We start from the raw sequence: 115,343 nt of genomic DNA on the forward strand, positions 1-115,343 counted from the left end.
ATGGCAAAGGAAAAGTTTGAACGCAAGAAGCCGCACGTGAACGTGGGGACGATTGGGCACGTGGACCATGGGAAGACGACGACGACGGCGGCGCTGACGAAGGTGTCTGCGGACAAGTACGGTGGGACGTACGTGCCGTACGACCAGGTGGCGAAGGCGTCGGAGGCGCAGGGTCGTCGTGATGCGACGAAGATTCTGACGATTGCGACGTCGCACGTGGAATATGAGACGGCGAACCGTCACTATGCGCACGTGGACTGTCCTGGGCACGCGGACTTTGTGAAGAACATGATCACGGGCGCGGCGCAGATGGACGGTGCGATTTTGGTGGTATCGGCGGTGGACGGTCCGATGCCGCAGACGCGCGAGCACGTGCTGCTGGCCAAGCAGGTGAACGTGCCGAAGATCGTGGTGTGGCTGAACAAGTGCGACCTGGTGGAGGACGCGGAGCTGCTCGACCTGGTCGAGATGGAAGTGCGGGATTTGCTGAACAAGTACGGATTTGACGGTGACAACACGCCGGTGATCCGGGGTTCTGCGACCAAGGCGATTGCGGGCGAGCCGGAGTGGGTGGCGAAGATCGAGGAGCTGTACGACGCGATTGACACGTGGATTCCGGAGCCTGTGCGGGAGATTGACAAGCCGTTCTTGCTGCCGATCGAGGACGTGTTTTCGATTTCGGGTCGCGGCACGGTGGTCACGGGGCGTGTTGAGCGCGGTGTGATCAAGGTGGGCGACGAAGTGGAGATTGTGGGCATTCGTCCGACGCAGAAGACGACGGTGACGGGTGTTGAGATGTTCCGCAAGCTGCTGGACCAGGGGCAGGCGGGCGACAACGTGGGTCTTTTGCTGCGTGGTACGAAGAAGGAAGAGGTGGAGCGCGGGCAGGTGGTGTGCAAGCCTGGCTCGATCAACCCGCACTCGAAGTTTGAGGGCGAGGTGTACGTGCTGACGAAGGAGGAGGGTGGTCGGCACACGCCGTTTTTCAAGGGGTATCGTCCGCAGTTTTACTTCCGCACGACGGACGTGACGGGGACGGTGGAGTTCAAGCAGGAGATGGTGATGCCGGGCGACAACGTGCAGATGACGGTGGAGCTGATCAGCCCGATCGCGATGGAGGAAGGCGTGCGCTTTGCGATCCGCGAGGGCGGCCGCACCGTCGGCGCCGGCGTCGTCACCAAGATCCTGGCTTAAGCGGGTTTCTCCGACGGTCGAAGCTTTTTGACTTGCGGGCGCGGATTCCCTAAAATCCGCGCCCCTTTTTTGGCTTTCCGCAGTGCGCGCTAGGGCGGTAGCTCAACTGGTAGAGCGGCGGTCTCCAAAACCGCAGGTTGGGGGTTCGAAACCCTCCCGCCCTGCCACCCGTGCGGCGTCAGCACCGGCGGTGCCGGAACGACTTCATGGACGTTCAAACCTCTGAACAAAAACCCGCCTCTTCGCGCCGGGATACGGTTCTGCTGGCCGTGGCCGCCGGCGCGCTGCTCGGTGGTATGTTCGCTTTTTACTATTTCGAGGCCCGGTTCAACGCGTTGGTGCGCACGCTGATGCTGCTCGGTGGCCTGGCCGCCGGGCTGGTGCTGGCTTACCAGACGGCCGCCGGCAAGACGCTGTGGGGTTATGTCGTCGGCTCGCGCATCGAGCTGCGCAAGATCGTCTGGCCGACCCGCCAGGAGAGCGTGCAGGCCACGCTGATGATCGCGGTCGTCGTGCTGATCATGGCCCTGCTGTTGTGGGGCTTGGATTCGGTGCTCCTGTGGGGCGTTGAAACACTCACTGGCCGGGGGAGCTGAGACCATGGCGATGCGGTGGTACGTCGTGCATGCCTATTCTCAGTACGAGAACAGCGTGATGAAGGCGCTCAAGGAGCGCATCAAGCGGGCCGGGTTGCAGCACAAGTTCGGCGAGATCTTGGTGCCCACCGAAGAAGTCGTCGAGATCAAGGACGGCGTCAAGCGCACCACGGAGCGCAAGTTCTTCCCCGGCTATGTGCTCGTGCAGATGGAGATGGACGAGGACACCTGGCATCTCGTCAAGTCCACGCCCAAGGTGATGGGCTTCATCGGTGGCACGCCCGACAAGCCGGCGCCGATTTCCGAGAAGGAGGCCGAGCGCATCCTCAACCGCGTCACCGAGTCGGTGGAGAAGCCGCGGCCCAAGACCTTGTTCGAACCCGGCGAGGCGGTGCGCGTCAAGGAAGGTCCGTTCGCCGATTTCAGCGGTGTCGTCGAAGAGGTCAATTACGACAAAAACCGCCTGCGCGTCGCGGTTCTGATTTTCGGGCGTTCGACGCCCGTGGAGCTGGAGTTCTCACAAGTCGAGAAGGCTTGAGTCTCGGTCGGCAAGGATCGAGGCACATCACCGGGGAGCTCGCCTGAAAGTCGAGCGTTCGCACCCACTTTGGAGTAGTCCATGGCAAAGAAGGTCACGTCGTACATCAAGCTGCAGATTCCTGCAGGCAAGGCCAATCCGGCGCCGCCGGTCGGCCCTGCGCTCGGCCAGGCCGGCGTCAACATCATGGCGTTCTGCAAGGAGTTCAATGCGGCAACCCAGAAGCTGGAACCGGGCATGCCGATTCCGGTCGTGATCACGGTCTATTCGGACCGCTCGTTCACGTTCATCACCAAGACGCCGCCGGCGACCGTGCTGATCAAGAAGGCGGTCGGCATCGAGTCCGGCTCGCCGACGCCGCACACCAAGAAGGTCGGCAAGATCACGCGCAAGCAGATCGAGGAAATCGCCAAGCTGAAGATGGCGGACCTCAATGCCGGCAGCCTGGAGGCGGCCTGCCGCCTGATCGCCGGTTCTGCCCGCAGCATGGGCGTCGAAGTGGTGGAGAAGTAAGCCATGGCGAACAGTGTCAAGAAACTCACCAAGCGGCAGCGCGCCATCGCCGGCAAGATCCAGCCGGGCAAGAGCTACGATCTCGACCAGGCCATCGAGCTGGTCAAGCAGTGCGCGACGGCCAAGTTCCGGGAATCGGTGGACGTTGCGATCAACCTCGGCGTCGATGCCAAGAAATCCGACCAGAACGTGCGCGGTTCGACGATCCTGCCGCATGGCTCGGGCAAGAGCGTGCGCGTCGCCGTGTTCGCGCAGGGCGCCAAGGCCGAGGAGGCGAGGGCGGCCGGTGCCGATGCGGTCGGCATGGAAGATCTCGCCGCGGCGATGAAGGCGGGCGATCTCAACTACCAGGTGGTGATCGCCGAGCCCGCGGCGATGCGCGTCGTCGGTAGCCTTGGCCAGTTGCTCGGTCCGCGCGGCCTGATGCCCAACCCCAAGACGGGGACGATCACCCCCAACGTCGGCGAGGCCGTCAAGAACGCCAAGGCGGGTATGGCCAAGTTCCGCACCGACAAGGCCGGCATCGTGCACTGCTCGATCGGCGCGGCGGATTTCACGCCGCAGCAGATCAAGGAAAACCTGATCGCCGTCGTTCGCGACGTGCGCAAGGCCAAGCCGGCGTCGTCGAAGGGTGTCTATATCAAGAAGCTGACCCTGTCGACGACGATGGGGCCCGGCGTGCGCGTCGACGTCGCGAGCCTGCCGGAGTGATGGTGATGGCGGGACGGCCTGGCCGCTCCCGCCGGATGTGATTCGAAGTGTGGTGGCGCAAGCCAACCCCACGTCGAAGACCGTATGTGGGAAGGGCGTGGTTGGCCCGGACATTAAAGGCCGCAAGGCCGCATACGCAGACGGTGGCAACACCGTAAAGGCGGGTTCGTCGCCGCAGGGTGGCGGGCCCATTTATGGAAGAAGCGACTAGGAGTTCTGATGGCGCTCAAGCTGGAAGACAAGAAAGCCCTGGTTGCGGAAGTCAACGAAGTCGCCAAGCGCGCGCTCTCGGCCGTCGTGACCGAGTACCGCGGTCTGCCGGCCGGCAAGTTCGACCAGCTGCGTGCAAAAGCCCGCCAGAGCGGCGTTTATCTGCACGTGGTGAAGAACACGCTGGCCCGGCGTGCCGTGGAGGGCACGGCATTTGAGTGCCTCAAGCCCGCGCTGGTGGGGCCGATCGTGCTTGGATTCTCGCTCGAGGATCCGGGTGCGGTCGGTCGCCTGATCAAGGACTTCGTCAAGGAAAACGAAGTGATGGTCGTCAAGGCCGTCGCGGTCGGCGGCACCCTCTATGGGGCCAAGGATCTCGACCGTCTGGCCACATTGCCGACGAAGGAGCAGGCGCTTGCCATGCTCATGGGCACGATGAAGGCGCCCATCGGCAAGTTCGTTCGTACCTTGGCCGAACCCACCGCCAAGTTCGTCCGCACGGTCAAGGCCGTGGCGGATCAAAAGGGCGCGGCGTAGGCCTTTCGCATCGGGATTCCTGTTTTGGATTGCAGGCTACCCACACTTTATCGGAGTAAATGAAACATGGCTGCTACGAAGGAAGAAATTCTTGACGCGATTGCGAACATGTCCGTGATGGATGTGGTCGAGCTGGTCAAGATGATGGAAGAAAAGTTCGGCGTCACCGCCGCTGCCCCGGTTGCGGTTGCCGCTGCCGGCCCGGCGGCCGCAGCTGCCGCGGCACCGGCCGAGGAGAAGACCGAGTTCACGGTCGTCCTCGCCAGCATCGATGCGGCGAAGAAGGTGGGCGTCATCAAGGTCGTGCGCGAGCTGACCGGTCTGGGTCTGAAGGAAGCCAAGGACCTGGTCGAGGGCGCGCCGCAGACGGTCAAGGAGGGTGTCGACAAGAAGACCGCCGAAGACATGAAGAAGAAGCTGGAAGAAGCCGGCGGCAAGGTCGAGCTGAAGTAAGTTGCCGACGCTACGCGGTCTTGCAGGCTGACACTGGCCGGGGGCTTTGGGCCCCTGGCCAGGTTTCGTTTTTCGCGATGGGTGACTGGTGATTGGTGATTCCAGCGGCGCAAAGTCCACGAATCTCCAATCACGAATCACGCTGTTACACGGTCCGGAGTGACTCATGGCCTACTCGTTCACCGAGAAAAAGCGCATCCGCAAGGACTTCAGCAAGCTGAAGGAGACGCTGGAAATTCCCTACCTGCTGGCGACCCAGATCGAGTCTTACCGGCAGTTTCTACAGGCGGACGTCCAGCCGTCGAAGCGGCGCGACACGGGGCTGCAGGCCTCGTTCAAGTCGGTGTTCCCCATGGAGGCGTACAACGGCTCCGCGCGGCTTGAGTTCGTCAAATATCGTTTCGACGAACCGCCCTTTGATGAGAAGGAATGCCGTGTGCGCGGCATGACCTACGCGGCGCCGCTGAAGGTGACCGTGCGGCTGGTGATTTTCGATCGCGAGTCGAAGGAAAAGCGGGTCAAGGATGTGCGCGAGCAGGAGGTCTATCTCGGCGAAATGCCGCTGATGACCGAGCACGGCACGTTCATCATCAACGGCACCGAGCGCGTCGTCGTCTCCCAGTTGCATCGCTCGCCGGGCGTGTTCTTCGACCACGACAAGGGCAAGACGCACAGCTCGGGCAAGCTGCTCTACTCGGCGCGCATCATTCCCTATCGCGGCTCCTGGCTGGACTTCGAGTTCGATCCCAAGGACAACCTGTTCGCGCGCATCGACCGTCGCCGCAAGCTGCCGGTGACGATCCTGCTGCGTGCCCTGGGCTACACCAACGAGCAAATGCTCGCGCTGTTCCATGAGCAGAATGTGTTCCGCCTCGAGGACGAAGGCGCAAGCCTGGAACTGATCCCGGAGCGGCTCAAGGGCGAGAAGGCGCAGTTCGACATCACCGACGGCAAGAAGGTGCTGGTCGAGCAGGGCAAGCTGATCACCGCGCGGCACATCAAGCTGATCGCCGATGCTGGCTTGAAGCGCCTGCACGTGCCGGACAGCTACCTCGAAGGCAAGATCATTGCCCGCGATCTGGTCAGCAAGGATGGCGAAGTCATCGTCACCGCCAACACCGAGATGACCGCGAATCTGCTCGCGAAGCTGCGCGAGTGCGGCATCAAGGAGATCCCGACGCTGTACGTCAACGACGTCGACAAGGGTCCGTACATCTCGACGACGCTGAACATCGATCCGACGAAGACCCGCCTCGAGGCGCTCGTCGAGATCTACCGCATGATGCGTCCGGGCGAGCCGCCGACCAAGGATGCGGCCGAGGCGCTGTTCCACGGCCTGTTTTTCTCGCCGGAGAAGTATGACCTGTCCGCGGTCGGGCGCATGAAGTTCAACCGCCGTCTGCGCCGCGATACCGTCGAAGGTCCGGGTGTGGTGTACGACGGCGAGCTGTTCTCGCGGCTCACCGACGATTTCTCCAAGGATTTGTTCGCCAAATACGGCAAGGAATATTCGGACATCGTCGACGTGATCCGCGAGATCATCGCGATCCGTAACGGCGAACAGCAGACCGACGATATCGACCACCTCGGCAATCGCCGCATCCGCGCGGTCGGTGAGATGACCGAGAACGTCTTCCGCACCGGACTGGTGCGCGTCGAGCGCGCCGTGCGCGAGCGGCTCGCGCTGGCCGAGGCCGAGAACCTGACGCCGCAGGATCTGATCAACGCCAAGCCGGTGTCCGCGGCGATCAAGGAATTCTTCGGGTCCTCGCAGCTGTCGCAGTTCATGGACCAGAACAACCCGCTGTCCGAGGTCACGCACAAACGGCGTGTGTCCGCACTCGGACCCGGTGGGCTCACGCGCGAGCGCGCAGGTTTCGAGGTCCGCGACGTGCATCCGACGCATTACGGCCGCGTCTGCCCGATCGAAACGCCGGAAGGTCCGAACATCGGCCTGATCAACTCGCTGGCCTGCTATGCGCGCACCAACGAGTATGGATTCCTCGAAACTCCGTACCGCAAGGTCGTCGATGGCAGGGTGACCGACGAAGTCGAGTATCTGTCGGCGATCGAGGAAGGCCGCTACGTGATCGCGCAGGCGAACTCCGAGCTGGACGCCAAGGGGCGGTTCAAGCAGGAGCTGGTCTCGGTGCGCTTCCAGAACGAGTTCACGATGATGACGCCCGACAAGGTCCAGTACATGGACGTCTCGCCGCGCCAGATCGTGTCGGTCGCTGCCGCACTGATCCCGTTCCTCGAGCACGACGACGCCAACCGCGCGCTGATGGGATCGAACATGCAGCGCCAGGCGGTGCCAACGCTGCGCAGCGAAAAACCTCTCGTGGGCACCGGCATCGAACGCCGTGTCGCGGTGGACTCGGGCAATGCCATCCAGGCCAAGCGCGGCGGGGTCGTCGAAAAAGTCGACGCCGCGCGCATTGTCGTGCGCGTCAATGACGACGAAACCGTCCCCGGCGAGGCCGGCGTGGACATCTACAACCTCGTCAAATACGTCCGTTCCAACCAGAACACCTGTATCAACCAAAGGCCGATCGTCAAGCCAGGCGACAAGATCGCGCGCGGCGACGTCATCGCCGACGGTCCGTCCACGGATCTCGGCGAGCTGGCGCTGGGCCAGAACGTGCTGGTCGCGTTCATGCCGTGGAACGGCTACAACTTCGAAGACTCGATCCTGATCTCCGAGCGCGTGGTCGAGGAGGATCGTTTCACGACGATCCATATCGAGGAGCTGACCTGCGTCGCGCGCGAAACCAAGCTCGGGCCGGAGGAAATCACCGCAGACATCCCGAACGTCAACGAAGCCGCGCTGCGCAAGCTCGACGAATCGGGCATCGTTTACATCGGCGCCGAGGTCAAGGCCGGCGACCTGCTGGTCGGCAAGGTGACGCCCAAGGGCGAGACCCAGCTCACGCCTGAGGAAAAGCTGCTGCGCGCGATCTTCGGCGAGAAGGCCTCCGACGTGAAGGACACTTCGCTGCGCGTGCCAGCCGGCATGGATGGCACGGTCATCGACGTGCGCGTGTTTACACGCGAGGGCGTGAAGAAGGACAAGCGCGCACTCGCGATCGAGGAAGCCGAGCTCGCGGCGGTACGCAAGGACCTCGCCGATCAGCAGCGCATCTTCGAAGACGACATCTACGATCGTCTGCGCAAGCTCTTGCTCGGCAAGATCGCCGATGGCGGTCCGAACAAGCTCAAGAAGGGCAGCAAGATCGATGCGGCGTATCTGGAGTCGATCGAGCGTGAAAAGTGGTTCGAGATCCGGCTGGCTGACGATGCCGCGCAGAGCCAGCTCGAGGCGGCGAACAAGCAGCTCAAAGACATGCGGACGGAGTTCGACAAGCGCTTCGAGGACAAAAAGCGCAAGATCCAGTCCGGCGACGAGCTGTCTCCCGGCGTGCTCAAGATGGTCAAGGTGTACCTGGCGGTCAAACGGCGGATCCAGCCGGGCGACAAGATGGCCGGCCGCCATGGCAACAAGGGCGTGATTTCGCAGATCGTCCCGGTCGAGGACATGCCGCACCTCGAGGATGGCACACCGGTCGATATCGTGCTCAATCCGCTGGGTGTGCCGTCGCGCATGAACATCGGCCAGCTGCTCGAAGTCCATCTGGGCTGGGCGGCCAAGGGCATCGGCCGCAAGATCGACGAGATGCTGCGCCAGCAGCGCGCCGTTGCCGAGCTGCGCAAATTCCTCGACAAGGTCTACAACAAGACCGGCAAGGGGGTGGCCAGCGTCGCGCTCGATGAACTGACCGACGAGGAAATCGTCAATCTGGCCAAGAACCTGACCGATGGCTTGCCGGTGGCCACGCCGGTGTTCGACGGGGCCACCGAAGATGAGATCAAGGAACTGCTCGAGCTTGCCGGACTGCCGCGCAGTGGTCAGGCGCAGCTGATCGACGGCCGCACCGGAGAGCCGTTCGCGCGCCCGGTCACCGTTGGCTACATGTACATGCTCAAGCTCAACCATCTCGTCGACGACAAGATGCACGCGCGCTCGACTGGTCCGTACTCGCTGGTCACCCAGCAGCCGCTCGGCGGTAAGGCGCAGTTCGGCGGCCAGCGCTTCGGCGAAATGGAAGTCTGGGCGCTCGAAGCCTACGGTGCTGCGTACACACTGCAGGAGATGCTCACCGTGAAGTCGGACGACACCAACGGCCGCACGCGGATGTACAAGGCCATCGTCGATGGCGATCACCGCATGGTCGCGGGCATGCCGGAGTCGTTCAACGTGCTGGTCAAGGAAATCCGCTCGATCGGCCTGAACATCGAGCTGGAACAGAACCAGTAAACCGACATCGGCTCAGGAATATCGGGAGTCATCATGAAAGATTTGTTCAACCTGATCCGTAACCCGGAAGAGGCCGAAGACTTCGATGCGATCCGCATCGGCCTTGCCTCTCCGGAAACGATCCGTTCCTGGTCCTACGGCGAGGTCAAGAAGCCGGAGACGATCAATTACCGCACGTTCAAGCCGGAGCGTGACGGCCTGTTCTGCGCCAAGATCTTCGGGCCGATCAAGGACTACGAGTGCCTGTGCGGCAAATACAAGCGTCTCAAGCATCGCGGCGTGGTGTGCGAGAAGTGCGGCGTCGAGGTGACCGTCGCCAAGGTGCGCCGCGAGCGCATGGGGCACATCGACTTGGCCTCGCCGGTTGCGCACATCTGGTTTCTGAAGTCGCTGCCGTCCCGTATCGGTCTTTTGCTCGATATGCCGCTGCGCGCGATCGAGCGGGTGCTGTATTTCGAAGCGCACATCGTCGTCGATCCGGGCCTGACGCCGCTCGAGCGCGGTCAGCTACTGACCGAAGAGGATTACCTCAATGCGGTTGAGCAGTATGGGGATGACTTCGACGCCCGCATGGGCGCCGAGGCGATCCACGATCTGCTCAAGAGCATCGATCTGCAGACCGAGGCCGTGAAGCTGCGTGAGGAGCTCAACAGCACCAACTCGGAAACCAAGATCAAGAAGCTCGCCAAGCGTCTCAAGCTGATCGAATACTTCATCCAGTCCGGCAACCGCCCGGAGTGGATGATTCTGACCGTGCTGCCAGTGCTGCCGCCCGATCTGCGTCCGCTGGTGCCGCTCGATGGTGGCCGCTTCGCGACCTCGGATCTGAACGATCTCTACCGACGCGTCATCAACCGCAACAACCGCCTCAAGCGTCTGCTCGAGCTGACTGCACCCGACATCATCGTCCGCAACGAAAAGCGCATGCTGCAGGAAGCGGTGGATGCGCTGATCGACAACGGCCGCCGTGGCCGCGCGATCACCGGCACCAACAAGCGTCCGCTCAAGTCGCTCGCCGACATGATCAAGGGCAAGCAGGGCCGCTTCCGCCAGAACCTGCTCGGCAAGCGCGTGGACTACTCGGGCCGTTCGGTCATCGTGGTCGGCCCGACGCTGAAACTGCACCAGTGCGGTCTGCCGAAGAAGATGGCGCTCGAGCTGTTCAAGCCCTTCGTGTTCTCGCGCCTGCAGCGCCTGGGCATCGCCACCACGATCAAGGCGGCGAAGAAGATGGTCGAGCGCGAAGAGCCAGCCGTCTGGGATGCGCTCGAAGAGTGCATCAAGGAGCATCCGGTGCTGCTCAACCGCGCGCCGACGCTGCATCGTCTGGGGATCCAGGCCTTCGAACCGGTGCTGATCGAAGGCAAGGCGATCCAGCTCCACCCGCTGGTGTGCACGGCGTTCAATGCCGACTTCGACGGCGACCAGATGGCCGTCCACGTGCCGCTGTCGCTCGAGGCGCAGCTGGAAGCGCGTGTGCTGATGATGTCCACCAACAACATCCTGTCGCCGGCCTCGGGTGATCCGATCATCGTGCCGTCGCAGGACGTCGTGCTCGGTCTGTACTGGATGTCGCGCGAGCGCATCGCCGCGCAAGGCGAAGGCATGGTGTTTGCCGACGTTGCCGAGGTGCACCGCGCGTACGAGAACCGCGAGGTCGATCTGCAGGCCAGAATCAAGGTGCGTCTGAAGGACTACACCGAGGATGGCCAGCCAGTGGTCCGTCTCACCGAGACGACCGTCGGTCGCGCCCTGCTGTCGGAGATCCTGCCCGCCGGGGTGCCGTTCTCGGTCATCAACAAGACGCTGACCAAGAAGGAAATCTCCCGCGTCATCAATTACGTGTACCGGCGCTGCGGCACCAAGGAGACGGTGATCTTCGCGGACCAGATGATGTACACGGGTTTCCGCATGTCGACGAAGGCGGGTATTTCCTTCTGTCTGGACGACATCATGATCCCGCCGGAGAAGGCGAGCATCCTCGCCCAGGCCGAGGCCAAGGTGAAAGAGGTCGACGCCGAGTACAACCAGGGTTTGACCACGCAGGGCGAGCGCAAGAACCGCGTCATCGACATCTGGTCGCGTGCCAATGACGACATCTCCAAGGCGATGATGGCGCAGATCGGCACCGAGACGGTGAAGACCCGCGACGGCAAGGAAGTGAAGCAGCCGTCGTTCAACTCGGTGTTCATGATGGCCGACTCGGGCGCCCGTGGTTCGCAGGCGCAGATCCGCCAGCTCGCCGGCATGCGCGGGCTGATGGCCAAGCCGGACGGGTCGATCATCGAGACACCGATCACCGCGAACTTCCGCGAGGGCCTGAACGTCCTGCAGTACTTCATCTCGACGCACGGTGCGCGCAAGGGTCTGGCCGATACCGCGCTCAAAACCGCAAACTCGGGATACCTCACCCGCCGCCTGGTCGATGTCGCCCAGGACGTCGTCGTGACCGCCGAGGACTGCGGCACCGAGCAAGGTCTGTTGATGATGCCGATCGTCGAAGGCGGCGACGTGCTCGAGGCCCTGCGTGACCGCGTGCTCGGTCGTGTCGTGCTGCGCGATGCCCACAAGCCGGGCACCAGCGAGGTCGTGATTCCGGCCGGCACGATGATCGACGAGAAGTGGGCCGACATCCTCGAGAAGAATTCGATCGACGAGATCTGGGTCCGTTCGCCGATCACCTGCGAGCTGCCGTTCGGTGTCTGTGCCAAGTGCTATGGGCGCGACCTCGCGCGTGGCCATCTCGTCAACATCGGCGAGGCGGTCGGCGTCATCGCCGCGCAGTCGATCGGCGAACCGGGCACGCAGCTGACGATGCGCACCTTCCACGTCGGTGGCGCCGCCTCGCGTGCCGCCTCTGCCGATGGCGTGGATGCCCGCGCTGCGGGCACGGTGCGTGTGCACAACATCAAGACCGTCGTCAATTCCGAGGGCAATCTGGTCGCGGTTTCGCGTTCGGGTGAAATCGGCATCATCGATGCCAACGGCCGCGAGCGCGAGCGCTACAAGATTCCCTACGGCGCGACGATCCTGGTCAAGGATGGCGATGAGGTCAACGCCGGCCAGCGTCTGGCCAAGTGGGATCCGCACACGCACCCGATCGTCACCGAGCTCGGCGGTTTCGTGAAGATGCAGGACTTCGTCGAGGGCCTGACGGTCAACCGCGAGACCGACCCGCTCACCGGCGTCTCCACCCTGGTCATCACCGATCCGAAGACGCGTGGCGCATCGGCCAAGGATCTCAAGCCGACGATCATGCTGGTCGATGCCAAAGGCAAGCAGCTGACCTTTGCCGGTACCGACATCCCGGCGGCCTACACCTTGCCGCCCAAGGCCATCGTCACCGTCGAGGATGGTGACGAAGTCAAGGTCGGCGCAGTCATCGCCCGCATTCCGCAGGAGGCGTCGAAGTCGCGCGACATCACCGGTGGTCTGCCGCGCGTCGCCGATCTGTTCGAGGCGCGCAAACCCAAGGAACCGGCAGTGCTCGCCGAGACCACGGGTACGATCAAGTTCGGCGCCGGTACCAAGGGCAAGCAGCGGATCAAGATCGTCGAGGCCGATGGCAACGAGGTCGAGATCCTGGTGCCGAAGTGGGTCGAGATCCGTGTGTTCGAGGGTGAGTCCGTCGAAAAAGGCGAAATCATCTCGGACGGCGAGCCGAGCCCGCACGACATTCTCCGGCTGCAGGGCGTCGTCGCGCTGGCGAACTACCTGGTCAAGGAGATCCAGGATGTCTATCGCCTGCAGGGCGTGAAGATCAACGACAAGCACATCGAGGTGATCGTGCGGCAGATGCTGCGCAAGGTCGAGATCACCGATCCGGGCGACAGCAAGTTCCTGCAGGGCGAGCAGGTCGAGGTTTTCCAGGTGTTGGCCGAGAACAAGCGCCTAGTGGCCAAGGGCGAGCGCCCGGCCAAATTCGAACGCCTGCTGCTGGGCATCACCAAGGCGAGCCTGTCCACCGAGTCGTTCATTTCGGCGGCCTCGTTCCAAGAGACCACGCGTGTGCTCACCGAGGCTTCGGTGCGTGGCTCGCGCGACGAGCTCCGTGGCTTGAAAGAGAACGTCATCGTCGGCCGGCTCATTCCAGCGGGCACCGGGCTCGCCTATCACGAGCAGCGGCGCAAGGCGCGCGGTGGCAGCCTGCTCGCCGAGCTGCAGGCTTCTGCGCTCAATCGCAGCGGCGGTAGCTTTGAAGCCAGCGCCGGCGAACGTCTCGCCGCACGCGCCGCAGCGGTCGATGCCAGCGGTGACGATGATGCCGAAGGCGGCAGCGAGGATGCAGCGGAGGAGGGCGGCGAGGAATAACACGCCGCCTGCCCCGTCGGGCATCCATGATCGGGCCCTGGCTTCGCGCCAGGGCCTTTCGTCTGTCTTGGACTGACGCGGCGAGGGATGGAGCCGGCATGGACGGTGTGCGGCCGATCCCGGTACTGCACAAGCCGGCGATCGTTGCCGGCGCACTTGCCGATGTTTCGACTTTTCGCAAGCAGAGTCCTACACTCGCGCGCGAATCCGCAGGAGTTGCAGTGTCATGAAAATGCTCATCGCCATCATCAAGCCCTTCAAGCTCGATGCCGTGCGCGAAGCACTGGCCGACATCGGCGTGCAGGGCATGACGGTGACCGAGGTCCGCGGTTTCGGCCGCCAGAAAGGCCATACCGAGCTTTATCGTGGCGCCGAATACACGGTCGATCTGCTGCCGAAGATCAAGATCGAGGTCGCCCTTGCGCCGGAGATGGTGGACAAGGCGGTCGAGGCCATCCTCAAATCGGCCAAGACGGGCCAGATCGGGGACGGCAAGATCTTTATCTACGATCTCGAGCAGACCGTGCGGATCCGCACCGGCGAGTCGGGCGTCGGCGCCGTGTGAAGACCGTGGGCCGTGCCGGCGGCATATGCGCAGCTCGAGCTGATCGGCGGGGTTCAGGTCCGGAGGCGGTGGTGGCGGCCGTCGCAGTACGGCGCCTTCGCGGACAGGCCACAGCGGCATAGCCAGACCGTACGCACGCGTCCGGTGATGGTGAAGTCGCGTGCGGTGTGGCACTCGGCGGCTGGTCTGGCCTCGCAAAAGGGCGCGGTGCGGGAACGGCCGCAGCCGCACCAGCGGTACGCTCCGGCAGGCAGGTCGATGACCCAAGGGCCGGTTTGCCGGCAGCGCCGGTGATCACGGTGTTGATCCACGGGGTCTGTTCTGCAGCAAGGGGATTCTGGTCCGTCTGCGAATCGTACTAGACTGCCCGATGTTGACTGACACCGAGGCACCCATGACCCTGCCGATCCGGATCGCTTTTGCCGTTTGGATGAGTCTTGCCGCAGTCGTGGCCGAAGCCGGCCAGGTCTATAAATGGGTCGATCGGGATGGCCGCGTGCATTTCAGCGATACGCCGCGCCCGGGCTGGACGCGGGTCGATCTCCAATCCGCACCCGCTGCGCCGGCGCAAGATGCCGGCGGTGAAGCCAACCCGCGGACCGAGCCATCGGCCGGCAGCGCCCGCGATCGTCTGCGCGCCGAGGAGTGCCGCAACCGCCGCGAGCAATTGCAGGCGTACCGCAATGCGGCGACGATCATCGAACGCGACGCGCTCGGCAACGAAAAGCGCTACAGCGAGACCGAGCGTCTGCAACTGATCGAGCAGACGCAGAAACAGGTCGCGGAGCTGTGCGGCGAGCCGGTTTTGCAGTAAGAACGGCGCTTTTAGTCCGCGAGCGCCGCGCGGACGTACGTCGGCAGCGCGAACGCGGCGCGGTGTGTGTCGGCGTTGTAATAGCGCGTATCCAGCGCGGCGATGGCCTGCGCATCCAGGCGTGGCGTCAGCGCACCGGCTTTCTTGCACGCCAGGGATGCCGACCACCAACCGGATGGATAGATCGGCTGCGGAAAATGCAGCAGATGCGTCTGCGCAAAGCCTGCCTCGCGCATTGCGGTGTGCATGGCGCGGATCAATTCGAGATGCAGCAGCGGTGACTCGGACTGCTGGATCAGCATGCCGTCCGGTCTGAGCGCGCGCAGGCAGTCTGTGTAGAAGCGTTTGCCGAACAGTCCTTCGGCGGGGCCGACCGGATCGGTCGAGTCGATGATGACGAGATCGATCGAATCGGGCGCTGCGTTTTTCATCCACTGGATGCCGTCGCCGAAGAACAGGGTTGCGCGGGGGTCGTTGTTTTTTTCGCAGAGCTCGGGGAAATATTGTTCAGCCAGGCGCGTGACCCGTTCGTCGATCTCGACCTGGGTGGCGGATTTCACTTCCGGATGCTTGAGCACCTCGCGCAAGGTGCCGCAGTCGCCGCCGCCGATGATGACCACCGTTTCCGGATGCGGATGCGAGTTCAGCGCCGGGTGCGCCATCATCTCGTGGTAGAGGAAGTTGTCGCGCGTGGACACCATCGTGCAGCCATCGATGGTCATCAAATAGCCGAAGGTTTGCGTCTTCCAGATCGCGATTTTCTGGTACGGCGTCTGTTCCTCGTGGATTTTCTCGCCCATCAGGGAGAATGCGGTTCCGGTTGTTTCGATGGCTTCGGTGAACCAGCGCTGATCCAGGGTCATGATGCGGTCTCGGTCGGTGAACGGGCGGCTTGTCGCGGTCGCGGGGCACACCCCCGCACTCTAAAATGCGCGCCGAGTATAAGGGCAGAAGACCGCCGATGAATGACCGCAAGACCTGGACCGCTGCGCGGGCGCTCGACCAGTACAACGTGCCCTACTGGGGCGAGGGGTACTTCGACGTCGCCGAAGACGGGCATTTGCTGGTGCGGCCTTTCCGTGACCGCTCACCGGTGGCCATCGATCTTTACGCGCTGGCCCGGCGTTTGCCCGAGGAGGGTTTGCCGCTGCCCGTGCTCGTGCGTTTCGTCAACATCCTGCACGACCGTATCGATGCCCTGACCGGCGCATTCGCCAGCGTCATCGATGAACTCGGTTATACCGGACGTTACACAGCGGTCTATCCGATCAAGGTCAACCAGCAGGGCGATGTCATCGAGGAAATCGTCCGATATGGCGGCGCACGCGTCGGTCTGGAGGCCGGCAGCAAACCGGAGCTGGCCGCGGTGCTGGGTATGGCCTCTCCCGGCAGCGTCATCGTCTGCAACGGCTACAAGGATCGCACTTACATTCGCCGCGCGCTGATCGGCGAAAAACTCGGGCACAAGGTGTACATCGTCGTCGAGAAGCGGTCCGAGCTGCCGCTGGTGATCGAGGAATCGCGCAGGCTGGGCGTGGCTCCGCGCATCGGGCTGCGTGTGCGTCTGGCCTCGATCGGCGCGGGCAAGTGGCAGAACACCGGAGGCGAGAAATCCAAGTTTGGCCTGTCCAGCGCGCAGGTGCTCGCCGCCGTCGAAGAGCTGCGCGCCGCGGGCTGTCTCGATGCGGTGCAGATGGTGCACTTCCATCTCGGCTCGCAGGTTGCCAACGTGCAGGACATCGCCCGTGGCATGCGCGAGGCTGCGCGCTTTTATGTCGAACTGCGTGCCCTGGGCGCGCCGGTGACGGTCGTCGATGTCGGCGGCGGGCTCGGGGTCGATTACGAAGGCACGCGTTCCCGCTCGTACTGCTCGATGAACTACACGCAGCGCGAGTACGCGCGCAACATCGTGCGCACGCTGCAGGAGGTCTGCAGCGAGTCGGGTCAGCCGGAGCCGGACATCATCTCCGAGTCGGGCCGCGCGTTGACCGCGCACCACGCCGTGCTCATCACCTCGGTGATCGACCATGAGACGCTGCAGGTGCAGAGTGTGCCGCTGCCGGCAGCCGACGATCCGCCGATCCTGCACGATCTCGCTGAGTTGCTCGACGAGCTGGACACGCGCGGCCCGCTCGAGTGTCTGCACGATGCCGCCTCGCAGCTGCAGGAGGCCCAGGCCCAGTACACGCATGGCCTGCTGACGCTGCGCCAGCGTGCATACGCCGAGAGCACGTATTACGCGGTATGCCGCGCGATCGAACCGCGCCTGGACCCGAGCATCCGCGCCCATCGTGAGGCGCTCGAAGAGCTGCGCGAAAAGCTCGCCGAGAAGTATTTCTGCAATTTCTCGGTGTTCCAGTCGATTCCTGACGCCTGGGCGATCGATCAGGTGTTCCCGATCATGCCGATCCACCGCCTGAACGAGCGCCCCGACGTGCGCGCGACTTTGTGCGATCTCACCTGCGATTCGGACGGCCGCATCGATCATTACGTCGAGCGTGAGGGTCTCGAGCCAACCCTGCCAGTGCATCGCTTGCGCGAGGGCGAGCCGTATCTGATTGGCCTGTTCATGGTCGGCGCCTATCAGGAGATCCTCGGCGACATGCACAACCTGTTCGGCGATACCAATGCCGTCAACGTCGTGCTCGATGCCCATGGCGGGTGGACGCTGACCGGTGCGCAGCGCGGCGACCGTACCGACGAGCTGCTGCGGTACGTCCATCTGGAGCCGGAGCGTCTGGCACGCGCCTATCGCGACAAGCTCGATGCTGCGGGGCTTGACGCGCATGAGCGCGAGATGCTGCTCGCCGAGCTGGAAAGCGGATTGTCCGGCTATACCTACCTGGGCGGGCCATGATCGAGCGCATCGCCAGCTTTGCCGCACAGGCCGGCGATCGCGCGGTGCAATGGGTGTCGAATGCCGTCGAGCGGCGGCTGCGTGCCGAGAATTTCATCGCTGCCAACCAGACCCCGTATACCGAGATTCACCGCAACGGTCTGCTCAGCGTGCGCCGCTACACGCCGCTGCAGACCGATGCCATCCTGGTCGGCAAACGGACGCTTGCGGTTGCGCGCCACCGCCATCGAATTCCGGTCGTGCTGGTGCCGCCGCTGGCTGCCAACTCGCTGAACTTCGACTTGCTGCCCAACCGCAGCCTGGTCAAGTTCCTGCTCGCACACGGGTATGCGGTCTATCTGGTGGATTGGGGTGATCCCGACGAGGATCACTCGCATCTGGGTTTGAAGGACTATACGACGGTGATGCTGCCCGAGGCGCTCGCCGCCGTGCGCGCCGACGCAGGCGAACCGGCACTGACATTGCTGGGCTATTGCATGGGCGGGCTGTTCTGCCTGGTCTATGCCGGCTGGTCGCACGATCCGAAGATCCGCAACATCGTGACCATTGCCAGCCCGATCGATGCCCACCAGATCGGCATCGCCGGCAAGCTCGCGTCGATGATGAACGCGCCGCTGCGTGTGGCCGCACGCTATGTGCCGTTTTCGCTGCACGACGTCGATCCGAAATATCTGCGCGTTCCCGGCTGGGTATCGTCGGCGGTTTTCAAGCTGACCAATCCGTTGGGGACGGTGCAGAGCTACGTCGATCTGCTGATGAACCTCTGGGATCGGGAGTTCGTCACCGAGTACCAGACGATGGCCACCTGGTTCAACCGCATGCACGATTATCCCGGCGGCATCGTCCAGGATTTCGTCGTGCGTGTCGGACTCGCCAACGAGCTCGCCAAGGGAGAAGTCCGGCTCGGCAAGGACCGTTCGGCGCCGCGCGCACTGCTCGACCGCATCGAGTGCTCCCTGCTGGCGATCGCCGGGAGAACCGACCGCATCGTCACCATCGAGGCTGCAAAAAAGGTGCTCGACATCGTCGCCAGCGAGGACAAGGACTTCGTCGTCGCGCCTGGCGGTCATGCCGGAGTTTTCGCCGGGCGCGAGGCGCCGGATACGACCTGGGCATTCGCTCAAGACTGGCTGTCGTCACGGTCGGATTGAAGATGAGCGAGCGGCTCAGACCCGCTCGAAGATGGCAGCGATCCCCTGGCCGCCGCCGATGCACATCGTCACCAGCGCATAGCGGCCGTTGATGCGCTGCAACTCGTAGATCGCCTTGGTGGTGATGATGGCGCCAGTGGCGCCGACTGGATGACCGAGCGAGATGCCCGAGCCGTTCGGATTGACCTTGGCCGGATCGAGATCGAGTTCGCGCATCACCGCACAGGCCTGTGCCGCGAAGGCTTCGTTCGCTTCGATGACATCGAGTTGCCCGATCGTAAGGCCGGTGCGCTGGAGCACGAGGCGCGTCGCCGGCACCGGCCCGATGCCCATGTATGCCGGATCGACGCCGGCATGCGCATAGCCGACCAGGCGCGCCAGCGGCTTGAGGTTCAGGGCCTTGACCTTCGCCGCCGTCGCCAGCACGACGGCAGCCGCACCGTCGTTGAGCGTCGAGGCATTGCCGGCCGTGACCATGCCGTCTTTCTTGAACACGGGTTTGAGTTTGGCAAGCACTTCCGGCGTCGTATCTGCGCGGACGTTCTCGTCGGTGTCGAAGTGGATGACGGCTTTGCGTGTCTTCACCTCGACCGGAACGATCTGGGATTTGAAGCGCCCTTCGGCAATCGCTCGTGCGGCGCGTTGCTGGCTGGTTGCCGCCAGTTCGTCCTGCATCTGCCGGGTGATGCCGTAGCGTTCGGCTACGTTTTCCGCGGTCACGCCCATGTGGATGCCGTGGAACGGGTCGTGCAGCATCGTGTTCATGTAGTCGATGAGCGCGCCGTCTCCCAGGCGCGTGCCCCAACGCGCCGTCGGGACGATGTAGGGGCCCCGGCTCATCGATTCCGCGCCGGCGCCGATCGCGATCCCGGCGTCGCCGAGCAGCAACGACTGTGCGGCCGAGACGATCGCCTGCAGACCAGAACCGCACAGGCGGTTGACGTTGAATGCCGGCGTTTCCTTGGGAATGCCGGCGTTGATCGCCGCGATGCGCGACAAGTAGGCATCGTGCGGCTCGGTGGGCACGACGTTGCCGATGACCACGTGGCCGACTTCCTGCGGCGGAACACCGGCGCGCTCGAGCGCGGCTTTGACGGTGGTAGTCGCCAGATCCTTCATCGGCACGTCCTTGAGCGTGCCGCCGAAGCTGCCGATGGCGGTGCGCGCGGCACCGACGATGAAGATCTCAGGCAAAGACATGGGATTTTTCGTCCAGGGTGGGATGGTTACATGTTGCGGCGGTAGCGGCCGCCGACTTCGAACAAGGTCTGGGTGAGCTGGCCGAGCGAGCAGACGCGCACCGCGTCCATCAGCACTTCGAAGGTGTTGCCGCCGTCGATGACGGTGCGGCGCAGCCGTTCGAGCATCGCCGGTGCTTCTTGGGCATGACGTGCTTTGAATTCGGCGAGCCGTTTGAGTTGCGACTGCTTTTCTTCTTCCGTCGAGCGCGCAAGCTCGAGATGCTCGGGGATCGGGTCGCCATGCGGATTGCGGAAGGTGTTGACACCGATGATCGGCAGCGAGCCGTCGTGTTTCTTCTGCTCGTAATAAAGCGATTCTTCCTGGATCTTGCCGCGCTGGTAGCCCGTCTCCATCGCGCCGAGCACGCCGCCGCGGGCGGCGATGGCCTCGAATTCCTTGAGCACGGCCTCTTCGACCAGGTCGGTGAGTTCCTCGATGATGAAGCTGCCCTGGTTGGGGTTTTCGTTCTTGGCCAGGCCCCATTCGCGGTTGATGATGAGCTGGATGGCCATGGCGCGGCGAACGGATTCTTCGGTGGGCGTCGTGATCGCCTCGTCGTAAGCGTTGGTGTGCAGGGAGTTGCAGTTGTCGTAGATCGCGATCAGCGCCTGCAGCGTGGTGCGGATGTCGTTGAACGCCATCTCCTGCGCGTGCAACGAGCGCCCCGAGGTCTGCACGTGGTACTTGAGCTTTTGGCTGCGCTCGTTGGCGCCGTACTTGTGTTTCATCGCCACCGCCCAGATCCGGCGCGCGACACGGCCGATCACCGAATACTCCGGGTCCATGCCGTTGGAAAAGAAAAACGACAGATTCGGCGCGAAGTCATCGACGTGCATGCCGCGCGCGAGGTAGCTCTCGACGTAGGTGAAGCCGTTGGCCAGCGTGAAGGCGAGCTGGGTGATCGGGTTGGCGCCGGCTTCGGCGATGTGATAGCCCGAGATCGACACCGAGTAAAAATTGCGCACCTGGTGGTGCACGAAGTATTCCTGGATGTCACCCATCATCTTCAGCGCGAACTCGGTCGAGAAGATGCAGGTGTTCTGGCCCTGGTCTTCTTTCAGGATGTCGGCCTGCACGGTGCCGCGCACCACCGACAGCGTCCAGGCCTTGATCTTCTGGTATTCGTCCTCGGTGGGATCGCGGCCGTTTTCGGCGCGGAACTTGTCGACCTGCTGATCGATGGCCGTGTTCATGAACATGGCCAGGATCATCGGTGCCGGACCGTTGATGGTCATGGACACGGAAGTCGTCGGCGCGCAGAGGTCGAAGCCGTCGTAGAGCGCCTTCATATCGTCCAGCGTGCAGATCGACACGCCGGAATTGCCGATCTTGCCGTAAATGTCCGGACGCAGATCCGGATCCCAGCCGTAGAGCGTGACCGAATCGAAGGCGGTGGACAGCCGCGCTGCGGGCATGCCCTCGGAGAGCTTCTTGAAGCGGCGGTTGGTGCGGAAGGCATCGCCTTCCCCGGCGAACATGCGCGTCGGGTCCTCGCCCTCGCGCTTGAAGGCGAACACGCCGGCAGTGAACGGGAACGACCCCGGCACGTTTTCCTTCATCAGGAAGCGCAGGATTTCGCCGTCGTCCTCGAATGGTGGCAGCGCGACCTTGCGGATCCGGGTGCCGGAGAGCGAGGTATGGGTCAGCTTCGTGCGGATCTCCTTGTCGCGGATTTTCACCACGTATTCGTCCCGCGCGTAGAGTTCGCGCAGCGTCGGCCACTGTTCGAGGAGCTTGCGCGCAGCCGGCAGCAGCTCGCCGTCCTTGGCCGAGATCATCTGGTCGAAGCCGGTGACGGGCTGGCCGGCAGCCTCGAACAAGGCCTTGGCGATCTTGAGCGACTGCCGCTCGCGCGCCACGCGCACCTGTTGCTGCACGGTTTTGTGATAGCCGCGCACGGTGTCGGCGATCTCGGCGAGGTAGCGCGCACGCTCGGGGGGTACGATCGCGCGGGTTTGCGAGGGATGCTTCACCGATACCTTGGGCAGCCGACCTTCGGTCACCGGCAGGCCCTTTTCCTTCAGGCGCGGCAGCAGCGCCTGGTAGAGCGCGGTCACGCCGTCATCGTTGAAGCGCGAGGCCATCGTGCCGTACACCGGCATCGCATCCAACGGCTGCGCGAACAGTTCGCGGTTGCGCTGGTATTGCTTGCGCACGTCGCGCAGCGCGTCGGCAGCCCCGCGCCGGTCGAATTTGTTGATCGCGACGAAATCGGCAAAGTCGAGCATGTCGATTTTTTCGAGCTGGCTCGCGGCGCCGAACTCGGGCGTCATCACGTAGAGCGAGACATCGACGAATGGCACGATCGCCGCATCCCCCTGGCCGATGCCGGAAGTCTCGACGATGACCAGATCGAAGCCGGCGAGCTTGCACGCCGCGATGACTTCGGGCAGCGCCGCGGAAATCTCGGTACCGGTGTCGCGCGTGGCCAGCGAGCGCATGTAGATCTGCTCGGAGTCGATCGCATTCATGCGGATGCGGTCGCCGAGCAACGCGCCGCCGGTGCGCTTGCGCGAGGGATCGATCGAGATGATCGCGATCTTGAGCCGGTCGGCCTGATCCAGGCGCAGGCGCAGCACCAGCTCGTCGGTCAGCGAGGATTTGCCGGCGCCGCCGGTGCCGGTGACGCCCAGCACCGGCACCGCGCGCTGCGATGCGGCGTCAAGGATGGCCTGCCGGGTGGCATCGTCGTAGGCCTGGTTCTCGAGGGCGGTGATCACGCGCGCGAGCAGGCGGCGGTCGCCGGATTGCAGCGCGCCGAGCGCATCGGCCGCCTTGGGTGCGAGCGCGGTCAGGTCGTAGTCGCTGCTCTGGATGACGTCGTCGATCATTCCCTGCAATCCGAGCCGCGCGCCGTCCTCCGGCGAGTAGATCCGCGTGACGCCGTAAGCCATCAGCTCGCGGATCTCTGCGGGCACGATCACGCCGCCGCCGCCACCGAAGACCTTGATGTTCTCGCCGCCGTGACGGCGCAGCAGGTCGACGATGTATTTGAAGAACTCGATGTGCCCGCCCTGATAAGAGGTGATCGCGACGCCCTGTACGTCTTCCTCGAGCGCGGCCTTGACGATCTCGCCGGCCGAGCGGTTGTGACCGAGATGGATGACCTCGGCGCCGCTGGCCTGCAGGATGCGGCGCATGATGTTGATCGACGCATCGTGACCGTCGAACAGCGCGGTGGCGGTGACAAAGCGCAGCTTGTGCTTGGCCTTGTAGCGTTTGAGCGTGGCGGCGACAGACGGATCGGTCATGGCGGTTTTTCCGGCAACGGCCGTTTGCAGAGGCGAAAACGGCTCTCGTAAGACAGCCCAAATGGGCAAAGTTTATGCAGCCGGTGGTATGGGCGGCGATGTCCGAAACTGACGCCTTCGATGCGAGAATCGGACACTGCCGCATCCGGTGAGCTGCGATGGAGAAAGACAGCGTTTCCATCAGTTTCGTGCACGAAGCCCTGGCGGGCGTGCGCCGCCGCGGCCTCGACCCCGCCCCGTTGCTGCGCCGCGCCGGTATCCCCGAGGGTTTGCTTGCGGTCGAACAGGCACGCGTGTCGGCCGAGTCTTTCAGTGCGCTATGGCTCGCCGTGGCCTCCGTGCTCGACGACGAATTCTTCGGGCTAGATTCGCGGCGGATGAAGGTCGGCAGTTTCGCAACCCTGTGCTATTTCATGCTGGGCGCGCGCAATCTGCGCGGCGCACTGGTCCGCGCCTGCCATTTCTTCGACATCGTCCTCGACGACACCGCGGTGGCGCTTGAGGTGCACGATGGCCAGGCACATCTGGTACTGGCGCCGAGCGCGCGCGCGCTCGGGGCCGGGGTGCCGCTACACCCTTTTGCCCACGAGACGCTGCTGGTTCTGCTGCACGGACTGATGTGCTGGCTCGTCGGCCGGCGCATTCCGATCACCGAAGCCCGCTTTGCCTATCCAAGACCGGCGCGCTGGCGCGAATACACGGTCATGTATTCGCAGATCCTGCGTTTTGATGCGCCGCAGACCTGCCTGGTCTTCGATGCCGACGTGCTCGTTGCGCCGATCAACCAGGACGAACGCAGCGCCAAGGCGTTCTTGCGCGGCGCGCCGTACAACATCGTGCTCAAATACAAAGACGCGCATAGCTGGTCGGCGCGTGTGCGCCACGCGCTGCGCGATACGCATCCCGCGCAGTGGCCCGATTTTCCTACGCTCGCACAGCGGCTCGGCGTCGGGCCGTCGGCGTTGCGCCGCGGGTTGGCGCGCGAGGGTTCGAGTTTCCGTGCGATCAAGGATGCGCTGCGCCGTGACATGGCGATCGAGCATCTGAGTCATTCCGATCTGCCTTTGCCCGAGATTGCGCAGGCGGTCGGTTTTCTCGAACCCAGCGCTTTCCACCGCGCGTTCAAGCAGTGGACCGGTGTGCGCCCCGGCGAATACCGCCGGCAAATGGCCGGGCAGGATCCGCGCTAGCCCGTCGTGATCCCGCGTCCGGGGTGTGTGGACGGCGGCTGGCTCATCCGCCGCGGTGGACCGCCAGCGGCGCAAAGGCCTGATCCACCGGCATCACCGACAAGGTGTTGACGTTGACATGCGGCGGCCGTGTCACCACCCAGTGCACGATGTCGGCGATGTCTTCGGCGGACAGGGGTGTGGTGTTCTCATAGACCTTCGCGGCTTGCGCCGCATCGCCGTGGAAACGGACGACGGAGAACTCGGTACCGCCGGAAAGCCCGGGCTCGATGTCGGTGACGCGCACCCGGGTGCCGAGCAGGTCGGCGCGCAGATTGAGCGAAAACTGGCGCACGAAAGCCTTGGTGGCGCCATAGACGTTGCCACCGGGGTAGGGCCATTCCCCGGCGATCGAGCCGATGTTGACGATGTGTCCGCGCTGGCGCGCGACCATGCCGGGCAGTAGCGCGCGCGTCATGTACATCAAGCCCTTGATGTTGGTATCGACCATCTGCTCCCAGTCCTCCAGCCGTGCCTTGTGTGCCGGGTCGAGGCCGAGTGCAAGCCCGGCGTTGTTGACCAGCACGTCGATGTCGGCGAACGCGGCCGGCAGGCCGGCGAGTACGGTGTCGATGGCCGTTTTGTCGCGCACGTCCAGACTCACCGGCAGCGCAAGCGGGCCGAGCTCGGCGGCGAGCCGGCGCAGCCGTTCACCGCGACGCCCGGCGATGATCACGCGTGCACCAGTAGCGATGAAACGGCGGGCGATCGCAGCACCAAAACCGGCGCTGGCGCCGGTGACGAAGACGATCATGGACAGATCAGGGCAGATGACGGAAATGCGATGCGCGGATTGTAAGCGCTGTTCTCGAGGCGTGCGGTTTCAGCGTCCACCCACGGCATGCGTCGTGCCGGAGCGCCGTACGTCTTCGACTTTCGGTGCGGTGCCGAACAGCCGGTCGCCGAGTCCCATCGACACGCCCCACCAGTAGTTTTCGTTGCGGAAATGGTGATAGCGATGTTCGCGCACGCGGCGCTGGTAGTACGCAAGATTGGGGCACCACGGGATGTGCGCGAGGAAGTGCACCCATTCGTAGTGCAGGCCGAGCAGCAGATAAACCGTGACACCGGTCAGCGCCCAGGCTTTCCACGGCCATAGCGTCCAGAGCAGCAGGCCAATCACCGGCAGCACCAGCAGGTGGACGTGGCGCGGGATGAACACCCATTTCAGATTCCACGGGTCGGCATGGTGGCGCCGGTGGGTGATCGGTAGGTAGAAGTCGATGGTGCGGCCGAACAGCCGACGCGGCCGGTAATGCAGCATGAACACGTGAATCAGCCACTCGTTGACCGGGAAGAAAGCCAGAATCGCGAGCGCGATCAGCGCATCGACCCAGCCGAGATCGCCGAGCGCAAGGCGCCATGCACCGAACAGCAGCGTAAAGCCGGCGATCAACAGGCTGCTCGGATGCATCCAGAACACCCGCAGCGCATGGCGGGCGTCGCGCGGCAGCGTGTCCGGCGGGCGCATCGGGTTGCGCTGCGCGGTTTCGGCAGCGGCCATCATGCGGCGGTCGTCGGCAGTGTCGGTCATCGCCGGTCTCCTTCGTTTTCGAGCGTGGTCAGGACGCGTTCCAGCGCGCGCCGGCCGATGTCCACGTGCCGGCGTCCGGCAGCGCGCGCCGTCTCGGCATCGCCATCGCGCACCGCGCGCGCAATCAACCGCAGATTCTTGAGGTCGCGAAACTCGGGTTCGAGTACTGCGGCGAGCGTTTCCCAGACCAATGTGTAAGTCCGGATCATCGAGTTGAAGGCGAGACGGAAAGCGATGTTGCCGCTGCTCTCGACGAGCTTTTTCCAGAACGCGAGGGCGAGATGCTGCAGCGCGCCGCGGTCGTCGGCCTGGGCGTGCATCTGCGCGAGGATGGCGTCGAGCGCATCGGCCAGGGGTGCGCCGCCGTGGGTTGCCGCGGCTGCGGCAATTTCCGGTGCCAGCGCGGAGCGCATCGCCATGATCGAGCGCACGACGGCGCCGTCGATCTGACCGTTGGCGCGTACCAGCAGGCTCGGCAGCAGCTCAAGCCCCCCTGCATCGCGATAGTCGCACACCACGCTGTGGCCGCCCTGGCGAACGGCGACGAGCCCGGCCTGCTGCAGCCGCTTGAGGGCCTCGCGCACGGCGCCGCGGTTGACGCCGAGCGCATTAGACAGCGTGCGCTCCGCCGGTAGTGGTGTGCCTGCCGGCAGCTCGCCGTGCAGGATCTTGTGTTCGATCTGGCGGTACACCGCCTCGGACAAGGCCTGTTTGCGGACGGCAGAAAACGCGGTTGCGGTCATATGGACAGCTTATCATACCAGTTGAGCGGAGGTCATCCGCCACCGTTGATGCCCCAAGGTTGGCGCCCAAACACGTAGGGGCTCTACCGGATGCGCGCGGCGTGTCGATCTGCAATGCTTGCGGCGGGGAAATGCGCAGAAGCCATGCCTCTGCACATGCGTTTTGGGTTGGGTTTTTTCGCCGTCGTCCTGCTCGCTGGCTGTGGCGCCAGTTCGGTGCCGCAACCATCCGGTGCGCCGGCGCCATTGCCGCGCAGCGCGGCCAAATGGGAGAACGGCCGGCTCGCCGTCGATGTGCCGGTGCCGGTGGTGACCATCAGCTTTCCGCAGGATGCGGTCGAGGCGCTGCGCGCCGCGCTGCAACCGTTCACCGTCAATCACGCCAGCGGGGATCTCAATCAGACGTTTCCGCCGGATGTCGATGAAGTACTCGAAACCGGGGATCCGGTGGTACTGCTTCCGGCATTCGGTGAAACCATCACGCTGCCGGTGTTGCCGACGGCGCACTATCAGGTGACCGCCGCATCCCCGGCGCTCACCCAGGCGTTCGCACGGGCGCTCGATGCCGCCCGGATCGACGAGCAGACCTTCGATGCCAACACGATCGAGGATTTCCTTGCTAACGCGCTGCCGGCGCATGGCATCGCGCTCAATCCGAATGCGCCCGGCATCGTCCTCCTGCACCTCGAGGCGCTGGGCGTCGGCACACATGGCTGGAAGATCCAGGGGCAGACTGGCTTTCTGGCGCCGGTGCGCCTGTTTGGTGAACGTCACCCCGTGCTGGTCATCGACCCGTCCGCGGTGCCGGACAGCTATACCGGCGGCAGCGCATACGACTCGCCGCTGGCCGCCGATGCCACTGCGGAGATTGTACAGTTCGTGCGCGATGCGACCGAATACCGCGTGCTCCAGGGCAGCATATATCCGATCGCACAGGCGCCGTGCCATGCGGTCACCGGCATCCTGGGCATCCGTCACAACACCAGTCTCGGCGAGGCGATCCTGCGCCAGGTCGAGGATGCCTTCGATGCCGCGCGCGTGAAAGCCGGCTGGGATCATCTGACCGGGAGCGACGTCTTTTTCGACGTGAAGATTCTGAGCCTGCCCGAGGACGATCCGGTCCTCGATGCGCTCGCCCGCGGCGAATTCCCGGCATTCGAAGTGCTGCGCGCCTATCTGAGCCTGATGTTCGAGCAGTACCACGTCGAGCATCCGGGCTGCGAGGCGTATTTGTCGGTGGTTTTTGCCGGCGACGTCGCCACCGTCCCGGGCGGCGGAGTGATCGGTATCGGCACGTATGACGACTCGCCGGGTCAACGCATCAGCATGAGCTGGGTGCACGAGGTGTTCCGCTTCACCTTCGATCCCGAGAGTCCGCTGTGCATCGCCAGCTGCGATGGCAAGGATTATCTGAACTGGTGGGAATACCTGTTCAGCCACGAAACCGGGCATATCCTCGGTCAGCGGCACCCGCATGACATCACGCGCGCCGACCCGGGTCCCGAGGAGTCGCTGCTCGGCGCGTCGAACAATTCGTTTTCGAGTATCTGGAGCAGCATGAGCTATGAGCAGGATGGCCGCATGATCGATTTCGGCGCGATCGATCAGGCCAACTGGCGGCGTAACCGTGCCGGCTTTGCGCTCGCGCTGGCGGCGCAGAACGGGCGCGAGAACACGCCCGAATGGGCGCTGGCGATGGATGCGGCCTCGCGGCTCGATTGGCAGGGCGTGTGGGCAGCGCTGTCCCGCTGAAAGCGCGGTTCAGCCCGGCGGCGTGCGGCGGTACCAGCGCACGCCGTTTGTATCGATGGTGGCCTCGATACGGCCGCGCCGCAGCAGCCAGTTGAGGTGAGCGAGGCATTCGCCGGTGGCCATCAGGTAGTGTTCGCCGCGCAGGGGCTTGCGGAACAAAAGGCCGAGCAGATCGACCGCGCGTTGCGGGCTGTCGAGGGCGGCGTAGAGGCGGTCCAGGCTGCGCGTGTGACCTTCGCGCAGACTGGCGAGGCGCGCGTGCAGGCCGCGGAAGGGTTCGTTGTGCGCCGGCAACACGAGCGCGGAATCGGGAATCGCGGCGCTCAACCGGTCCAGGGAATCCAGCCAGTCGCCGAGCGGATCGGCGTCGGGTTCGGTGGGGAAGACCGAGACGTTGGAGCTGATGCGCGGCAGCACCTGATCGCCCGAGATCAGCACATCCAGTCCGGCGCAGTACAGGCAGGCGTGCTCGGGCGAGTGGCCGCGACCGACGACGACGGTCCATTCGTGCGCGCCGATGCGCAGGCGCTCGCCGTCGCTCAAGCGGCGGAAGCTGTCCGGCAGGCGATAAATGCCGCGGCCGAAGCTGCCAAAGCGTTCGCGGTAACGGGCGAGCTGTTCGTCGTTCCAGCCCGCGGCGCGGTAGAAGCGCACGCCGTCTTCCGGGGCCGGCCGTCCAGTGTCGGCGACCAGTGTGCGGCAGGTCAGATACTCCAGGCGTGTGATCCACAGCCGGCAGCCGGTGCGCTCGGCGAGCCAGCCGGCCATGCCGATGTGGTCCGGATGCATGTGTGTGCAGATCAGGCGCCTCACTGGTTTTCCACCGAGGGCGCCGCCGAGCAGGGTTTCCCAGGCAGCGGCCGTGGCTTCGGTGTTGAGGCCGGAATCGACGAGGGTCCAGCCTTCATCGTCGGCGAGTGCCCACAGGTTGATGTGGTCGAGCGCGAGAGGCAGCGGCATGCGCAGCCACAGCACGCCTGGCGCGACTTCGACGGCGGTTCCCGGTGATGGCGGCGTGCCGCAGGGATACTGCAGGCCGCCGGCCGTTGGTGCGTGTGCGGATTCGGCGTCGATCACGTGGGTCACGTGCGCTTGCGTGCGCGCGCGATCGCTGCGCGCACTTGGGCAGGAGCAGTCGCGCCGTAGTGATTGCGTGCGGCGAGCGAGCCTTCGAGGGTGATGTAGGTATAGACGTCGGCCTCGATCAGCGGTGAGAAGCGTTTGAGTTCATCGAGCGTGAGCGCGGCGAGATCACAGTTCTTCTGTGCCGCGTAGGCCACCGCACTGCCGACTGCATGGTGCGCGTCGCGGAACGGCAGGCCTTTCTTGACGAGGTAGTCGGCCAGATCGGTCGCCGTCGAGAAACCGCGGGCGGCGGCGGCGCGGCAGTTGTCGCGGTTGACGACGATGTGCGGAATCATCTCGGCATAGACCTCGAGGCAGATCGTCACCGTATCGACGGTGTCGAACAGCGGGGGTTTGTCCTCCTGGTTGTCGCGGTTGTAGGCGAGTGGCTGGCCTTTCATCAGCACCAGCAGGGCGGTGAGATTACCGATCACGCGGCCGGCCTTGCCGCGCACCAGTTCCGGAACATCCGGATTTTTCTTCTGCGGCATGATCGAGCTGCCGGTGCAGAAGCGGTCCGGCAGATCGACGAAACCGAACAGCGGCGTCGCCCACAGAATCAGCTCCTCGCTCCAGCGCGACAGGTGTACGAGGATCAGGCTCGCCGCTGCGCAGAACTCGATTGCGTAGTCTCGATCCGAGACGGCATCGAGCGAGTTTTCGGTAACCCCGTCGAAGCCGAGCTGCTCGGCGACGAAGTGGCGGTCGATCGGATAGACCGTGCCGGCCAGCGCCGCGGCGCCCAGCGGCAGGACGTTCATGCGCTTGCGGCAGTCGAGCAGACGGGACTTGTCACGCAGGATTTGCTCGCGCCACGCCAGCATGTGATGGCCGAACGTCACCGGCTGTGCGATCTGCAAGTGGGTGAAGCCGGGCATGACGGTATCGGCTTCGCGCTCGGCGAGATCGAGCAGGGCTTCAGCCACGCGGTCGATCAGCGGAATCAGTGCATCGATGACGTCGCGCACGTACAAACGCATGTCGGTCGCGACCTGATCGTTGCGGCTGCGGCCGGTATGCAGACGCTTGCCGGCGTCACCGATGCGGGCGGTGAGCTCGGCCTCGATATTCATATGCACGTCTTCCAGCTCGCGTTTCCATTGGAAGCGGCCGGCCTCGATGTCGGCGAGGATGCCCTCGAGTCCTTCGACGATCGCCCGGGCGTCCGCGTCCGACAGCACGCCGATCTTGGCGAGCATGCGCGCATGGGCCTGCGAGCCGCGGATGTCCTGGCGGTACAGCCGGGCGTCGAAACTGACCGATTCGGAGAACCGCTCGACGAGCGCCGAAGTCGATTCGGCGAAACGGCCGCCCCAGAGTTTCTGGGGATGACCGGAGGTGGGAGTCTTGGACATGGCGGCGCAGCGCGCACTGACGTGGATAGGCGGCCATTATAGGCGCCGGACGGCGGTCTTCAGGCGACGATCCGGCTTGATCCGCCTGCGCGTGCTTGCCAAGCTTCGGAAGAGCCCGTCCGCCGTCCGCTTCGTGCAACGCATCCGCCCGTCCACGCTTCCGGCGCTGAATCTGATTCCTGATTTCTGCACTGGGCGCAGCGTGCTGTCGCTGGCCTACATGATGGAGCTGGTCGCCATCGTGCTGACACTGGCGGGGGATGTCCGTGGCGGCAATGCCCTCGAGCGGCTGCTGCTGCTGTCGTTGTACCTGCAGTGGATCGGCCTGTGCTGCGCCGCGGCGCTGTGTGCGGCGCGGCGCGGGTTGCGCTATGCGCGCCCGGGCGTGGTCTTCTTCGTCTGCTGGGGCATGCTGGTGCTGATCGTCATGATCATCGCCGACCTCGCCCATCGCACCAGCGGGCTGCTCAACTGGCAATTCATGTTGCCGGCACAGACGCGGATCGAATTCGTGCTGCGCCACACCGCGATCGCGGCCATCGTCGCCGGTCTGTTGCTGCGCTATTTTTGGGTCCGCAACCAGTGGAGCCTGCAGGTGCAGGCAGAAGGCGAGGCACGGTACCAGGCCCTCAACGCGCGCATCCGCCCGCACTTTCTGTTCAACGCGCTCAACAGCCTTGCCGCGCTGATCCAGGTGCGGCCCAACGAGGCCGAAATGATGGTCGAGGATTTGTCCGACCTGTTTCGCGCCAGTCTGGACAAACGCGGTCAACTGGCCCCGCTGGTCGAGGAGATCGGCCTGTGTCACGCCTATCTGCGCATCGAAAAGCTGCGCCTGGGTGACAAGCTCAAGGTCGAGTGGGACGTGCCCGAGGAGCTGCTGAGCTGGCCGGTGCCCAAGCTCGTCGTGCAGCCGCTGATCGAGAATGCCGTCCATCACGGCGTGTCGCGCCTGGCCGGCGGCGGGGTGATCCGCATCGCGGCACGCGAAATCTTCGGCCGGCTGGTCATCGAAGTCACCAATCCGATGGCCGGCGGCGATGACGGTACGCCAAGCAAGGGCAACCGCATCGCCATCGACAATATTGCCCAGCGCCTGAACCTGATTTACGGTGAGAGCGGGCGCTTGGAAATGGGGCGCGATCTGCGTCTGGAAGGCGGCGTGTTCCGGGCGCGGCTGGTGTTGCCCAAAGAAGCGCGAGGCGAAGAACCGGCGGAATGAAGCCGGTTCCAGCCAACCTAGCGAGGGGAAAAGACAATGCGCGTGGTGATCGTCGATGATGAACCGCTGGCCCGCGAACGGTTGAAGCGTCTGCTGCAGGAGTTTCCTGGTTACGAAGTCGTCGGCGAGGCCGGCGATGGCGAGAGCGCACTCGACGTGATCGATGACGAAGAACCGGATCTGGTGCTGCTCGACATCCGCATGGGGGGTATCGACGGCCTGCAGGTGGCGCGCCAGCTCGCGGAAATGGACGTGCCGCCGGCGGTGATCTTCACGACGGCGTATTCCGAGCATGCGCTGTCGGCCTTCGATGCCAGTGCCCAGGGCTACCTGCTCAAGCCGATCCGGCTCGACAAGCTGCGCGAGGCCCTGCAGCGCGTGCGCAAGCCTACGCGCGCGCACAAGCCACAGGTCAAGGGCGCCGAGGACGGCGGCAAGCCCAAGCGCGAGTTCGTGCTGGCGACGACGCGCGACGGGCTCGTGCGCGTGCCGGTCGAGGACATTCTGTATTTCCTCGCCGACCAGAAGTACACCACCGTCTGCCATCTGCACGGCGAAGTCCTGATCGAAGAATCGCTCAAGACCCTCGAGCAGGATTTTGCGCCGCTGTTTTTGCGTGTCCATCGCAAGGCGCTGGTCAACACGCGCTACATCGCCGGGCTCGAGCGCGACCGCCACGGCGAGCAGCACCACTGGCTCAAGATCAAGCACGCTGCCAATCCGCTGCCGGTGTCGCGGCGCCGGCTCGCCGAGGTGCGGCGGTTTCTCACCGAGACCTGAGGCCCACACGGCGATTCGCGTGCACGGCATCGCGCCGATACCATTGCGCGATTCCCTCGTTGCCGCCGGCGCTTTTCCCTTTCTGCAAACCGCATGCTCCTGAGAATCGCCACCCGCGAATCCCCGCTTGCGCTGTGGCAAGCGCGTCACGTCCAGCATGCGCTGCAGCGCGCCCATCCCGGGCTCGAGGTGCAGCTGGTGCCGATGACCACGCAGGGCGACCGCATGCTCGCAACCTCGCTATCCGCCCTCGGCGGCAAGGGATTGTTCGTCAAGGAGCTGGAACAGGCGCTGCTCGAACATCGTGCCGACATCGCGGTGCATTCGATGAAAGACGTTCCGGTACACCAGCCGCAGGGCCTGTGTCTGGCCGCTTATCTGCCGGGAGAGGATCCGCGCGATGCTTTTGTCTCGAATGCGTATGCGACGCTCGATGCGCTGCCGCCGGGCGCATCCGTCGGCACCGCGAGCCTGCGCCGGCAGGCACAGCTGCGCGCGCTGCGGCCCGATCTGCGCGTCGGCGATCTGCGCGGCAATGTCGGCACGCGGCTGCGCAAGCTCGACGAAGGGCATTACGACGCGATCCTGCTCGCCTGCGCGGGGCTGATCCGGCTCGGGCTGGAGGCACGCATCCGCGAACCGCTCGGGCCACCGCGATTTCTGCCGGCGATCGGCCAGGGGATCATCGGTATCGAATGTCGCGAGGATGATGCCGCAACGCGTGGTTTGCTCGCGCCGCTGCACGATGCGCGGATGGCGACCCGCCTGGCAGCCGAGCGGGCGTTCAACGCCCGCTTGGGCGGTGCCTGCCAGGTACCGGTCGCCGGGCATGCCGTCGTCCACGGCGACCGAGTGCAGCTCTCCGGCCTGGTCGGTGCGCCGGATGGCTCGCAACTCGTGCGCGCCGACGTCGAAGGTCCGGCCGACCAGGCCGCCGCTTTGGGCACGCGGCTCGCCGAACAATTGCTGGATCGCGGCGCGCGCGCGATTCTCGCTGCGCTGGGCATGGCCGTGTGATGACCCGTTCGCGCGAATATCGGCCGCAGGAGGCGCTAGGCAGCCCATGACATCGGCCAGCTTGCAAGGCTTGCGCGTGCTGGTGACGCGGCCGGCCGATCGCGCCGAGACGCTGTGCCGGCTGCTCGCGAGCCATGGCGCCGAGGTCGTGCATCTGCCGATGCAGGCGATCGAGCCGGTGCGCCAGAGTGCGGCGGCAGCGCGCGCCCTGCAGCAGGGACGCGACGCACTGGCCTGGATTTTCACCAGCGTCAATGCCGTGCGGTACGCACGCCGGCTCGACGCCGGGGTCTGGCCTACGTGCATCGCCGTCGGCCCGGCCACTGCGGCGGCGCTCGCACAGGCCGGTATCACCGACGTGCGTCTGCCGGCCGACCGTCATGACAGCGAGGGTGTACTCGCCCTGCCCGAGCTCGCCGAAGTGCAAGGGCGCAGCGTTCTGATCATCACCGGCGAAGGTGGGCGCGAAGCGATCCAGGGCGGACTCGTTGCGCGCGGAGCGCAGGTCGTGCGCGTCGAGGTGTACCGGCGCGTGTTCTTGCCGCACGCCCCTGAGACCCTGGCACGGGCTCTGGCGGGTATCGATGCGGCGATCGTGACCAATGGCGAGGCCTTGCAGCAGCTGATCGAACGTGCGCCCGCGGATCTGCGCAATCCGTTGCGCGCGGTGCAACTGGTTGTGCCGAGTCAGCGTGTGGTAGAACAGGCGCTCGAACTGGGTTTCACGCGCATCCCGCTGGTTCCCGAACAGATCACTGACACCGGATATCTCCATCGTCTCGAGCGCTGGTGGGCGACGATGCGCAGGATGACCAATGACCGATGAACGAATGAGCGACGACGACACCGACGCCAAGGCGGATGCAGCGGCCGCAGCGGTGACGGATGCATCCCCCGTGGACACGGAGGCGCCGCTGCGCCGTCGCCGGCGCGTGTGGGTGTTGCTGGCCGCGCTGCTCGGCGTAGTGGCCCTGGCTGCGCTTGTCTACGCGGCCGTGCAGCGCGGCAGGGATTTGCTCGCCGAGCGCGATGCGCGCATCGCGGCGCTCGCCGAAGGGCTCAACGCCGCCGAGGCGCAAATCGACCGTCTGCAGACACGCTTGTCGGATCAGGCCGTCGGCATTCAGCGCACCGCGGCCGAGATGGCGCGTTTCGCCGAGCGGCTCGCGGCCCAGGACCAGGCCATCGGCCTGTTGCGCGATGAACTCGGTGGCGGACGCGCGCGCGTGCAGCTGGCCGTCGTCGAGCAACTGCTGATGCTCGCGAACGATCGCCTGCAAGTCGGCCGCGAGGTTGCCGCGGCGCTCGCCGCGCTGGAGGCTGCCGATGCGCGTCTGGCTGCGCTCAAGGATCCGCGCCTGTATCCCGTGCGCGAGGCGATCGCGCGCGAGCGATCGGCCCTGCAGGCCGTCGATCTGCCCGACGAAGTCGGCATCGCGCTGACGCTATCCGGGTTGATCGAGCGCGCGCCGCGCCTGCCGCTCGCCACCGAAGCGCCCGTGCGTTTCGAGCCGCAGCCGTCTGCAGCGACGTCGCTGCCCGAGACCGCCAGCGCCGCGACCCGCGCCTGGGCCGCGGTGCAGCGCGCGCTGTCCAGCCTGTTCTCCGTGCGTCGTGCGCAGGGGCTGCCACCGCGGCTGGTCTCCGAGGAGCAGGCCGCGTTGATCCGCCAGATCCTGCAGACCCAGCTCGAAGGCGCGCGGCTGGCGCTGCTGCGCCGCCACACCGCGGTTTTCCGCGAACTCTGCGGTTCTGCCGCCCGCTCGCTCGAGGCGTATTTCCATGCGGGTGATCCGGCGGTTGCATCCGCGCGCGCCGAGTTGCTGCGATTACAAGGCATCCAGCTGGAGCCGCCCTTGCCCGATATCAGCCGCAGCCTCGTGCTGCTGCGCAGCCAGCTCGAAGCAGAAGCGACGCACTGATGATCCGCACCTTGCTGCTCGCCATTCTCGCGCTCGCCGCCGGTGCCGCGGCCGCGTATTACCTGCACGATGAGACCGGCTACGTGTTGATCAGCGTGCATGGCTGGATCGTCGAAACCTCGGTGCTCGGTTTCGTTCTCGGCCTGACACTTGTGATCGGCACCCTGTGGGTGCTGCTGCGTTTGTTCGTCGGCGGTCTGCGCCTGCCCCAACGCATGCGGGACGTGCTTGCGCGCCGGCGCCGCGAGCGGGCGCAGGCTTCGTTCGAGGCCGGATTGCTGCACTTGCTGGAAGGTGACTGGAAGCGCGCCGAGATCGAGCTGGTGCGTCGCGCGGCCGACCATCACGCTGCGCACCTCAACTACCTGGCTGCGGCACGCGCGGCACAGCGACTCGGCGCCGGCGACCGGCGCGATCACTATCTGGGCCTTGCCGCGCGTCTGGCACCGGAGATCGAGCGTGCGACGTTGCTGACGCAGGCCGAGCTGCAACTGGAGCGGCGTGAGTTCGCCGCCGCACGTGAAACCGCGCTGCGCCTGCGCGCGCTCGATCCGCGCCAGCCTTATGCGGTCGAGCTGCTCGCCGAGGCCTTGTATGAGCTGGCGGAGTGGGAATCGCTGCGCCGTTTGCTGCTGGAGGACATTGCCCGTCAGGCGCTGACCGAGGTGCGCTGGCGTCAGATGTTCGAGCGCGCACTCATCGAACGACTGCGCGTAGCCGAAGCCGATGCCCGTCTCGATCAACTCAAGGCGCTATGGGACGCCACGCCACGCGAGTGCCGAACATGGCCGGCGCTGCGGCTGCAATACGCGCGCAGCCTCGCGCGGCTCAACGCGCAGGCCGAGGCGATGGCGCTGGCCGCCGACACCCTGGCCCGCGAGTGGGATGCCGGACTCGCCACGCTCTACGGCGAGCTCGAGGCCGCAGACGCCTTGACGCAGCTCGCCACGATCGAGGAATGGCTGACCCGTTACGGCGAACGTCCGGAGCTGCTGGTCGGCGCCGGTCGCGCCTGCCTGCGCAACCGGCTGTGGGGCAAGGCGCGCAGCTATCTGGAAGCCGTCGTGCGCGTCGCGCCCTCGCCCGCGGCCTATCTGGAGCTGGCGCGTGTCTGCGAGCAGACGCAGAATCCCGAAGAGGCGCACCAGTTCTACAGGCGGGGATTGGAGATCGCTGCCCAGGGCTGACGCAATGCACCGCCCGGTCGGATCGGCGGATCCGATCGGTCTGGATCCGGGCGGACGCACGTTCAGCCGAGCGTCGGCCAGGTCTCGAAGGCGTAGTCGAAGCTGTCGTAAAACAAATGGTCGGCATCCAGCCCGGCGGCGAGCAAAGCGCTCTTGCCGGCACGGACCATCGCTGGCGGGCCGGATAAATAGGCCTCAAAACCGTGCAGATCGGGATGCCGGCGCAGCACGGCCTCGTGCACGAGGCCCTTTTCGCCGGGCCAGGGTGCATCCGCCTCCGACAGCACCGGCGTGTAATCAAAATGCGCATGCGCAGCGGCCCAGTGCAGCAGGCGCTCGTGCAGATAGAGGTCGCGTTGCGTGCGCGCGCCCCAGAACAGATGCAGCGGACGGGTGAAACCGCTGCGGCCGAGCACGTCCTCGAGCATCGCGTGGATCGGTGCGATGCCGGTGCCGCCGGCCACCATCAGAATCGGACGCGCCGAATCCTCGCGCAGATAGAACGCACCGAGCGGGCCCTCGAAGCGCAGGATCGCGCGCTGTGGCATCTCGTGCGCGGCCCAGTGGGCGAAGCGGCCACCGGGCGTCACCCGCACGTGCAGCTCCAGCAGTTCGCCGCCCGGGGCGTTGGCGATCGAGAAACTGCGGCGACGGCCGTCGTCGAGCAAGATGTCCAGATACTGTCCGGGCAGCCAGCGGAAGTCGGCACCGCGCGGCAGCTTGAGCGAAAGTCCGAGCACGTCGTGCGCAAGCCAGCGACGGTGCTGCACGCGGCAGGGTAGCTGGCGCGGGCGCAACGCATCGAGCATCGGCGGCTGGTGCAGGGCGATGATCAGATCCGTTTTCGGGCGCGCCAGGCACATCAGGATGTAGCCGGCCTGGATTTCCGCGTCCGACAGCGCCGGCGGCGGGAATGGATATTCGACTTCGCCTTGGGTCAGGCGCACGCGGCATGATGCACAGCCGCCGGACTGGCAGCCGAACGGCAAGGCGAGATGGTGGCGCAGACCAGCCTGTAACACGGTTTCACCGGGCTGTACCGTGAAGTGCTGCGGACGGTCGGCCAGGTACACTTGGTGGCTCATGGACATGCTCATGGACGAAACCGGTGGCATTAAGCCGGCGCTCGTGGCTGGCTGCGGCGACATCGGCCTGCGCGTGGTGCGGGCGCTGCGCAGGTCGGGCGGCGAGGTTACGGCAATCGTGCGCGACCCGCAAAAAGCCGGTGTGTTGCAGGCACTGGGTGCCGGCGTGCGCATCGAGGATCTGGATGACCCGCAGGATGCCGGCGACTGGCCGTGGCTGTTCTGGTTCGCGCCGCCGCCGACGAATGGTGGTCGCGACACCCGCCTGCGTGGCTGGCTGGCAGCACAGCGCGGCCGCATCGGCCGCATCGTGTACATCTCCACTTCCGGCGTCTATGGCGACTGCGGCGGACGCTGGATCGACGAGGACGAACCCCTCAAGCCGCGGACCGCGCGCGCGCAGCGGCGCGTCGATGCGGAGCGCGCGCTGCGCGACTGGAGTGCCGCGAGCGGCGGCGAAATCGTCATTCTGCGCGTGCCGGGGATTTATGGACCGGGACGCTTGCTGGTCGAACGCCTGCGTCAGGGGCTGCCGGTCCTGCGCGACGAGGAGTCTTCGTACAGCAACCGGGTGCATGCCGACGATCTCGCCGCCGCTGCGATCCTGGCGGCGCAGCGCGGGCGCAGCGGTGCGGTCTATCACATCGCCGACGGCCAGCCGACGACGATGGCGGATTATTTCCGCCGCTGTGCGCGCCGGCTTGGTCTGCCGGAACCGCAGGCGGTGGGGCGTGCAGAAGCACAGCGGTGCTTCACGCCGGCGATGTGGTCGTTCATGGAGGAGTCCAAGCGGCTGTCCATCGAGCGCGCGCGCCGTGAGCTCGGCTTTGTCCCGCGCTACCCAGACTTGGACGCAGGCCTGTCCGCCTGTTTTGAGCCAGCAGATCCGACTGATACGGAGGCAGCATGATGCGCATGATCGAAGAATTCAAACAATTCGCGATGCGTGGCAACGTCGTCGATCTGGCCATCGGTGTGGTCATCGGCACCGCGTTCGGTAAGATCGTGTCATCCCTGGTTGCCGACATCCTCATGCCCGTCGTCGGGCTGTTCACCGGAGGAATCGATTTTTCCGACCAGGTATTGATCTTGCGCGCGGCCAGCGGCGGACAGCCGGCCGTGGTGCTCGGCTACGGCCGGTTCGTGCAGGCCGTGCTCGATTTCGTCATCGTCGTGTTCGCACTGTTTCTCGTCGTCAAGCTGGTCAACCGCCTCAGGCGCGAAGAGCAGGCCAAGCCCGCGGCGCCGAGCGCGCAGGAGCGGCTGTTGGCCGAGATTCGTGACCTGCTCAAGAAGGGATGAGGCCAGCGGGTCTGCGCTGAATGTGGCTGCGTGCCGCATCTGCCCGGCGCTGTGCGCGCATCAGCTGCTGTTCCTCGGCCTTGAGCAGACGCAGGCAATCCTCGAAGGTGCGCGAGATGCGGGTCTGGTTGCGGATGCGCTCGATCTTCGGCCAGGTGGCACGCTCGCCGGAGCGGACATAACGCTGGATATCCTGCGGCTGCGGATTGCTGAAGATGCGCAGCAGGCGCTTGGGTGTATGGCGCGGATAGATGTTGATATCGCCCGAGTAGCGCTGGCGCACGATGTTGTCGATCCGGCCGAGGACGCGGCCACCGCCGTATGGATCGAGATGCTTGCGCGCCAGGCGCAGTGCGCCGCTGCCGCCCTGTTTGACCAGCTCGGCGGCGAGCGGTGCCAGACCGCGGCGCTGGCCCTGCTCGCGGTCGATCTGGGCCATGAACGGCACGACGTGGGGATTGGTCTGGCTGACGATGTAATGGTTGACGTTGTGCAGACGCGCGAGCCGCAGCATCGGCAGATCCGCGGACAGCGTGCCGTCGATCCAGCGTTTGCCGGGCATGTATGGCACGATCTCGCCGGCGTAATTGCGTGCTTGCAGCATCACTGGCGGGAATACACCGGGGACCGCGCAGGAGGCGAGCACGGCGCGGCGCAGCAGCACGTGCGGTGCCGTCAGGTAATTGAGCAGGCGGCCCTGTTGATGCGGTTCGGCTGGTGATACGGTGATGCAGACGATGCGCTTGGTGCGGTCGAAGGCTTCGACGAAGCTGTAGCCGCCGATGTTGTCGTCCAGGCAGCGTTCGAGCTGCGCGCCGTCCATCATCGCGCCGTCGCGCAGCGCCTCGCGCAACCCCAGCGCGCGGAAGGCATCGAGGTTGAGCCCATCCGGCGCGAACAAGGTGTCGATCTCGTGGTCCAGCCGTACGCCCACGCAGGCGGCGATGATCGAACCCGCCGAAGATCCGGACAGTACGCGGGGTAGCAGGTTTTCCGCGTGCAGGGCCTTGATCACGCCCAGATGGAACAGCCCCAGGGTCCCGCCGCCGGAGAGCATCAGTGCCGAACGGCCGAAGGCCGTCGCCGTGCGCTTGAAGAACTGGATCTTGTCCTCGAGCCCGAAATCGGGGAAGTTGCCGGCGCATAGAAAGTCGAGGCAGCGGGCGACCTCGGCGATGTAATCTTCGATCAGCTTTTTGGTTCCGACCCGCGCGACGGCGTAAAGGGCCGGGTTCGACATGTTGCCGAGGTTGCCGTGCAGCCCCTCGTAGAGCTCGAAGGCGAGCTGGCGCGCGTCCCCGGCACAGCGCAGGCGGCGCAGGCTGAGCAGACGTTCCTTGATCAGCAGGTAGTCGTAATCGTCGCTGGTATCGTCGGCCTTCCAGGCATCGGCGCCCTCGAGGCGGTCGAGTTCGAGCGCGATCTCGCGCCAGGACCGATAATCGGTGGCATGGTCGAGATCCTTCAGGCGCTGTGCGCGCAACCGGCTGAAGAAGCGGGGCGGATTTTTCATGCGACAGGGAGTGTGAACACCATGCAGAAATTACGCATCATAGCCGGGCCCGGCGCTGGCGACAGAGGTCAGCGGCAACAGTGCGCCGACCGGTGGAAGGGGTGATGCATGGATCCGCTCGCCGTGACTCTGCTGTGGCTCGCCGTCGTCGGCCTGGTCATCGTCGGCCTGGCCGGGACGGTCGTGCCGGCATTGCCGGGATTGCCCGTGGTATTTGCCGGCCTGTGGCTCGGCGCCTGGATCGATGACTATGCGCGGGTCGGCGTGCCGACGCTCGTTTTGCTCGCCGTGCTTGTCGTCCTTGGCATGGCAGTCGATTTTCTTGCCTCGGTGCTGGGCGCCCAACGGGTTGGTGCCAGCCGCCAGGCGATCGCCGGTGCGGTGCTCGGCAGCATCGCCGGGATGTTCTTCGGGCTGCCGGGCATCGTGCTCGGGCCATTCGTCGGTGCAGTGGCTGGCGAGTTGTGGGCGCGCAGCGGCGCCACACGCGCTGCCCATGTCGGACTTGCCACCTGGCTCGGACTGCTGCTCGGCGCGGTGGCCAAGCTGGCCCTCGCGCTGGTGATGCTGGGCATCTTCACCTTCGCGTATCTTTTCTAAGAATTTTCCGGGAGATGGATTCGGGTCCGCTGGGGACTGCCTGGCGGCTGGATCGTTCAGGTGTCGGGGCGGCTTTCAGGCGGGCTTTGCATGTCGGGATGGGCGACGGTACGTATCGGGGCCATGCGTATCTCTCCCCGGACGGGTGCGCCATCGCGCTACGGTGCCAGCGGGCCACTCAGGCGGCCGTCTGCGTGCACGCACAGATGCGGCAGGCCCAGGGCCTTGAGCCAGCGCGCGCCGGCGTCCGCGCCGAGCAGCATGGCGGTCGTCGTCGCAGTACCGGCGACCAGTGTCTGCGGCGCGATCACCGAAACGGCAGTGAAGGTGTGCTCTACCGGCCAGCCGCTGCGCGGATCGAGGATGTGCCCATAGCGCCGACCGTTGACGACGATGCAGCGTTCGTAATCGCCACTGGTGGCAACCGCACCACCGATCAGTTCGACACGCACAAGCGCCGTATGCGGGCGGTACGGGTCGCGTAGCCCGATTCGCCACGGAGTGCCATCCTGCTGCGGGCCGAGCACGCGGATGTCACCGCCGAGTTCGATGTAGCCATGGTCGATGCCGAGCGCGCGCGCACGCGCCGCCGCGCTGTCCGCGGCGTATTCCTTGACCCAGCCGCCGAAATCGAGCTCCATGCCGGCCTGCGGCAGACGCAAATGTGGGCGCTGCCAGCACACGCGGTGCCAGCCGACCAGCGGCAGCAGGCGTGCGATCTCGGCCTGGGTCGGCAGCCGCTGCGTGCGGAAATCCCAGGCGCGGCGCAGCACGCCCGAAGTAGGGTCGAACAGACCTCCGCTCTCGCGCCAGGCCACCTCGGCGTAATCGAGCAGTGCCGCGGTTTCGTCGTCCACGTCGATGCCCGTTTTGCCGGCTGTGGCGTTGATGCGCTGCGTGAGGCTGTCGGCGCGATAACGTGAGTACTTCGCTTCCAGGCGCAGCACTTCGGCATGCACGGCTTGTGCAGCGGCGCGTAGCTGGGCGTCGTCGTCGCCGTCGAGGGCCAGCGAGCAGGGGCTGCCCATCGCGCGGAAAGCGTGGTGCAGCCGCATGGTCTGGGCTTTTCAGTCGCGCACCGGGATGCGCAGGGTCTGGCCGACCTTGATCAGGCTGGACTCACCCAGGCCATTGGCGCGGCGCAACTCGGCGATGCTGACGTCGTAGTGACGGGCGATCGAGGCCAGCGTCTGGCCGGCACTGACGCGGTGGTTGCGCCAGCCGGAGGAAGGCGCAGGAGAGCCGGCACGGTCGGGGATTTTCAGTACCTGGCCGATGCGGATCATCGACGAGTCGAGCTGGTTGATTCGCTTTAAGTCGGCTTCGCTGACGCGATAACGGCGCGCGATCGCACCGAGCGTATCGCCGCGGCCGACAGTATGCGTGGTGCCGTCGGCTGCGCGTGCGGCGGTGAGCTGTTCGCGCGTCAGCATCGGTTTGGACTCGCCGACGGCGACGCTGATCGGCCCTGGCCGGGGCTCTTCGCGGGGCGGGATCTTCAGCACCTGGCCGACGCGGATCGTTGACGAGCGCAGGCCATTGGCGGCACGGATCCGGTCGATGCCGATACGGTAGCGTCTGGCGATGCCGCCGAGGGTTTCGCCCTTGCCGACCTTGTGCAGCAGGTAGTAGACGCGCTGGCTGTCGAAACGCTCGTGGGTGCCAAGGCGCGCATAGCCGACTTCGAAGCTGCGCGCCGAGCCGGCGGGAACGCGGATCAGGTGGCCGGGTGGCACGTAGAGCTTGCCGTCGATCACTTCCGGCCGGTAGGCCGGGTTCAGGCGGCGGAATTCTTCATCGCTCGCACCGCACAGCCGGCGCAGGGTTTCGTAGGGCACGTAGTGCTTGGTTTCGACCACCTCGAATTCGATGGCGCGTGTCCTTTCGGTGGCATCGCGTCGGGCGCGCCAGGCGCGTTCGACGTCGAGTGCGGCGAGGAATTCGGCGTAGTAATTCTTGCCGGCGAAGCCGAAGCGCGGCGAGTCGTAGCGTTCGATCAGATCGACGAGGGTCTTGCCGCCCGTGGCCGCGAGTCCGCGCGCGATGCCATTGCGACCGTGGTTGTAGGCGGTGATCGCCAGCGGCCAGTCGCCGAGCAGGGCGTAGTCGTCGCGCAGATGGCGGGCGGCCGCGTCGGTGGAGGTCCACGGGTCGCGGCGGTCGTCGACGATCTCGTTGAGCCGCATGTATATGCGCGCCGACGATGGAATGAACTGCCAGACGCCGGCCGCGCCGGAGCGGGAGTAGGCGTTAAGGTTGAAGCTCGATTCGACGATCGGCAGACGCGTCAGCGCGGTGGGCAGGCCGTAATCCGCGAAGACTTTCTCCATGTGCGGCAGGTAGGCATCCGAGACGCGCAGCGCGTTCTCGGTGCGCTCCTTGAGGCCGCGCTGGATGCGGATCGTGCCTTGCAGGGTCTTGAACGGATCGCGGTCGCGCACGTCGGCAAACAGCTCGTAGATACGGCGCTCCTCGGCCGTCATCGTCTGCGGTGCATGGTGCTTGGCGTGGATGGAGCGGATCAGGGCCTCGGCCGCCTCACGCGCTTGCTGTTCGACCTGCCGGCGGTGGTTTTCGAGCGCCGCCTCGGACATCTGCATCGACGCGCCGCGGAAATCGAGGACGCGCAGCACCTTGTGCGGGTAAGCCTTGGAGTGCACGACGCTCTGCAGCTCGGAATACTCGCCGAACACGCGCGTCCAAAACGCGATGTTCGGGTGCAGGATCTCGTAACGCGGGAACAGCTGGTCCAGTTTTGCGTCCGCCGGCGGCATCGGTGGCACGGACGCTGGCAATGCCTCGATTTGCGGGGCGGGAATGGTCAACAGTTCGGGAGCGGTATCCGGAGCCGCGTCATCTGGCGCGGCGCCGGCGAGGCCGCCGACGGCCATGCCGGTGACGAGCATCAGAGCTTGGATCGGCGTTCGGATCGAAATGGACGGTGGTCGGTGGGAGACACGACGGGGCATGACTGCGATACATCCATGACGGCGCGGCCGTCGGCACGACGAGGATGCGCGGATGTTACGGGCTCGCACGCGGCAGCGGCAACGCTTGCCGGCGGTGGACACGATTCGTCGCCCCCGCGCGATGCCGCTAAGCTAGCGGCTCGTGCCTTGATAGACGAAACCGAGATCGACATGGTGCAGCCGTATCCCGCCATCGAGCCTTACCGCACGCTGCGGCTGAAGGTGTCCGACCTGCATGAGCTCTATGTCGAGGAGTGCGGCAACCCTGCGGGCCAGCCGGTGGTCTTCATCCACGGTGGGCCGGGCGGTGGTGCCGAACCCTGGCACCGGCAGTTCTTCAACCCGCAGAAATATCGCATCGTGCTGTTCGATCAGCGCGGCTGCGGACGATCGACGCCCTATGCCGAGCTGCGCGAGAACACCACCTGGGATCTCGTCGCGGACATCGAGCGGATCCGCGAGGCCCTGGGCATCGATCGCTGGGTCGTGTTCGGCGGCTCCTGGGGCTCGACGCTGGGGCTGGCCTATGCCGAAACCCACCCCCAGCGCTGCAAGGCGCTGGTGCTGCGCGGCATCTTCTTGCTGCGCGAGGCGGAGATCCGCTGGTTTTACCAGGAGGGCGCGAGCTGGATCTTCCCCGATGCCTGGGAAGATTTTCTGCGCCCGATCCCGCAAGCCGAGCGTGGCGATCTGGTCAAGGCTTATTACAGACGCCTGACCAGCCCCGATCCGGCCGAGCGCATCGCCGCCGCGCGGGCCTGGAGTGTCTGGGAGGGAACGACGAGCAAGCTGTTCCCGAGTGCGGACATGGCGGCGCGCTTTGGCGAAGACCGCTTTGCCGAGGCCTTCGCGCGCATCGAGTGCCATTATTTCATCCACAAAGGTTTCTTCGACCGCGACGACTACCTGCTGGCCCACGTGCATCGCATCCGGCAGATCCCGGCCGTGATCATCCAGGGGCGCTATGACGTGGTCTGCCCGATGAAATCGGCCTGGGATCTGCACCGCGCCTGGCCGGAGGCGGATTTCATCGTCGTGCCGGACGCCGGCCACGCCGCGAGCGAGCCCGGCATCCTCAGCCGTCTGATCGAGGCGACCGACCGCTTCGCGGATTAGTCCGGCAGCGGCAGACCTTCGTCGCGCTTGATCGCCTCGAGCACGAGGCTCGAGCGCACGTCCTTGACTCCAGGCAGGCCGATCAGCACGTTCATCGAAAACTCGGCAAAGGCCTTGAGGTCGGCCACCTGCACGTGCAGCAGGAAATCGAGGTCGCCGGTCATCACATAGCAGGCGCGCACCTCGGATCGGGCGCGGATCGCGTTTTCGAAGGCCAGCGTCACATCGCGCGACTGGCGCTCGATGGCGACGCGGACGAAGGCCTCGACCTCGCGCCCGAGCGCGCGTGCATCGAGTACGGCGGCGTAGCCGGCGATGACACCGGCCTCCTCGAGCTTTTTCACGCGGCGCTGGCAGGCGGTCGCCGACAGCGCGACACGCTCGGCGAGCTCGACGATCGGCAGCCGGCCGTCGCGCTGCAGCTCGCGGAGGATGCGCAAGTCGGTGCGGTCCAGCTCAATGCGCATGAAATCATCATTAAAATGACAATAAGCGCAGAATATCACCAATAAAACGCGGTTTCATGCGTGAGTTTGCAGCAATTCTCCGCACCGATAGCGCTAAAGTAAGCGCAGGATGCAGGCAATCGGAGCGGAGGAGATCATGTTCGGCGCCAACACCACCAGCCCGCTGCGCGGCGATTACTCGCGCGCCCGTGCCGATTTCACCGTCGAGCAGTCCTGGCATGTCTATACGGAGGCGGATCACGCCCTGTGGCGGCGCTTGTATGCGCGACAGTCGCAGCTCGTTACGCGCTACGCCTGCCGTGAGTTCGCTGATGGTCTTGCGCACACCGATTGTGCGGATGCGATTCCTGATCTGGCGCAGGTGAGTGCGCGACTCGAGCGTGCGAGTGGCTGGCGCCTGGTCGCCGTACCGGGCTTCATTCCGGACGACCAATTCTTCCGCCATCTTGCGGCGCGGCGTTTCCCGGTCACCGTCTGGCTGCGCAAGCCCGAGGAGTTCGACTACCTCGTCGAGCCCGACATCTTCCATGACTTCTTCGGTCATGTCCCGATGCTGTTTGACCGGCGCTTCGGCGATTTCATGCAGCGCTACGGCGAACAAGGGCTCAAGGCGATGGCATCCGGCGCGCTGGCGATGGCCGCGCGGCTGTACTGGTACACGGTGGAATTCGGATTGATCGAGGCCGAGGATGGCCTGCGCGCCTATGGCGCCGGCATTCTGTCGTCCGGCGGCGAGACCCCCTACGCGGTGGAAAGCCAAAAGCCCTTGCGCGTGCGTTTTGCGATGCCGCGGTGCATGCGCACGCGCTACATGATCGATGCCTTCCAGCAGACGTATTTCGTGATCCGCTCGTTCGACGAGTTGACGCAGGCGCTCACAGACGATCTGGCGCCGCTCATCGAGCAGTTGCGCGGCGAGCCCGAGCTCGCGCCCGACCGCCTGTATCCGGGCGACGAGCCGGTTGCGCCGCGCAGCCCCCGGTTGGCCGCCTGAAACGCTTATACCCGCCGATCATGGGTTCGCATAAAGTCCCTGGAGCGTCCGGGGCGAAAGCCACTCTTGCGATGAACCTTGCGATGAACGACACAGCAACTATGACCGCCAATCCGCTGGGCACCGACGGTTTCGAATTCGTCGAATTCACGGCGCCGACGCCGGAAGGCATCGCGCAACTGGATGCCTTGTTCACGACGATGGGTTTCACCGCGGTGGCCCGGCATCGCAGCAAGGACGTCACGCTCTATCGCCAGGGCGACATCAACTTTCTCGTCAACGGTACGCCGTATACGCATTTCGAGCAGTTCGCAAAAGCGCATGGGCCGAGCGCCTGTGCGATGGGCTGGCGCGTCAAGGATGCGGTGCGCGCCTATCAGCATGCGGTCGCGCAGGGGGCGGTGCCGTTCGATGCCAAACCGGGTTTGATGGAACTGCGTCTGCCGGCGGTTTATGGCATCGGCTCGAGCGTGCTCTATCTGATCGACCGCTACGGTCCGCAGCACTCGATCTACGACGTGGATTTCCGTTTCTTTGACGGTGTGGACCGCAATCCCGAGGGTGTGGGCCTGGTCGGGATCGACCACCTGACCCACAACGTTGCGCGCGGCAACATGGACACCTGGGCCGATTTCTACCGGCGCATCGGCAATTTCCGCCAGATCCGCTACTTCGACATCGAAGGCAAGCTCACCGGTCTTTTGTCGCGGGCGATGACCTCACCCTGCGGCAAGATCCGTATCCCGATCAACGAATCTGCCGACGACAAGTCGCAGATCGAGGAATTCCTGCGCCAGTATCGCGGTGAGGGCATCCAGCACATCGCGCTGTCCACGCACGACATCTACGCCACGGTCGAAGCCTTGCGCGCACGGGGGGTGCAGTTCATGGACACCCCGGATGCCTATTACGACAAGATCGATCAGCGCCTGCCCGGTCACGGCGAGCCGCTCGCGCGGCTGCGCAAGCTCAGAATCCTGATCGATGGCGCGCCCGAGGAGGGCATTCTGCTGCAGATCTTCACCAGCCCCGTGATCGGTCCGATCTTTTTCGAGATCATCCAGCGCAAGGGCAACGAAGGTTTCGGCGAAGGCAACTTCAAGGCCTTGTTCGAGTCGATCGAGGACGACCAGATCAGGCGCGGTGTCTTGAGCGATGCGTAAGTGGATCTACCGCCCGATCGTCGAGGGTCTGGCCTCGCGCCAGGCGCATGCCGACCTGCCGCCCGGCACCTTCGAGCGCGAACTCGGCAAGGAGGGCTTTTTCGGCCCTGCGACGCACATGATCCACCCGCGGCCGCCGACCGGCTGGACGCACTGGGAGGGGCCGCTTAGGCCGCGCGCCTTCGATCTCAACCGCCTCGCCGGCGGGTCGGCCTCGCCGTGGCAGGCGCATGGCGTGCTCGCCAACGCCCATCTGCGGCTGCGCTACTGGGTGTGTCCGCGCTCGATGGACGAGCTGGCGCGCAATGCCGACGGCGACGAGCTGCTGTTCCTCCACCACGGCACGGCCGAACTGTTCTGTGACTACGGGCACTTGAGCCTGACCACCGGGGACTATCTCGTGCTGCCTCGCGGCACCATGTGGCGCATCGAGTGCGCCGCGCCGACGACCTGGCTGTTGATCGAGGCGACCAACGCCAGCTATCAACTGCCGGACAAGGGGCTGGTCGGCGAGCATGCGCTGTTCGATCCCGCGCTGCTCGACTATCCGCGCATCGACGATGCCTTCAAGGCCCAGCAGCAGGGCGCCTTAGCACAGCGCGACTGGCACGTGCGGATCAAGCGCGCCAACCAGATCTCCACGGTCACCTATCCCTACAATCCCCTCGACGCGCTCGGCTGGCATGGCACGCTGATGCCGGTGCGCATCAACGTCAAGGACATCCGCCCCTTGATGTCGCACCGTTATCACCTGCCGCCGTCGGCGCATACCACATTCGTCGCGCACCGCTTCGTCGTCTGCACCTTTGCGCCGCGACCGTTCGAAACCGATCCCGGCGCGATCAAGGTGCCGTTCTTCCACAACAACGACGATTACGACGAAGTGTTGTTCTATCACGCCGGCGACTTCTTCTCGCGTGACAACATCCGTCCGGGCATGCTCACGCTGCACCCCTGCGGATTCACGCACGGCCCGCACCCCAAGGCGCTGCGCAACATGCTCGCGCAGCCCAAACCGGGTACCGAGGAATATGCGGTGATGATCGATGCCCGCGATGCACTCGAAGTCGGCGATGGGCTGTCCACCGTGGAGTGGACCGACTACCATCGCTCGTGGCAAGAGCCCTGCGAGCGCGCATGAAACTCGCCAGCCTCAAAGACGGCACGCGTGATGGTCGTCTCGTCGTCGTTGCGCGCGACCTGTCGCGCTGCGTGCCCGTGCCGGAGATCGCCGCGACCCTGCAGGCCGCGCTCGACCGCTGGGACGAGGCCGAACCCCGCCTGCGCGCCGTCGCGGCGCAGCTCGAGGCCGGCGGCTATGCGGATACCGCGCTCGATTTTCATCCGATCGATTGCCGTTCCCCGCTGCCGCGCGCCTACCAGTGGGCCGACGGCTCGGCATACGTCAACCACGTTGCGCTGGTACGCAAGGCGCGCGGCGCCGAGCTGCCGGAGAGTTTCTGGACCGATCCGCTGATCTACCAGGGCGGCAGCGACAGCTTTCTCGACCCGATGGGGCCGATTCTCGTGGCCTGTGAGGACTGGGGTATCGATCTTGAGGCGGAGCTGGCGGTCATAACCGGTGATGTGCCGATGGGCTGCACGCCCGAGGCTGCGCGGCGTCACATCCGTCTGCTGATGCTGGTCAACGATGTTTCGCTGCGCAACCTGATTCCCGCGGAGCTGGCCAAGGGCTTCGGCTTTTTCCAGTCCAAGCCGTCCAGTGCGTTCTCCCCGGTCGCGATCACACCCGACGAACTCGGTGCGGCCTGGGATGGCGGGCGCGTCCACTTGCCGCTGCGCTCGTCGATCAACGGACAGCTGCTGGGTATGCCCAACGCCGGCATCGACATGACCTTCGATTTTCCGACGTTGATCGCGCACGCCGCCAAGACACGGCCGCTTGCATCCGGCAGCATCATCGGCTCCGGCACGGTCTCCAACCGCGGCGCCGACGGCGGACCGGGCCGGCCGATCGCCGACGGCGGCGTCGGTTATTCCTGCCTCGCCGAGCTGCGCACCGTCGAGACCCTGCTCTACGGCAAGCCGCGGACACCGTTCCTGCGCTTTGGCGATCAGGTGCGCATCGAAATGCTCGATGCCGAGGGCTGCTCGATTTTCGGTGCGATCGAGCAGGTCGTCGCGCGCTACAAAGGATGAGGGGAGCGGGTGCGCCGCGAACGGGAGAACCCCATGCTCAAGCTCTATGCCTACTGGCGCTCATCGGCAAGCTATCGCGTGCGCATCGCGCTCAATCTCAAGGGCCTGGCTTACGAAATCGTGCCGGTGCATTTGCTGCGCGATGGCGGCGAGCAGTTCTCGCAGGGCTATCGGGCGCTCAACCCGCAGGCGCGCGTGCCGCTGCTGATCGACGGTGATTTCCGCCTCAACCAGTCGCAGGCGATCCTCGAATACTTAGAAGCCCTGTATCCGCATCCGGCGCTCGTGCCGGCCGATCCGCGCCAGCAGGCGCGCGTGCGTGCGTTCTGCCTGACCATCACCGCCGACATCCAGCCGCTGCAGAACACCTCCGTGCTGCGCTATCTCGGCGAACGCCTCAAGATCGGCGAAGACGCCCGCGCCGACTGGCTCAAGCACTGGATCACCCGTGGACTCACCGCGCTGGAGGCGGAACTGCACGCTGCGCCACAGACCCCCTTTGTCTTTGGCGAGACACCGACCTGGGCCGACTGTGTGCTGGTTCCACAGATTTACGCGGCGCAACGCTTCGGCTGCGATGCGACGCTCTACCCACGGCTGGCGCGCATCGCCGCCCACTGCAACACGCTGCCGGCTTTCCAGCGCGCGCACCCCGATCTGCAACCCGACGCCGGCACCTGATCAGCCGGCGGGACGGGCGGCGCGCAGCGCTTTCAGCGCCTCGGCGTGACGCAGGCGCAGCTCGCGGCGGAGCTGCGCTTCCTCGTAGCGATGACGTTCCTCGACCGTCTCCGGGATCACGGGCGGCACCGGTCGCGGCTTGCCCTCGCGATCGACGGCGACGAACGTCAGATAAGCCGACAGAATGTGGCGGCGCTCGCCACCGCCGATGCGCTCGGCCTCGACCTTGCAGCCGATTTCCATCGACGTCTGCCAGGCGCGGTTCACTGAGCAATTGAAGATCAGCACATCGCCGCCCTTGGCCGGCGCGATGAAATGCACCGCATCGACGCTGGCGGTCACGCACACCCCGCCGGCGTGGCGGTCTGCGACCACGGCGGCGAAGCGGTCCATCTGCGCCATGATCAGGCCGCCGAACACCGTGTCGTTGGAATTGAGATCGTTGGGAAACACCATGTACACCTGCTCGCGCACGGCCGAATACGCGACGGTACGGCCCTGCAGGGGTTGAGTCGTCATCGTCCGAATCCTCTTGTCCGGGCTTGTGCGGCTATGCATTGTCCCATGCGGGCAGACGATAGGGGCCCGCCATGCGGGATGCAGCGGATGTGCGAGCGCGCCGGCGAGGCTTACCGTCGCTGGTGCAGATCCAGCCGCGCGGCGGTTGCGCGCAGCACCCGACCGGCGACGGCGTACAGCGCCAGCGCGCACGCCGGCGCGATCAGCATCCACACCGCGATCCCGCACAAGGCGACCTTGCCGTAGTCGATGACGAATTGGAGCGGGTCGGCCTGGAAGCGGGCGATGAGATCGGTGACGGCGAGGATGGGCACCGGGTCGAGACCGAACAACCACTCGCCGGCACGGTAGAACGGCACGAGCAGGGCGATCTGCAGCGGATAGACGAGGTAGTTCACGAGCTGCAGGATCGGCTGGTTCAGGCGCAGCCAGATGCCCGCGATCAGGCACAGCAGCGTCGTCGCGCCGAGGATCGGAAAGATGCCGAGCGCAGTGCCGAGCGCGAGGGTGAGTGCGATCTGCTGCGGGCTTATGCCCTGACGCAGCTGCGCGAGGATCGGCGCAACGACGTAGCGGCGCCAGGGCGAAGTGGTGGCCGTGCCGTTCACCGCCGCAGCAGCAACTGGTCAACTCCCGCGCCGGGGGGCAGGCGCCAGAGCTGGATCAGGACATAGGCGGCCATCGCCATGTTGCCGGTGAGCAGGATCAGCAGCAGCCAGACCAGGCGCGCCAGACCCGAGGTTTCCTTGTAGGCCACCCAGATCCAGAAGGTCAAAAAGGCGAGATAGGTATCGGTGAGCGTGGCGATGAACCACGGGTGCAGCACCACCTCGCGCGGCGTTTCCCATAACGGGACCTGTAGCCCGGCCCAGGTGGTGACGCCGACGATGGTCAGCAAAAACAGCGAAAAGACGATTTTCAGAGGCAGGGTCATGGCGGATCTCGCGGATCTGGATGGTCTATACGCGGCCGGTATGCACCGTGGATGCAGGAAGAATCAACGTTCGAGCAGCGGCTGCAGCGTGGCCCAGACGGCGTCGAGCATCGCGGCCTGTGCACCAGCCGTGGGGTGGATGCCGTCTTCCTGGAAGGCGGTGGGATCGGTGGCGATGGCGGCGAGGAAGAACGGCACCAGCGGCGTTGCGGTTTCGCGGGCAACGGTCGCGAAGCTGGCGCGGAATCCTTCGGCATAATCGGGTCCGTAATTGCTCGGGATGCGCATTTCAAAGAGCACGGGTCTGGCGCCGGCTGTCTGGGACAGCGCGACGATCCGGCGTAGGTTGTCGCGCAGTTGGGTCAGCGGCAGCCCGCGCAGACCGTCGTTGCCGCCGAGTTCGACGAGAACCCACTGCGGTTTGTGGCGGTCGAGCAAGGCCGGCAGCCGCGCCAGTCCGCCGGCGGTGGTTTCGCCGCTGACACTGGCATTGACGACGCGGTGCGGATAGCCTGCGGCCGACAGCCGTGCCTGGAGCAGCGCCACCCAGCCTTTATCGAGGGCGATGCCGTAGGCGGCGCTCAGGCTGTCGCCCAGCACGAGGATCACGGGCGCGCCGGCAGTACCGCCGGAGGGCGCAGTGCCGGCCTGCGCCGCGGCGGCGCACAGGCACAGGATGCAGGATGCAGCGATACGCAGACAGGAAAGCAAGGACATGGGGCGGGTGAATCTGATCAGTGCACGCGGTGTGGGCAAGGATGTGATGAGCGGCGGACAGCCGCTGACGATTCTCGCCGATGTCGATCTGGACGTCGCCGCCGGCGAGTCAGTCGCCATCGTCGGCGCCAGCGGCTCGGGTAAGACCACGCTGCTGTCGCTGCTCGCCGGCTTGGACCTGCCGAGCCGCGGAGAGATTCGGCTCGATGGGCACGACCTGTCCGGGCTCGACGAGGACGCACGGGCAGAGCTGCGCGCCGGGCGCGTCGGCTTCGTTTTCCAGTCGTTCCAGTTGCTGTCCGGATTCACGGCGCTGGAGAACGTGATGCTGCCGGCGGAGCTCGCCGGGTACAAGGATGCGCCGGCACGGGCGCAGGCGGCGCTCGAGCGGGTCGGCCTGGGGGCACGGCTGTCGCACTATCCACATCAGCTTTCCGGCGGCGAGCAGCAGCGCGTCGCGATCGCGCGTGCTTTCTGTGCCGAGCCGACGGTCCTGTTCGCCGACGAGCCGACCGGCAATCTCGATGCCGCGACTGGTGCGCGCATCATCGATCTGCTGTTCGAAATGAACGCCGCGCGCGGCACGACGCTGGTGCTGGTCACGCACGATGCGGCGCTGGCATCGCGCTGTCGCCGCGTGCTGCGTCTGCGCGAGGGGCGCATCGTCCATGGCTAGCGCGATGCTGTTCGCCGTGCGCCGGCTGCGCCGCGGCTGGCGAAGTGGCGAGCTGTTCATTCTGGTGCTCGCGCTCGCCGTGGCCGTGGCCGCATCCGCAGCGGTGAATCTGTTCACCGAACGCGTGCGCTCGGCCCTGGATGCACAGACCGGCGAGGCACTCGGCGGCGATGTGCTGTACAGCGCGCGCAGGCCATTGCCACCGTCGTTGTCCCCATCGGCGCAAGCGCTCGGCTTGCGCACCACCGAGCTGGTCCATTTCACCAGCGTCGTGTTCCACGGCGACGCCAGCCAACTGGCCTCGATCAAGGCCGTGGGCGCGGGCTATCCGCTGCGCGGCGCGCTGCGCGTCTCGTCCGAGCCGTTTGGTCCGGCGCGCGCGGCAGCAGGTGTGCCGGCGCGTGGCGAGGCCTGGGTCGACGCACGGCTGTGGCAGGCGCTGCGGCTTTTTCCGGGGGCGATGCTCAAGGTCGGCGCGCTCGAGCTGCGTGTGAGCGCGGTCATCCAGGCCGAACCGGACCGCGGCAATGGTTTCGCCGACCTCGCCCCGCGGTTGATGATGAATGGCGCCGACGTTGCCGACAGTCAGCTGCTCGGTCCGGGCAGTCGCGCGCAATACAGCCTGCTCGTCGCCGGTGATGCTCCGGCCGTGCAGGCCGTGCTCGCGCAACCCGTGCCCGACGGTGTGCGCCGGCAGACGCCGCGGGAGGCGCGTCCGGAAATCCGCAATGCGCTGTCGCGCGCGGGGCAGTTTCTCGATATCGCCATTGTCGCGGCAACGCTGCTCGCCGCCGCTGCCGTCGCTCTGTCGGCGCGCCAGTACGGCGAGAAACTGCGCGACGAGATCGCGCTGCTCAAATGTCTGGGGGCGCGGCAGGGTTTTCTCGTGCGCGCGCTGCTGCTGCAGCTCGTCTTGCTCGGTGCCGCCGCCGCCCTGGCGGGCGCCGCCGTCGGCTATCTGGCTCAGGCCGCGCTGGCCCGCGTGCTCGCCGATCTGATGCAGCTCGAACTGCCGCCACCGCCGCTTAAGCCACTGCTCGCCGCCGCGGCGCTGGGTGGTCTCATGCTCCTTGGATTTGCCGCGCCGCCGATGCTCGATGCACGGCGGACACTGCCGCTGCGCGTGTTCCAGCGCGATCTTGCGGCATCGCCCCTGTCGCGTAGCGTCTGGATCGCGGCGTTTGCCGCCGCCGCGGCCCTGCTCTGGCTCGCCAGCGCGGATACGCGGCTCGTGCTGATCGTGCTCGCCGGCATCGGCTTGTCCGCCGTGGCGCTGGCGCTGCTCGCCTGGCTGCTGGTGCTGGCGCTGCAGCCGCTGCGCCGCCGTGTGGGCATATCGTGGCGTTTCGGACTGGGTAACGTCGCCCGCCGCCGCGCGGCATCGGTGGCGCAGGTGACCGCGCTGGGGTTGGCGCTGCTGGCCCTGCTGCTGGTGTCGGTGGTGCGCGAGGATTTGCTGCGGAGCTGGCAGCGCAAGCTGCCAGCGGATACGCCGAACCAGTTTCTGATCAACATCCAGACCGATCAGGTGCAACCGCTGCGCGCTTTCTTCCAGCAGCGCGGGTATCCAGCGCTCGAGCTGTGGCCGATGGCGCGCGGCCGCCTGGTCGAACTCAATGGCACGCCGGTTACGGCCGATTCGTTCCCGGACCCAGAGACACAACGCTGGATCAACCGCGATTTCAATCTGTCGTGGAGCACCACGCTCAATCCCGACAACCGCATCACCCAGGGTCAGTGGTGGGGCGAGGCCGGCAGGGGTCAGCCCTGGCTGTCGGCGGACGAATACGCGATCGAACGCTTGCATCTCAAGCTGGGCGATACGCTCACGCTCGATTTCGCCGGCGAGCGCGTCACGCTGACGGTGCACAACTTCCGCACCGTCGAGTGGGATAGCTTCCGCCCCAATTTTTTCCTGCTCGCGCCGCCGGGTGTGGTGCCGGAAACGGTGCCGACGCAGTGGCTGACGAGTTTCTATCTGCCACCGGGCGACCGCGCGCTGCTGCGCGAGCTCATCGATGCGTTTCCAAACGTCACCGTGCTCGACATCGAGGCAATGATGAATCAGGTGCGCGGCATCATCGATCGCATCGTCACCGCCGTGGAGTTCATCTTTCTGTTCACGCTCGCCGCCGGGGTGACGGTGCTGCTGGCCGCCATCGAGGGCACGCGTGCCGAGCGCATCCGCGAGACGGCACTGCTGCGCACACTCGGTGCCCGCGCCGGTCTGATCGCGCGCGGACTGCTCGCCGAATATGCGGTGCTTGGCGCGCTGGCGGGATTCATCGCGGCGATCGCATCGCAGACCGTGGCCTGGGTCCTCGCCGCGCAGGTGTTCGGCATCGCCTACGGTCCGCGGCCGCATCTGTGGGCGCTCGGCACGCTGGGCGGCGCGGTGCTCGTCGCGCTGCTCGGCGGACTGTCCCTGCGCAGGGTATTGCACACCCCGCCCAGGCGCGTGCTGCAGCAGATCTGACGGGGTGCTTTTCGATTTCCCGCGATGCGCCGGGAGTGGTTAGAATTGCGCCCCTGCGCTTTCCCCATGCGCCCGTATCACCGTCTCCTCGGAGCTCCTCACCCATGAAAAAGCCCGTCAAGGTTGCCATCACCGGTGCTGCCGGCCAGATCGCCTACTCGCTCATTTTCCGTGTCGCCAGCGGTTCCATGCTGGGACCGGATCAGCCCGTGATCCTGCAGTTGCTCGACATCCCCGACGCGATGGAGAAGCTCAAGGGCACGGTCATGGAGATCGAAGACTGCGCGTTCCCGTTGGTCGCCGGTATCGTATCCACGGCCGATCCGATGGAAGCCTTCGACGGCACCGATTACGCGCTGCTCGTCGGCGCACGGCCGCGCGGTCCCGGCATGGAGCGCAAGGATCTGCTTTCGGCCAACGCCGCCATCTTCTCGGTGCAGGGCAAGGCCTTGTCGGAGAAGGCCAGCCGCGACGTGCGCGTGCTCGTCGTCGGCAATCCGGCCAATACCAACGCGCTGATCGCAGCGAGCAACGCCAAGAAGCTCGATCCTAGGCAGTTCACGGCGATGGTGCGCCTCGACCACAACCGCGCGCTCTCGCAGCTCGCCGCCAAGACCGGCGCGGCGACGACCGACATCGAGAAAATGATCGTCTGGGGCAATCACAGCTCCACGCAGTATCCGGACATCAGCCACTGCACGGTCAAGGGCAAGCCGGCGAAGTCGCTGGTGGACCAGGCCTGGATCGAAAAAGAGTTTATCCCCACCGTACAGCAGCGTGGCGCTGCGATCATCAAGGCACGCGGGCTGTCGTCGGCCGCATCGGCGGCGTCCGCGGCGGTCGATCACATGCGTGACTGGGCCTTGGGCACCAATGGCAAGTGGGTGTCGATGGCGGTGCCGTCGGATGGCTCCTACGGCATCAAGCCCGGCGTCGTCTATGGTTACCCCTGCGTCTGCAAGAATGGTCAGTACGAGATCGTGCAGGGGCTGGACATCGATGCCTTCTCGCGCGCACGCATGGATGCAACCGATGCCGAGCTGCGCGAGGAGCGTGCGGCGATCGAGGATCTGCTGAAGTAACGCGTCTTCGTATCTGCGCAGGCCCGCCGGCGCTTTGGCCCGCGGGCCTGTTATGTTTGTCGGTCATGAAAATCTGCCACTTCGTCAACGGCCAGAAGCCGCGCATGCTCGACCCGGCAGCCGCCCTGCCCGAGGACGGCTTGCTGTGGATCGATTTTGTCCGTGACCAGGCCCGGGACTGGGCGATCTGGGTCGAACCGCGCATCGGCGTGGCGATCGAGCCCCAGCACGTCGAGGACAGCCTCAATCCGACGCATCCGTCTTTCTTCGACGGGACCGCCGACTACGACATGCTGGTCTTCGAGGGGCTCGCCGCGGGCACCGCACCGTTCCCGATCACCACGCGCGCATCGACGTTCTTCATGTTTGACCGCGTGCTGGTCACGGTCCGCGCCGCCGACGGTGCCGGCCTGGTCCAGGTGCGGGAACGTCTGCTCGATGGCCGCCTCAAGCCGCCGGGCTCGCCGCTGCGGCTGACCCACCTGATCGTCGATGCGATGGTGGATCGCTACCTCGCGATCCGCGAGCCGATGGACCGCTATCTCACGCAGTTGCAGGACGCGCTGCTCGATGCCGTCGGCCCGACCCGGGACTGGCGCGAACTGCTGGTCGGCCGCCGCGAAACGCGCCGGCTGGAAGCGCTGTCGGAAAGCCAGCTCGAGGCGCTCGATGCCTGGTACCGCAACAGCCGCTTCGACTGGGACCAGGCCGACATCGTGCGCTACCGCGATCTCGTCGATCACGTCGGCCGGGTGCGGGCGCATGCCAGCGACCAGGAGCGCGATCTGGAAGCCGCCGTACAGCTGCACTTCGCCGCCGTCGCCCATCGCACGAATCGTGTGATTCAGGGGTTGACCGTGCTGTCGGCGATTTTCTTTCCGCTGACGTTCGTCGTCGGCATTTACGGCATGAATTTCGAATACATGCCGGAGCTGCACTGGCACTATGGCTATTTCTACGTGCTGGGCCTGCTCGCCGCGATTGCCGGTGGTCTGGTGCTTTACTTCAAGCGCAAGCGGCTGTTGTAGCAGGCGGTTTTTTTCTCACGGCAGCGGTGCGATCCAGGCGCGGGCCAGACCGTGCTGCGCGCGCAGCACGCGTAGATCCGCCGCCGCCGCGGCCTTGCTGGCATAGTGTCCGCTGACGACGCGATACGTGATGCCGCCACCGTCGCGCGGCGCGGCGACGACCCGGGCATCGGCGGCGATCGCGCGCAGCCGGCGGGCCTCCTGTTCGGCCCGGCTGGCATCGGGCAAGGACGCGAGCACGATCGTCCAGGCCACTCCCACCGTGGCACTGGGCGCCGGTTGGCTGTCCGCGGCCCGGGCCGCCACCGATGGTGTTGGGCGCCAGGGCGCTGCCCCCGGGATGCGTGCAGCGGGATCGCCCGGGAACGCCGTGTGCGCCAGGCGTACGGCCAGCGTCCCATCGGCGGTGGCATCGAACGGCTGCAATCCACCGCGCCCGGCGCGCAGGCAGTGGCCGGGCGTATCGAGCCGCTGTGGGCCCTCGGGGGTCTGCAGTTCGACGGCGCCGGCGAGCACGCAGACCTCGTCGCCATCGGATGCGCGCCCGATCCATGCGTCGGCACCGAACACGCGCAGCCGCAACGCGCCGACATTGATGCGCAGATCCGCGGGCGGCAGCGGGGGTTGCGCGCGTGCATCGGCGCGCAGTGTGCCCTGGACGAGCACGAGGCGGGCGAGTCCAGCGTGCGATGGCGGATCGCCCGGCTCGAGGCTGTGCACCCACAGCTCGCTTTCCGCACCGAGCATGAGATTGCCGGCAGGGGCGAGCTGCAGGCCCACGTGCCCCACGACACCGGTGCGCAGACGGTCGCCGGAATGAGCGGCCTCCCCCTCGTTCAGCACGGCAGGCTCGCCGCCGCGCTCGCGCTGGACTTCGCCGTACACTCGCAGTGCAGCGAGAGCCGGCGGCTGGGCGGGCGCCGCCGCCGTGAACGCCGCAAGTACGGCGGCGCAAGCTGGAACACACACAGACAGTGCAGATTTGTCCACGCCGTCGTCTCCCTGGACGGTGCTTCGCATCAAGGGTATTGCCAATCGCCCGCGGGTGTCAGCCGGCCGGCGCGCTGCTAGGATGGCGCCCGCGGTAATTCCCAGAACACATCCGCGCCCACATGCCCGAGCCTCCCAGTTCTCCTGAATTCCCGCGCGCACGGCCTGCCGCGGTTACGCCATGAGCGGCATCGTCGTCGTCGACCAGCGCACCGACTGGCCAGTCGATATCCCCGGCATCGAAGTGGTCACTGCCTGGGACTATCTGACCCACGAGATGCATACCCGCGCGCGGCGTCAGCGTGTCTACAACCTGTGTCGCTCGTTTGCCTACCAGTCCACCGGCTATTACGTGTCGCTGCTCGCCGGTGCGCGTGGCCACAAACCTTTGCCGGAGATCACGACGATCCAGGACCTCAAGCTCGCCGAGTCGCCGCGAATCATCAACGACGAGGTCGAGGAGCTGATCCAGCGCTCGCTGGCACGCATCGGCTCGTCGGAATACGTGATGAACGTCTATTTCGGCGACAGCCTGGCCAAACGCCACGAACGCCTCGCGCGCGCGCTGTTCAATCTGTTTCCGGCGCCGCTTTTGCAGGTCAAGTTCGTTTACCGCGGCGAGGAATGGCGGGTGGATTCGCTCGGGCCGATCGCCCTCGGCGAGGTCCCTGCATCGCATCATGAATTCCTCTACGAAGCGGCGCGCGACTATTTCTCGCGCAAGCGCAGTCCGCGCGTGCGCCGCGAGTCGGCGCGCTATGACCTTGCGATCCTGATCAACGAGGACGAGAAAGAGCCGCCGTCGAATCCCCGTGCCCTCAAGCTGTTCGAGAAAGCAGCCGAGGATCTCGGCTTCGACGTCGAGTTCATCGACAAGAGCGACTATGGCCACGTCGCCGAGTTCGATGCCTTGTTCATCCGCGAGACCACCGCGGTCAATCACCACACCTACCGCTTCGCGCGCCGTGCCGCGCGCGAGGGTCTGGTCGTCGTCGACGATCCGTTGTCGATTCTGCGGGCGGCCAACAAGGTGTTCCTGGCCCAACTGATGGAGCGGCATCGCATTCCGCAGCCCAAGACGATGCTGATCCACTCGCGCAACCTCAAGCAGGTCGCGCAGGAGCTGGGTTTCCCCTGTGTACTCAAACAGCCGGACTCGCAGTTCTCCAGGGGTGTGATCAAGATCGAAAACGCAGCCGAACTCAAGGAAAAGGCCGGCGAGATGCTGGAACGCTCGGATCTGATCATCGGCCAGAGTTTCGAGCCCACCGACTACGACTGGCGGGTCGGCGTACTCGATGGCCAGCCCTTGTACGCCTGCCGCTACTTCATGGCCAAGGATCATTGGCAGGTGGTCAAGCGCGCCGGCAACGGCGACAAGGTCGAGGGGGGTCACGAAACCCTGGCCATCGAGGATGTCCCCGCGCCGGTGCGCCAGATCGCAGTGCAGGCGGCGCGCGCGGTCGGCAATGGCCTGTATGGGGTCGATCTCAAACAGTTCGGCAAGGTGGTCAAGGTCATCGAAGTCAACGACAACCCGAACATCGACCACGGCGTCGAGGATCTTGTCCTCAAGGAGGCGCTGTACCGGCGCGTGATGGAATACTTCATCAAGCGCCTGGAAGCGCGCACGCGGACGTGAGCGCAAGGCCTGTGCGCGCGCGGATCCGCGATGGCCGCCCCGCCGATGCCGCGGCGGTCCTGGCGCTGGAGGCGGTCTTTGCGACGGACCGCATGTCGGCGCGCAGCATACGGCGCTTTCTTGCCAGGCCGGGCACCGTGCTCGTGGCCGAGATGGAGGGCGAGATCGTCGGCGCACTGGTGTTTTTGTTGCGCCGCAACAGCCGCTGGGCGCGGATCTACTCCGTGGTGGTCCATCCCGCGCGGCGCGGCCTGGGTCTGGGCCGGCGCCTGGTGCTGGCGGCCGAGGCGCGTGCGCGCCGTGCCGGCTGCGTGGGCATGAGCCTGGAGGTGCGCACCGACAATCTTCCCGCCCAGCGGCTTTACCGCGCCCTCGGCTATGCTGACCACGCGCAACTGGCGCGATACTATGATGACGGTGCGCCGGGCATCCGCCTGCGCAAACCCTTCGGTCGGATCGTCGAGCACAACCGGTAGAAGCCGGCCTGGACTTGCTTTAAGGTTGCCAGCCTTTTCGTGAGGAGAACGTGTAATGAAACGCGCATCGCTCTTTGCAGCGACCCTGATGCTGACGGCGCTTCCCTTGGCAGCCAAGGTCAGCCCCGAAGAAGCCGCCAAACTCAAGACCACTCTGACGCCGATGGGCGCCGAGCGGGCCGGCAACAAGGACGGCAGCATCCCGGCCTGGGAGGGCGGGTACACGGTGTCGCCGCCTTGTTACAAAGGCAAGGGGACGCGTTACTGCGATCCGTTCCCGGACGACAAGCCGCTGTTCACGATCACCAAGGCGAACATGGCCCAGTACGCCGACAAGCTCAGCGAAGGGCAAAAGGCCATGTTCGAGAAGTTCCCGACCACCTACAAGATGCACGTCTATCCGACGCGGCGCACGGCCGCGTACCCGGACTTCGTCTACGAGGCGACGTACAAAAACGCCCTCAACGCCGAGCTCGGCGGCGGGGGTGAAGCCCTGATCAATGCGATCATGGGTGTTCCGTTCCCGATCCCGAAGACCGGCGTCGAGCCGGTGTGGAACCACAAGGTGCGCTACCGCGGCCAGAGCGGCCGGCGCTGGAACAACCAGGCTGCGGTCACGACCACGGGGGATTTCAATCTGGTCACGCTGCGCGAGGACGTGATGTTTCCGTACACGCAGCCCGGTGCAACGCCGGAATCGCTGAACAATGTCATCATCTACTTCCTGCAGGTGGTGACGCAGCCGCCGCGTCTGGCCGGTACGATCACGCTGGTCCACGAGACGATGGATCAGGTCAAGGAGCCGCGCCGCGCCTGGCAGTACAATCCCGGTCAGCGGCGCCTGCGCCGTGCCCCCAACGTCGCCTATGACAACCCGGGCACCGGCGCCGACGGCCTGCGCACCAACGACCAGACCGACACCTTCAACGGCGCCACCGACCGTTACACCTGGAAGATCGTCGGCAAGAAAGAGGTTTACATCCCGTATAACGCGTACAAGATCCACAGCGACCAGTACAAGTACCGCGACATCATCCAGAAAGGCCACATCAACCAGGATCTGGCGCGCTACGAGCTGCATCGCGTCTGGATCGTCGAGGGCGAGGTCAAGCCGACGACGACGCACATGTACGCCAAGCGCCGCTTCTATATCGACGAGGACACCTGGCAGATCGCACTGGTGGACATCTACGATCGCCGTGGCGCGCTGTGGCGCTGGCAGGAGGCGCACCAGTTCCAGGCCTACGACCAGCCGTTCCCCGGCATCGCCATCGAAACGATCTACGATTTGCAGAACAACCGTTATCTCGCCCAGGCGATGAACAACGAGGATCCGGAGACGCAGGAAATGCCGTTCCCGCCGTCGTACTTCGATCCGGCCAACGTGCAGAAGCAGGCCACGAAGTAATCGCCGGTTCTGATCGACAAGGGCGCCGATCGGCGCCCTTGTCGATTCAACAACGGCTCAAAAAAGTGGAAATGGGTATTGGGCCGCGCAATGGCGGCGACGGACGCGCCGGTCGATGGGCGAGGTGCCAGGCAGACGCAAGAGGCCGTTGAGGCCGCCCACCGGCGGATGTGCCGGACGGCTCCGCCGCGCACACAAAACCACTGCGCGGTGAAAGCGGCTTGCGCGGACCTGGCCGCCGGCCGAGGTCAGTGGCGGTAACCCTTGACGCGGACCTTGAAATTCATCGCCGGTCCGGGCGTGGGCGCGGTCTTGGTCTTGAGCGTGTAATGGGGCGAGACGAGTTCCAATTCGAGCTTGTAGAACACGCGCGCCATCGTCAGCGCGATCTGGATTTCGGCCAGGCTCTTGCCCAGACAGGTATGCGGACCGCGGCCGAACGGTGAATAGGCGCCGGGCTGCATGTGTTCAGCGCGCGGTTTGCTGTAGCGGTCGATGTCGAAGCGCTTGGCGTCGGGGAAGTACTCGTCCATGAAATGCGGCACCGAGGTGCCGATGTAGATCATCTCGCCCTTGCGGATCAGATGCCCTTCGAACACGAAGTCGCGGGTGGCCGTGCGCATCTGCGCCACCGCGATCGGATACAGGCGCATGGTTTCCATGATCGCGCCCTGCAGCGCCGGAATGCGCTTGAGCAAGTCCTCCTCTTCGATGGCGCCGTTCGCGAACAAGGCATCGACTTCTGCGAGCACGCGGGCCTTGACCTCCGGGTGCTTGAGCACCGTGTAAACGACCGCCGCCGTGGTGTTGGCGACGGTATCGAGTCCGGCAACGTAAGGTCCGGTCAGCGAGACGATCAGGTCGGAGGCCGGCATCACCGTCGGGGTTTCGACGTGCGCGGCGTAGATGTCGTCGATCAGGTTTCTCTGGTCTTCCGGCACCTTGCCGTAACGCGCCTTGGCCTGTTCGATCATCTTGTAGCCGAGTTCGAACACACGCGCCTTGGCTTTTCTGTACTTCGGGCGTTTGAGCAGGATCTTGGGCCGCTGGCGCGTGACCAGCACGTTGAGGATGTAAAGAATCATCGTGCGGATGTCCTTGACATACTCCAGCGGTGCTGCGCCAGTGAGAATCGTGCCGAGCTGGTCGACGACCATGTACTGCATCGCCTGGACGACCGGGACTTTCTGGCCCGGCTTCCAGTCGCGCAGGATGGCGCGGTCGGTGATCTCGACGAGCTCGTTGTAGCGGCCCTTGATCGACTCCTTGGAGTAGCCGCGGCGCATGATGTCGCGCAACTGCTTGTGCGATTCGCCGTCTTCTCCGGTGAGCACGCGCGTGGCGCCGTACTCTTCGACCAGCCCCTGCCAGAATTCCTTGGAGCGCAGGCACTCCTTGCCCTCGCGCGTGCCGAGGAAGTTCGCCGCTTCCACGCCGGCGATCAGCACGTAGCGCTGGCCGAGGACGCTCAAGCGGCATACCGGCCCGTATTTGCGATAGCAGTCGACGAAGAACTGGGCCGGGTCTTTGGCCATGGCCGGCAGACTGCCGATGATCGGCCAGCCCGGAACATGCGGGGTTTCGCGCAGCGGCAGGGGTTGTGTCGCAGAAGTCACGCGCATCTCTCCAGTGGCCTTCGGATTTTGAGAAGCCCATTCGATAATGGCCGCAGGCGTTTTAGCAGACGGCTGCGCGGCCTGAGTCCTCCAATCGGATGAGTTCAGCATGAGGGCTTCCGTGCCCGAAGCCTGCCGGGTCTGTGTCAAACTGGCCTTCGAGCGTGCTTGCAACGAGCCAACTTGGAATCATGCGCCGATGAACAGGGGAACGTGGACGAGTCTGTTTCTTGCGCTGGTGCTGGTGACGGTCGGTGCAGGGTATTACCTGTATCGGGAACGGTCACCACACGCGCCGGAACCGGAACCGACGCTCGCGCAACCGGTGCCTGACGCGGAGCCGGAAGAGGCAACGCCACACCTCGACGATGCGCTGCCAGTGCAAGACCGTGTGCCGGACGAACCGATGCTGCCGGCGCTCGATGACAGCGACGCCGCCATGCGCGAGGCGCTGGTCCGGATCTTCGGCGCAACGGCAGTCGCCTCCTGGCTCGTGCCGGAGCGGCTGATCCGCAATGCCGTTGCCACGATCGACAGCCTCGATCGCGATCCGGTGCGGCTGCGTCTGCGGCCGCTCAAGCCGGTCCCGGGCCGCCTCTTGGTCATCCAGGATGGGCCGCGTCTGCTGCTCGGCCCGGAAAACGCGCAGCGCTATCAGCCTTACGTCGATGCGCTGCGAGCGGTCGATACGCAGGCCTTGGTGGCGCTGTATCGGCGCTGGTATCCGCGCCTGCAGCAGGCGTATGCGGAACTGGGCTATCCAGACCGGTCCTTCAACGACCGCCTGATCGAGATCATCGACCATCTGCGCGCCACACCCGAGGTCCGCGGGCCGCTCGTACTACTGCCGGCGCGCGGCGGGTATGCGTATGCCGACGAGACGCTGGAGTCGTGGTCCTCCGGCCGTAAAATCCTGCTGCGCTTGGGGTCGACGCAGGCGGCGGTGGTCAAGGCCAAACTGGGCGAGATCCGCGCCGAGCTGGTCGGGGGTCGCCGCGCACAACCGGCGCCATAGTGGCGTGGCGACTGCAGTTTCTCATCGGTTTTGTCCAGGGGAGACATCGTGAATCCCGTGCCCGTCGTGGTGACCGGCCTGCGTGTTCTGGCACTTCTCGCCATCGTCTTGGGGTGTGTGCATCAACCGGTCTGGGCTGCGTCCGTGTCCGATACCGGCCAGGGGTCTTCGACGGCGGTCGAGACACGCACGCTGCGCATAGCGTTTTCTGATCTGGGGGTACGCGGGTCGGCGTCGCTGCGTGGTGTCGATGGCCGGCTGTGGCTGCCGTTCGGTATCCGGCTCGACGAAGTGGTCACCGCGGCTCGACTGGACCTGCGGTACACCTACTCGCCGTCCTTGCTGCCGGAGCTGTCGCATCTGCGCGTGGCGATCAACGATCAGGTCATCGCGGCGCTGCCACTGCCGCAGGAGCAGGCCGGCACCGAAGTGCATCGCACGCTGGACCTCGATCCGGCCTATTTCACCGACTACAACCAGCTACGCCTGGATTTCATCGGTCATTACACGCGTGACTGCGAAGATCCGGCGCATACCAGCCTATGGGCCGCGATCAGCGACCGCAGCGTGCTCGAGCTTAAGCTCGCGCCGCTGCCGGCGGCGCCGGATCTGGCGCAGTTGCCCGCGCCGTTCTTCGACCGCCGCGACAACCGGCGTCTGGAGTTGCCGGTGCTGCTGCCGCCGCAGGCCGAAACCGAGATCCTGCGCAGCGCCGGCATCGTCGCCTCATGGTTCGGGGCGCTCGCGGACTATCGCAGCGCGCGTTTCCCCGTCCTGACCGAGGGCCTGCCGGATCGTCCGGCGCTGGTGTTCGCGACCAACGCCCGGCAGCCGACGGCTCTGCGTCTCGATCCGGTCGAAACCCCGACCCTGCGCTTTTTGCGCCATCCCGCTCCCGACGATCCACGACAGCGGGTGCCGCTGCTGGTGTTCCAGGGACGTGACGCGGCGCAGCTCGAGCAGGCCGCGCTGGCCCTGGTGCTGGGCCAGGCGGTGATGACCGGTGATACCGTGCGCGTGACCGCCGTCGATCCGGGCGAGCCACGGCCGGCGTACGACGCCCCGCGTTGGGTGCGCACCGACCGGCCGGTGCGACTGGCGGATCTGGTGGACGATCCATCCGAACTCCAGGTACAGGGGCGCGCGCCGCGGCCGATCAACATCAACCTGCGACTGCCGCCGGATCTGCTGACTTGGAACCGCAGCGGAGTGCCGGTCGATCTGAAATACCGCTACACACCGCCGGCGACGGCGGACGGCTCCGTGCTGACGGCGAGCATCAACGGCCAGTTGATCCGGGCGTTCGCCCTGCGTCCGCAGGGCGGCCCCGGCGGCAGTGAACGCCTGCTCGTGCCGGTGCTCGGCGAGCCGCTCGCCCAGGAGGCGAGAGAGTTGCTGATCCCGGCGTTCCAGCTCGGCGCCGACAACCGCCTGCAGTTCCAGTTTTCGTTCGAAGAAGAGCGCAGCGGGCAGTGCCGCAGCGTGTTCGACGACCCGGTGCGTGCGGCGATCGACGCCGATTCGACGATCGATCTGACCGGTTTCCCGCATTATGCAGCCATGCCGGATCTCGCGCTGTTCGCCAATGCCGGTTACCCGTACACGCGCTATGCGGATCTGGCACAGACCACGTTCGTGCTCCCGGCCTCTCCGCAGCCCAGTGATGTGGAGACCCTGCTGTTCCTGCTCGGGCGCATGGGACGCGTCACCGGCGTGCCGGCGACACGGTTCGGGGTGCACGTCGGTGAGGATGCCCCGCCTGCGGATCGTGATCTGCTGCTGATCGGCGACGGTTTGCTCAAGCGCTGGTATGCCGAGCGCAAGCTCAAGCTCGCCGATCCGGCGCGGGAATTCCTGGCACCACCGCCCGCACGCAGTGCGCGCGAGAATCCATTGCAGGCAACGCTGGTTGCGGCATCCGACCGGCGTGTCGCGATCGAGGCGCGAGGCACCATTGCCGCGCTGCTCGGCTTCGAATCGCCGCTCGCCCGAGGACGGAGCGTCGTGGCCTTTTCTGCCAATGACGCGGAAGGACTGCGCGCCCTGGTCGATGTCCTCGAGGATCCGGGCCGTGTCGGCCGCATCCGCGGCGATCTTGCAATCGTGCGCGGGGGCGAGATCGCCAGCTATCGCGGCGAGCCGACCTACTATGTCGGTACGCTGAGCATATGGCGCAAGCTGTGGTTCCACCTCGCGCAGCATCCACTGCTGTTGCTGCTGCTGTCGGTGGCCGCGGGCGTTTCCCTGGCTCTCGTGCTTTATGCCTACCTGCGCCGCGTTGCCGAACGCCGGCTGGGCGAGGAATGAATCGGCTGCATGCGGCGTGCGCCGCGGCGGTGCTGCTGTGCGCCGGATTCGCGGCGCAGGCCGATGCGCACTGTGGCACGTGGCCGGAGTGGGAACAGTACGCACGCACGTTCATGAGCACGGACGGCCGCATCATCGATCCACACAGTCCCCGGCAGCACACGGTGTCCGAGGCCCAGGCCTATGCGATGTTCTTCGCGCTGGTCGGCAACGATCGCCGGCGTTTCGAGACCCTGCTGCAGTGGACCGAAAACAACCTCGCGCAGGGCGATCTGACCGCGCACTTGCCGGCCTGGCAGTGGGGGCGGCGTGACGATGGCAGCTGGGGCGTACTCGATGCCAATCCCGCCTCCGATGCCGATCTGTGGATGGCCTATGTACTCGCCGAAGCCGGCCAGTTGTGGCAGCAGCGGCGTTACCGCGTGCTGTCGGCAGTGCTGGCGCAGCGCATCCTCGATCAGGAAGTCGCCGACCTGCCGGGCCTGGGTCAGACCCTATTGCCGGCGCCCACCGGGTTTGTCAGTGACGCCGGCTGGCGGCTGAACCCGAGCTACGTGCCGATGATGCTGCTGCGCCGCTTGCATGCGCTACGGCCGCAGCAGGGCTGGGACCGCCTGCTTGAATCTACGCGGCGTCTGATCACTGAGTCGGCTGTACACGGCTATGCGCCGGACTGGGTGCTGTGGCGGCACAGCGGCGGATTTGCGCCAGACGCACAGACCGAAGCCCGCGGCAGCTATGACGCGATCCGTGTCTATCTGTGGGCCGGCATGCTCAACGCCGCCGATCCGGCGCATGCCACGCTGGTGGAGCGCTTGACACCGATGCTCGCGGCCACGCGTGCCCGTGGCGCGCCGCCGGAGCGCATCGACACCCGCGATGGGACAGCTACCGGCGACGGCAATTTCGGTTTCGCGGCGGCCTTGCTGCCGTTGAGCGTGAGCGCCGGCGACACGACGCTCGCCGCACGGCTCGCCGAGCGGGTTCGCCGCGAGGCTGCGCAGGCGCCAGACTGGTATTACAGCCAGTCGCTGCGTCTGTTTGGCGAAGGCTGGTATCGGGGCTGGTACCGCTTTGCGGCCGATGGCCGTCTGCTCCCTGCATGGGAGAACCGTTGCACGGTCGGAGGTTCGCGATGAGGTGCATCGCCAGTCTGTTGATGGTCATCGCGTTGGGGTCGCTTGCGTGGGGTGCGGCGGCCGCATCCGACCAAGACCAGCCCCTCGCCCAGGAGATGTCTGCAGCCGAGCGTGAGGTCTGGCGCAGTGCCTGGACCTGGGAGGCCCGTGGCCGCGGGGATCTTGCGCGCGCCGCCCTCGACAAACTGCTGCGCACGCGGCCGCAGGACGTGAACCTGATGCTGGAGATGGCCTTGATCGAGCTGCGCGCGAACCGCATCGAGGCCGCGCAGGACCTGCGCGCGCGCATCGCATCCCTGGCACCGGGCAGCGCGGCGCTCGCCGAGCTCGACACCGCGATCCGCGTGCTTGGCCGCGAGCGCATCCGCCTGGCCTCGATCCGCCGGCTGCTCGAGGTCGGCCGGCCGGAGGAGGCGCTCGCCGAACTGCGTGCGCTCTTCCCGGAGGGGCCGCCGGGACACACGCTCGGACTCGAGTACTGGCGCATCGTCGCCGATACCCCCGGCGGCTGGACGGCGGCGCGGGATGGATTCGCTGCCTTGGTCGCCGCATGTCCGACCGATCCGCGCTATCGATTGGCGCTCGCCCGTCACCTCACGCGCCAGGCGGCGACGCGACGCGAGGGTTTACAAATGTTGATGGCGCTGAGTGCGCGCGAGGATTTGAATCGCGATGAGCTCATCGCAGCCTGGCGCGCGGCGCTCGACCGTGCCGCTCCGCAAGAGGTCAGCGCCGCGATGCTGCGGCAGTTCGCGGCCCTGGTGCCCGACGATGCCGAGGCCCAGGCCTGGGCGCGGGCCGGGCGCTTGCCGGCGCGTGCGACCGCCTACGCCTCTGGAGAAGAAGTCATCGACTGGGCATTGCGGCGGGCGCAAACGGCGCTTGCCCTGGGAAAGCCCGATCTTGCGCTGATGGAGCTGGAGGCTGCCGATGCGCATTCCAATCCGTTGGCGGTTGCCCGCCTTCGCGTCGAGGCGCTGCTCGCGCTGGAGCGGTTCAACGCGGCGATGGCGGTGATCGATGTGCTGCGCCCGGCCGACGCCGATGCCCGCGCCGAGCAGGCACGATTGCGTGCGCAGGTGCTCGCCGCCCGGGCCCGCGCGCAGCTCGCACGCGGCGAGCGCGCCGCCGCACTGCGCGATCTGGAACAGGCCGTCGACTTGCAGCCGGCAGATCCGTGGCTGCGCTATACACTGGCCAGGCAGTACGCCGCGCTCGGTGTCGCCGACGAGGGCGAGCGCTTGCTGCGGGAGCTGGTGCAGCGCCGTCCGCGGGATGCCGATGCGCGCTTCGCGCTCGGGCTGTATCTCGAACATATCGACCGTCTGCGCGAGGTACCGGCCGTGCTCGCGCCAATCGCGCCGCAGGCACGCAGCGACGGGATGCGCGCGCTGGAGGGCCGTGCGCGCATCGCCATCGCGCGCGAGCAAGCCCGCGCCGCACTAGATGCCGGACGGTACGATGCCGCTGTCGAGATTCTGGCGGCAGCGGAGCCGTATGCGACCGACGCCGGGCGGGTGCAGGCACTTGCCTACGGCTGGATCGATATCGACCGCGCCGATCGCGCACGCGCGCTGGTCGAGCGTGCGCTCGCCCAGACGCCGGATGACATCGATCTGTTGCTGGTTTACGTGCGCGTGCTTGCCGCCGCCGATGCGCCGGATGCCTATGCGGCGGCGTTGCAGCAGCTCCGCGCGCGCACCGATCTGCCGGAAGCGGCGCAGATCGAACTGGACCGCCGTCTGCGTGAGGTTCGGCGTGCGCACATCGCCGATCTGCGCCGCAGTGGGGATGCCGCGGCAGCGCTCGCCGCTGCCGATGCCGAACTCGCCGCCGACCCGGACCCGCAGATGCGTGACATGTTGCTGCGCGAGCGTGCGGCCGCTCTAGTGGCCTTGGAGCGGCCGGCGGCGGCGCTTGCCGACTATGCCGAACTCCTCGAGCGTGCCCCGGACGATGCCGCGCTGCGGCTCGATCAGGCCGAGGCACTGGAGGCGGCTGGCCGCCGTGCGCAGGCCAAAGCCGCGGTGCGCGCGGCGCTGGCACATATTCCGGTCGATCGGATCGATCTGCGCCTGCGCAGCGCCCGGCGGCTACGGGCACTGGGTGCGTACGACGAGGCGGCGGAGTTACTCGCCGCGCTGCGCGCCCAAGTGCCCGACGATGCCGGCGTGCTCGAGGAATCGGGCTGGCTTGCCCGTGCGCGCAGAGATTACGCCGCGGCGCGCTCGTTCTTCCTGGCCGCGCAGTCGCGCCTGCCTGACAAGCCGGTGCTCGCCGAGGCCATCGCTGCGATCGACGCGCGCCGCCAGCGCTGGATCAGCGCCGGCTTTGATATCGAGACCAAGCCCGGGGAGCCCGGCATTTCCGATGTGCGCACGGCGCAGTTGCCGGTCGAGTGGCGCTGGGCGCGCGGATATGACGGCCACTGGTTCGGGCAGATCGACTCCGTGGATCTTGATGTGGGTCGCCTGCCGGCCGATTACGACAGCGCGGCGCTCTACGGCACCGTACAGGCGAACGGCCCCGCCGCGCTGGCGAGCTTCCCGGATGGTTTTGTACCGCGTGCGCGCGGTACGGCCGTAGGTGTCGGTTACGAAAACGACGACTTCCGCGTCGATCTGGGGACGACGCCGCTGGGATTCACGATCGAGGATTGGGTCGGCGGCGTGCGGCTGTTCGCGCAGACTGGTGCGATCGATTGGTCCTTTGATGTTGCACGCCGGCCGATGACGAGCAGCCTGGTCGCCTATGCCGGCGCACGCGATCCGGTCTCGCCGCGCGTCTGGGGCGGCGTGCGGCGCAACGCTGCCGCCGTGCGCGCGGCGTATTACGGACCGCGCCATAGCGCGACGCTGACCCTCGATGCCGCGCGCCTGACCGGACGCGATGTCCCGGACAACGATTATTTTGGTCTGCGCGCGAGCTATGACTGGCGCATCGTCGATCGGCCGTCCGACCGCGTTTTCATCGGCCTGACTGCGACGTTCTGGGACTATGCCTTGAACCAGCGTTTCTATACCTATGGCCACGGCGGCTATTACAGTCCGCAGACGTATCTAAACATCGGCTTGCCGGTCCTCTGGCAGGGCGCACGCGGACGCTGGACTTACGAGTTCGGCGCGACACTGGCGCATTCCCGCAGCCAAGAGGACGCCGCACCGTTTTATCCGACCGATCCTGTGCTGCAGGCCCAGGCGCAAGGCGCACCGTTGCCGGCCGGGTTCGATGCCCCGGTTTACGACGGTGGCCGCGGTGCTGGCTGGGGATATGGACTGCGCCTGGCCGTCGAGCGGCAGCTCGATGCGCGCTGGGCGCTGGGGTTGCGCGCAGCGCTCGACCGCTCGGATTTCTACGAACCGGAGTTCGCCACGCTGTATCTACGCCGCGTCTTCGACGAGGCCGGCGGCGTGTTGCGCGATCCGCCGCGACCGCCGCGGCGCTATGCCGATTACTGATCAGTCGAGCGGCGTCCAGCTACCATCCGGTGTGCGCATCTGGAAGCGGTTGCCGACGCGCATGACGACGGTGCCCTCGTTTTCCGCAACCGGCTCGGTCGTCGGCAGGCCGGCGAGCTGCGGCCCCAGCCGGCCGCCACTGGCATAAGGATTGTCGGCGAGCAGGCGGGACAGCAGCTCGAACAGGCCCAGATAACTCATCGGCTGATCGACGATTTGCTGGGGTGCGGGCGCATCCGAGCCGCCGAGCAGCGCAAGGCCGGCCGGCACATGCGTGATCGCCCAGGTCGGGATCTCGCGCAGGCCGGACATCTGACGGCGGTCGCCGCGCAGCGCAGCGCCGTGCTCGGGGATGAACACGATGACGACACGGCGGCCGGACTGCGCGACCAGGTCGAAGAAGCGGTTGAGATCGTCGAGCAGGCTCCGCAGCCGCCGGGCGTAGCTGTCGTTGACGTCGCGGGGGCGGTAGCCCTCGATGCGGTTGCCGTCGTGCAGACTGGCGCCGTTGTAGAACAGGGCGACGCGTTCGGCCGGCATACGCAGGCGTTTCTCCCACCAGTGCGCAAGCACATCGAAGTCGCTCAGAATCGGCAAGCCGTCGAAGGCGCGCTGCGTCACCTGCGCCGCCGGATCGAGCTGTATGGTCGCAGCGACGCCGAGATTGCGCGCGACATCGCCGCGGAAGTCGCCGAAGACGCCGTTGTGGTTCATCTCCCAGTGGATTGCAAAGCCGAGCCGTTCGAGCTGCCGGAACACCTGGCATTCCGGCTGCGGCGGGTCATACAGCGCCGCGTGACGGGGCTGGCCACAGGCCCCACGCAACACGCGGATCGCCGCCGGGCCGCTGTAACTCGCCGCGGTGTTGAACTCCGTCATCAGCACGTTCAAGCGCTGAATCAGCCGGTCATCGGTCATGCCGACGAGCTTCATGTCATCCCAGGCCAAGGAGCACAGGTGTAGCACCACGATGTCGAACGCCGGGCCGCTGACGGTGCCCGGAAAGACCACGCGGCGATTCGCCTCGCTGGCGAAGAAGGTATTGAGGCGCGCGGTCAAGGTCTCGCGCGTGAGCGTCTGTACGGGTTCCGCAGCGGTTCCGGCGACGACGGTGGGAGGGTGGAGCAGGGCCTGCGCCAGTGGCACCAGTGGCGTGGTCAGCATCCCGATCAGCGCAATGGTGCTCATGCGCAGCCGGTGGGCGAGCAACAGCCACAGCAGCACGACAACGGCCGTGCCACCGAGTATGGCCGGATTGATCAGACGCACGACCAGTTCGAGCAGGTAGTCCCAGGAAAACGCAGCCAGATTTCTGCTGCTTTCGAGCAGGCGCGTAAACGGCGGGAAATGGCTCTGGCGGTAGAGCAGGGCGATGGCTGCCGGTACGGCGATGCACAGCCGGGCGATCCGCAACACGCGCATCTGCAGCGGCCAGGCTACGAGCGCGAACAGCACGAGATTCGGCCACAGTTCGAAACGGATGCTGCCGCTGTAGAACAGGAACAGCGCAATCAGGAAATAGCAGCTCCAGAATCCCATGGCGCGTAGTGCTCAGACGGTAGTGGGGCGGAAGAGGAAGCGCAGGGGCGGTAGCAGATCGATCAACACGCCGGCGCCATTGCGCAGCAGCCGCGTGTATGCCCCCGCGCCGAAGCGCAGCACCTCGATCAGGCTGGCCAATGGGCGGTCGTCGGGCGTGGCGTCGTTCCAGCCGAGCCAAGCGTCGGCGCGGCCGAAGGTGCAGGCGATCAACGTGCGCTCCTGATCGAGGGTGAGCGGCGCAAAACGCAGGCCGATCCGACGGCCGCGCTGGGCGGCGATCCGCGCCGGGAACACGTGCTCGCGCGTCCCGTCGTTCAGCCCAACCCCCAGATCCTGATCGCGCGGAATCGGAATGTTTTCCGCAAGCGCGAGTCCCAGACCTTTGATCGCGTAGTCTTCGGTGCGGCAGGCGAGGGCGCGGCCGTCGGGCAGGTACAGCGTGGCCGGAATGCGCAGTGGCACGCGATGGGCGGTGCGCACCTGGCGGGTTTCCGCCGCCACGCCGAGGGCCGCGCCGAGCATGATCAGGTTGTACACGGCCCAGGCGAGGTTCATCAGCACGGTGCCGGGCTCATCGGTGTTCCACCAGAACAGGCGCACGATGCCGAGTGCAAGACCGATCAGGTTGGCGGTCGCGAGCAGCGTATAAGGCAGGGCGATGCGCCAGTCGAAGTAGTCGCGCTCGACCAGCCCGCCCTTGGCGGTGACGTTGAACGTGCCGGCGCGCGGATTGATCAGGGCGAGCGTCGTCGGCCAGGCGATGTACCAGGCCAGCACCGTCTCGTAGGCCTCGGCCCAGAACGAGTGCCGGTAGCGGCCCTGCATGCGCGAGTTGGCGATGCCGGCCTGGAACAGGTGCGGCAGAACGTAGACCGCAATCGTCGTCGCGGCCGCGTTGATCACGTGCAGCTCGGCATACAGATAGGCCAGCGGTGCGGTCAGGAACACCAGCCGCGGCAGGCCATGGAAGAAATGCAGCATCGCGTTGGCATAGCACAGTCGTTGCAGCAGGCTCAGCCCGCGGCCAAACAGCGGATTGTCGAGTCTGAAGATCTGCGCCATGCCGCGTGCCCAGCGGATGCGTTGGCCGATGTGCCCGGACAGGCTCTCGGTGGCCAGCCCCGCCGCCTGGGTGAGCTTGAGGTAGGCGGTGTTCCAGCCGCGCCGGTGCAGCTTGAGTGCGGTATGCGCATCTTCGGTCACGGTTTCGACGGCGATGCCACCGATCTCCATCAGCGGTGCGCGCCGCAGCACCGCGCAGGAACCACAGAAAAAGGTCGCATTCCACAGGTCGTTGCCGTCCTGGACCAGACCGTAGAACAGGCTGCCCTCGTTCGGTACCCGGCGGAAAGTGCCGAGGTTGCGCTCGAACGGATCCGGTGAGAAGAAGTGGTGCGGTGTCTGCACCATCGCCAGCTTGGGGTCCTGGAGAAACCAGCCGACCGTGGCTTGCAGAAACGAGCGCACCGGCATGTGGTCGCAGTCGAAGATCGCGACCAGCTCACCGTCGGTCTTGCCCAGCGCGTGGTTGAGATTGCCAGCCTTGGCGTGTGCATTGTCGGGCCGGGTCATGTAGCGCGCGCCGCAGGCCTGTGCGAATTCGCGCATTGCTTCGCGCCGGCCATCGTCGAGGATGTAGACGCGCAGCTTGTCCGCCGGCCAGTCCATGTTCAGCGCGGCCAGCACGGTCGGTCGCACGACATGCAGAGGTTCGTTGTAGGTCGGGATGAATACATCCACGGTCGGCCACAGTCTGGGGTCGGCCGGTAGCGGCGCAGGCTTGCGGCCGAGCGGCCAGGCATTCTGGATATAGCCGAGCACGAGGATCAGCCAGGTATAGCATTCCGCGGCGATCAGCCCCATGCCGAAGAACCATTCCAAACCGGGCTCCAGATCCAGCGTGGAGGTCAGCCGCCACCAGATGTAGCGGCTCGATGCGGCGAGCGAGAAGCAGACGAGGATCAGGGTCGCGGCATTGCCGGGCAGGCGGCGGATCACCAGTGCGCTGATCCACATCAGCAGAAACAGGGCGAGCTGCTCGTGCGGAGCAAGAGGCGTGGTTGCACACAGGGCGAGCAGCACGGCCGTGATCACGGCCACAGTGATGCCGACCGGCCGCGGCATTTTGCGGAGGCGTTCGGCCGCCGCGGTCAGCACTGCATCGGCGCGCCGGAAATCTTGACGGTCGAGCCAGCGCTCGAACCACCACAGTGGCAGCAGTAGTGTGCGTAGGAGGGTCGCGCCGGCTTTGGCGACAACCATCAGCACCCGCAGCAGATAAATGCGCGCGGCCAGACCGTCTGCGGCAGGCAGCGGCGCCTGTTTGAGCAGCAGCGCGCGCACCCAGTTGCGCAGCGTCCACGGCATCTGCACGCCGAGTGCCTGCGCAAGCCAGTGCAGCGGGGGCGTCAGCACCGCCTGGAGCCATGCGGGTAGCGGGCGCGCCTGCGTCGGCGGCAGCAGGAACAAGGCCCGCAACCACGTGCGCCAGCCAGCGCCAGGCTCGATGCCGAGCGCATCTGCGCAACGCCGCAGGACGGAGTTCATGGGTGCGCCTCGTCGATCGTGCGCAGCAGCCAGCTGCACAGATACTGCAAATCCTCCGCCGCCTGGCTGTAGGGTGCATCGTCGAGCAACGCGCGGTTACGCGCCAAGGCCTCGGCCACCGCGGCATCGCGGTGCACGACGCTGCGCACAAGGCCGACGCCCAGCCGTTCGCGCAACAGCAGCAGTACGTCCTGTTGCACGGTGCGCTGCGGCTCGAAGGCGTTGACTACATAGTGCGCGCGTGCGGCGCCAGGTGTGGGCAAGCGGTCGAGCGCGGCATAGGCCACCGGTTCGGCCACGAGCACGGTCAAGACGTGATCGGCCGTGGCCGCTGCGTGCCAGGCGAGCGGCGACGGCAGGCGGGGGGTATCGACCAGCACGACCGTATCGTCGGCCAGCGCGGCCTCGTCCAGGCGGCTGCGCAGCCAGTTCGCATGTGTGACGAGCTGCTGTTCGAAGTGCAGCAGTGCCGATGGATCGAGGATCCCGAACGGTACGACGCGCACCCCTTCGGAATTGGCCAGTGCGGTGCGCGTCCAGTCGTCGGTGGTGGCGATACCGTGCGCCGGCTGCGTTTCGGCGCCGAGCTGCTGGGCGAGCAGATTCGCCGGATCGAAATCGACGGCGAGCACGGGCCGGCCGCGCCGGTGCAGGGCATCGGCCAGACCGGCGACCAGCGTGCTGCGGCCGCAGCCGCCGCTGGTGGAGACGAGGCTTACGACGACGATGGCGGTGCTCCCGGAGGATGGGGATGGTCGGATGGCGGTGCCGGTTTGCGCTCGGTGGGCACATAGGGTGCCAGAAGCACCGGTCGCCAGGCCCGTCCGAGCAGGTAGCGTCGCAACCGGCGCAAGCGCGGGTGCCAGCGTCTGGGCCGCACCACGGCATGCACGGCAAGGCCGCCGGCGAGGCCGCAGAGCAGACCGAGCAGGGCCAGCAGTGCCGGGCTCATGCGGATGCCGTCTTGCGCGGCAGCGGGGCCGGCTGCACGGCACGGATCGCCGGTGAAACCGGTGCCGCAGCGGTAGCGGTGTCGATGGGCGGCGGTTGTGCTGCGCGGGCGACGAGGGTATCGAGTGCGGCGAGGATTGCCGCCGGCTCGGTGTAGCGGATCTCGTCGTCGAACAGGGTTTCGATGGGGCAGGACAAGACATGCGCCAGCGCCTCATCGACGTGTTCCGGCCAGCAGGCGTACAAGAACAGGTGCAAGGCGTCAGGCTCGACACAGAACAGGTCGCCGTTGCGCACTGGGCGGCAGCACGCGCGGGCCTCGTCGGGACCGGTGCCGGGGGCGAAGCGCAAACTGATCAGCGCGCAGGCCAGCCCGGCCGCCTCGGCCTGTTGCGTCAGCGCGCACACTTGTTCGGCGAACGCCACGACACGCCGTTCCCCGCCGACGGCTGGCGGCAGCGCGCTGCGCAGCGCATTTTCGAAATCCACATCCAGGGGGCGCGTGAACGGCTGTTCGCGATGGGCAGCGACGACGTCGGGCGCGTGCTCGTCGGCGCCGATGATGGCATTGGCACCCAGGGTCAGCAGCATTTGCGCCTGGCCGATGCGCAGACGGTAGCCGCATTCACGCACGAACAGCCGTACCCCGCGACCGCAGCGCTGACGCAGGCGGTGGAGGCGCCGCGCCAGCGGTCGCAGTGCCTGGGCATCGTCGATTGCGAAAATGCAGCTCGCGGCGATTGCGTTTGCGGCAGCGTCCTCGACCGCGGCCGCGTCGACGAGCACCTGCCAGTGCGGTGCGGCACCGTACGCCGCGCGCGCATCGACGTAGACGTGCTCGCGGTCTGGCGCTTCGCGGATGCGCCGGCGCCAGTGCTCGGTTTCGGCCACTGGATCCGGCGGGCAGATGAGCCGGCCCGGACCGACGGTCTGCATGCGCAGCAGATGCGATCCGCGGGCGGCGTCAAAGCCGGCCCAATGCCGGGTTTCCCAGCCGGCGTCGCGGCGGTCGCCGTGGATCAGGGCGAGTCCGGCGAGTGCCGGGGCATGTGCCGCGAGCCGCTGCGCATGCGCCTCACCATCCGTATGCTCGCCCAGCACCAGCACCAGGCAGGAACGGCACATGCGCGCCCAGCCGTGGTAGAGCCGGACGAAACCGGCCAGCGCCCTTGGCGGATCCCAGCGCAGCGCATCGTTGGCGGGTGACAGCCAGACCATCGTATCGCTGGCGCAGCCAAAGGCGTCGAGCTCATCGAGCAGCTGCGCCGGCCCCAACCGTGCGGCGCGTGCGCTCTGCGCCGTCCAGCCGAACAGGCACAGACTCCCGCGGCGGTGGGCGCGTACTGCGTCGATGCCGCCGCGGGTCAGCGCCGCCGCCGTCGCCGCCGGGTCGCGGGTCACCAGGGCGATCCGGCGCTTTTCCGCCAGCGCCGAGCGGGCGGCGCACACGGCGAGATCCTGGGCCAGATCTGCGTCGGCGACGGACAGGGCATAAAGCTTGCCGGTCTGCAGCACGCCGAGCGGATCCGGCAGGCCGTCGATATCGATCCGGCACAGCCGCGTCATGTGCGCCCGCCCTGATCGAGGCTGGCGGGGTGATGGCGCTGGTGCAACGCCCGCAACCACGGCCAGCGGGCCAGGGCGTCGCGAAGGGCGGCACGTCGGCGCAGGTCAAGGTAACGCAAAGGATCGCGGCGCGCGATGTAACGCTCCAGCGCGGCTATGTCATCAGCGACCATTCGATCTGGCTGCATCGGAGTGGCCTTGCCCAAGCCGGGATCCGTGTACGAGCGTGCAGACTCTTTGTGCATCCGTGTACCGTTCGCATCGGTACTTTAAGCGATCACGCGGGCTTGCCTGCCCGTCATGCTCGGCATGCCATGCGGCATCGCCGCCGAATACACGCACAGATGGAGTACCGGAATGATCTTATTTAGATCCTTTCTTCCCGTCACGCTTCTAGCCGTCGCGCTGCTCGCCGGCTGCGCAACCGCCACGCCGTATCAGCCGATGACGAATGGCTACGGTTATACCGAGCAGCGCCTGGAGGCGGACCGCTTCCGGGTCAGTTTTCACGGCAATGACCGTACCACCTATGACGTCGTGGCGGATTACGTGCTCTACCGGGCTGCCGAGATCACGCTCGCCAACGGCTACGATCATTTCGTTGTGATCGACCGCTCGACCGAAGGCCGGCAGCAGCCCGGCGGCGGGCCGAGCGTGGGCGTCGGGCTCGGCGGCTTTCGTATCGGCGGCAGCGGTGGTTTTGGCATCAACATCGGTACGAGTGTGCCGGTCGGGAGTGGCGGCGATGCATACCGGGCCACGATCGAGATCCAGTTGCGCAAGGGCGACAAACCGGCGGACGATGCGCAGGCCTTTGATGCGCGTGCGCTGAAAGCCAGCCTCGAGCCGCGTATTCGCCGGGCCGGCTCCTGGCTCTAGTCTGGCAGCTTGCGCTGGAGCATCGCGATGAGCCTGCGCTTCATCGGCACCACCCAGTTGGCCTTGAGTGTGGGCGACAGCAGCCCGGCATCTTCGAGTTCGTCGCACAGATGCATCTGGTGGGCGAGGTCGAAGAGGTCGAGCTGGTAGGTGAACAGCCCGTCGTCGCCGACGGTGATGAAGGACACGCCCGGGGTCTGGAAGTAGCTGCCGTCGGCACGCCGGCCGGGACCGCGGTTCCACCAGTGGGTGATGATGCGGTTGCCGCAGATGGCGTAGCGCTCGATCGGAAAGCTCCAGCCTTCCCAGCCGACTTTCATGTCGCGGCCGTAGTGTGTCGCGCGGATTTCATCGCGCGAGGTTGCGCGCACCCGCATCGCGCCGCCGTACTCGCAGACGTATTCGCAGTGTTCCGCATAAAACGCATCGGCGATCCATTCCCATTCGTTGCGGGCGGCGGCTTGCTCGAATGCTCGGGTCAGCGCGGCGGCGCGTGCTTCGACCTGCGCGGGGGTGAGGGCCATGGGCGTGCTCCTGGTGCGGTGCCGATGGCATCGTTGTGCAGGCGCGGCGATCCGGCCTCGTCCATGTGCAGGATGGAGGGTGAGATCCGGCCCCCGCGTCAGGACTGCGCCGTCAGTTCTGCGAGCGCATCGCGGCTGTAAACCGCCAGGCGTTGCAGGTGCGGCACGGTGTCGCGGCAGCCGGTGAAGCCGAAGTTGAGCGTATCGACGTAGCTGACCACGGTGATGTTGAGGCCGTAGCCATGGAAGGGGATCGACAGCGGGTAGTAGGCATCCATGCGAAAACCGCGGAAATACAGCGGCGTGGTCGGCCCCGGTACGTTGGAGATGACGAGGTTGAAGGCCGGGCGCACGCGGCCGACCGCGCCCGGGATCTGCGATAGCAACATCGGTGCCATCAGCAGCGCGCTGTATTGCAGGATGCCGGCGCGGGTCATGCCGGCGAGCTGGGCCTTGGCTTCGCGCGTCGAAGCGATGATGCGGCGGAGGCGTTCGACCGGGTCCGCCACGTCGGTGGCCAGGGACGCGAGAATCGCGCCGACGGCATTGCCGCCGCCGGGATCACCCTTGGGGCGGATGTTGACCGGCAGCATCGCGGTCAGCGGCCGCTGCGGTAGCGCGTCCAGCTCCAGCAGCAACCGGCGCAACGCGCTCGCGCACAGGGCCAGCACGATGTCGTTGAGCGTGCCGTCGTACTGCTTGGCCACCGCCTTGAGACGGTCCACCGGGAATTGCTGGGTGGCAAAGCGGCGGTTGCGGCTGATGCGGCGGTTGAGCAGCGAGCGCGGCGCCTGCATCGGTGCGACCAGATCTTTGTTTTTCTTGCCCAGCGTATGGGCCAGCGCTTTGGCGACGTTGCGCGTCGTGCCCAGTTGCTCGCGCACGAGCGCAAGCAGCGCCTCCAGCGTCGGTGGCGGGTTGGTGTCGCGAGACTCGCGCGAGGGTGGTTTGCGCGCGAAAAACATCGGGGTGTCGCGTTCGCCGGGATCGTGCGAGAGGCTGCGCGACAGCAGCTGGATGCCGGTATAGCCATCGACCAGGGCATGGTGCACCTTGAAGTACATTGCAAAGCGCCCGCCCTCGAGTCCTTCGATCAGGTGCACTTCCCACGGCGGCCGGTGGAAGTCGATGGCGTGGCTGTGCAGGCGCGACACCAGGATGCCGAGTTCGCGTTCGTCCCCGGGCGCCGGCAATGCCGACCGGCGGATGTGGTATTCGACGTCGAAGGCCTCGTCCTCGATCCAGGCCTGCAGCGGATGGGCGATGAAGTTCGGGTGACGCAGCTTCAGGTTCCACGGCGGATACGCCCGCGCCTGCGCGCGGATCTCGTCCATCAGGCCACGCAGCCAGTGCGCCGGTGCATCGGCAGGCGCAGAGAACGACATCAGCGCGCCGACGTGCATCATCGATTCGCGCGTCTCCGCCGCGAGGAAGGTCCAGTCCAGCGGGTTCAGACGTTTGGTCGTTCCCATGAGATTCTCCGTTGTGGCGCAGGCGGGGTTCGTCGGGGCCATCTTAATCTGACCTGAGCGACCCGGTTGGCAGCGCCGGTTTGGCGCGCTAAGGTCGCCGGCCTTTGTCGACTGCCGCCGTTTTCATGTCTGCCGACCGTATCGTCCGCACACTGTCTGCCGAGCTCGCCGCCCACCCCCAGCAGATCGAGGCCGCCATCGCCCTGCTCGATGGCGGCGCCACCGTGCCTTTCATCGCGCGCTACCGCAAAGAGGCGACCGGCGGGCTCGACGATACCCAGTTGCGCCGGCTCGAGGAGCGCCTGGCGTATCTGCGCGAGCTGGAGGAGCGGCGCCAGGCCGTGATCGCCTCGATCCGCAGCCAGGACAAGCTCACCGCCGAGCTGGAAGCGCGGCTACTCGCGGCCGCGACCAAGGCCGAGCTGGAGGATCTCTACCTGCCGTTCAAGCCCAAGCGCCGCACCCGCGCCGAGATCGCGCGCGAAAAAGGCCTAGGTCCTCTCGCCGAAGCCTTGCTTGCCGACCGCAGCCTGGTTCCGCTCGCCTGCGCTGCCGCCTTCGTGAACGAACAGGTGCCGGATGCGAAAAGCGCGCTCGAAGGCGCTCGCGACATCCTCACCGAGCAGTTCGCCGAGAATGCCGATCTGCTCGCATCCCTGCGCGAGTATCTGCGCGCGCACGCCGTGCTGCGCGCACGGGTGGTCGAGGGCAAGGAGCAGATCGGCGCCAAGTTTGCCGACTACTTCGACCATCGCGAGCCTTGGGCGCGCGTGCCAAGCCACCGTGCGCTGGCGATGATGCGCGGGCGCAACGAGGGCATCCTGACGCTGGAGCTGGAAATCGATGCCGACGATCCGGCGCCGGTGAAACCGGTCGAACGGCTGATCGCCCGTGCCTATGACATCGCCATCGGCAGTGGCAGTGACTGCGATGCCTGGTTGCTCGAGGTGGTGCGCTGGGCGTGGCGGGTGAAGCTGTCACTGGGTCTGTCGGTGGATTTGATGATCGAGCTGCGCGAGCGTGCCGAAGCCGAGGCGATCCGCGTGTTCGCGCGCAATCTCAAGGATTTGCTGCTGGCCGCACCGGCGGGCTCGCGTGTGACGATGGGGCTGGATCCGGGCATTCGCACCGGTGTGAAAGTGGCCGTCGTCGATGGCACCGGCAAGCTGCTGGCGGCGACGACGGTGTATCCGTTTGCGCCGCGCAACGATGTGCGCGCTGCCCAGGCCGAGCTGGCGCGGCTGATCCGGGTGCATGGCGTCGAGCTGATCGCGATCGGCAACGGCACGGCCAGCCGCGAGACCGATCGGTTCGTCGCCGAGCTGCTCGCGGCGCTGCCGTCGCCGAAGCCGATCAAGGTCACGGTCAGCGAGGCCGGCGCTTCGGTGTATTCAGCCTCGGCGATCGCTGCAGCGGAGTTCCCGGATCTGGACGTCTCGCTGCGCGGTGCGGTGTCGATCGCCCGGCGCTTGCAGGATCCGCTCGCGGAGCTGGTCAAGATCGAGCCGCGCTCGATCGGCGTCGGACAGTACCAGCACGATGTCGATCAGCAGCATCTGGCGCGTGCGCTCGATGCCGTCGTCGAAGATGCGGTCAATGCCGTTGGCGTCGATCTCAACACCGCCTCGGCACCGCTGCTGGCCCGGGTTTCCGGTTTGGGCACGGCACTGGCCGAGGCCATCGTCGCGCACCGCAATACCGCAGGTCCGTTCCGCAGCCGCCGCGATCTGCTCCAGGTTCCCCGTCTGGGGCCGAAGACGTTCGAGCAATGCGCCGGATTTCTACGCATCCGCGACGGCGACGAGCCGCTCGATGCATCGGCGGTGCATCCGGAAGCCTATGGACTTGCCCGGCGGATCGCCGACGCATGCGGACGCGACGTGCGCAGCCTGATCGGGGACAGCGCGCGTCTGCGCAAGCTCGATCCACATGTTTTCGTCGATGCGCAGTTCGGTTTGCCGACGGTGCGCGACATCCTCGCCGAGCTGGAAAAACCGGGACGCGATCCGCGGCCGGAGTTCCGTACCGCGCGATTCGACGACAGCGTCCACGATCTCGCCGATCTGCGTCCGGGCATGGTGCTCGAGGGCACGGTGACCAATGTCGCGGCGTTTGGCGCTTTCGTCGACATCGGCGTTCACCAGGACGGTCTGGTGCACATCTCGGAGCTCGCCGACCGTTTCGTCCGCGATCCGCATCAGGTGGTCAAGGCGGGCGACGTCGTCCGGGTGCGCGTCATCGACGTCGATCATCAGCGCCGGCGCATCGCGTTGTCGATGCGCAAGGGCGGTGCCGACGCACGGTCAGCCACCGGTGCCGCTGCGCGCGGCGGGCACGGGCGCGCCGCATCCGGTACCCCAACGCCGGGCACGCTGGGTGCGGCGCTCGCCGAAGCGCTGCGCAAGCGCAGCTGACGGAGCCCGGCGGCCGCCGTCAGGGAGCAGGCATTCACGCATCGGGCTGCGGATCGCGCACGAACCCGAGCACCTGTGGCGCCGCATCAAAATCGAGCCGGAATAGCGGCAGCGTCGTGGCGCCGATCCGCAGCGACAGCGGGGTCTGCGTTCCCGACGGCTGCGCCAGCGCAGCGGCGAGCGCCGCTTCATCGACGTTGGCGTCCGCGCAGGACAGGTGGTCGAGCAGCCAGTCGAAGTCGTGGTCGTCGAGTGCGCCGGGGCCATGCTCGGTGGCGAGCAGCAGTGTGCCGTCGGCATCCAGATACGCGGCCTGGGGACGGGTCACGGCCAGGCCGGTGTGCGTGATCAGCCCTGCGCCGTCGCTGCGCAAGACCAGTGGCGCGTGATCGAGGCTCACGTAACCGCGCTGGGGACCGTTCTGGAAAAACCAGCGGCCGCGAGCATCGGCGGCGTAATTACGGTTGATCGTGTCGATGATCTGCGGGCGCGTGATGATTTCGCCGCGGATGCGCCAGCGGCCGCGCCGGTCCAGCCGCAGCCAGCCGTACAGCGCCGGCACGTTCGGCCACTTCTGCAGGGCGCGTCGGACCCAGTCTTCCATGCTCCGATTTTCGCATGCTGGTGACGGAAGTCTGGCAATCCCCGGGCAATCCCTGTGTGCTTTGTCAGCGAATGCTGACAGCGCCGCTCGGTGCGAACACGGACCCCGGCGCGAATCCGCCGGTGGACAATGATCGCAGGTCCATCGAGGAGGAAACGATCGTGTCGGTCCCGATGCCTGCCGCCGTCCCCGCACGTCCGGAGAGCCAGTGGCCGATCGGTATCCGCCTGCGCTTTCGCATGGATGCCGAGCTCAATCCGCAGTACGAGCGCCTGCGTGGCAAGCCGGTGCTGGTGCTGTCCGGTCTGCGGTTGCTGGGGCCCAGCCCCGACGGACGCTACTCGTGGCGCCAGCAGGTATTGGCCTTGACCACCGGCACGATCGGCTGGGCGCGCCCCGACCAGCTCGGCCTGCCGCTCGACGGTGAGGCTCCAGAGGCATTCTAAAGGGCTGCGTCGGCGGCAAGAGGCGGTTGCCGGGCGCACGGCCGTTCGCAGGCCGGCGTCTTGGGTGGACCGCGCGGGCGCGGCTTCCCGTGCCGTGCGCGTGCCACCTGTCACGGGGATGGGTTACGCTGCGGTCCGGTCATTGCATCCGCCGGAGCCGTCCATGCCCCGCTACATCCCGCCGCTGCGCGACATGAAATTCGTTCTGCACGAGATGCTCGAGGTGGAAAAGCATCTCGCCAAGCTGCCGCAGCACGCCGACATCGACGCGGCGACCATCGACAGCGTGCTCGAGGAGGGCGGCCGGTTCTGCGCTGAGGTGCTGTTTCCGCTGAATCAGGTCGGTGACCGCGAGGGTTGCACTTATCACGGCGACGGTGTCGTCACCACGCCCACCGGCTTCAAAGACGCATACCGCCAGTTCGTGGAGGCCGGCTGGCCGTCGCTGGGCGCCGATCCGGAGTACGGCGGGCAGGGTTTGCCGCACGTCGTGCACAGCGCCTTCATGGAGATGATGAACTCCGCGAACCAGGCGTGGAGCATGTATCCGGGGCTGTCGCACGGAGCGTACAACGCGCTCAAGGCCTTTGGCACGCCGGAGCAGAAATCGGTCTATCTGCCCAAACTCGTGTCCGGGCACTGGACCGGCACGATGTGCCTGACCGAAGCCCATTGCGGTACCGATCTGGGTCTTCTGCGCACGCGGGCCGAGCCGCAGAGCGATGGCAGCTATGCGATCACCGGCACCAAGATCTTCATTTCCGCCGGCGAACACGATCTGGCGGAGAACATCGTCCACCTGGTGCTCGCGCGTCTGCCGGACGCACCGGCCGGCACCAAGGGCATTTCACTGTTCATCGTGCCGAAGTTCCTCCCCGACGGACATGGCGGCATCGGCGCGCGCAACCGCGTCAAGTGCGGATCCATCGAACACAAGATGGGGATTCATGGCAACGCCACCTGCGTCATGAACTTCGACCAGGCCAAGGGCTGGATGGTTGGCGCACCGAACAAGGGCCTGAACGCGATGTTCGTGATGATGAACAGCGCGCGTCTGGGTGTGGGCATGCAGTCGCTGGGGCTTGCCGAATTCGCCTACCAGAACTCGCTCGCCTACGCCAAGGAACGCTTGCAGTCACGTTCGCTCAGCGGTCCCAAGTACAAGGACAAGCCGGCCGATCCGATCATCGTCCATCCCGACGTGCGCCGCATGCTGCTGACGCAGAAGGCCTACGTCGAGGCGGCACGCGCGTTCACCTACTGGGCGGGCCTGGCGATCGACCGCGAGCACAAGCACCCGGACGAGGCCGTGCGCAAGGACAATGCCGATCTGGTCGCGCTGCTCACACCGGTGGTCAAGGGCTTCATCACCGACAATGGCTACGAATCGACGACGCTGGCGATGCAGGTGCTCGGCGGCCACGGGTACATCACCGAGCACGGTCTCGAACAATGCGTGCGCGATGCGCGCATCAACATGATCTACGAGGGCACCAACACGATCCAGGCGCTCGACCTGCTCGGCCGCAAGGTGCTCGGCGACATGGGCGCCAAGCTGATGAAGTTTGGCAAGGTGATCCAGGATTTGGTGAAGTCACATGCCGGCGATCCCGCGATGAAGGAATTCACCGATCCGCTCGCCGCGCTCGCCACCGAAGTGCAGGCGCTCACCGCCGAGATCGGCCAGAAGGCGATGAAAAATCCGGACGAAGTGGGTGCGGCGGCAGTGCCCTATCTGCGCATCATCGGTCATCTGGTGTTTTCGTTCGCATGGTGCTACGCCGCCGGAGTGGCGATGAAAAAGCTGGACAGCGGTGATCCGTTCTACAAGGCCAAGATCACCACGGCACGGTTTTATTTCGCCAAGCTCTATCCGGAGACCGCCGGCTTGATCCGGCAGGTGCGTGCCGGTGCGGCGCCGCTGATGGAGCTGGAAGAGGCATTGTTCTGATCCGACGTTCTGATCCGACGGGGTGTGGCATGAGCATCATCCGCCGTATCACGCATTTCGATGGCACTCGCGCCGCGCGCCGGCCGCGCGACCGCGTGGAGAACGTGCGCGCGGCCGCGCAGGATTTCCGGCGCGAAATGCTCGCCGGCAAGCCGGTGCCGTATTACCGCTCGATGGAACTGGTGCGGGTGCCGTATCCGGCGCGATACGGATATCTCAACGGGTTTGGCCGGCTCGCACCCTACATCCACTTGTGCAACCGGCTGTTCGTCGTGCAGTTCCGCAGCGCGGAAGGACTCAAGACGCTGTTGGTGTCGCCGTCGGACTGGGAGCACCAGCGGGCGACGCCGTTTTTCAAGCGGCTGACCGATTCGATGGGGCCTTTCGCCGGTGTGGGCGAGGCGCTCGTATTCAAGAAAACCAGCACGGTGTTGCAGCGTCTGGCCGAGATCGGGCTTGCGCCCGAAGATGTCGATTACATCACCTACGATCACCTGCACACGCAAAATCTCACGCGCTGGCTCGGCGGCAACGGGCACAAAGCGATTTTCCCCAATGCCAAGCTGCTGGTCATGCGCGAGGAATGGGAGAGCGCGCATGCGCTGATCCCCTGGCAAAACCAGTGGTATTGTCCCGGCGGCCTCGACGGCATACCGCAAGACCGCGTCATCCTGCTCGATCACGACGTCATGCTCGGCGAGGGCGTGGCCTTGATCCGCACCAAGGGGCATACCGAGGGCAACCACTCCATCGTCGTGCACACCCCGGAGGGGCTCAAGGTCACGAGCGAGAACGGCGTGAGCCTGGACGCCTACGCGCCGCAGCATTCGAGCATCCCCGGCCTGGCCGAGTATGCACGCGCAACCGGCGCCGAGGTCGTGCTCAATGGCAACACCCTCGAATACGGGGTCGATCAGTACATCTCGATGGTGCAGGAAAAGGCCATCGCCGGGCCCTGGCCGCGCGACGAGCGCTTGCCGAACATCGCGCCCTCGTCGGAGTCCGCGGGTTACTGGCTGTTCCCGCGCACCGCGCCGACCTTCACCGTGGGCGATCTGCATTTCGGCAGGCTGCAGACGCCGGTGCGGCACCAGGCCGCAGCCTGAAGCGCCGGTGCGTCATGCGCGTCGGCGGTAATCCAAAAATCCGTTGACGCTGCCAGTGCGAGTGCGGATAGTGGATGGCGAGGAGATAGCCGATGTTCTTTTCGCACCCTCGCCGTATCACCTTGCCGCGGCCGGCTGGATCCGCCCGTCGCTGGGCCACGCCCGCTGCCATCACTGCGCGCGGCGTGCGCGTGACCGACATCCGGCGCGAAACCGACGATGCGGTGACACTCACACTCGCGACCGAAGACGGCCGGCCGTTGCCATTTCGTGCCGGGCAGTATCTCACGCACTGTTTCAACATCGACGGCGCCGAGGTACGGCGCGCCTACAGCCTGAGCGTCGCCGAAGGCGAACCGCCGGCCTGCACAGTGAAGCTATTGCCGGGCGGTCTGGTTTCGCAGTACGTCGTAACCAGGCTCAAGATTGGCGCGCGTTACCGCGTACTCGGCCCGAGTGGCGATTTCGTGCTGACGCCCGGCGAACGTGGGCCGCTGGTCATGCTCGCGGCTGGCAGTGGCATCACGCCGATCATCAGCCTGATCGAGACCGCGCTGCGCGCCGATCCGCAGCGGCGGGTGCGCTTGCTCTACATCAACCGCGATCCGGCCCGCACACTGTTCGATGCGCGTTTGCGCGCAGCGCAGGCGCGCTACCCGCGTTTTGAGTGGACGCCCTGGTACACCGCGAGCGCAGGGCGTCCCGATGCCGCGCGCCTGGCCGAACTGCTGCAGCCCGAGATCGATGCGCAGATCTATCTGTGCGGCCCACAGCCGCTGATGGACGCAGCTACGGCAGGTTTGCGCGCGGCTGGCGTCGCGGCGGCGCGCATCCGGCGCGAACGCTTCATCCCCGCGCCGCGCCACCAGCAGCGGCCGACGGCGCCGGTGGAAATCCGCTTCCTGCGCTCCGGCAGGACCATCGTGCAACGGCCGGGTGAGTCGATCCTCGAAGCCGGGCTGCGTGCCGGGCTCGCGCTCCCGTTCAGTTGCACCGTCGGCGGATGCGGCCATTGCCGTGTACGGATCCGCGACGGCGAGGTGTGCCTCGACGAGCCCAACTGCCTGTCTGCCGACGAGCGCGCAGCCGGCTGGACGCTGGCCTGCTCGGCCTGTGCCCTGACACCACTGACCGTCGACGCCTGAAAGGAGGTGTTGCCATGACCACCCTCGATCGCATGCTCCAAGGCCTGCCACGCAAGGCGCAGAACACGATCTACAGCAGTTTCGATACCCTGCGCATGATGGGCTCCGTTGGCAATCTCAAGGTTGCCGCCTCGATGGCGCCATCGGCATTCCGCGGACTGGTGCTCGGCACGGCGCGCGAGGGTGATGCCGTGCAGATGCCGGGTCACCATGCAGCGCATTACACGCTCACTTATGGCGATGAGTTTCCCGAGATGTACGACTTGTACCGCCGCGCCGTCGCCAACCAGTGGAATGGCGATCGCGATCTCGACTGGTCCATCGACGTCGATCCGGAGAATCCGGAAACGGCGGTGATGCCGCTCGACTACCCGCCGTTCGAAGGGCTCGAGGCCAAGGGCATCAGACTCAATGCCAAGGAAAAGCTGCGTTTTGCCAACGACGTCGCGGCATGGACGCTGTCGCAGTTCATGCATGGCGAGCAAGGCGCGCTGTATGCGGCGGCGCAGGTCACCGAGTCGGTGCAGTGGCTGGACGGCAAGTTTTATGGTGCCACCCAGGTCATGGACGAAGGCCGCCATCTCGAGGTGTTCCTGCGTTATCTCGACACCAAGCTGCAGAAGGTTTACACGATCAACGACAACCTGTTCGTGATCCTCGACGACCTGCTCACCGACGGCCGCTGGGACGTCAAATTCCTCGGCATGCAGATCATGGTCGAAGGTCTGGCGCTGGGGGCATTCGGCACCATGTACAACTTCACCCGGGAGCCGTTGCTCAAGCAATTGCTCAAATATGTGATCCAGGACGAGGCGCGGCACGTGCACTACGGCGTGCTCGCCCTGCGCGAGCACATCAGCAAGGCGCTGTCACCGGCCGAGGTGCGCGAGCGCGAAGACTGGGCCTACGAGGTCGCGCTGCTCATGCGCAACCGCTTTCTCTCACACGAGATTTACTACGAGTGGTTCGAAGGCCGGCTGTCGCTCAAGGACTGGGACGAGATCATCCTCAATGCGCGGTCGATGTCGGCCTTCCGCCATCTCATGTTCATGCGCCTGATCCCCAACCTGGAATACATCGGACTGATGAGCGAGCGCATCAAGGCGCACTATGCCAAAGCCGGGCTGACCAGCTTTCTGGGCGGCAAGAACGCCACGCAGCTTTCGGCCGAGGATTTACTCCGGGATATTTCAGACTACAAAGCGCCGCCAGCGGTGCATTGAAGATGAGCCCGTGCGGCCTCTATGGCATTGGCAACGGACTATTCGAGCCATAAGCGTCCGTCGGAGTACACGCGGCCATTGGCGGCCAGTCCGGTATCGCCGTTACGAATCTCGCGGTGCACGTGACGTGGCGGCGAGAGCACCACGTCGCGCCCTTTTTCAAAACGTTGAGCTCGAACCAGCACCAGATAAGCTTTGTTAAGCGCAATCGCCCGTTCCCGGCTGGGGGCCAGCAGCCAGTGTAGATCGCGGTCACCACCGATTGCGGCACGGCGCACGGCGGCTCGATTGAGTCGGCCGCCGATGAAAAAGCGCTCGAGCATCTCTGTGTTGCTGCGGAATTCATCCCCGCCGCCGGCCCGCTCGAGCCAGGTCAGCACCTCGCCTTGGCGATGACCGGCTTGAGGGCGATCCTGCTGTCCGCGCAGGGTTTGCAGAGCGAAGCCAGCATCGCCCGGTAGTTTGCGGGGAAAAGCGAAGCTTGAATCGACCGTGACACCGATGCCGCCGTGGCAGCCCATGCACCAGGTGGTTTCCTCCCGGGTTTGGGGTCGCAGCGCACCCGCCTTGTCCTCGATCCAGCCCTGGTAAACCCAGCCAAACGCATTCATCAGGCCACGCTCGGCATCGCCGTGGAACGCTGGCACCCAGCCGAGGATTTTTTCCTCGCGGTCGTGCTGATAGGCAATCGCAATTTGTGTCGTGTCGGGATTCTGTAGCTTGCGGCTGTAGCGCAGCTCCTTTAGGCGCGCGCTGCGCAGATCCTGCGCATCGACGTCGATATAGCGCACGCTATGCAAAAACTCGGTGCCGAGCGGGTAGCGCCAGCGATGAACGGGGATGTTGCGTGCTGCGCCCTCGTAGTATGCGGGCAGAGCGACTTCCCGGGTATCAGGCACGTTCATTGCCTGCTCCAAGATGGCGTAATTGCGTTTGAGCACGGCACGCGAAGCGCGGCCCTTCTCATCCTGACCGAAGAGTGCTGGCAAGCGGATGAACACGTCATCGGTATTGCCATTGGTCGGCCAGAACACGCCGGGGAAAGGTTGATAACGCAGTGCCCGCCAGCCAGAGCCGTCGCGGGCGAAGCCGTCTTCGTCAAAGCCTTTGGAAAAATCCAGATCGGGTCGATAACCAGGTCCCGGAGAGGAATTCCTCAACAGATGGGTGTAATTGTCTTGACGGATCCAGGAAATAATTTCTTCGTCACTGATCGCTGCAATTGCGTTGCGAAGATCACGGAACAGATTGTCCCAGTGGTTATGGCTACCCGCGGGAGAAAAGGCGTAGGCACGCTGGAGTACCCAGTCGCCTTTGTGATTGAGGCCATTGCGGCTGGTGTGACAGGCCCAGCAGGGGTTGTGGAGACCATCGGTCGCGGTATAACACTGCGCCGGGATGGTGGGTTCTGGGTTATGAAAATCTTCTGTTCCGACCGGTTGCTGGGCTGGCAGACACAGTGGCCAGAGCAGCAACCCCGCGAGTGTATGTCTCATTGGGCCCTGAGAGATTCCAGCGCGTGGCGCCAGACGGCGCGCTTGGCTTCGAATCGAGCAGGGCTGGAAAGCGCCGATGCGGTCAACATATGACTGCCCGCATCAAGAATCAGCACATGACCCATGAGCTCGCGCGGACCCTCGGTGTACCGGACGGTGAATAAGCCAGCGGGCCGGCCACCCAGTGTGAGCTCTTCATACCCGAGCTTGGCAAAACGCTCGCTGTGATAAGCAAGCTGTTCCAGTTTGCGGTAACTAAAACCTTCCAGACAGGTGCGTTGCAGATTGATCGCTTCGCGGGTGACGGTCAAAAGATCCATACCCCAGCCTTCTGCATCCACTGTCCGGTCCGGTCTGGCGATCAACGCCACCCCCATGCGGTCGCGTTGATAAGTCCAGTCAGCTGGCAGATCGATGCGGAAACCATCGCCCAGCACGGTCGAAGCTTGTGCAAGCGGACTGAGCAAGGCGAGTACGATCGCAAATCGCCACACGCTCATGGCTGACGCGCGAACGTTCGTTCGAAGTCGGCTCTCGGACTGCCGTCAGGATGAGTCTCGAGCTTGAGCGTATTCGAATCGACGATGTAGGCGGCTCCTGTCATCTCCTCTTCGCGGAATTCGAACCAGAAGAACGCCAGGACATTTGCTTTCTGGTAGTAAACCGGGTTGCGGTTGGCGTCACCGAAACCACGCGGCTGTTCGGCAGTGCCTGAGATGATGAACTGCGTTTTGTCGTTGCAGCTCGCCGTGGGGGTGAGCCATTCAATATGGTGGTCATGCCCCGCCATGAAGAAATCAAGTCCCATTGCGCATGCGGAATCTTCGAGAAATTCCTTCCACGGTCTGCCATTGCTGGTTCCCGGCAGATTGGGATCGACGCCGTCATAGTTGCCGGCATTGCCATGCAGACCATTGCTGATGTAGGGGTGATGGGCAAAGGCAATTTTCCAGCGCGCCCGGCTGTTCATCAGCCCCTGCTGGAACCACTGCAACTGCGTCGGTCCATAGGTGAGATGACTCCAGCGCGGATCGGGATCGGCCACGATCGAGGTGAGTGGGCTGGAATCCAGGCTGAAGAATTCCACGAGCGGCTCGCCGGCGACAGGCGGAAGCGCCGGATAGCCCGCCGGGATATTGATGACAAAGTCATTGCCCTGGCTCGACAGCGGTGCTGTGAAGCGGTAGTAGCGCGCCGGCATGTTCCATTTTTTGCTGACATTCTCGGCGGCACTGTGATAGGCGACCTGCACATTACCGCGACTGTTTGCCGAACCCTCTCCAGGGCCCTGACTATTGTCATGGTTGCCCAGTGTCGCAAACACCGGGATCTTGAGGGCAGCATACGGCTGTTCGAACTTGGTCTGCCACTGAGAATCAGCCGTACTGGTCACCCCCGAAAGATAGAAGTTGTCACCGAGTTCTAGTGCAAAGTCACAGCCGCGGGCGGCGCACACCTCGGCCATGGCCTCTCCCACAGCGGTTTGCACCGTCGGGCCGCCTTGTGTGGCCTGTCCGGCGTCGCCAAACGCGACGAAGCGAACCACCCGGGATTGTCCATGAGTCGCCGAAGCAAGACTCAGCGGCGCGCTATCTCCGCATGCCGTCACGGTGAGGACCGCTGGCAAAGACAAAAGCAATACAGAACGCATGGTTAAGCCCAGACCGGCCGGAACTCAATACACCAGCGAAAATTTGCGCCATGAAAATGACGTTTCCATGAAACGCGACTCAATTCGGCTACTCTATGGGATCAAAGCCGGGGGTGGGCGCGGATACGCCCTGAGATCAGACCCTTGGAACCTGGCCGGTATTGATCAACGCCGGTGGAGGGAAGGCTTGGCAGTTGCCTCTGCCGCCTGCGCTTTCCCGCCACGGCCTCTGAGGTCATCGCGATGAGCGCAGTCGAAAAAGACATTTTCCGTAAGGCGGCGATTTTGTCGGACGAAGTCCGCAAGCCGTTTCCGAACTCTCGCAAGATTTTCGTTGCCGGGAGTGATGGTCTGCGCGTGCCGATGCGCGAGATCAGCCTCACCCCGACCCGTAGCCGCGCCGGGCTCGAAGCCAATGCTCCGGTGACCGTCTATGACACCTCCGGTCCTTATACCGATCCTGAGGCGCACATCGATCTCACCAGGGGGTTGCCGGCCTTGCGCGCGCCCTGGATCGAGGCGCGCGGCGACAGCGAGTCGCTGAAAGGGCCGAGTTCCATCCACGGCCGTATCCGCGCCGCCGATGGGGTGACCGCGCATCTGCGTTTTGCGCATACCCGTCCGCCGCGCCGCGCCAAAGCCGGGGTGAACGTCACGCAGATGCATTATGCGCGGCGCGGGATCATCACGCCCGAGATGGAGTTTGTGGCCGTCCGCGAGAACGCGCGTCTGGATGAGCTGCGTGAGGAGTACGAACGGGCGGGGTATCTGAAGCGCCGCCATCGCGGACAGGCATTCGGTGCCCATCTCCCCGAGGTGGTCACGCCGGAATTCGTGCGCCAGGAGGTGGCATCGGGACGCGCGATCATTCCGGCCAACATCAACCACCCTGAACTTGAGCCGATGATCATCGGCCGCAACTTCCGGGTGAAGATCAACGCCAACATCGGCAACTCCGCGGTGACCAGCGGTATCGCCGAGGAAGTCGAGAAAATGGTCTGGGCCATCCGCTGGGGCGCGGACACGGTCATGGATCTGTCCACCGGCAAGCACATCCATGAAACGCGCGAGTGGATCATCCGCAACGCGCCGGTGCCGATCGGCACCGTACCGATCTACCAGGCGCTGGAGAAGGTTGGCGGCCGCGCCGAGGAACTGACCTGGGAGATTTTCAGGGACACGCTGATCGAGCAGGCCGAGCAGGGCGTGGATTACTTCACTATCCACGCGGGGGTGTTGCTGCGCTACATCCCGCTCACCGCAAACCGTGTCACCGGGATCGTCTCGCGTGGCGGCTCGATCATGGCCAAGTGGTGTTTGGCCCACCACAAGGAGAATTTCCTCTACACGCACTTCGAGGAGATCTGCGAGATCATGAAGGCGTATGACGTGAGCTTCTCGCTCGGCGACGGCTTGCGGCCGGGGTGCATTGCGGACGCCAACGACGAGGCCCAGTTCGCCGAGCTCAAGACGCTTGGCGAGCTCACGCAGATCGCCTGGAAGCACGACGTGCAGGTGATGATCGAAGGCCCCGGACACGTGCCGATGCAGCTCATCCAGGCGAACATGGACGAGCAGCTCAGGCACTGCTTCGAGGCGCCGTTCTACACCCTGGGGCCGCTGACCACCGACATCGCACCGGGCTACGACCATATCACCTCGGCCATCGGCGCGGCACAGATCGGCTGGTACGGCACTGCCATGCTGTGCTACGTCACCCCCAAGGAACACCTGGGCCTGCCGGACAAAGAGGACGTGCGCCAAGGCATCGTCGCCTACAAGATCGCCGCCCACGCCGCGGATCTTGCCAAGGGCCATCCCGGGGCACAGGTGCGCGACAACGCCCTGTCCAAGGCGCGCTTCGAGTTCCGCTGGGAGGACCAGTTCAACTTGAGCCTCGATCCGGAGCGCGCACGGTCGTTTCACGACCAAACCCTGCCGCAGGAGGGCGCCAAGCTCGCCCACTTCTGCTCGATGTGCGGGCCGCATTTCTGCTCGATGAAAATCACCGAGGACGTGCGCCGTCTTGCCGGGCACGCCGGCGCAGACACGCACGATGCCGCCACAAGCCGCGGCGGTGATCCCTCCGCACTGATCGAGCAAGGGCTGGCGGAGAAGGCCGAGCAGTTCCGGCAACAGGGTGCCGAGGTCTATCAACGCCGCTGAAGCAATCCCGCGCATGATGCGGGCGGTGAGCAAACCTTGGGGGGAAACCCTTGAGGAAAATCTCTTATTGCCGCCCGCATAGAAAAATCCCTACATTGGGAAAGCAAACTCTTACACGAGTCTCGATGTCACCGGTCTGTGCGTAGGAGCCGTTTGCTGAGGCTGATCGGGTGGGAAGCCTCATGGCGTGATGGGCGTGGCAGGTGTCGCCGACCCCATCGGGGACATTGCGGGCCAGGCGTGACTCATACCCCCAGCAGCTGCTGGTGAGGGCAGGGTCGTTCGGGCCGAGGCGGTGAGCCATTGCCAGGTTTGCCTGGATGGCTATTCGGAGGGGGATATGATGACAAGTCGGAACCGTGGTGGCGCCTACTGGCGTCGCGGGATGGGTTGGGTGGCGATGGCCACGCTGGGGGTGCTGGCCGGTGCCGCTGGGTTGTCGGCGCAGGCCGGGGTCGGTGTGCGCACGGCCGTGGTCGGGACCAAGGCGTGGAATAGCCCGGCACAGGGTGGCAACGGCGACTATGTCTTCATCGATGCGCCGGCGGCGCAGACCCACGTCAGCGGCATCACCACGGTCAGTGGTCGCGCCGGGCGCAGCGACGGCGATCCGAATGGCGGCACGGCTGCGGGTTATGACCGTAAGCCGCAAGTCGTCATCGCGATGATCGATACCGGGGCCAACCCGTATCACGTCGATTTCCGCGACCCGGAACGCCTGGTGTCGCCGGCGACTTATCTGACCGGCTTTCCGTCCACTGCCAAGGCCGCGCCGCTGTGCTTCATCGACGATCTCGGCGGTGGTCGCTACCGCTACCGCGACGACTGCAGCGGATCCTGGCAGGCCAATGTGGTGGCCGACGGTGCGGTCGTCAATGCCATCGCCGAAGGCGATCTGGTGTGGTATCCGGGCACGCGGATCATGACCAAGAGCTTCGCGCACACGGATACGAATTCGCCGGTTGGATTCGATCAAGGCGGCGGCGACAGCGGCACCAGTCACGGGAGCTGGGTGTCCAGTGCCGCAGTCGGCAATACGTTTGGGACTTGTCCGGACTGTCTGCTGATCGCTCTCGAGGCCGATACCGTCGATGCCATCGAGGCGGCCTACCAATGGGCGGCACAGCAGCCGTGGATCGACGTCATCACCTCGAGCATCTCGATCGGCATTCTCGGTGTGGGCGTCAACACCGGTTTGTTCCCGGCGCAGCATGACGGTGCAGTGGCCGCCAGCCGCAACGGCAAGCTGTTTCTGAGCGCTGCCGGTAACGGTGCGGCCAACTTCGGACTGGTGCCGACCTCGACCTTCCTGCTCGACAGCGGCAGTCCTGCGGTGATCCCTGTGGGTGCTTCCTTCGACGACGGTTTGGCGACCCACTGGAGCGACTTCCCGGCCGAGATCATGGCCAACGGTTCGAGCCGCAGGGTCGCCGACACGGCCAGCATGAGCGGTGAGATCACCGTCAGCGGGACCAGTTTCAGTTCGCCGGCCGCCGCCGGCGTGCTCGCGCACAGCCTGCTTGAGGCGCGCCGTGCGTGCAACGACACCGAGGAAGGCGCATCGGTCGCGGCCGGCGATGCCCTGACCCTGCTGCGCAATCGGGGTTGCACCGTCACCGCAGGCCCCTTTGCCGACGGCATCCTCACGCGCGACGAGCTGCACGAGGCTTTCGTCAAGAACGCGGTACCGCCGTATGCGCAACTGTCGCCGGTGCCGGGTCCGGTGGGGTGGGTCAAGAATGCTTATGGCTATGTGGATCTCGGCAATGGATTGCGCAATGGCGGTGCGACGATCCAACCCTTCGTCACGGCCAGCATCCTGGGGACACGTCCCGTGCCGGTGCGTTCGCTCGAACAGTTCTGGTACGACGGCGTCGTGCGCGAGGCGCAGAGCGCGATCTGGGGACCGCGCCCGACCGTGGACGGCGACGGTGACGGCTTTCCACGCGACGATGGCGCCTGCATGCCGGTGTGCGCGCCGGCAGAGTTGCAGCGCTATGCCGGCGGCCTGCTGGGGCTGGACGAGACATCCAGCTTCCAGAGTCTGCTCGATTTGCTCGGGGTGAATGCCGCGACCTTCATGGCAGCGGGGACTTCCGATTTCAACCGCTTTGCCGAACGTGGCGAGCGGGTGGCCGGAGTCGCCGGCGAAGTCGGTGCGATCCGCCTCTCCAATGACGCCACGCATCTGACGGTGAGGCTGGCGCTGTCCGGCATGCTCGATGGTCTGGTGCCTACCGTACGCAGCAACCCGATTTCCTACGAAGTCACATTCACGACCGCACACAACGGAACGCAGAACTACCGCCTGGCCTACGAATTCGAGGCGGCCGACGTGCTCGCCCTGCTCGAAGGACGGATACCAACCCCGCTGACCGACAAGTTCCAGATCTTCGTCGATTCAGCGCCGAATGCGCAGGGGTTGTCGTCGATTTGTCCGATCGATACGGATCTGTCGGCCAGTACCTTCGATGTCGATACGAATGAGGCGGTCTGGGTGATCCCGTTATCGGCGTTCAATCATGACAACCGCCCGACCGACTGTGCGGCTTTCACGCGCGGCGGCCGTGCCTTGGCCGGCGGCGACATCGTGCGCGACATCCAGGCATCGGCCGTGCTCACGGTGGGCATTATCAACTTCGGAGACGGGCTGGGCTTTTTTGGAACCAGTGAGGCCGATGACTACATGTTGACCTCATCCGGTCCGGGCGATGCCGATGGCGACGGTGTCCCCGACGCGTCGGATCGCTGCCCGGCAACGCCGCCCGGAACGCCGGTCGATGCCGAGGGCTGCCCGCTGGGCTCGGGGAGCAGCGTCAGTCTGCGCGTCAACGGTGTCGATGCCGGGCAGGCCGGTGTGATCGATGGACACTGGAGCCGCGACATCGATTTCTCGCAGTTCACGCCGGTCAACGGCGAATACGTCGTCGAGGCGCGCTTTGGGACCGCAACCGATACCGTGGTTTTGCGTGACGCATCGGCCCCGGGCGCGCTGCGCGTGACGCTGACGGCGTCGTATTCGAAGGCGGCGAACGCGGACGGGACGTACACGGTCAGTGAGTCTGATCCGCTGGAGGTGACGCTGAGCGCGGTGGCGTCTGGAGGTCCCGGGTCTGGCTATCGCTACACGTTTTATTTTGGGGACAACAGCTACGCGGGACCGCAGGCGGAAGCGACGGCGACGCATCTTTACCGATACGGGAACGTGGATGGTTACCGCGTGAAGGTGGTGGTGACGGATGCGGACGCGACGCAGAGCGCGGTATCGGAGGAGATTGTGATTCGCACGGTGTCGCCGGTGGTGGTGAACGGTGGCACGGTGATGGACCTGGTGGTGACGCCGACGAGCGGGACGGCGCCGTTGACGGTGACGGTGGATGCGAACGGCCCGGACGCATCACACGACGTGGCGACGGCGAGCACGGTGTACCGGTTTGATTTTGGCGACGGCACGGTGGTGGAGAACACGACTGGCCGTACGAGCCACGTGTACACACGTCCGGAGCAATCCGTTTACACGATCACGGCGACGATGACGGACCTGGATGCGTCGGGGAACGAGCTGGGGACATCGACGGCGACGGCGATGGTGGCGGTGAACTCTGGCAACACGCTGACGGCGCTTTTGGCGGTGCGGCCGACGCTGGTGCGGATTGGGGATCCGGTGACGTTTGATGGGTGTGCATCGTTTGCCCCGGACGGTGAGACGATCGTGCGTTATGTCTTCGATCCGGATGGGGCGGGTCCGTTGCCCGCGGTGGACCGTGGCGGTGAGTGCACGTTCGAGTACGCCTATACGGCTGCGGGGACATACACGCCGACGCTGACGGTGACGGACAGTGCGGGTGCGACGGCCAAGGCGGCGGCGCGCGGTGTGGAAGTACGTCCTGGTGTGGAGAGTGGCAGCCGTCGCAAGGGCGGCGGCGCATTGGGCCTGATGGCGGCGATGACGCTGTTGCTGTTCGCGGCGGCCCGCCGACGCCATGCCGGTGGGCAAGGGCCATTCTGAAGGCACATCATTCTGAAGACACATCGATCGGGGTGTTAGTCGACGGAAACTCCGCCGGACGCAAGTCCGGCGGAGTTTCTCGCGGAGCTTGGCTATGAAGGCCTTCGACGAACGTCGTGTTCCAGGACTCGTGCACGTGCCGGCACGCACACGTCGCCGCTCACGGCTGACGGTGCTCATCGCCATCCTCGCCCTCGCGCTGATGGCCGTTGTCGTGCTGCGAGACGACGCAGCCGTATGGCGTGATTCCGCCACACACGCGCGCAGTGATCCGATCGTCGACCGCGGCTCTCCCTAAAGCCGTATTCCATCGCTCATTCTGGATTCATCCAGTGTGTGCTGTACTGTCATGTTGTGTGCCGCGACGATTCGCGAGCACTTCAGACATGGAGAGCACGTGATGGACTGGAACCTAATGATCTTAGGTAATCCGCTGGGTAGCTGGCTGACTGCGCTGACTGTTGCGCTGGGTATCAATCTCGGCGTTGGGTTGGTGAAGCGAGTGATCGTTGCGCATTTGGCGGCGCGCGCCGAACAAACCGATACTGCGCTCGATGATGCGTTGATCGCCGCGGTGCGGCGTACGAAACAGGGGCTGATCTTGCTGGTCAGCCTTTACATCGGTGCACGCAATTTCGATCTGCCGGCGAGAGTGGACACGATACTGCAGTCAGTCGCAACCGTGGCCATCTTCATGCAGATCGGGTTGTGGGGTAGTGCCGCCCTCAATTCCTGGGCTGAGCGTTACCACAGAAAAGCCATGGCCAAAGACCCGGGTGTGGTGACTAGCTTTGGCGCGATCACCTTCGTCGGACGTCTCGTGCTATGGGCAGTCGTACTGCTCGTCGCTCTCGATAATCTTGGCGTCAATGTAACGGCTTTGATTGCCGGGCTCGGTGTTGGCGGTATCGCTGTGGCGCTGGCCGTGCAGAACATTCTCGGCGATTTGTTCGCCAGCTTTTCGATTGTTATCGATAAACCCTTTGTCGTCGGCGACTTCATCATCGTCGATTCCTACATGGGCACGGTTGAGCATGTGGGCCTGAAGACCACGCGTCTGCGCAGCTTAAGCGGCGAGCAGATCGTGTTTCCCAATAGCGACCTGCTGAAAGCACGGGTACGCAACTACAAGCGTATGTATGAGCGGCGTGTTGTCTTCACGTTCGGAGTTACCTATGAGACCCCGCCTGATCGACTCGAACGGGTCGTATCCCTGGTGCGCGAGATTGTCGAACGACACGACATCGTGCGCTTCGATCGCGCACACTTCTTCAGATTCGGCGAATCTTCGCTGGATTTCGAGGTGGTTTACTGGATGAAGGACCCGGATTACAAGCGCTACATGGACGTGCAGCAGGCGATCAATCTGGAGATCCTGCGCAGACTCGCACGCGAGGGCGTGAGCATGGCGTTTCCGACGCGCACGATCAAAGTCGATGGCCCAGTTGTCTTGGAGCGTGCCGCCTCGTAGGGCATGGGTGCGATCGTGCAGTCTCCTACAGCGGGCTGACGCCGTTCGCTCAATGGGGCGGTCGTGGCAGGCGAGGCGTGCCCGGTGTGTGCAGCCGTCCAGGCGCAGGGGGATTGTTCGGCGGCGGTGCACCGGGGCCGCGCAACAGCCGGTTGTGCCACTGCCACTGCGTGCCTGCGTCTGCAGGGACGAGATGATGTGTCTCCCCGCCGACCAGCCGTGCGACCGGCATGCCGCCGCGCAGCAGGACGCGGTGCCCCGGCAGCGCCGGCACGCGCTCACCTGCGAGCACTGTCCCGGTGAGATTGAGCGGATCGCAGCCGGCCACCACGATGAGCGTTTCGTCCGCATTGTCGCGGTGCCGGCGCAGCGCCGCCGCCGCTTCGGGGAGAGCGAACTGCTCGCCGGCAAAGCCGCTGACGAAGCGGCCGCCGCGGATCTCGCCGCGCGCTTCCAGGCGGCGCAGCACATAGAGCAGATCGCGCCATGGCGGCAGTCGGGGCTCGCGCTCGATCAGTCGGCGAAAGATCACGCCGTAACGGCGCAGCAGCACGCGCACTGCATGCTCGCCGTCCGCGTCGGGCGCCTCGGTCTGTGCGGTGGCGCGCCGGGGCCGCACCAGCGACCAGCGCCCGGCGCTTTCGAGGCTCGCGAAGGCCGCGCGCACGCCGCCGCGGCGCAGGCGCCGCGCCTTGATCTCTGCAGGCGCGATCAAGGCGCGCAGCCCGGCAAAACCATCGGAGGTGACGAGTCCGTGGCCGACCAGCTCGCCGAGGGCGGTTTCGACCTGGCTGCGCAGCAGGCCGCTGTCGGCAACCAGGTCGACGAAAAACGAGGCGCCCTGTGCGCGCAGTACATCGAGCACGGCCTGCGCTCCGGGTGACAACGGCGGCGTGTCCTGGGCTTCGGTTTGCCAGTATGCGGCGTGCTCGCGCAGCAGCAGGACGATGGGAGTGGTGCGCACTGGTGCCGAGCGGGATCCATCGCTTGTGCCGCCCAGCCGCTGCCACAACACGCGGCCGCTCGCGCAGAGCTGGTCCAGCCAGGTGGGGTCATAACCCGGCAGTCGCGCCGGCAGCACCTCGGTTTCCCAGGCTGCGGCCGCGACGGCGAATCCCTCCAGCTGCGCCAGTACAGTCTCCAGTGCGACCGGCCCCTCGCGCTGTGTGCCGGGGAGCATGCCGTGCCATTCGAGCAAAAAGCGCATGAAGGCCACGGGCGGCACCGGTTCGAACTCGGCGCGGCGCTTGTCGCGGGTGTAGCGATGGATCCGCGCCAGGCGTCGGCGTTCGCACCATTGGATGTGACCATTGCCGGTGAAGTCACCGCGCATGATCGCACCCTGGCGCTCCAGCGCGATCAGGGCCGTCTCGATCTCGGATCCGGAAAGGCCGAGCGGCGCGCCGAGTTCGTGCGCGGTCACCGGTCCGTGCACATCCATGCGGCTGCGCAGCAACTCGCGCAGCGCATCGTCGCGGTGGACCAGTGGCTTTAGCATCGGTGCATCGCCGTAGATCTCGGCATCGGGCAGCACCGCGCGCAGCTCGTGCAGGCGCTCGGGCGCGCCCCACACCGATCCGATGCGCACGATGCGCCGTGCAGCGAGCAGCGGATCGCACCAGTGCGCCCACGGGCGGATCTCCGCGTCGGTCAGAAAGCCGTGCACGACCAGCACCTCGTGCAACTCGTCGGCTGAAGCCGGATCGGGGTAGAGCTCGCTTTGAACCCGAGCGATGGCTTCTGCGTCGAGACGGCCGAGATCGCGGGCGTCCTGCAGTGCGTCGATGCCGCGTGTTCTCACCGCCAGCGCGCGGCGTTCCTCGGCAGCGCCGTCGTCGAGGAAGGCATAGGGCCGGGCGTGGATGATCGATTCGGCAAGCACAGAGGGCGCAGTCAGATCGCGGCAGACGATGCGCGCGGTCCCGGCCTCGATGCGGCGTAGCAGCGCAAGCAGGCCGGCTTCGTCCATGACGTCGTGTAGGCAGTCGTCGAGGGCTTGCCGGATCAGTGGATGATCGGGAATTTCGCGGTCACCGGGCTGATTGTCCTGACAGGCGACGGCATCGGGAAAGGCGTGCGTGAGCAAGTCCTCGGCGTCGCTGCGCTGGAATTGCGGCGGCACGCGTTTGCCGTTGCGGTTGCGCGCAACCGCAAGCGCAACGGAGGCGACCCAGCGCCAGCGTGTCGGAAACATCGGTGCCTGCAGGACCGCCTGAACGAGCAGATCGTGCACGCTGTGCGAGTGCAGGTAGCGGGCGACCTCGTCCAGCGCAAAGCTGTGCGTCGGGCCGAGCGACAGCAGCAAGCTGTCGTCCAGCGCGGCGGCCTGTAGTTCGAAATCGAATTGCCGGCAGAAGCGCTTGCGCAGCGCCAGCCCCCAGGCGCGCATGATTCGCGAGCCCAGCGGCGCGTGGATCACCAGGTGGGTGTCGCCGACTTCGTCAAAGAAGCGTTCGAAGTAGATCATTTCCTGCGTGGGCAGGCCGCCGAGCGCGGCATACGCAGCGTTGAAATAGCGCGCGAGTTGATCGGCCGCCTCGGGTGCGAGGGCGTAGTCGGTCTGCAGCCATTGCGTGCAGGCCTCGATGCCGGTGGCGAGTGTCCGCTGCGCCCCTGCGCGCAGGCGCGACACGGTGGCGGAGAGCGCATCGCTGCGTCCCGGCGCTTCGCCGAACCAGAAGGGCATGTTCGGCGGCTGGCCTTTGGCGTCCTCGACGATGACGCGACCGGTTTCGACCTTGAGGATGCGGTAGGAGGTGTTGCCGAGCTGGACGATGTCTCCCGGCAGCGATTCGAAAGCAAAATCCTCGTTGAGCGTGCCGATGCGCAGTTCTTCTGGGGCGAGCACGACGTCGTAATCGAACTGGTCGGGAATCGTGCCGGCATTGGTCACCGCGACCAGCTTGGCGCCGCGGCGCGCGCGCAAACGCCGGTTCACGGCGTCGTAATGCAACAGCGCGCCGCGCCGGCCGCGCCGCGTGCTGTACCCGTCGGCGAGCATGTGCACGAGCCACTCGAAGCGTTCGAGCGTGAGCGTGCGGTAGGGCAGCGCGCGCACGATACGCGCATAAAGATCTTCCAGTCGCCATTCGCGGCAGGCGACTTCGGCGACGACCTGCTGGGCGAGCACGTCCAGGGGCCCTGCGGGGACGTGCAGGTGGTCGAGTTCACCGCGCCGGACACAGTCGAGCAGAGCCGTGCACTCGGCGAGGTCGTCCAGCGACAGCGGGAACAGGCGGCCTTTCGGCGTTGCGCCCACGGCATGGCCGGCGCGGCCGATGCGTTGTACGAACGCATTGATCGAGCGCGGCGAGCCGAGCTGCACGACGAGATCGACCTCGCCGATGTCGATGCCCAGCTCCAGCGAGGCAGTGGCGACCAGCGCCTTGAGCGCTCCGCTTTTGAGTCGTTGCTCGGCGCGCAGGCGGTGTTCGCGGGCGAGGCTGCCGTGGTGCGCGGTCACGTATTCTTCGCCGATGCGCTCGGCGAGATGGCGCGCCACACGCTCGGCAAGGCGCCGCTGATTGACGAAGATCAGCGTCGTGCGATGGGCATTCACCAGCTCGGCGAGGCGGTCGTAGATTTCGTTCCAGACCTCGGTCGCCATCACCGCAGTCAGCGGTGAGCGCGGCAGCTCCAGGGCGATGTCGCACTCGCGCCGGTGTCCCACATCGACGATCGTGCACTGGCGCTCATGCGCGCCAGTGAGCAGTTGCGCCATCGTCTCGATCGGTTTTTGCGTTGCCGACAGACCGATGCGCACGGGTGGGCGCGTGCAGTGCGCGTCGAGCCGTTCCAGGCTCAGCATCAGGTGCGCACCGCGCTTGTTGCCGGCGAGCGCGTGCAGCTCGTCGATGATCACGCTGCGCGTGGTTTTGAGCATGGCGCGCCCGGCATCGGAGGTGAGCAGGATGAACAGCGACTCCGGTGTGGTGACCAGGATGTGCGGGGCCGCGCGGCGCATACGCGCGCGCTCGCGGGCATCGGTATCGCCGGTGCGCACGGCGGTGCGGATCGGCAGATCGCCCAGGCCCATCGCGCGCACGCGCTCGCGGATGCCTGCGAGTGGCATCTGCAGGTTCTTCTGGATGTCATGGGACAGCGCCCTGAGCGGCGAGACGTAAACGACGTGCACTGTATCGTCGAGCCCGCGCGTGAGTCCCTCGACGACCAGATCGTTGATGGCGGCCAGAAAGGCGGCGAGGGTCTTGCCGGAGCCTGTTGGTGCGGCGATCAGGACATCGCGATGGTGATGGGCGGTGACCGCCCAGGTCTGCCGCTGCACTGCCGTCGGCGCCCCGAACGTGTCGGTGAACCAGCCGGCGACCGCCGGATGGAACAGACCGGCGAGCGGGCGATCCGCGAGCCGCTGCGGTGCAACGGAAGGGAGCGGTGGCTGCATCGCGATACTTTACGCGGGGCAGGGGATCCGCGGATCGCGCGTCCTGCCGCCGTGGGTGGTCTCAAGTCGTGGCTGGTGCGAAGGCACGGCGCCGGCGTTCGCGCAGCAGTTCCACCGCGGCGGTGGCAGTCAGCGCAAACAGGCTTTTGAGACGCAGCCATTCCAGATACAACGGGCGTTTTTCCGGAATGCTGAGCCACAGACGCAGCAAGTGCCGCCGCCGTTCCGGTTCCGGGTGGTCCTCGAAGGCCGTGCGCGCATGCAGAATCGTGTGGTTGGAGATCAACTGGATGTCGCCGGGTTCGAGATCCATGTCGAGGTAAAGGCGCGGGTCCTCGCTGATGGCGTCGTAGGTATCCAGCGTTTCGAGATCCGTCGCCGACAGCGGTGGTACTCCGGGCAGCCCCTGTACACTGCGGAAGTAGTCGGCCTGCCAGAACGTGCGCAGCTCGCCGCCGGCATAACGGCACGGTGCCACCGGGAACGCGCGGATCCCGCCCTCGCCCTTGGTATCGAACCAGAACGGTTCGAACAGGCGCGGTACCAAATGCGGCGCCCGGCGCATGAATTCGTTGAACACGGCGACCGAGCTTGCGATGCGCGACAGCCCGCCGCTACGCGCTTTTTTCAGGCACAACAGACCGACGATGTCCGCGGTGTCGGTGTGGGGCAGCAACGCCTTGTTGGTGCGGTAATAGCGCACGTCACCGCCGATGCGCTGGTCGCGCACGTGGCCGAGCAGATCGCCTTGCGGATTCTGTGCGCCCGGGATGCCGAGATGATGGCCGAGGCCCCAGTAGAAGATTTCGGTATCCGCCTCATGCCAGTGCCCGACCGGCATGCCGCGAATCAGCACGAAACCGCGGCCGTGGCGGATTTCGTGGCGCCATTGCGCGATACGCGGTGCGAGTGTCGGTAGCGGTAGATCGTGCCGGGTGAGTTGGTGCATGGGCTTGCCGGTTGCGCGCGCATGGCGCACGGCGGCGAGGCATTCCTGGATCTCGGCGGGACTGAGGCGGTATTGCCAGTCGGTGCGTTGGCGCATGTCCTCGCCGCGCCAGGCGGCCGGGCTGTCGATCGGCGCCGTCGGCACGCGTTCGTGCGGCCGGGCGAGATAGTGCAGGGTCTGTGCGCGCAGCGATTTGTACATGGATCCGGCTCCTGCGGCGGATATCCGACCGGATTATGCGCCGGATGGGCTCAAATTGCCGACAGCAGCGCGTCGAGCTCGGCTTCGTCAAGGCCGGCGTGCTGGCGCGTTCCCTCCGTGAGCACCGAGTGCGCCAGTGCCGCTTTGCGCGCCTGCATCGCCTGGATTTTTTCTTCGACGGTGCCGCTGCATATCAGCTTGTAGACGAACACCGGCTTGTCCTGCCCGATGCGGTGGGCACGGTCGGCAGCCTGCGCCTCGACGGCCGGGTTCCACCAGGGGTCGTAGTGGATCACGGTATCGGCGGCGGTGAGGTTGAGGCCGACGCCGCCGGCCTTGAGGCTGATCAGGAATACGGGCACATCGCCGCGCTGGAAACGTTCGACCAGGGCGCCGCGATCACGCGTTTGGCCGGTCAGTTCGAGAAAGCGGATGTCGCGCGCACGCAGGGCCTGCGCGATCAGCGCCAGCATCGCGGTGAACTGCGAGAACACCAGCACGCGGCGGTTTTCGGCGATCAGTTCGTCGAGCAGTTCGAGCAGATGTTCGAGTTTGGCGGATTCCCGGACGGCACCGGCGCCCTCGAGCTTGACCAGGCGCGGATCGCAGCAGACCTGGCGCAGTTTGAGCAGCGCATCGAGTACGACGATGCCGGATTGCGCCAGGCCATGCTCGGCGATGGCCGCGCGCACGCGCCGTTCCTGGATGATGCGCAGGGATTCGTAGAGGTCGCGCTGGCGGCCGTCGAGGTCGATGCGGCGCAGGATTTCGGTGCGCGGTGGCAGCTCGGGAGCGACGTCCTCCTTGCGTCGGCGCAGGATCAGCGGGGCGATGCGCCGGTTGAGCCGCTGCTGGCGGGCTTGATTGGCGTGCTTTTCGATCGGGATGCGGTAGAGCAGGTTGAACTGGCGCTCGGAGCCGAGCAGTCCGGGTTCGACGGCGTCGAGCTGGGCCCACAGTTCGCCCAGATGATTCTCCAGCGGCGTGCCGGTGACGGCGAGCCGGCGTTTGACGCGCAGCCTGCGTACGATCTGCGCCGTTTGCGTGCGGGCGTTCTTGATCGTCTGCGCCTCGTCCAGCACGAGCAGGTCGAAGCTGTGCGCACGCAGACGCTCATGGTCGCGCGCGAGCAACGGATAGGTCGTGATGACGAGGTCGTGATGCGCGATTTGTGCGTATAGCTCGCGGCGGTCGGGTCCGTGCAGGACCAGCATGCGCAGTTCCGGCGCAAAACGCCGCACTTCCTCGCGCCAGTTCGCGACCAGGCTGGTCGGCACGACGATGAGCACCGGTCCGCGCAGACGGTTGTGTGCGCGCTCGGTCCAGACGTGGGCGAGAATCTGCAACGTTTTGCCGAGTCCCATGTCGTCGGCGAGGATGCCGCCGAGTCCGGCCTCGGCCAGCGCGCCGAGCCAGGCCAGACCCTGCTGCTGGTAGGGGCGCAAGTGGGCACGGAATCCGGGCGCCGGCGGTTGCGGCGGACGCGGCGTGGCGAACGCCTGCAGACGTGCGCGCAAGGCTTCCCCGCCGCGCGGATCCAGCGGCAACTCATCGAGGATCGCGGTCTGTGGCAGGCGCAGGCGCAGGCTGGACTCGGCGGGATGGGGGCGGTGTTCCGGAGAGTGCGTCAGCCACTCGGCGAGCGGCTCGATCAGCGCGCGCAGGCGCCGGAGCGGCAGCGGCACGCGGCGGCGCTCGTCGAGCGCGGCCAGCCAGACCGCATCCTCGGGCTCATTGGGCGCCGGTGTCCGTGGAAAAGCAGGGTCCGCGAGCAGATGGCGCAGCACGGGCAGCAGGTCGATGCGTTCACCGGCGATCTCGATCCCCAGCGCCACGTCGAACCAGGCATCGCCATGATCCCGCACGTCGAGATGCCAGGCCTCCGGCGCCGGCAAGAGTTCCACCGGAAAGCCGTCGTCGAACTCCAGTGCGAAGCCGGCGGCGGCAAGACGCGGCAGCACGTTGCCGAGATGCTGTGGCGAGGCGGCGCGCCCTGCGCCGCGTTCGAGGACGTAATCGCTGATGCTAAAGCGCGCAAGCTCGGCATCGTCCAGATAAAGCCCCAGGAGGTGATCGGCACGCACCAGGTTGAAGTGGCGCAGGCGTTCGGCGATCTCACCTTCGGCGACGCGCAGGCGCTCGATGCGCGGCGACTCGGCGCCAGTCAGCGGAGCCCGGGCGTGTTCGTCGGCCGGTACGCGGTGGCCGTCGTAATCGAAGTACAGCCGTGCGACGCCGATACGGGGTGCCAGCGCCCGGTGTGTGCGGACGGCGAGGTGCTCGCTGCGCAACCTGAGTACGGGTTTGGGCAGATGGTGCAGAGGGGAGTCCGCGTCCGTCGGCGTCGCGAGTTGCGGTTCTTCGAGGATCAGCGGTACCGGTTCGCGCAGACGCGCGACCGCGGTGAGCAACGCCGCCGCGCAATGCCCGCACTGCTGGCCATCGGCACAGTCACAGCGCATGCCGATGCATAGCGGCGCCATCGCCTGCTGCTGTACGTCGATCCGGCAATGGTGGGCGGTGTCGCCGTCGCGCACCTGCGCGGTGATGCACAGCTGTTCGCCGTGGCTGTCGAATTCCATCTGCGTGACCGCATTCCGGCGCGCATAGTCGCTGCCCTGGCGGAGCGCGCGGCGCTCGAACAGTCGCGGCCAGTTCGAGCCGGCGAGCAGGGCGAGCAGGGCGGGAGCGGGCATGGCCGAATCGGAAAAGCAGTCATCGAACCCATAAGGCTAGCAAACCCCGCGCTTGGCCTCGTGCGGTCGATGTTTGTCCGCCGCGTGGACTTCATCCTGGCGCCGGATACGCGACCGGTACGCTCTGACCGGCACTGCGCCCGGGCGGGCTTTCAGAGGCTGTCGCGCAGCGTGCAGGCCGGTGCCTCGCCGGCACTGCAGGCCGCATCGGCAGCGGCCCGGGCTTCGTCGGTGCGGCCGAGCGTCGCCAGCGTGCGCGCGAGATGAAAACGCCCGCTGCGATCGTCCGGACGCTGTTGCAGCACCAGTGTCCATAGCTGCAAAGCCTCCTCGTGGCGCGCACGACGGACCAGCACCTCGTCGAGAATCAGCGCGGCCTCGAGCTGTGCCGGCGCCAGCGCGAGCGCGGCGCGGGCGTCGGCTTCCCGTTGCTTTTCGAAGCTGCTGCCCAGACGTCCGTACAGCGCCGCCCGTGCGGCATGGGCCTGTGCGCGCAGGGTTGCCGGCGCGTTTTCGGCCTGCAGTGCGATGATCGCCTCGTCGAGCAAGCGCAAGGCTTCTGTGAGCGCGCCGGCGCGTTCGTGGGCATGCGCCTGCGCCAGCAGGACGGCACCGGATGCGGCCCGTGTGGGCAGACTCGGCGCGAGCGCCAGGGTGCGCGGCGATGTCTGCGGAATGGCTGCGTGTGGTGCTTCGTCCGTCGCCGGCACCGGTGCCGGGGGTGGTGGTGCCGTGTGCGGCGGGTCGGTCAGCGGCCGCACGGCGGCCAGCCAGGCATGTCCGAGCCGCCCGGCGGCGATGTGCAGCTCGATGTGCGCACGGTCCAGCGGTGTCTGCTGCCAGACCGCTTCGGGAACCTCGGCGACGATCGGCCGTGGGCTGCCGAACAGACCGCGTGCCTGAAGCTGCGCGCTCAACCAGCGGTAACGCGGCGGCACCGTATCGGCGAGACGCTCGCGTCCGGTGACCTCGACGACGACGACATGCCGCGCCTGGGCTTCGCCGTGACCGTTGCGCAACAGGGCTGCGGCCACCAGTGCTGGCGGGGTCGCGGCGATGACGGCGGCGACCAGGGGCGTAAGCAGTCGGCCGCTGGTCGGGTGCCCGCGCAGCAGCACCAGGCCCGGCAACAGTGCCGCCGGCAAGGCCAGTGGCAGCGCAGCGAGCGCATCGCGAACCAGGGCCGGCAGGTCCAGCGGCGGATAGGTCTCGTATCCGATCATGCACGCAGCGAGCGCGGCAATCGGTGCCAATGCACAGGTCACCAGCAACATCAGGCGCCGCGCCTTCCAGGCGGTGGTGACCGGCGTCAGCGCGCCGGTGAACGGCGGCAGCGCCGTGGCAAGCTCCGCCAGTGCGTGACCCCAGCGATGCAGCTTCGCCTCGGCCGTGTCGGCGGGGAGCAGTGCGGCGATGTCGAACTGTGCGCGCAACTGTCCGCGCGCCAGCGTGATTGTGCGTGCCCCCAGATCGAACAAGGTCTGCATCGCTTCCCGCGCTGCCGGTGCGCGCAGCAGCGCACCGGCCAGCTCGCGGTAATCGCAGTCGATCAGATGGCGCCGGTCGAAGTCCCGGTTACCGCTCGGGACGATGGTGGCGAGATGGCAGCAGCGCGCGAGGCGGTCGAGTGCGCGCAGGCGCATGATCGACAGGCGTGGCAGTTCCGGGGCCGGTGTCGAGAGAAACAGATGGCGGCGGCCGTGGGCCTTCTGCTCCGCGACGCGCGCGATCAGGCGACGGCTGCCGTATTCAAAGCGGCGAGCAGTCGCATCCAGGCCGAGTGCCCTCAGCAGCACCGCTTGGGTATGCGCACGCCAGGCCCGTACCGCGATCAAAGCCGCGGCAAGGCCGATCGCCAGGGCCCAAAGCCCGGCGTAAGACGCAATGCTTGCGGATTGAGCCCCCGGCACGTGTTCCATCCCCCGAGCGGACACCTTAGCCGGCCGGTGCGGCAAAGGCCAGTCAGGGCGTTGCCGGATGCGCCGTGCCTTATTCGCCGATGATTTTCACCAGCACGCGTTTGCGCCGCCGACCGTCGAATTCGCCATAGAAGATTTGTTCCCACGGCCCGAAGTCGAGGGCGCCGGCGGTGACGGCGACGACAACCTCGCGGCCCATGAGCTGGCGCTTGAGATGGCTGTCGGCGTTGTCCTCGCCGGTGTCATTGTGGCGCCACTGCCCGATGGGCGCGTGCGGTGCGAGCTGTTCCAGCCAGCGGGCGAAATCCTGGTGCAGGCCTTGTTCGTCGTCGTTGATGAAGACGCTGGCCGAGATGTGCATCGCGTTGACCAGGCACAAACCCTCGCGGATGCCGCTTTCGGCGAGCGCCTGTTCGACCTGGGGCGTGATGTTGAGGAAGGCGATGCGCGTGGGCGTTTGAAACCACAGTTCCTTTCGATAGCTCTTCATGCGCGGTTTCCGAAGAAGCACGAACCTCGCGACCGTCCACCCGCCGCCGGGTCGTAGCACCCGGCGCGGTTTTGCCGGCGATCGGCGGTGGGGTATGGGGCGCTCCCATCCCGGAAGTTCAAAGATGGCGCGCCGCTTGCTTGTCACATGCATGGTTTAGGGTACCGCCGTGCCACTCAAGGAGCGAGTGATGATGCCGCCGCTGACGCTGTATACCTTTGCTGCCTCGCAATCGAGCGAGAAAATCCGCTGGGCGCTGGATGCCAGCGGCCTGCCCTATCGTGAGCGGCGCCTGACGCCTTTTTTGCATTATGGCGCGTATCCGCACCGATCCGCAGGTCTGGGGACCTCGCTGCCGGTGCTGGAAGCCGATGGCGAGATGATCGAGGACAGCACCCGGATTCTGGAATGGCTGGAGACGCACCGTGCGCCGTTTCCATTGATCCCGCAGGATCCTGTGCTGCGCACCGCGGTGATGCGTAGCGAGGCGCGTTTCGATCACATTGGCCCGCATGTGGTGCGCTGCATGTATGCAACCCTGCTGGACGATGGGGATCTGGTGCAGCGCTTGTGGTCGGTCGATGCGGGTTTCATCCAGGCCGCGGTGCTGCGCGCTGCGTTTCCGGTGCTGAGCCGTCTGTTCCGCCGTGGCCTTGGCCTCGATGCGCCGGCGCTGCTCAAGCATTCACAGGGCGTCATCGTCCGCGCGCTCGATGAACTGGATCGCATGGCCGAAGATGGGCGCCCTTATCTGGTCGGAGAAGCTTTGACGGTGGCCGACATCACTGCGGCGGCGCATCTGGCGCCGCTGGCATGTCCCGACGAGCATCCGGTGTTTTCGGACATCGAGTATCGCGATGCAATCGCGCCGTTGGTGAGCCGCTGGCAGGCCCGGCCGGCCCTGGCCTGGGTGCGCGAGCTTTATCGCCTGCACCGCCGTGTCCGGCCGCTGCGCGTGTTGACCCAGGCGCCGAGTGCCGCACAAGCCTTCCGGTCTTCGCGCCCGCGCCGTATCCGGCCGGCGGGACGATTCTTGGCGGGACGCTAGCCGGTGCGCAGGCGGCGCAAGAAGGGTGCGTGGGCGCCCGTATACTCACAGCGGGTCATTACCGGGTGTCGTTGCCATGACATTGCCGCGCATCGTTTCATTGCTGGGTTACGCGGGGTTGCTTCCGTTCATCGCCGGGCCGTTGTGGCTCACGCTGATGCCGCACACCGCGCCGGCCTGGCTCGACCACAGCTGGCTCGCCTATGTCGCGATGATCGCAGCCTTCATGGCCGGCAGTTTCTGGGGATTCGCGCTGCCGGCCTGTGAGGGGCCGGAAGGCACGATGGGTCTGGTCTTCGCGTCGGTGCTGATGATCGTCGCCTGGGGTGCGGTGACGCTGCCGTTCACCGTGGCGCTGGCCGCCTTGATCGTGGTCTTTCTGCTGCTGCTACTTGCGGATTTCTGGCGGGAGCGCACGCTCGGCTCGGTCGAAGGCTATTTCCGCCTGCGCACCGTGCTGACCGTGGGGGCGTGCGCCACCTTGATCTGGCGGCTGATGATCTGATTTTTCCGATCAATACCGGCTCAGAGCGCCAGCCGGCCGCTGCGATAATCCGCGATCGCCTGCTCGATCTGTTCGCGTGTGTTCATCACGAACGGGCCGTACTGTACGACCGGCTCGCGCAGCGGTTTGCCGGCGATCAGCAGAAAACGCGCATCGTCCGCTCCGGCGTGAAGGGTGACGTGCGCGCCGTCGGAGAGCACACCGGCGGCAGAGCGCGGCAGCACCTTGGCGCCGATGCGCACACTGCCTTCATAGGCATAGACGAAGGCCTGGTGGCCCACGGGCAATGCGGTGCCGAATGTCGCCTGCGCCGGCAGTCCGACGTCCAGGTAGAGCGGATCGGTGGTGATTGTCCCGGGCGCGGGATTGATCGGTCCTGCCACCCGACGGCCGTCGAGCATCGCGGTCCCGGCGATCACCTTCGCCCATCCGCCGCCGGATAGCGCGACCGTCGGGATGTGTTCGGCCGCAATGTCGCGATACGCCGGCGGCTGCATCTTCTCGCGCGCCGGCAGGTTGATCCACAACTGGAAGCCGCGCAGACGTCCGGACGTCTGTTGCGGCATCTCCGAATGGATCACGCCGCGACCGGCGATCATCCACTGCACGTCGCCGGCTTTCAGTTCGCCGACGTTGCCGAGATGATCCTCATGGCGCATGTGGCCGTCGATCATGTAGGTCACGGTCGTAAAGCCGCGGTGTGGATGCATCGGGAAGCCGGCGATGTAGTCGTCCGGATGCTCGGTGCCGAACTCGTCGAACATCAGGAACGGATCCAGGCGCAGCGCAGGCGTCGCGCCGAGGCTGCGCCGCAGCTTGACGCCGGCCCCATCGGAGGTTGTGACGCTGGGGATGATGTGGACGAGTTCGCGGGTATCCATGAGCATCTCCGGTGGCGGCGGTCAGGCCGCCAGACGTTCGATCGTCTGGCGTGCCGCCTGCAAGGCCTGTTCGCGCTCGGTTTCGCCGATGTTCAGGCCCTCGGCATAGACGAAGGTCAGATCGCGGATGCCGAGCAGGGCGAAGAAATCGCGGACATGGCCGGTTTGCGTGTCGCGCGCCGTGCCCTGGTGATACCCCCCGCGCGTGGCAAAGATATAGACCTTGCGATCGCCGATCAGCCCTTCCGGGCCTTGAGGGGTATAGCGGAAGCTGACCCCGGCGCGGGCGATGTGGTCGAACCAGGCCTTGAGCGGCGAGGGGATACCGAAGTTGTACATCGGCAGTCCGAGCACGATGGTGTCGGCCGCTTTGAGTTCGGCGATCAGCGCATCGCTCTCGGCGACGATCGCTTGCTGCGCCGGCGTGCGTTC

At 65.9% G+C, this 115,343-nt stretch carries 93 protein-coding genes and 1 tRNA gene (1 of these 94 running past the window's edge); 55 read left to right on the forward strand and 39 right to left on the reverse strand.

What is annotated here, in order from left to right; genetic code table 11:
• The 11 genes from tuf to BMZ48_RS08110 all read left to right on the forward strand — a co-directional run bounded on the left by tuf (position 1) and on the right by BMZ48_RS08110 (position 13,943).
• On the forward strand, positions 1–1,194 hold the full coding sequence (gene tuf, locus BMZ48_RS08060; RefSeq protein WP_091533659.1) for an elongation factor Tu: 1,194 nt from the start codon (positions 1–3) through the stop codon (positions 1,192–1,194).
• Positions 1,195–1,285: 91 nt separating this feature from the next.
• Positions 1,286–1,361 (forward strand) — tRNA-Trp (locus BMZ48_RS08065).
• Between the two features lie 39 nt (positions 1,362–1,400).
• A complete protein-coding gene (gene secE, locus BMZ48_RS08070) occupies positions 1,401–1,790 on the forward strand; it encodes a preprotein translocase subunit SecE (RefSeq protein ID WP_091533661.1) in 390 nt (129 codons plus the stop codon).
• Positions 1,791–1,794: 4 nt separating this feature from the next.
• Complete coding sequence (gene nusG / locus BMZ48_RS08075; protein WP_091533664.1) at positions 1,795–2,328, forward strand: transcription termination/antitermination protein NusG; 534 nt, start codon at positions 1,795–1,797, stop codon at positions 2,326–2,328.
• Between the two features lie 81 nt (positions 2,329–2,409).
• Positions 2,410–2,841, forward strand: coding sequence for a 50S ribosomal protein L11 (gene rplK / locus BMZ48_RS08080; RefSeq protein WP_091533666.1), 432 nt, complete (start codon positions 2,410–2,412; stop codon positions 2,839–2,841).
• 3 nt (positions 2,842–2,844) lie between these two features.
• Entirely contained in the window at positions 2,845–3,552 is a 708-nt protein-coding gene (gene rplA, locus BMZ48_RS08085) for a 50S ribosomal protein L1 (protein ID WP_091533668.1), read from the forward strand.
• 219 nt (positions 3,553–3,771) lie between these two features.
• A complete protein-coding gene (rplJ, locus tag BMZ48_RS08090) occupies positions 3,772–4,299 on the forward strand; it encodes a 50S ribosomal protein L10 (protein ID WP_091533670.1) in 528 nt (175 codons plus the stop codon).
• Positions 4,300–4,365: 66 nt separating this feature from the next.
• Positions 4,366–4,752 carry a 50S ribosomal protein L7/L12 gene (gene rplL, locus BMZ48_RS08095; protein ID WP_091533672.1) on the forward strand — a complete coding sequence of 129 codons (387 nt, stop codon included), beginning with the start codon at positions 4,366–4,368 and terminating at the stop codon, positions 4,750–4,752.
• A gap of 166 nt (positions 4,753–4,918) precedes the next feature.
• Positions 4,919–9,067 carry a DNA-directed RNA polymerase subunit beta gene (rpoB, locus tag BMZ48_RS08100; protein WP_091533674.1) on the forward strand — a complete coding sequence of 1,383 codons (4,149 nt, stop codon included), beginning with the start codon at positions 4,919–4,921 and terminating at the stop codon, positions 9,065–9,067.
• A gap of 33 nt (positions 9,068–9,100) precedes the next feature.
• On the forward strand, positions 9,101–13,378 hold the full coding sequence (gene rpoC / locus BMZ48_RS08105) for a DNA-directed RNA polymerase subunit beta' (RefSeq protein ID WP_091533676.1): 4,278 nt from the start codon (positions 9,101–9,103) through the stop codon (positions 13,376–13,378).
• A 226-nt stretch (positions 13,379–13,604) separates the two neighbouring features.
• Positions 13,605–13,943, forward strand: coding sequence for a P-II family nitrogen regulator (locus BMZ48_RS08110; RefSeq protein ID WP_091533678.1), 339 nt, complete (start codon positions 13,605–13,607; stop codon positions 13,941–13,943).
• Positions 13,944–13,996: 53 nt separating this feature from the next.
• On the opposite strand, the gene BMZ48_RS13360 is transcribed toward BMZ48_RS08110, so the two are convergent.
• Positions 13,997–14,335 (reverse strand): CDGSH iron-sulfur domain-containing protein, encoded by a 339-nt coding sequence (locus tag BMZ48_RS13360; protein ID WP_366450390.1) that lies wholly within the window; start codon positions 14,333–14,335, stop codon positions 13,997–13,999.
• Between the two features lie 2 nt (positions 14,336–14,337).
• Between BMZ48_RS13360 and BMZ48_RS08120 the strand changes: the two genes are divergently transcribed.
• Positions 14,338–14,757: a DUF4124 domain-containing protein gene (locus BMZ48_RS08120; protein ID WP_159431129.1), complete on the forward strand. Its 420-nt coding sequence runs from the start codon at positions 14,338–14,340 to the stop codon at positions 14,755–14,757.
• An 11-nt stretch (positions 14,758–14,768) separates the two neighbouring features.
• On the opposite strand, the gene speE is transcribed toward BMZ48_RS08120, so the two are convergent.
• Positions 14,769–15,620 carry a polyamine aminopropyltransferase gene (speE, locus tag BMZ48_RS08125; protein WP_091533683.1) on the reverse strand — a complete coding sequence of 284 codons (852 nt, stop codon included), beginning with the start codon at positions 15,618–15,620 and terminating at the stop codon, positions 14,769–14,771.
• A 98-nt stretch (positions 15,621–15,718) separates the two neighbouring features.
• Here speE and speA point away from each other — a divergent pair, with 98 nt between their 5' ends.
• Both speA and BMZ48_RS08135 read left to right on the forward strand, forming a co-directional pair.
• A complete protein-coding gene (gene speA, locus BMZ48_RS08130) occupies positions 15,719–17,614 on the forward strand; it encodes a biosynthetic arginine decarboxylase (protein ID WP_091533686.1) in 1,896 nt (631 codons plus the stop codon).
• Positions 17,611–18,765: an alpha/beta fold hydrolase gene (locus tag BMZ48_RS08135; protein WP_091533688.1), complete on the forward strand. Its 1,155-nt coding sequence runs from the start codon at positions 17,611–17,613 to the stop codon at positions 18,763–18,765. The genes speA and BMZ48_RS08135 overlap by 4 nt, the downstream gene beginning before the upstream one ends.
• Before the next feature lie 15 nt (positions 18,766–18,780).
• Here the strand turns inward: BMZ48_RS08135 and BMZ48_RS08140 are convergent, their stop codons facing one another.
• Together BMZ48_RS08140 and icmF are read right to left on the reverse strand one after the other, a co-directional pair.
• On the reverse strand, positions 18,781–19,965 hold the full coding sequence (locus tag BMZ48_RS08140) for an acetyl-CoA C-acyltransferase family protein (RefSeq protein WP_091533691.1): 1,185 nt from the start codon (positions 19,963–19,965) through the stop codon (positions 18,781–18,783).
• A 26-nt stretch (positions 19,966–19,991) separates the two neighbouring features.
• Positions 19,992–23,258 (reverse strand): fused isobutyryl-CoA mutase/GTPase IcmF, encoded by a 3,267-nt coding sequence (gene icmF / locus BMZ48_RS08145; RefSeq protein WP_091533693.1) that lies wholly within the window; start codon positions 23,256–23,258, stop codon positions 19,992–19,994.
• A gap of 158 nt (positions 23,259–23,416) precedes the next feature.
• Here icmF and BMZ48_RS08150 point away from each other — a divergent pair, with 158 nt between their 5' ends.
• The gene (locus BMZ48_RS08150; protein WP_091533696.1) at positions 23,417–24,448 is read left to right on the forward strand and encodes an AraC family transcriptional regulator; all 1,032 of its coding nucleotides are present in this window, start codon (positions 23,417–23,419) and stop codon (positions 24,446–24,448) included.
• Positions 24,449–24,491: 43 nt separating this feature from the next.
• Here the strand turns inward: BMZ48_RS08150 and BMZ48_RS08155 are convergent, their stop codons facing one another.
• From BMZ48_RS08155 to BMZ48_RS08165, 3 genes are all read right to left on the reverse strand, one after another.
• Positions 24,492–25,241 (reverse strand): SDR family NAD(P)-dependent oxidoreductase, encoded by a 750-nt coding sequence (locus tag BMZ48_RS08155; RefSeq protein WP_091533698.1) that lies wholly within the window; start codon positions 25,239–25,241, stop codon positions 24,492–24,494.
• 69 nt (positions 25,242–25,310) lie between these two features.
• Positions 25,311–26,021: a sterol desaturase family protein gene (locus BMZ48_RS08160; RefSeq protein ID WP_091533701.1), complete on the reverse strand. Its 711-nt coding sequence runs from the start codon at positions 26,019–26,021 to the stop codon at positions 25,311–25,313.
• Positions 26,018–26,764, reverse strand: a complete 747-nt coding sequence (locus tag BMZ48_RS08165; protein WP_091533703.1) for a FadR/GntR family transcriptional regulator — start codon at positions 26,762–26,764, stop codon at positions 26,018–26,020. Before BMZ48_RS08165 ends, BMZ48_RS08160 begins: the two co-directional genes overlap by 4 nt.
• A gap of 144 nt (positions 26,765–26,908) precedes the next feature.
• Here BMZ48_RS08165 and BMZ48_RS08170 point away from each other — a divergent pair, with 144 nt between their 5' ends.
• On the forward strand, positions 26,909–28,516 hold the full coding sequence (locus tag BMZ48_RS08170) for a hypothetical protein (RefSeq protein WP_091533706.1): 1,608 nt from the start codon (positions 26,909–26,911) through the stop codon (positions 28,514–28,516).
• A gap of 9 nt (positions 28,517–28,525) precedes the next feature.
• Here BMZ48_RS08170 and BMZ48_RS08175 read toward each other — a convergent pair whose 3' ends face one another.
• Positions 28,526–29,602, reverse strand: a complete 1,077-nt coding sequence (locus tag BMZ48_RS08175) for an MBL fold metallo-hydrolase (protein WP_234981571.1) — start codon at positions 29,600–29,602, stop codon at positions 28,526–28,528.
• Entirely contained in the window at positions 29,599–30,996 is a 1,398-nt protein-coding gene (gene argH / locus BMZ48_RS08180; protein WP_091533709.1) for an argininosuccinate lyase, read from the reverse strand. The genes BMZ48_RS08175 and argH overlap by 4 nt, the downstream gene beginning before the upstream one ends.
• 133 nt (positions 30,997–31,129) lie before the next feature.
• On the opposite strand from argH, the gene BMZ48_RS08185 reads away from it, so the two are divergent.
• From BMZ48_RS08185 to BMZ48_RS08210, 6 genes are all read left to right on the forward strand, one after another.
• Complete coding sequence (locus tag BMZ48_RS08185; protein WP_091533912.1) at positions 31,130–32,218, forward strand: sensor histidine kinase; 1,089 nt, start codon at positions 31,130–31,132, stop codon at positions 32,216–32,218.
• A 36-nt stretch (positions 32,219–32,254) separates the two neighbouring features.
• A complete protein-coding gene (locus BMZ48_RS08190; protein WP_091533713.1) occupies positions 32,255–32,998 on the forward strand; it encodes a LytR/AlgR family response regulator transcription factor in 744 nt (247 codons plus the stop codon).
• 93 nt (positions 32,999–33,091) lie between these two features.
• The gene (gene hemC, locus BMZ48_RS08195) at positions 33,092–34,015 is read left to right on the forward strand and encodes a hydroxymethylbilane synthase (protein WP_091533716.1); all 924 of its coding nucleotides are present in this window, start codon (positions 33,092–33,094) and stop codon (positions 34,013–34,015) included.
• A 46-nt stretch (positions 34,016–34,061) separates the two neighbouring features.
• A complete protein-coding gene (locus BMZ48_RS08200; RefSeq protein WP_091533719.1) occupies positions 34,062–34,841 on the forward strand; it encodes a uroporphyrinogen-III synthase in 780 nt (259 codons plus the stop codon).
• Positions 34,831–35,937: a uroporphyrinogen-III C-methyltransferase gene (locus BMZ48_RS08205; protein WP_091533722.1), complete on the forward strand. Its 1,107-nt coding sequence runs from the start codon at positions 34,831–34,833 to the stop codon at positions 35,935–35,937. Before BMZ48_RS08200 ends, BMZ48_RS08205 begins: the two co-directional genes overlap by 11 nt.
• Positions 35,937–37,124 carry a heme biosynthesis HemY N-terminal domain-containing protein gene (locus tag BMZ48_RS08210; protein ID WP_091533725.1) on the forward strand — a complete coding sequence of 396 codons (1,188 nt, stop codon included), beginning with the start codon at positions 35,937–35,939 and terminating at the stop codon, positions 37,122–37,124. The genes BMZ48_RS08205 and BMZ48_RS08210 overlap by 1 nt, the downstream gene beginning before the upstream one ends.
• Positions 37,125–37,186: 62 nt before the next feature.
• Here the strand turns inward: BMZ48_RS08210 and BMZ48_RS08215 are convergent, their stop codons facing one another.
• The gene (locus BMZ48_RS08215) at positions 37,187–38,209 is read right to left on the reverse strand and encodes a 2Fe-2S iron-sulfur cluster-binding protein (protein WP_091533727.1); all 1,023 of its coding nucleotides are present in this window, start codon (positions 38,207–38,209) and stop codon (positions 37,187–37,189) included.
• On the opposite strand from BMZ48_RS08215, the gene BMZ48_RS08220 reads away from it, so the two are divergent.
• Together BMZ48_RS08220 and mscL are read left to right on the forward strand one after the other, a co-directional pair.
• Positions 38,208–39,119, forward strand: coding sequence for an SDR family oxidoreductase (locus BMZ48_RS08220; RefSeq protein WP_091533730.1), 912 nt, complete (start codon positions 38,208–38,210; stop codon positions 39,117–39,119). The genes BMZ48_RS08215 and BMZ48_RS08220 overlap by 2 nt on opposite strands.
• Positions 39,119–39,511 carry a large-conductance mechanosensitive channel protein MscL gene (gene mscL, locus BMZ48_RS08225; RefSeq protein ID WP_091533915.1) on the forward strand — a complete coding sequence of 131 codons (393 nt, stop codon included), beginning with the start codon at positions 39,119–39,121 and terminating at the stop codon, positions 39,509–39,511. The genes BMZ48_RS08220 and mscL overlap by 1 nt, the downstream gene beginning before the upstream one ends.
• On the opposite strand, the gene BMZ48_RS08230 is transcribed toward mscL, so the two are convergent.
• Entirely contained in the window at positions 39,498–41,024 is a 1,527-nt protein-coding gene (locus tag BMZ48_RS08230; RefSeq protein WP_091533732.1) for a DUF3336 domain-containing protein, read from the reverse strand. The two genes, mscL and BMZ48_RS08230, sit on opposite strands and share 14 nt — an antisense overlap.
• Positions 41,025–41,132: 108 nt before the next feature.
• On the opposite strand from BMZ48_RS08230, the gene BMZ48_RS08235 reads away from it, so the two are divergent.
• Positions 41,133–41,624, forward strand: coding sequence for a DUF456 domain-containing protein (locus tag BMZ48_RS08235; RefSeq protein ID WP_091533734.1), 492 nt, complete (start codon positions 41,133–41,135; stop codon positions 41,622–41,624).
• A gap of 158 nt (positions 41,625–41,782) precedes the next feature.
• On the opposite strand, the gene BMZ48_RS08240 is transcribed toward BMZ48_RS08235, so the two are convergent.
• The gene (locus BMZ48_RS08240; RefSeq protein WP_091533737.1) at positions 41,783–42,679 is read right to left on the reverse strand and encodes an FAD:protein FMN transferase; all 897 of its coding nucleotides are present in this window, start codon (positions 42,677–42,679) and stop codon (positions 41,783–41,785) included.
• A gap of 12 nt (positions 42,680–42,691) precedes the next feature.
• On the reverse strand, positions 42,692–44,530 hold the full coding sequence (locus BMZ48_RS08245) for a LysM peptidoglycan-binding domain-containing protein (protein ID WP_091533739.1): 1,839 nt from the start codon (positions 44,528–44,530) through the stop codon (positions 42,692–42,694).
• 234 nt (positions 44,531–44,764) lie between these two features.
• Here BMZ48_RS08245 and pip point away from each other — a divergent pair, with 234 nt between their 5' ends.
• Positions 44,765–45,709 (forward strand): prolyl aminopeptidase, encoded by a 945-nt coding sequence (gene pip / locus BMZ48_RS08250; protein WP_091533916.1) that lies wholly within the window; start codon positions 44,765–44,767, stop codon positions 45,707–45,709.
• Here the strand turns inward: pip and BMZ48_RS08255 are convergent.
• Complete coding sequence (locus tag BMZ48_RS08255) at positions 45,706–46,176, reverse strand: Lrp/AsnC family transcriptional regulator (RefSeq protein WP_091533741.1); 471 nt, start codon at positions 46,174–46,176, stop codon at positions 45,706–45,708. The two genes, pip and BMZ48_RS08255, sit on opposite strands and share 4 nt — an antisense overlap.
• Positions 46,177–46,312: 136 nt before the next feature.
• On the opposite strand from BMZ48_RS08255, the gene phhA reads away from it, so the two are divergent.
• The 5 genes from phhA (at position 46,313) to maiA (ending at position 51,174) form a co-directional block, all read left to right on the forward strand.
• Positions 46,313–47,170, forward strand: a complete 858-nt coding sequence (gene phhA / locus BMZ48_RS08260) for a phenylalanine 4-monooxygenase (RefSeq protein ID WP_091533917.1) — start codon at positions 46,313–46,315, stop codon at positions 47,168–47,170.
• 83 nt (positions 47,171–47,253) lie between these two features.
• On the forward strand, positions 47,254–48,333 hold the full coding sequence (gene hppD, locus BMZ48_RS08265; RefSeq protein ID WP_091533920.1) for a 4-hydroxyphenylpyruvate dioxygenase: 1,080 nt from the start codon (positions 47,254–47,256) through the stop codon (positions 48,331–48,333).
• Positions 48,326–49,474 carry a homogentisate 1,2-dioxygenase gene (locus BMZ48_RS08270; RefSeq protein ID WP_091533743.1) on the forward strand — a complete coding sequence of 383 codons (1,149 nt, stop codon included), beginning with the start codon at positions 48,326–48,328 and terminating at the stop codon, positions 49,472–49,474. The genes hppD and BMZ48_RS08270 overlap by 8 nt, the downstream gene beginning before the upstream one ends.
• Entirely contained in the window at positions 49,471–50,493 is a 1,023-nt protein-coding gene (locus BMZ48_RS08275) for a fumarylacetoacetate hydrolase family protein (RefSeq protein ID WP_091533745.1), read from the forward strand. The genes BMZ48_RS08270 and BMZ48_RS08275 overlap by 4 nt, the downstream gene beginning before the upstream one ends.
• 33 nt (positions 50,494–50,526) lie before the next feature.
• The gene (maiA, locus tag BMZ48_RS08280; RefSeq protein ID WP_091533748.1) at positions 50,527–51,174 is read left to right on the forward strand and encodes a maleylacetoacetate isomerase; all 648 of its coding nucleotides are present in this window, start codon (positions 50,527–50,529) and stop codon (positions 51,172–51,174) included.
• Here the strand turns inward: maiA and BMZ48_RS08285 are convergent, their stop codons facing one another.
• From BMZ48_RS08285 to BMZ48_RS08300, 4 genes are all read right to left on the reverse strand, one after another.
• Positions 51,175–51,693, reverse strand: coding sequence for an acyl-CoA thioesterase (locus BMZ48_RS08285; protein ID WP_091533751.1), 519 nt, complete (start codon positions 51,691–51,693; stop codon positions 51,175–51,177).
• A 110-nt stretch (positions 51,694–51,803) separates the two neighbouring features.
• Positions 51,804–52,301 (reverse strand): DUF2062 domain-containing protein, encoded by a 498-nt coding sequence (locus BMZ48_RS08290; protein WP_091533753.1) that lies wholly within the window; start codon positions 52,299–52,301, stop codon positions 51,804–51,806.
• Positions 52,298–52,627 (reverse strand): DUF1475 family protein, encoded by a 330-nt coding sequence (locus BMZ48_RS08295; RefSeq protein WP_091533756.1) that lies wholly within the window; start codon positions 52,625–52,627, stop codon positions 52,298–52,300. Before BMZ48_RS08295 ends, BMZ48_RS08290 begins: the two co-directional genes overlap by 4 nt.
• Before the next feature lie 63 nt (positions 52,628–52,690).
• The gene (locus BMZ48_RS08300) at positions 52,691–53,344 is read right to left on the reverse strand and encodes an arylesterase (RefSeq protein ID WP_091533759.1); all 654 of its coding nucleotides are present in this window, start codon (positions 53,342–53,344) and stop codon (positions 52,691–52,693) included.
• 46 nt (positions 53,345–53,390) lie between these two features.
• On the opposite strand from BMZ48_RS08300, the gene BMZ48_RS08305 reads away from it, so the two are divergent.
• From BMZ48_RS08305 to BMZ48_RS08320, 4 genes are all read left to right on the forward strand, one after another.
• Positions 53,391–54,020 carry an ABC transporter ATP-binding protein gene (locus BMZ48_RS08305; RefSeq protein ID WP_366450434.1) on the forward strand — a complete coding sequence of 210 codons (630 nt, stop codon included), beginning with the start codon at positions 53,391–53,393 and terminating at the stop codon, positions 54,018–54,020.
• On the forward strand, positions 54,013–56,496 hold the full coding sequence (locus tag BMZ48_RS08310) for an ABC transporter permease (protein WP_159431130.1): 2,484 nt from the start codon (positions 54,013–54,015) through the stop codon (positions 56,494–56,496). Before BMZ48_RS08305 ends, BMZ48_RS08310 begins: the two co-directional genes overlap by 8 nt.
• 104 nt (positions 56,497–56,600) lie before the next feature.
• Positions 56,601–57,578, forward strand: coding sequence for a malate dehydrogenase (locus BMZ48_RS08315; RefSeq protein ID WP_091533769.1), 978 nt, complete (start codon positions 56,601–56,603; stop codon positions 57,576–57,578).
• Positions 57,579–57,643: 65 nt separating this feature from the next.
• Positions 57,644–58,606, forward strand: coding sequence for a magnesium transporter CorA family protein (locus BMZ48_RS08320; RefSeq protein WP_091533772.1), 963 nt, complete (start codon positions 57,644–57,646; stop codon positions 58,604–58,606).
• Positions 58,607–58,621: 15 nt separating this feature from the next.
• Here BMZ48_RS08320 and BMZ48_RS08325 read toward each other — a convergent pair whose 3' ends face one another.
• The gene (locus tag BMZ48_RS08325; RefSeq protein WP_234981574.1) at positions 58,622–59,596 is read right to left on the reverse strand and encodes an SPOR domain-containing protein; all 975 of its coding nucleotides are present in this window, start codon (positions 59,594–59,596) and stop codon (positions 58,622–58,624) included.
• 181 nt (positions 59,597–59,777) lie between these two features.
• Between BMZ48_RS08325 and BMZ48_RS08330 the strand changes: the two genes are divergently transcribed.
• The 3 genes from BMZ48_RS08330 to BMZ48_RS08340 are packed head-to-tail and all read left to right on the forward strand — an operon-like array spanning position 59,778 to position 63,122.
• Positions 59,778–61,238, forward strand: coding sequence for a RimK family ATP-grasp domain-containing protein (locus tag BMZ48_RS08330; protein WP_091533780.1), 1,461 nt, complete (start codon positions 59,778–59,780; stop codon positions 61,236–61,238).
• Entirely contained in the window at positions 61,235–61,714 is a 480-nt protein-coding gene (locus BMZ48_RS08335) for a GNAT family N-acetyltransferase (RefSeq protein WP_234981575.1), read from the forward strand. The genes BMZ48_RS08330 and BMZ48_RS08335 overlap by 4 nt, the downstream gene beginning before the upstream one ends.
• 55 nt (positions 61,715–61,769) lie before the next feature.
• The gene (locus BMZ48_RS08340) at positions 61,770–63,122 is read left to right on the forward strand and encodes a DUF1329 domain-containing protein (RefSeq protein ID WP_091533783.1); all 1,353 of its coding nucleotides are present in this window, start codon (positions 61,770–61,772) and stop codon (positions 63,120–63,122) included.
• Positions 63,123–63,370: 248 nt separating this feature from the next.
• On the opposite strand, the gene BMZ48_RS08345 is transcribed toward BMZ48_RS08340, so the two are convergent.
• Positions 63,371–64,738, reverse strand: a complete 1,368-nt coding sequence (locus tag BMZ48_RS08345) for a cytochrome P450 (RefSeq protein ID WP_234981576.1) — start codon at positions 64,736–64,738, stop codon at positions 63,371–63,373.
• Positions 64,739–64,937: 199 nt separating this feature from the next.
• Between BMZ48_RS08345 and BMZ48_RS08350 the strand changes: the two genes are divergently transcribed.
• The 4 genes from BMZ48_RS08350 to BMZ48_RS08365 are packed head-to-tail and all read left to right on the forward strand — an operon-like array spanning position 64,938 to position 72,657.
• On the forward strand, positions 64,938–65,753 hold the full coding sequence (locus BMZ48_RS08350) for a DUF3014 domain-containing protein (protein WP_159431131.1): 816 nt from the start codon (positions 64,938–64,940) through the stop codon (positions 65,751–65,753).
• A gap of 48 nt (positions 65,754–65,801) precedes the next feature.
• Positions 65,802–68,060 (forward strand): cellulose biosynthesis cyclic di-GMP-binding regulatory protein BcsB, encoded by a 2,259-nt coding sequence (bcsB, locus tag BMZ48_RS08355; RefSeq protein WP_159431132.1) that lies wholly within the window; start codon positions 65,802–65,804, stop codon positions 68,058–68,060.
• Positions 68,057–69,199, forward strand: coding sequence for a cellulose synthase complex periplasmic endoglucanase BcsZ (gene bcsZ, locus BMZ48_RS08360; protein ID WP_159431133.1), 1,143 nt, complete (start codon positions 68,057–68,059; stop codon positions 69,197–69,199). The genes bcsB and bcsZ overlap by 4 nt, the downstream gene beginning before the upstream one ends.
• Positions 69,196–72,657, forward strand: a complete 3,462-nt coding sequence (locus BMZ48_RS08365; RefSeq protein WP_159431134.1) for a cellulose synthase subunit BcsC-related outer membrane protein — start codon at positions 69,196–69,198, stop codon at positions 72,655–72,657. The genes bcsZ and BMZ48_RS08365 overlap by 4 nt, the downstream gene beginning before the upstream one ends.
• On the opposite strand, the gene bcsG is transcribed toward BMZ48_RS08365, so the two are convergent.
• The 6 genes from bcsG to BMZ48_RS08390 are packed head-to-tail and all read right to left on the reverse strand — an operon-like array spanning position 72,658 to position 79,469.
• Positions 72,658–74,196, reverse strand: a complete 1,539-nt coding sequence (gene bcsG, locus BMZ48_RS08370; RefSeq protein ID WP_091533804.1) for a cellulose biosynthesis protein BcsG — start codon at positions 74,194–74,196, stop codon at positions 72,658–72,660.
• Positions 74,197–74,208: 12 nt separating this feature from the next.
• A complete protein-coding gene (gene bcsA / locus BMZ48_RS08375; protein ID WP_091533807.1) occupies positions 74,209–76,746 on the reverse strand; it encodes a UDP-forming cellulose synthase catalytic subunit in 2,538 nt (845 codons plus the stop codon).
• On the reverse strand, positions 76,743–77,564 hold the full coding sequence (bcsQ, locus tag BMZ48_RS08380) for a cellulose biosynthesis protein BcsQ (RefSeq protein ID WP_234981579.1): 822 nt from the start codon (positions 77,562–77,564) through the stop codon (positions 76,743–76,745). Before bcsQ ends, bcsA begins: the two co-directional genes overlap by 4 nt.
• Positions 77,462–77,698: a hypothetical protein gene (locus tag BMZ48_RS13185; protein WP_234981580.1), complete on the reverse strand. Its 237-nt coding sequence runs from the start codon at positions 77,696–77,698 to the stop codon at positions 77,462–77,464. Before BMZ48_RS13185 ends, bcsQ begins: the two co-directional genes overlap by 103 nt.
• Positions 77,695–79,263 carry a BcsE family c-di-GMP-binding protein gene (locus BMZ48_RS08385; protein ID WP_091533812.1) on the reverse strand — a complete coding sequence of 523 codons (1,569 nt, stop codon included), beginning with the start codon at positions 79,261–79,263 and terminating at the stop codon, positions 77,695–77,697. Before BMZ48_RS08385 ends, BMZ48_RS13185 begins: the two co-directional genes overlap by 4 nt.
• The gene (locus tag BMZ48_RS08390; protein ID WP_200769572.1) at positions 79,260–79,469 is read right to left on the reverse strand and encodes a cellulose biosynthesis BcsR family protein; all 210 of its coding nucleotides are present in this window, start codon (positions 79,467–79,469) and stop codon (positions 79,260–79,262) included. The genes BMZ48_RS08385 and BMZ48_RS08390 overlap by 4 nt, the downstream gene beginning before the upstream one ends.
• Before the next feature lie 151 nt (positions 79,470–79,620).
• On the opposite strand from BMZ48_RS08390, the gene BMZ48_RS08395 reads away from it, so the two are divergent.
• Positions 79,621–80,142 (forward strand): CC0125/CC1285 family lipoprotein, encoded by a 522-nt coding sequence (locus BMZ48_RS08395; protein ID WP_091533923.1) that lies wholly within the window; start codon positions 79,621–79,623, stop codon positions 80,140–80,142.
• Here the strand turns inward: BMZ48_RS08395 and BMZ48_RS08400 are convergent.
• A complete protein-coding gene (locus BMZ48_RS08400) occupies positions 80,139–80,666 on the reverse strand; it encodes a nuclear transport factor 2 family protein (RefSeq protein ID WP_091533818.1) in 528 nt (175 codons plus the stop codon). The genes BMZ48_RS08395 and BMZ48_RS08400 overlap by 4 nt on opposite strands.
• Positions 80,667–80,764: 98 nt before the next feature.
• A complete protein-coding gene (locus tag BMZ48_RS08405) occupies positions 80,765–82,138 on the reverse strand; it encodes a WS/DGAT/MGAT family O-acyltransferase (protein ID WP_091533821.1) in 1,374 nt (457 codons plus the stop codon).
• A 125-nt stretch (positions 82,139–82,263) separates the two neighbouring features.
• Between BMZ48_RS08405 and BMZ48_RS08410 the strand changes: the two genes are divergently transcribed.
• Complete coding sequence (locus tag BMZ48_RS08410; RefSeq protein ID WP_091533924.1) at positions 82,264–84,552, forward strand: Tex family protein; 2,289 nt, start codon at positions 82,264–82,266, stop codon at positions 84,550–84,552.
• Positions 84,553–84,586: 34 nt separating this feature from the next.
• Here BMZ48_RS08410 and BMZ48_RS08415 read toward each other — a convergent pair whose 3' ends face one another.
• The gene (locus BMZ48_RS08415; RefSeq protein ID WP_091533824.1) at positions 84,587–85,156 is read right to left on the reverse strand and encodes a DUF2946 family protein; all 570 of its coding nucleotides are present in this window, start codon (positions 85,154–85,156) and stop codon (positions 84,587–84,589) included.
• A gap of 161 nt (positions 85,157–85,317) precedes the next feature.
• Here BMZ48_RS08415 and BMZ48_RS08420 point away from each other — a divergent pair, with 161 nt between their 5' ends.
• From BMZ48_RS08420 to BMZ48_RS08440, 5 genes are all read left to right on the forward strand, one after another.
• On the forward strand, positions 85,318–85,602 hold the full coding sequence (locus BMZ48_RS08420) for a hypothetical protein (RefSeq protein WP_143383663.1): 285 nt from the start codon (positions 85,318–85,320) through the stop codon (positions 85,600–85,602).
• A gap of 163 nt (positions 85,603–85,765) precedes the next feature.
• Positions 85,766–87,553 (forward strand): acyl-CoA dehydrogenase C-terminal domain-containing protein, encoded by a 1,788-nt coding sequence (locus tag BMZ48_RS08425; RefSeq protein ID WP_091533829.1) that lies wholly within the window; start codon positions 85,766–85,768, stop codon positions 87,551–87,553.
• A gap of 29 nt (positions 87,554–87,582) precedes the next feature.
• Positions 87,583–88,659 (forward strand): MBL fold metallo-hydrolase, encoded by a 1,077-nt coding sequence (locus BMZ48_RS08430; RefSeq protein WP_091533832.1) that lies wholly within the window; start codon positions 87,583–87,585, stop codon positions 88,657–88,659.
• Between the two features lie 92 nt (positions 88,660–88,751).
• Positions 88,752–89,804: a ferredoxin--NADP reductase gene (locus BMZ48_RS08435; protein WP_091533834.1), complete on the forward strand. Its 1,053-nt coding sequence runs from the start codon at positions 88,752–88,754 to the stop codon at positions 89,802–89,804.
• Between the two features lie 14 nt (positions 89,805–89,818).
• Positions 89,819–91,027 (forward strand): ferritin-like domain-containing protein, encoded by a 1,209-nt coding sequence (locus BMZ48_RS08440; protein WP_091533836.1) that lies wholly within the window; start codon positions 89,819–89,821, stop codon positions 91,025–91,027.
• Positions 91,028–91,065: 38 nt separating this feature from the next.
• Here the strand turns inward: BMZ48_RS08440 and BMZ48_RS08445 are convergent, their stop codons facing one another.
• Genes BMZ48_RS08445 through BMZ48_RS08455 form a run of 3 tightly spaced genes read right to left on the reverse strand, consistent with a single transcriptional unit; the run spans position 91,066 to position 94,174 of the window.
• On the reverse strand, positions 91,066–92,502 hold the full coding sequence (locus BMZ48_RS08445; RefSeq protein ID WP_091533838.1) for an Aq_1262 family (lipo)protein: 1,437 nt from the start codon (positions 92,500–92,502) through the stop codon (positions 91,066–91,068).
• A gap of 17 nt (positions 92,503–92,519) precedes the next feature.
• Positions 92,520–92,990 (reverse strand): DcrB/PsbP domain-containing protein, encoded by a 471-nt coding sequence (locus BMZ48_RS08450; RefSeq protein WP_143383664.1) that lies wholly within the window; start codon positions 92,988–92,990, stop codon positions 92,520–92,522.
• Between the two features lie 29 nt (positions 92,991–93,019).
• Complete coding sequence (locus BMZ48_RS08455) at positions 93,020–94,174, reverse strand: metallophosphoesterase (RefSeq protein ID WP_091533844.1); 1,155 nt, start codon at positions 94,172–94,174, stop codon at positions 93,020–93,022.
• A gap of 243 nt (positions 94,175–94,417) precedes the next feature.
• Between BMZ48_RS08455 and thiC the strand changes: the two genes are divergently transcribed.
• The 4 genes from thiC to BMZ48_RS08475 all read left to right on the forward strand — a co-directional run bounded on the left by thiC (position 94,418) and on the right by BMZ48_RS08475 (position 101,820).
• Positions 94,418–96,340, forward strand: coding sequence for a phosphomethylpyrimidine synthase ThiC (gene thiC / locus BMZ48_RS08460; protein WP_091533847.1), 1,923 nt, complete (start codon positions 94,418–94,420; stop codon positions 96,338–96,340).
• A gap of 340 nt (positions 96,341–96,680) precedes the next feature.
• On the forward strand, positions 96,681–100,349 hold the full coding sequence (locus BMZ48_RS08465; RefSeq protein ID WP_091533849.1) for a S8/S53 family peptidase: 3,669 nt from the start codon (positions 96,681–96,683) through the stop codon (positions 100,347–100,349).
• A 94-nt stretch (positions 100,350–100,443) separates the two neighbouring features.
• Complete coding sequence (locus BMZ48_RS08470; RefSeq protein ID WP_091533852.1) at positions 100,444–100,647, forward strand: hypothetical protein; 204 nt, start codon at positions 100,444–100,446, stop codon at positions 100,645–100,647.
• Between the two features lie 102 nt (positions 100,648–100,749).
• The gene (locus BMZ48_RS08475; RefSeq protein ID WP_200769573.1) at positions 100,750–101,820 is read left to right on the forward strand and encodes a mechanosensitive ion channel family protein; all 1,071 of its coding nucleotides are present in this window, start codon (positions 100,750–100,752) and stop codon (positions 101,818–101,820) included.
• A gap of 49 nt (positions 101,821–101,869) precedes the next feature.
• Here BMZ48_RS08475 and BMZ48_RS08480 read toward each other — a convergent pair whose 3' ends face one another.
• The 5 genes from BMZ48_RS08480 to BMZ48_RS08500 form a co-directional block, all read right to left on the reverse strand.
• Positions 101,870–106,222, reverse strand: a complete 4,353-nt coding sequence (locus BMZ48_RS08480; RefSeq protein ID WP_091533855.1) for a DEAD/DEAH box helicase — start codon at positions 106,220–106,222, stop codon at positions 101,870–101,872.
• A 61-nt stretch (positions 106,223–106,283) separates the two neighbouring features.
• Complete coding sequence (locus tag BMZ48_RS08485; RefSeq protein WP_091533857.1) at positions 106,284–107,372, reverse strand: TauD/TfdA family dioxygenase; 1,089 nt, start codon at positions 107,370–107,372, stop codon at positions 106,284–106,286.
• Positions 107,373–107,422: 50 nt separating this feature from the next.
• Positions 107,423–110,068, reverse strand: coding sequence for a DEAD/DEAH box helicase (locus BMZ48_RS08490; protein WP_091533859.1), 2,646 nt, complete (start codon positions 110,066–110,068; stop codon positions 107,423–107,425).
• Positions 110,069–110,220: 152 nt separating this feature from the next.
• Positions 110,221–111,987 (reverse strand): tetratricopeptide repeat protein, encoded by a 1,767-nt coding sequence (locus BMZ48_RS08495; RefSeq protein WP_091533862.1) that lies wholly within the window; start codon positions 111,985–111,987, stop codon positions 110,221–110,223.
• 70 nt (positions 111,988–112,057) lie between these two features.
• The gene (locus BMZ48_RS08500) at positions 112,058–112,477 is read right to left on the reverse strand and encodes a secondary thiamine-phosphate synthase enzyme YjbQ (RefSeq protein ID WP_091533864.1); all 420 of its coding nucleotides are present in this window, start codon (positions 112,475–112,477) and stop codon (positions 112,058–112,060) included.
• A gap of 190 nt (positions 112,478–112,667) precedes the next feature.
• Between BMZ48_RS08500 and BMZ48_RS08505 the strand changes: the two genes are divergently transcribed.
• The gene (locus BMZ48_RS08505; protein ID WP_091533867.1) at positions 112,668–113,525 is read left to right on the forward strand and encodes a glutathione S-transferase family protein; all 858 of its coding nucleotides are present in this window, start codon (positions 112,668–112,670) and stop codon (positions 113,523–113,525) included.
• Between the two features lie 76 nt (positions 113,526–113,601).
• A complete protein-coding gene (locus BMZ48_RS08510) occupies positions 113,602–114,030 on the forward strand; it encodes a DUF3429 domain-containing protein (protein WP_091533869.1) in 429 nt (142 codons plus the stop codon).
• A gap of 20 nt (positions 114,031–114,050) precedes the next feature.
• On the opposite strand, the gene BMZ48_RS08515 is transcribed toward BMZ48_RS08510, so the two are convergent.
• Together BMZ48_RS08515 and BMZ48_RS08520 are read right to left on the reverse strand one after the other, a co-directional pair.
• On the reverse strand, positions 114,051–114,911 hold the full coding sequence (locus BMZ48_RS08515; RefSeq protein ID WP_091533927.1) for a pirin family protein: 861 nt from the start codon (positions 114,909–114,911) through the stop codon (positions 114,051–114,053).
• A gap of 21 nt (positions 114,912–114,932) precedes the next feature.
• Positions 114,933–115,343, reverse strand: the 3' portion of a protein-coding gene (locus tag BMZ48_RS08520; protein WP_091533871.1) for an FMN-dependent NADH-azoreductase. 192 nt of this gene lie beyond the right edge of the window; only the last 411 of its 603 coding nucleotides appear in the window; the start codon falls outside the window, past its right edge; its stop codon occupies positions 114,933–114,935.

It is taken from the genome of Fontimonas thermophila (genome assembly GCF_900113085.1).
GTDB lineage: Bacteria > Pseudomonadota > Gammaproteobacteria > Nevskiales > Nevskiaceae > Solimonas > Solimonas thermophila.

Excerpts from the sequence above, each read along its gene's own strand:
- tuf (WP_091533659.1), top strand. The coding sequence starts at position 1 with ATGGCAAAGGAAAAGTTTGAACGCAAGAAGCCGCACGTGAACGTGGGG.
- secE (WP_091533661.1), top strand. The coding sequence starts at position 1,401 with ATGGACGTTCAAACCTCTGAACAAAAACCCGCCTCTTCGCGCCGGGAT.
- nusG (WP_091533664.1), top strand. The coding sequence starts at position 1,795 with ATGGCGATGCGGTGGTACGTCGTGCATGCCTATTCTCAGTACGAGAAC.
- rplK (WP_091533666.1), top strand. The coding sequence starts at position 2,410 with ATGGCAAAGAAGGTCACGTCGTACATCAAGCTGCAGATTCCTGCAGGC.
- rplA (WP_091533668.1), top strand. The coding sequence starts at position 2,845 with ATGGCGAACAGTGTCAAGAAACTCACCAAGCGGCAGCGCGCCATCGCC.
- rplJ (WP_091533670.1), top strand. The coding sequence starts at position 3,772 with ATGGCGCTCAAGCTGGAAGACAAGAAAGCCCTGGTTGCGGAAGTCAAC.
- rplL (WP_091533672.1), top strand. The coding sequence starts at position 4,366 with ATGGCTGCTACGAAGGAAGAAATTCTTGACGCGATTGCGAACATGTCC.
- rpoB (WP_091533674.1), top strand. The coding sequence starts at position 4,919 with ATGGCCTACTCGTTCACCGAGAAAAAGCGCATCCGCAAGGACTTCAGC.
- rpoC (WP_091533676.1), top strand. The coding sequence starts at position 9,101 with ATGAAAGATTTGTTCAACCTGATCCGTAACCCGGAAGAGGCCGAAGAC.
- BMZ48_RS08110 (WP_091533678.1), top strand. The coding sequence starts at position 13,605 with ATGAAAATGCTCATCGCCATCATCAAGCCCTTCAAGCTCGATGCCGTG.
- BMZ48_RS08120 (WP_159431129.1), top strand. The coding sequence starts at position 14,338 with ATGACCCTGCCGATCCGGATCGCTTTTGCCGTTTGGATGAGTCTTGCC.
- speE (WP_091533683.1), bottom strand. The coding sequence starts at position 15,620 with ATGACCCTGGATCAGCGCTGGTTCACCGAAGCCATCGAAACAACCGGA.
- speA (WP_091533686.1), top strand. The coding sequence starts at position 15,719 with ATGAATGACCGCAAGACCTGGACCGCTGCGCGGGCGCTCGACCAGTAC.
- BMZ48_RS08135 (WP_091533688.1), top strand. The coding sequence starts at position 17,611 with ATGATCGAGCGCATCGCCAGCTTTGCCGCACAGGCCGGCGATCGCGCG.
- BMZ48_RS08140 (WP_091533691.1), bottom strand. The coding sequence starts at position 19,965 with ATGTCTTTGCCTGAGATCTTCATCGTCGGTGCCGCGCGCACCGCCATC.
- icmF (WP_091533693.1), bottom strand. The coding sequence starts at position 23,258 with ATGACCGATCCGTCTGTCGCCGCCACGCTCAAACGCTACAAGGCCAAG.
- BMZ48_RS08150 (WP_091533696.1), top strand. The coding sequence starts at position 23,417 with ATGGAGAAAGACAGCGTTTCCATCAGTTTCGTGCACGAAGCCCTGGCG.
- BMZ48_RS08155 (WP_091533698.1), bottom strand. The coding sequence starts at position 25,241 with ATGATCGTCTTCGTCACCGGCGCCAGCGCCGGTTTTGGTGCTGCGATC.
- BMZ48_RS08160 (WP_091533701.1), bottom strand. The coding sequence starts at position 26,021 with ATGACCGACACTGCCGACGACCGCCGCATGATGGCCGCTGCCGAAACC.
- BMZ48_RS08165 (WP_091533703.1), bottom strand. The coding sequence starts at position 26,764 with ATGACCGCAACCGCGTTTTCTGCCGTCCGCAAACAGGCCTTGTCCGAG.
- BMZ48_RS08170 (WP_091533706.1), top strand. The coding sequence starts at position 26,909 with ATGCCTCTGCACATGCGTTTTGGGTTGGGTTTTTTCGCCGTCGTCCTG.
- argH (WP_091533709.1), bottom strand. The coding sequence starts at position 30,996 with ATGTCCAAGACTCCCACCTCCGGTCATCCCCAGAAACTCTGGGGCGGC.
- BMZ48_RS08190 (WP_091533713.1), top strand. The coding sequence starts at position 32,255 with ATGCGCGTGGTGATCGTCGATGATGAACCGCTGGCCCGCGAACGGTTG.
- hemC (WP_091533716.1), top strand. The coding sequence starts at position 33,092 with ATGCTCCTGAGAATCGCCACCCGCGAATCCCCGCTTGCGCTGTGGCAA.
- BMZ48_RS08200 (WP_091533719.1), top strand. The coding sequence starts at position 34,062 with ATGACATCGGCCAGCTTGCAAGGCTTGCGCGTGCTGGTGACGCGGCCG.
- BMZ48_RS08205 (WP_091533722.1), top strand. The coding sequence starts at position 34,831 with ATGACCGATGAACGAATGAGCGACGACGACACCGACGCCAAGGCGGAT.
- BMZ48_RS08210 (WP_091533725.1), top strand. The coding sequence starts at position 35,937 with ATGATCCGCACCTTGCTGCTCGCCATTCTCGCGCTCGCCGCCGGTGCC.
- BMZ48_RS08220 (WP_091533730.1), top strand. The coding sequence starts at position 38,208 with ATGGACATGCTCATGGACGAAACCGGTGGCATTAAGCCGGCGCTCGTG.
- BMZ48_RS08215 (WP_091533727.1), bottom strand. The coding sequence starts at position 38,209 with ATGAGCCACCAAGTGTACCTGGCCGACCGTCCGCAGCACTTCACGGTA.
- mscL (WP_091533915.1), top strand. The coding sequence starts at position 39,119 with ATGCGCATGATCGAAGAATTCAAACAATTCGCGATGCGTGGCAACGTC.
- BMZ48_RS08230 (WP_091533732.1), bottom strand. The coding sequence starts at position 41,024 with ATGAAAAATCCGCCCCGCTTCTTCAGCCGGTTGCGCGCACAGCGCCTG.
- BMZ48_RS08235 (WP_091533734.1), top strand. The coding sequence starts at position 41,133 with ATGGATCCGCTCGCCGTGACTCTGCTGTGGCTCGCCGTCGTCGGCCTG.
- BMZ48_RS08240 (WP_091533737.1), bottom strand. The coding sequence starts at position 42,679 with ATGCGGCTGCACCACGCTTTCCGCGCGATGGGCAGCCCCTGCTCGCTG.
- BMZ48_RS08245 (WP_091533739.1), bottom strand. The coding sequence starts at position 44,530 with ATGCTCGTCACCGGCATGGCCGTCGGCGGCCTCGCCGGCGCCGCGCCA.
- pip (WP_091533916.1), top strand. The coding sequence starts at position 44,765 with ATGGTGCAGCCGTATCCCGCCATCGAGCCTTACCGCACGCTGCGGCTG.
- BMZ48_RS08255 (WP_091533741.1), bottom strand. The coding sequence starts at position 46,176 with ATGCGCATTGAGCTGGACCGCACCGACTTGCGCATCCTCCGCGAGCTG.
- phhA (WP_091533917.1), top strand. The coding sequence starts at position 46,313 with ATGTTCGGCGCCAACACCACCAGCCCGCTGCGCGGCGATTACTCGCGC.
- hppD (WP_091533920.1), top strand. The coding sequence starts at position 47,254 with ATGAACGACACAGCAACTATGACCGCCAATCCGCTGGGCACCGACGGT.
- BMZ48_RS08270 (WP_091533743.1), top strand. The coding sequence starts at position 48,326 with ATGCGTAAGTGGATCTACCGCCCGATCGTCGAGGGTCTGGCCTCGCGC.
- BMZ48_RS08275 (WP_091533745.1), top strand. The coding sequence starts at position 49,471 with ATGAAACTCGCCAGCCTCAAAGACGGCACGCGTGATGGTCGTCTCGTC.
- maiA (WP_091533748.1), top strand. The coding sequence starts at position 50,527 with ATGCTCAAGCTCTATGCCTACTGGCGCTCATCGGCAAGCTATCGCGTG.
- BMZ48_RS08285 (WP_091533751.1), bottom strand. The coding sequence starts at position 51,693 with ATGACGACTCAACCCCTGCAGGGCCGTACCGTCGCGTATTCGGCCGTG.
- BMZ48_RS08295 (WP_091533756.1), bottom strand. The coding sequence starts at position 52,627 with ATGACCCTGCCTCTGAAAATCGTCTTTTCGCTGTTTTTGCTGACCATC.
- BMZ48_RS08300 (WP_091533759.1), bottom strand. The coding sequence starts at position 53,344 with ATGTCCTTGCTTTCCTGTCTGCGTATCGCTGCATCCTGCATCCTGTGC.
- BMZ48_RS08305 (WP_366450434.1), top strand. The coding sequence starts at position 53,391 with ATGAGCGGCGGACAGCCGCTGACGATTCTCGCCGATGTCGATCTGGAC.
- BMZ48_RS08310 (WP_159431130.1), top strand. The coding sequence starts at position 54,013 with ATGGCTAGCGCGATGCTGTTCGCCGTGCGCCGGCTGCGCCGCGGCTGG.
- BMZ48_RS08315 (WP_091533769.1), top strand. The coding sequence starts at position 56,601 with ATGAAAAAGCCCGTCAAGGTTGCCATCACCGGTGCTGCCGGCCAGATC.
- BMZ48_RS08320 (WP_091533772.1), top strand. The coding sequence starts at position 57,644 with ATGAAAATCTGCCACTTCGTCAACGGCCAGAAGCCGCGCATGCTCGAC.
- BMZ48_RS08330 (WP_091533780.1), top strand. The coding sequence starts at position 59,778 with ATGAGCGGCATCGTCGTCGTCGACCAGCGCACCGACTGGCCAGTCGAT.
- BMZ48_RS08340 (WP_091533783.1), top strand. The coding sequence starts at position 61,770 with ATGAAACGCGCATCGCTCTTTGCAGCGACCCTGATGCTGACGGCGCTT.
- BMZ48_RS08350 (WP_159431131.1), top strand. The coding sequence starts at position 64,938 with ATGAACAGGGGAACGTGGACGAGTCTGTTTCTTGCGCTGGTGCTGGTG.
- bcsZ (WP_159431133.1), top strand. The coding sequence starts at position 68,057 with ATGAATCGGCTGCATGCGGCGTGCGCCGCGGCGGTGCTGCTGTGCGCC.
- BMZ48_RS08365 (WP_159431134.1), top strand. The coding sequence starts at position 69,196 with ATGAGGTGCATCGCCAGTCTGTTGATGGTCATCGCGTTGGGGTCGCTT.
- bcsG (WP_091533804.1), bottom strand. The coding sequence starts at position 74,196 with ATGGGATTCTGGAGCTGCTATTTCCTGATTGCGCTGTTCCTGTTCTAC.
- bcsA (WP_091533807.1), bottom strand. The coding sequence starts at position 76,746 with ATGAACTCCGTCCTGCGGCGTTGCGCAGATGCGCTCGGCATCGAGCCT.
- BMZ48_RS13185 (WP_234981580.1), bottom strand. The coding sequence starts at position 77,698 with ATGAGCCCGGCACTGCTGGCCCTGCTCGGTCTGCTCTGCGGCCTCGCC.
- BMZ48_RS08385 (WP_091533812.1), bottom strand. The coding sequence starts at position 79,263 with ATGACGCGGCTGTGCCGGATCGATATCGACGGCCTGCCGGATCCGCTC.
- BMZ48_RS08395 (WP_091533923.1), top strand. The coding sequence starts at position 79,621 with ATGATCTTATTTAGATCCTTTCTTCCCGTCACGCTTCTAGCCGTCGCG.
- BMZ48_RS08400 (WP_091533818.1), bottom strand. The coding sequence starts at position 80,666 with ATGGCCCTCACCCCCGCGCAGGTCGAAGCACGCGCCGCCGCGCTGACC.
- BMZ48_RS08405 (WP_091533821.1), bottom strand. The coding sequence starts at position 82,138 with ATGGGAACGACCAAACGTCTGAACCCGCTGGACTGGACCTTCCTCGCG.
- BMZ48_RS08410 (WP_091533924.1), top strand. The coding sequence starts at position 82,264 with ATGTCTGCCGACCGTATCGTCCGCACACTGTCTGCCGAGCTCGCCGCC.
- BMZ48_RS08415 (WP_091533824.1), bottom strand. The coding sequence starts at position 85,156 with ATGGAAGACTGGGTCCGACGCGCCCTGCAGAAGTGGCCGAACGTGCCG.
- BMZ48_RS08425 (WP_091533829.1), top strand. The coding sequence starts at position 85,766 with ATGCCCCGCTACATCCCGCCGCTGCGCGACATGAAATTCGTTCTGCAC.
- BMZ48_RS08430 (WP_091533832.1), top strand. The coding sequence starts at position 87,583 with ATGAGCATCATCCGCCGTATCACGCATTTCGATGGCACTCGCGCCGCG.
- BMZ48_RS08435 (WP_091533834.1), top strand. The coding sequence starts at position 88,752 with ATGTTCTTTTCGCACCCTCGCCGTATCACCTTGCCGCGGCCGGCTGGA.
- BMZ48_RS08440 (WP_091533836.1), top strand. The coding sequence starts at position 89,819 with ATGACCACCCTCGATCGCATGCTCCAAGGCCTGCCACGCAAGGCGCAG.
- BMZ48_RS08455 (WP_091533844.1), bottom strand. The coding sequence starts at position 94,174 with ATGCGTTCTGTATTGCTTTTGTCTTTGCCAGCGGTCCTCACCGTGACG.
- thiC (WP_091533847.1), top strand. The coding sequence starts at position 94,418 with ATGAGCGCAGTCGAAAAAGACATTTTCCGTAAGGCGGCGATTTTGTCG.
- BMZ48_RS08465 (WP_091533849.1), top strand. The coding sequence starts at position 96,681 with ATGATGACAAGTCGGAACCGTGGTGGCGCCTACTGGCGTCGCGGGATG.
- BMZ48_RS08470 (WP_091533852.1), top strand. The coding sequence starts at position 100,444 with ATGAAGGCCTTCGACGAACGTCGTGTTCCAGGACTCGTGCACGTGCCG.
- BMZ48_RS08475 (WP_200769573.1), top strand. The coding sequence starts at position 100,750 with ATGGACTGGAACCTAATGATCTTAGGTAATCCGCTGGGTAGCTGGCTG.
- BMZ48_RS08480 (WP_091533855.1), bottom strand. The coding sequence starts at position 106,222 with ATGCAGCCACCGCTCCCTTCCGTTGCACCGCAGCGGCTCGCGGATCGC.
- BMZ48_RS08485 (WP_091533857.1), bottom strand. The coding sequence starts at position 107,372 with ATGTACAAATCGCTGCGCGCACAGACCCTGCACTATCTCGCCCGGCCG.
- BMZ48_RS08490 (WP_091533859.1), bottom strand. The coding sequence starts at position 110,068 with ATGCCCGCTCCCGCCCTGCTCGCCCTGCTCGCCGGCTCGAACTGGCCG.
- BMZ48_RS08495 (WP_091533862.1), bottom strand. The coding sequence starts at position 111,987 with ATGGAACACGTGCCGGGGGCTCAATCCGCAAGCATTGCGTCTTACGCC.
- BMZ48_RS08500 (WP_091533864.1), bottom strand. The coding sequence starts at position 112,477 with ATGAAGAGCTATCGAAAGGAACTGTGGTTTCAAACGCCCACGCGCATC.
- BMZ48_RS08505 (WP_091533867.1), top strand. The coding sequence starts at position 112,668 with ATGATGCCGCCGCTGACGCTGTATACCTTTGCTGCCTCGCAATCGAGC.
- BMZ48_RS08510 (WP_091533869.1), top strand. The coding sequence starts at position 113,602 with ATGACATTGCCGCGCATCGTTTCATTGCTGGGTTACGCGGGGTTGCTT.
- BMZ48_RS08515 (WP_091533927.1), bottom strand. The coding sequence starts at position 114,911 with ATGGATACCCGCGAACTCGTCCACATCATCCCCAGCGTCACAACCTCC.